Here is a 112,358-nt window from a genome sequence, read left to right as displayed (position 1 = left end):
TCTTTGCGCGCGCAAAGAAAGTGACAAACCCATTCATCGAGGGAAAGTGACGAGGCCAGTCAAACGCCTGGCGCCGCCGAACGCGCTCTCCGCGGGGTCATTGCAGATCACGCAGATTCAGTTTCCGCAGCGTCGGGTTCTTCCACGCGGTGATCCCGGCCACGCTCAGCACCGCAAACCCACCCAGCACCACTGCAGGCACCAGCCCCAGCAGACGCGCCATCGTGCCGGCATAGAACGCGCCCAGCTCGTTGGACGAACTGATGAAGATGCCGTTGATCGACGACACCCGTCCGCGCATTTCTTCCGGCGTGGCCAACTGCAGGATGGTCGAGCGGATCACCACCGAAACGCCATCGAAGGCCCCATAGAACAGCAGGATCAGCGCCGACAGCCAGAAGTGCTGCGACAGGCCGAAGCCGATCACGCACAGGCCGAACCCCGCCACCGCGAACAGCAACACGCGGCCGGCATTGCGGTGCAGCGGGTGGCGGGCCAGCCACAGGCCCACGCACACCGAACCGAGCGCCGGCATCGCGCGCAGGATGCCGAGGCCCTCCGGACCGTGGTGCAGGATTTCGTGCAGGAAGGCCGGCAGCATCGCCACCACGCCGCCCAGCAGCACCGAGAACATGTCCAGCGCCATCGCGCCGACCATGATCCGGTTGCCGACCACGAATCGCGCGCCTTCGGCGATGCTCTTGAAGATCGGCGCGGCCGGATCGGTGTGCACCGGCTCCTCCACTTTCAGCGTGGCCAGGCAGGCCATCGCCACCAGTGCAAAGGCCGTAGCCACCGCGTAGGACAGGCCCTTGCCGCCGAAGCCAACCAGCACGCCGCCCAGCGCCGGGCCGGCCACCATGCCGGCCTGGAACACCACCGCGCCGAGGCCGGCGCCGCGCGCGAACTGATCGCGGGCCAGCACGCGGGCGAACAGTGCGTTGTAGATGGGCGAAAGAAACGCACGGACCATGCCGGTCAGGGCGATGGCCGCATAGATGGGCCACACGCCCTCGAACGGCAGCCAACCCGTCGCAACGCCGGTCAGCACCAGCGCCGTGGCGATCAGCCCGGAACAGGCGACCATGCCCAGCCGACGGCGCGGCAGGTGGTCGACCAGATAGCCGGCGAACGGCGCCACGCAGAAGAACGGCAGCACCTCGGCCAGGCCGACCAGGCCCAGCGAGAACGGATTGCGGGTGACTTCGTAGATGTGCCAGCCGACGGTGACCGCCACCACCTGGTAGGACAGCATCGCGAAGATGCGGTAGGCCAGCAGCTTGGCGAAACCGGGCCGGGACAGCAGGCCCAGCGCGGTGTCTTCGGCTGTGGCAGGCTCGCTCACGACGGGTCGCGCTGCAGCTGGGCCTGCGCGGTCTCGCGGATGAAGGCCAGCATCGCCGCCACGCCGTTGCTGCGGGTGGGGGAGAGGTGACGGGCCAGGCCGATGTCCTGGATGTAGCTGGGCTCGGTGTCCAGGATTTCCTGTGCCGAGCGCCCGGAGTACACGCGCAGGGCCAGGAAGATCAGTCCGGAAACGATGGCCGAATCACTGATGGCATGGAAGCGCAGCGACTGCGCGTTGCCTTCCGGCACGATCCAGACCATCGACTGGCAGCCGAGGAGGCGGTGCTCTTCGGTCTTCCATTCGTCCGGGAAGGCGGGCAGCTTGCGGCCGAGGTCGATCAGGTACTGGTAGCGCTCGGACCAGTCGCCGAAGAAGCCGAATTCCTCGGCGATGGCGGTCTGGGCCTCGGCGGCGGTAGGTTCAAGCGGGAACGGGGAGTCGGTCACAACAGTCTCTACAGTGGGGGCGTGGCCGGCGGGCCGGCCACGGGGCAGGGCAGGTCAGCCGCGCTTGCGCGACCAGCGCACGCCCTGCGGGGTGTCTTCCAGCACGATGCCTTCGGCGGCCAGCTGGTCGCGGATGGCATCGGAACGGGCGAAGTCGCGTGCCTTCTTGGCGGCGGCACGCTCGTCGATCAGGCCCTGGATGCGGGAATCATCATCGCCGTCGCTGGCCGCGGTGCCGAACCACTGTGCCGGGTCGGCCTGCAGCAGGCCCAGCGCCAGGCCGGCGCCGAGCAGCTCGCCCTTCAGGCGTGCCTGTTCGGTCGGGTCGGTGGCGCGGCGTGCATCGGCGGCGATGCGTGCCACTTCGGCCAGTGCCTGTGGGGTGTTCAGGTCGTCATCCAGGGTCGCCTCGACCGTGGCCGGGATCGCCACGACCGCCTCGACCGACGCCAGTTCGCGCAGGGTGCCGTACAGGCGGTCCAGGGTGCGCACCGACTGCTCGATCAGGCCATCGGACCAGTCCAGCGGCTGCCGATAATGGGCCGACAGCAGGGCCAGGCGCAGCGCTTCCGGCGGGTGCTGGCGCACCAGGTCATGCACGCGCTCGATGTTGCCCAGCGACTTGCTCATCTTGGCGCCGCCGAAGTTGAGCATGCCGTTGTGCAGCCAGAAACGGGCGAAGATCTTGCCGCCGTGGGCGCACTCGCTCTGCGCAAGCTCGTTCTCGTGGTGCGGGAACTGAAGATCGACGCCGCCGGCATGGATGTCGATGGTCTCGCCCAGGTGGGCGGCGGCCATGGCCGAGCACTCGATATGCCAGCCGGGACGGCCCCGGCCCCACGGCGATTCCCAGCCGGGCAGGTCGTCGCTGGACGGCTTCCACAGCACGAAATCACCCGGGTCGCGCTTGTACGGGGCGACGTCGACGCGGGCGCCGGCCAGCATTTCGTCCGGGTCGCGGCGCGAGAGCTTGCCGTAGCCGTCGAAGCTGGCCACCGCGAACAGCACGTGGCCTTCGGCGGCGTAGGCATGACCATTGGCGATCAGCTGCTCGATCATGGTGATGATCTGCGGAATGTGCGCGGTCACCTCCGGCTCGATGTCCGGCGGCACCACGCCCAGCGCGGCCATGTCTTCACGGTAGGCAGCGGCAAACCTGTCGGTGATGGTGCTGATCGGCACGCCCTGCTCGCGCGCGGCGGTGTTGATCTTGTCGTCCACGTCGGTGATGTTGCGCGCGTAGCGCAGGCCACCGAAACGGCGCCGCAGCAGGTCGGCCAGCACCCCGAACACCACCGGGCCACGGGCGTTGCCGATGTGCACGTAGTTGTAGACCGTGGGGCCGCACACATACAGGGTCGGACAGGCCGGGTCGAGCGGGGTGAACGGTTCGAGCTGGCGAGTCAGGTTGTTGTGCAGGCGCAGGGTCATGGGGCTGTGGCTGGGGGACAAGCCTGTGATTTTAGAACGTGTCGGCCCCCTTTGGGGGCACCGCCTGCCACCGGTGGACGCCGGGTCCGCCCAAGGTGGGGTGGGCAGGAGCAGCGTGGACGGGTAATGTTCAGCCCCTTGCGCTCGCCACTGCCTACACTATTGCCGTGTCCTTGCTCCCTTCGCCAATGAAATCCACCGCGTTGCTGACCCTGGCCTGCCTGTCGGCGCTGGCCGCCGTGGCCCAGGCGCAGGAGGCCGAGCCCCGTAACCGGGTGGTGATCGTGGAGAACGTGAAGTTCGACTACGCGCAGGTGCTGAACGTCGAACCCGTGTTCCAGACCCTGCGCGCGACCCGCACCGAAGAACACTGCGAGCCGGTCTCGACCCGTACCCTGGCGCCGGTCAATGTCACCGGCGAGGAGCCGGTCGAGGACAAGGGCCGGATCAGCCGCTTCTGGGACTCGGTGCGCTCGATGTTCAAGCGCAGCGATGAAGAGGTCTCCGAGGACACCGCCGCCGAGTCGCCGGCCCCGGCGCCGGCACCCGCCAACAATGGCCCGATGCTGACCCGCGACTGCCGCATCGTGCCGGTGGGGCGTGAATTCCGCAGGCCCATCGCCTACGACGTGGATTACGTCTACAAGGGCACCAAGTACCGCTCACGGCTGCCGGAAGACCCCGGCAACCGGCTCAAGATCCGGGTGTCGATCACCCCCTGGGTCGGCCCCGAGCAGGGCGCCGCCGGCAATCCCTGATTCTGCGACCCCGGCCCCTTGCGCCGGCCCCGGCCGCATGCAAAGATGGTTGACCATGAAGCTCACCGACTTCCAGCACGACAGCAGCGCAGCCCGACAGGCGTCGGGCATGACCTCGCGTGCGCGTCGACCGGAACCCCACATCCTCGCTGGGTAACCGGAGCTTTTTGCTGTTCGTCCGAAAAAAACCCAGCCGCCCGGCTGGGTTTTTTCGTTTCTGCGTTCTGAAAGCTGCAACTGCAACCTTTTCGTTCCACCTTTGCTTCCTGTTTTCCCTTCCACCGCGTCGAACCCGGCGCCGCCACGCAAGGAAAGATGATGTCCCCCAAGCACTTCCTGAACACCCAGGACTGGAGCCGCAGCGATCTTGACGCGCTGCTGACCCAGGCCGCGCTGTTCAAGCGCAACAAGCTCGGCGACCAGCTCAAGGGCAAGTCGATCGCGCTGGTGTTCTTCAATCCGTCCATGCGCACCCGCACCAGCTTTGAACTGGGCGCGTTCCAGCTCGGCGCCCACGCGGTGGTGCTGCAGCCGGGCAAGGATGCGTGGCCGATCGAGTTCAACCTCGGCACGGTGATGGACGGCGATACCGAAGAACACATTGCTGAAGTGGCCAAGGTGCTGGGCCGTTACTGCGACATCATCGCCGTGCGTGCGTTCCCCAAGTTCATCGACTGGGCCTACGACCGCCAGGACATCGTCCTCAACAGCTTCGCCAGGTATTCGCCGGTGCCGGTCATCAACATGGAGACCATCACCCACCCGTGCCAGGAGCTGGCCCACATCATGGCCCTGCAGGAGCACTTCGGTACCCAGGACCTGCGTGGCAAGAAGTACGTGCTGACCTGGACCTACCACCCCAAGCCGCTGAACACCGCAGTGGCCAACTCGGCGCTGACCATCGCCACCCGCATGGGCATGGACGTGACCCTGCTGTGCCCGACCGCCGACTACATCCTCGACGACCGCTACATGGGCTGGGCCGAGCAGAACGTGGCCGAGAGCGGCGGCTCGCTGAAGATCAGCCATGACATCGACAGCGCCTACGCCGGCGCCGACGTGGTCTACGCCAAGAGCTGGGGTGCGCTGCCGTTCTTCGGCAACTGGGAACCGGAAAAGCCGATCCGCGACCAGTTCAAGCACTTCATCGTGGACGAGCGGAAGATGGCGCTGACCAACAACGGTGTGTTCAGCCACTGCCTGCCGCTGCGCCGCAACGTGAAGGCGACCGACGCGGTGATGGATTCGCCGCAGTGCATCGCCATCAATGAAGCCGAGAACCGACTGCACGTGCAGAAGGCGATCATGGCGGCGGTTGCCGGGCGCTAGATCGGACAAGGGGGGGAGCCGACCGTTGGTCGGCTGCTCCCGCAGCGGCGCATCCAACATTCCAGCCGACCAACGGTCGGCTCTACCGAATTCTCATCCCCCAAGTGGACCTGACCCCCATGAGCAACAAAGACGTCGTTCTCGCCTTCTCCGGCGGCCTGGATACCAGCTTCTGCGTGCCGTACCTGCAGGAGCGCGGCTACAACGTGCACACCGTGTTCGCCGACACCGGCGGCGTCGATGATGAAGAGCGCGATTTCATCGAAAAGCGCGCCGCCGAGCTGGGCGTGACCAGCCACGTCACCGTCAACGGTGGCCCGGCCATCTGGGAAGGCTTCGTCAAGCCGTTCGTGTGGGCCGGCGAAGGCTACCAGGGCCAGTACCCGCTGCTGGTCTCGGACCGCTACCTGATCGTCGATGCCGCGCTGAAGCGTGCCGCCGAGCTGGGCACCAACATCATCGCCCACGGCTGCACCGGCATGGGCAACGACCAGGTCCGCTTCGACCTGGCCGTGAAGGCGCTGGGCGATTACCAGATCATCGCGCCGATCCGCGAGATCCAGAAGGAACACACCCAGACCCGTGCCTACGAGCAGAAGTACCTGGAAGAGCGCGGCTTCGGCGTGCGCGCCAAGCAGCAGGCCTACACCATCAACGAGAACCTGCTGGGCCTGACCATGTCCGGCGGCGAGATCGACCGTTGGGAAGCCCCGGGCGAAGGCGCGCGTGGCTGGTGCGCACCGCGCAGCGAGTGGCCGGAACAGGCCCTGACCGTCAGCCTGAAGTTCGTCGAAGGCGAAGCCGTCGAACTGAACGGCAAGGCGCTGCCGGGTGACCAGATCCTGGCCCAGCTCAACAAGCTGTTCGCCCCGTATGGCGTGGGCCGCGGCGTGTACACCGGCGACACCGTGATCGGCCTGAAGGGCCGCATCGTGTTCGAGGCCCCGGGCCTGGTTTCGCTGCTGGCCGCACACCGCGCGCTGGAAGATGCAGTGCTGACCAAGCAGCAGAACCGCTTCAAGCCGGACGTGGCGCGCAAGTGGGTGGAGCTGGTGTACGAAGGCTTCTACCACGACCCGCTGAAGACCGACATCGAAGCCTTCCTGAAGTCCTCGCAGGCCAAGGTGAACGGTGAAGTGGTGCTGGAAACCCGCGGTGGCCGCGTCGATGCAGTGGCGGTTAAGTCGCCGCACCTGCTCAACACCAAGGGCGCCACCTACGCGCAGTCGGCCGACTGGGGCGTGGAGGAGGCCGAGGGCTTCATCAAGCTGTTCGGAATGAGCTCCACTGTCTATGCGCAGGTCAATCGCGGTTGACCTGTGACGGGGTGCCGGCCGCTGGCCGGCGCCTCGCAACGTCGATGGAGGGTAGTGCCGGCCGCTGGCCGGCTCGTGGCACGGCTGGATCATTGCGGAGCCGGCCAGCGGCCGGCACTACCGATTTCGAACCCTACGGATATTCAGACACATGCTTGAACAGACGCTCGATCACCTGCAGGCCCTGGTGTCCTTCGACACCCGCAACCCGCCGCGTGCGATCACCACCGGTGGCATCTTCGATTACCTGCGCGCGAACCTGCCCGGCTTCAACGTCGAGGTGATCGACCATGGCGCCGGTGCGGTCAGCCTGTATGCCGTGCGCGGGACGCCGAAGTACCTGTTCAACGTGCATCTGGACACGGTGCCGGACTCACCGCACTGGAGTGCCGACCCGCACGTGATGCGCCGCCTGGACGACCGCGTGGTCGGCCTGGGCGTGTGTGATATCAAGGGCGCGGCCGCTGCACTGGTGGCTGCGGCCAATGCCAGCGATGGTGATGCCGCGTTCCTGTTCTCCAGCGATGAAGAAGCCAACGATCCGCGCTGCATCGCCGCGTTCCTGGCCCGCGGCATTCCGTACGACGCGGTGCTGGTGGCCGAGCCGACCATGAGCGAAGCGGTGCTGGCGCATCGCGGCATCAGCTCGGTGCTGATGCAGTTCGCCGGTCGTGCAGGGCACGCCTCGGGCAAGCAGGATGCGGCTGCCAGCGCGCTGCACCAGGCGATGCGCTGGGGCAACCGCGCGCTGGACCATGTGGAATCGCTGGCTTCGGCGCGCTTCGGTGGGCTGACGGGCCTGCGCTTCAACATCGGCCGCGTCGAAGGCGGGATCAAGGCCAACATGATCGCGCCCGCTGCTGAAGTGCGCTTCGGCTTCCGGCCGCTGCCGTCGATGAACATCGACGCGTTGCTGGCCACCTTCGCCGGTTTCGCCGAGCCGGAAGCGGCGTTGTTCACCGAAACCTTCCGTGGCCCCAGCCTGCCGGCCGGCGACATCGCCGAAGCCGAGAACCGCCGCCTGCTGGCACGTGACGTGGCCGATGCGCTGGAACTGCCGATCGGCAACGCGGTGGACTTCTGGACCGAGGCCTCGCTGTTCTCGGCCGGTGGTTACACCACGCTGGTGTTCGGCCCGGGTGACATCGCCCAGGCCCACACCGCCGATGAGTTCGTGACGCTGGAGCAGTTGCAGCGCTACACCGACGCCGTGCACCGCATCATCGCCGCCGGCGCCTGATTCTTCCCTTTCCGACGAAACCGAAATGTCTCCTGCCCTCCAGCCCCATCGCCAGACCCGCCAGACCATCGTGCGCCTGCTTTCCAGCATGGCCAGCGCGAAGGAGATCAGCCAGTACCTCAAGCGCTTCTCGCAGCTGGATGCCAAGCGCTTCGCCGTGGTCAAGGTCGGCGGCGCGGTGCTGCGCGACGACCTCGACGCGCTGACCTCTTCGCTGTCGTTCCTGCAGGAAGTCGGGCTGACCCCGATCGTGCTGCACGGCGCCGGCCCGCAGCTGGATGCCGAACTGTCGGCCGCCGGCATCGAGAAGCAGACCGTGAACGGCCTGCGCGTGACCTCGCCGGAAGCGCTGGCGATCGTGCGCCGGGTGTTCCAGCAGTCCAACCTGCGGCTGGTCGAGGCGCTGCAGCAGAACGGCGCGCGCGCCACCTCGATCACCGGCGGCGTGTTCGAAGCCGAGTACCTGGATGTGGATACCTACGGCCTGGTCGGCGAGGTGAAGAAGGTCAACCTGGCACCGATCGAGGCCAGCCTGCGCGCCGGCTCGATCCCGGTCATCACCAGCCTGGGCGAGACCGCCGGCGGCCAGATCCTCAACGTCAACGCCGACTTCGCCGCCAACGAGCTGGTACAGGAACTGCAGCCGTACAAGATCATCTTCCTGACCGGCACGGGCGGCCTGCTGGACGAGGCGGGCAACGTGATCGATTCGATCAACCTGTCCACCGAGTACGACCACCTGATCGCGCAGCCGTGGATCCACGGCGGCATGAAGGTGAAGATCGAACAGATCAAGGATCTGCTCGACCGCCTGCCGCTGGAATCGTCGGTGTCGATCACGCGCCCGGCCGACCTGGCCAAGGAACTGTTCACCCACAAGGGTTCGGGCACGCTGGTGCGCAAGGGTGAAAAGGTGCTGCGCGCCACCGCCTGGAACGAACTGGACCTGCCGCGCCTGAAGGGCCTGATCGAATCCAGCTTCGGCCGCGCGCTGGTGCCGGACTATTTCGAGAAGACCAAGCTGTTGCGCGCCTACGTCAGCGAGAACTACCGCACCGCGGTCATCCTCACCGACGAGGCAGAGGGCGTGTACCTGGACAAGTTCGCCGTGCTCGACGACGCGCAGGGCGAGGGCCTGGGCCGTGCGGTCTGGAACGTGATGCTGGAAGAGACGCCGCAGCTGTTCTGGCGCTCGCGCCATGGCAACCCGATCAATCACTTCTACTACGCCGAATCCGACGGCTGCTACAAGCAGGACCACTGGAAGGTATTCTGGTTCGGTGCCGATGGCATCGACCGGATCAAGACCTATGTCGATCATTGCGCGCAGCGCACCCCGAGCCTGCAGGGCTGAGCAATGAGCAACCTCGATGCCTGGAACACGGTTCCTACCCTGCGCGGCCAGCACGTAACCCTGCAGCCGCTGCAGATGGAACACGTGCCCGGCCTGCGCGATGCGCTTGAAGGCAGCGGCCTGGACCAGCTCTGGTACACCCAGGTGCCGTCGCCGGAACAGGCCGAGACCTATGTGCGGGCCGCGCTGCAGGCGCAGAGCGAAGGCAAGGTGCTGCCGTTCGTGATCCGTGATGCGGCTGGCGGAATCGTCGGCAGTACCCGTTTCTATGACATGGATGCCGGTGTGCCGAAACTCAGCCTCGGCTACACCTGGTATGCGCCGCGCGTGCAGCGTACCGGCGCCAACACCGAAGCCAAGCTGTTGCTGCTGCAGCACGCCTTCGAAACGCTGGGCTGCATCAGCGTGGTGCTGGAAACCAGCTGGTTCAACGCCACCTCGCGCACTGCCATCGCCCGCCTCGGCGCCAAGCAGGACGGCGTGCTGCGCAATCACAAGCGGCATGCCGACGGCACGCCGCGCGACACCGTCATCTTCTCCATCATCGATGCGGAATGGCAGGGCGTGAAGCGCCACCTGCAGTACCGCCTGGACAGCCACGCATGAACGATTCGACCTTTACCCTTGGCATCGTCGGTGCCCGCGGCCATACCGGTGCCGAGCTGATCAAGCTGGTGGCCGCCCATCCGCGGCTGGAACTGGCTTTCGTCTCCTCGCGCGAGCGCGCCGGGCAGCGCCTGTCCGACCATCACCCGGAATTCCAGGGCGATCTGCAGTACGAGAACCTGGACGCCGACGCGGTGGCGGCCAAGGGTGTGGACGCAGTGATCCTGGCCCTGCCCAATGGCCTGGCCGCACCGTTCGTGGCTGCGCTGGAAGCCGCGAAGCCGGACACCGTCATCGTCGATCTCTCGGCCGACTATCGCTTCGACAACAGCTGGTACTACGGCCTGCCGGAGCTGACCCGCGGCCGCTACAACGGCCAGAAGCACATCAGCAACCCGGGCTGCTATGCCACGGCGATGCAGCTGGCGGTGCATCCGCTGCTGGACCTGCTGGCCGGTCCGCCGCAGTGCTTCGGTGTCTCCGGCTACTCCGGCGCCGGTACCACGCCGTCGGACAAGAACAACGTCGAACTGCTGGCCGACAACCTGATGCCCTACGCGCTGACCAACCACGTGCACGAGCGCGAGGTGTCGGTGCAGCTGGGCGTGGCTGTTGAATTCATGCCACATGTCGCGCCGCATTTCCGGGGCATCACGCTTACCGCCAACCTGTGGCTGAACCGCGTGCAGACCCGCGAACAGATCGTCGAGCGCTTCCAGCAGGCCTATGCCGGCGAACCCCTGATCGACGTGGTGGATGACGCGCCGTGGGTCAGTCGCATCGCCGGCCGACACGGTGCCCAGGTCGGTGGCTTCACGCTCGCGCCGGGCGGCAAGCGGGTCGTCGTGGTGGCGACCCTGGACAACCTGCTCAAGGGCGCGGCCACCCAGGCCATGCAGAACCTCAACCTCGCGCTGGGCATCGATGAACTGATGTCCATCCCGCACTGAACACGCCTTCCGGAGCCCCCATGGCAGACCTTCTTTGGCAGAAGCCCGGCGTCGCTGTCGACGCCCAGATCCAGACCTTCCTCGCCGGCGACGACGTGATCCTCGACCGCGAGTTCTTCCTGCATGACATCGCCGCCAGCGCCGCACATGCACAAGGCCTGCAGCACATCGGCATCCTCAGTGCCGACGAGCTGGACGGCCTGCTGCGCGAACTGGAGGTGCTGGCGCAGGACTTCCGCGAAGGCCGCTTCGTGCTCGATACCCAGTATGAGGATGGCCACTCGGCGATCGAAGCGCGCCTGACCGAACGCCTCGGCGATGCCGGCCGCAAGATCCACACCGGCCGCAGCCGCAACGACCAGATCCTGGTCGCCACCCGCCTGTGGCTGAAGGAGAAGCTGCAGCGCGTGGCACAGCTCAGCGCCGAAGTGGCCAAGGTCGCGCTGGACCGCGCACAGGCCGAGAAGGACCTGCCGATTCCCGGCTACACCCACATCCAGCGCGCCGTAGTGTCCTCGGCCGGCATGTGGTGGGCGGGCTGGGCCGAGGCCTTCATCGACAATGCCATCCGCGCGCGTGACACCCATGCGCTGGTCGATGCCAATCCACTGGGCACGGCTGCCGGCTACGGCGTGAACCTGCCGCTGGACCGCGAGCACACCACGGCTGCGCTCGGTTTTGCGCGCATGCAGATCTCGCCGATCTACGCACAGCTGTCGCGCGGCAAATTCGAGCTGGCCGCGCTGGAAGCGCTCGGTGGTGCCACGCTGGACCTGCGCCGCATCGCCTGGGACCTGTCGCTGTTCACCAGCGCCGAGTTCGGCTTCGTCGCGCTGCCGGCGCAGTACACCACCGGCAGTTCGATCATGCCCAACAAGCGCAACCCGGACGTGATCGAGCTGATGCGTGCGACCCACGCCAGCGTCGCCGCAGCGCGCACCGAGATCGAGCAGCTGCTGTCGCTGCCGTCGGGCTACCACCGCGACCTGCAGTCGTCCAAGGGTGCCATCTTCCACGGCTTCGGCCGTGGCCTGGCCGCGCTGGAGCTGCTGCCGGCGCTGCTGGCCAACCTGGAATGGCGTGACGACAAGCTGCGTTCGGCCATCGATTCGGGCATGTATGCCACCGACGTGGCGGTGGAAGCGGCCGTGGCCGGCGTGCCGTTCCGTGAGGCTTACAAGGCCGCTGCGGCCGGTGCCGACAGTGCAGGGCAGGGGCGTACCCCGGAAGGCAGCCTCGCCGCGCGCGTGTCGCCGGGTTCGGCCGCCGACCTGCGCCTGGACGAACTGCGCGCGCGCTGGCAGGCGCTGTCCTGATGGCGGGCACTGTCTACCTGGTGATGGCGATGCGCCGGCCGGACTTCAACGATGCAGCGGTGCAGCCGCACCGCGATTTCCTCGATGCGTTGCAGGCGCAGGGCAAGCTGCAGCTGACTGGTGGTTTCGCCGACGGCAGTGGTGGCGCCTATGTGCTGTGCAACGTGGACAGCCTGGCGCAGGCGCAGGCCATCGTCGCCACCGATCCGCTGGTGACGATGCAGGCCTCCGAGCTGACCGTGCACGAATGGAACACCCGCTGAGACACTGACCGATGATCCAGCACGCTGCCAACGTCGCCTCGCCGTTCCCCGAACAAGCGCTGCCGCCATGGCAGCGTGCGGTGCTGAAGGTCGGCAGCAGCCTGCTGGCAGCCGATGGCGGCGGCCTGTCACCACGCCACGCGCTGGGCCTGGCGCAGTTCGTCTCGGCCAATGTCCTGGCCGGGCGCGAGGTGGTGATCGTGTCTTCCGGCGCGGTCGCTGCCGGGCGCGCGATCCTGCCGCGGGCCGATGAGCCTGGCGCGGCGATGGCGGCGCGGCAGGCGCTGGCTGCGCTCGGCCAGGCCCAGCTGATCGGGCTCTGGCAGCGCTTCTTCGAGCGCCCGGTGGCGCAGGTGCTGCTGACCCATGACGACCTGCGCAACCGCCGCCGCTACCTCAACGCCCGCGCCACGCTCAACGAACTGCTGCGGCTGGGCGCGTTGCCGGTGGTCAACGAGAACGACACCGTGTCGGTGGACGAGCTCAAGCTTGGCGACAACGACAACCTGGCGGCGACGGTGGCGGCGTTGGTCGATGCCGATGCGCTGTTCATCGCCACCGATATCGACGGACTGTACAGCGCCGACCCGCGCACCGTGGCCGACGCGCGGCCGCTGCACGACGTGCCGGAACTGAGTGACGAGGTGCTGGCGATGGCCGGCGGCGCCGGCTCGCGCGCCGGTACCGGCGGCATGCGGACCAAGCTGGAAGCGGCAGCGAAGGCGGGTCGTCTCGGCATCGAAACCTATCTGTTCAATGGCCGCAGCGGTGACGTGGTACGCGCGCTGGCCCAGGACCGCCTGTTCGGTACCCGTATCCACGCCGCGCGCAGCCGTGAGGCGGCCCGCAAGCACTGGCTGCGGCACGCGCCGCTGGTCGAGGGTGCGATCGTGATCGATGCCGGCGCTGCGCAGGCGATGCGCGAGAAGGGCGCCTCGCTGCTGCCCGGCGGCATCACCGGCGCGGAGGGCATGTTCCGCCGTGGCGACATGGTGCAGGTGTGCTGGAACGCGCCACAGGGCCGCGTCTGCGTGGCGCGCGGTGTCAGCCAGTACGCGGCCGATGATGTGCGCCGGATCGCCGGCCGCCATTCGCGCGACATCGAGGCCGTGCTGGGCTACAACTACGGTGGCAGTGTCGTCCATCGCGACGATCTGGTGCTGCCATGACCGGTTTGAAGGACTCCCCGATGAGCGAAATCGAAGCGCAGGCGCGTGCCTGCCGTGACGCGGCCCAGATCGTTGCCGGCCTCGACAGTGCGGCGCGCCGCACGCTGCTGCTGGCGATGGCCCAGGCGCTGGAAGTGAATGCCGGGCTGATCCTGGCCGGTAATGCGCGCGACCTTGCCGCTGCGCGCGAGAAAGGCATTGGCAGTGCCATGCTCGACCGCCTGGCGCTGGACCCGGCACGCCTGTTCGCGATGGCCGAAGCCGTGCGTGAGGTCGCCGCGCTGCCCGATCCCGTCGGCCAGATCACCCGCGACGATGTGCGTCCAAACGGCATCCGCGTGCAGAAGGTGCGCGTGCCGCTGGGCGTGATCGCGATGATCTACGAGGCGCGCCCGAACGTGACCGCCGAAGCGGCTGCGCTGTGCCTGAAGGCCGGCAATGGCGTGATCCTGCGCGGTGGTTCCGAAGCGGTCCACTCCAACACCGCCATCGCCCAGGCGCTGGCCGTCGCCCTGCAGGCCAATGGCGTACCGGCGGCGGCAGTGACCGTGCTGACCGACCTGCGCCGCGAAGCAATGCTGGAGCTGCTGCAGCTGCATGAACTGATCGATCTGGCGATTCCGCGCGGCGGCGAAGGCCTGATCCGCTTCGTTGCCGAGCATGCGCGGGTGCCGGTGATCAAGCACTACAAGGGTGTCTGCCACCTGTTCGTGGATGCCAGCGCCGACCTCGGCAAAGCCATCGACCTTCTGGTGGACGGCAAGTGCAGCCGTCCGTCGGCCTGCAACTCGCTGGAAACCCTGCTGGTGCATCGTGATGTGGCCGAAGCCTTTCTGCCGCGCGTGGCGCAGGCGCTCGGTGAGCGTGGCGTGGAGCTGCGCGCCGACACGAACGCGCAGCCGCTGCTGCCGGGCAGCACCGCCGCCAGCGAAGACGACTACGCTGCCGAGTTCCTCGACCTGGTGCTGGCCGTGCGCGTGGTTGATGACCTCGAGGCGGCCATCGCGCACATCCGTGCCTATACCTCCGACCATACCGAAGTGATCGCCACCGAAGACGCCGGCCATGCCGAGCGCTTCGTCAACGCACTGCGCTCGGCGGTGGTGATGGTCAATGCCTCGTCGCGCTTCTCCGACGGTGGCCAGCTGGGCCTGGGCAGCGAGATCGGCATTTCCACCACGCGCCTGCATGCGTACGGCCCAATGGGCCTGGAAGCACTTACCGTCGAACGATTTGTCGTGCGCGGTGAAGGGCAGACGCGCAAGTAGATCCACGCGATGCGCGGATGCTCTTCGCGGTAGACCCCGGTGCCGACCAAGGTCGGCGCCCACCAGGCCCAAGCGCCGACCAGGGTCGGCAGCTACCAAAGCAAGCGCCGACCCGGGTCGGCGACTACCGGGGCGTCACACCACCTCGCGGCGGATACCGATCGGCCGCGCGTGATCGTCCATGTGCAGCGTGGCGGCCTTGCAGCCCAGCAGGCGCTCGGCAAGGCCGGTGCTGGCACCCAGATCGGCCGCGACTTCATTGAGGCTGGCCAGCGGTCGCGGCAGGCGTCGCTCGTGGCCACGGAAGCGCGCGCGGTTGTACTCGGCCCAGCCGATCAGCAGCACGCTGGCACACAGCAGCATCAGCGGCAGTGCCACCAGCACATAGGGGTCGAACTGGCTTTGCCGTTCGTACAGCTGCTGCCAGGCCAGCTGGCCGCCGATCAGCCACGAGAACAGGGTCACCAACGGTGCCCACAGGTAGAAGTAGAACCCCCAGAACGCGAGAGTGACGAAGCCCCAGGCGGTGCGCTGGAAGCGTGGTTGGCGATGCGGCTTGCGGATCATCCGCGAGTCGAAGCGGTTGGACGGGCGTTGTGCGTTCATCGGATCCCCCGATCGGGACTGGTCCAGGTGGCGCGCTTGCTGCGACGGCGCAGCAGGGTCTTCGGCAACGCCACCAGGGTGGTGGAAAGACTGATCAGCCAGTACGCCATCGGGTACCAGATGACCCAGAAGTAGTTGCGTCCAATCTGTGTTTCGTAACGACGGTCGATGATCAGGCTGCTGGCGAACTGCATCAGGCAGACCAGGGCCAGGATCACGCCATGCCATTGCGGCAGCAGGCTGGCGATGTACAGCTGCGGCGGCAGGTCGATGAGCTTGCCCAGCACCCACAGCACCACGATGAACAACATGGTGTAGGCCCAGATCACGCTCAGCACGTACTCCAGCAGTACGCCCCACATGCGCCGTTCCTTCCAGTGCAGTAGTGAACGCGCATGCCGCAGCATCACCTCCACGCCACCCTGCGCCCAGCGCAGCCGTTGCCGCCACAGGCCCTTCAGCGTTTCCGGCATCAGGATGAAGCACAGCGCGTTGGGTTCGTAGCGGATGTCCCAATGCGCACGCTGCAGGCGCCAGCTGATGTCGATGTCCTCGGTCACCATGTCGTCCGACCACCAGCCGACCTGGTGCAGGGCGGTGCGGCGAAAGCCGGCGATCACTCCGGAGATGGTGAAGATGCGCCCGTACACGCGCTGCGCGCGCTTGATCATGCCGATGATCGAGGAGAATTCGGCCACCTGCAGGCGTCCAAGCAGGGTGGAACGGTTGCGGATGCGCGGGTTGCCGGTGACCGCACCGACGCGGTTGCCGCTGACCAGGTGCCAGACCATCCAGTGCAGGGCGTGTTCCTCCAGCATGGCATCGCCATCGATGCACACCAGGTACTCCGAGCGGGCCGCCAGCGCACCCATGCGCAGCGCGTTGGCCTTGCCGAGGTTGCGGTCCAGGTGCAGCACGCGCAGCCGCGGATGCTTCGCCGCCAGCACGTCGAGCCGGGCGCCGGTGTCATCACTGCTGCCATCGTCGATGGCGATCACCTCGTAGTCGGCCGGATAGCGCTGTGCCAGCGCCGCGCCGAGTGTGTCGTCGAGGTTCGCGGACTCGTTGTGGCAGGGAATCAACAGGCTCGCGAACGGTGGATCGACCATCAGCGGGGGGTCGTTGCGTGGGCGCGAATGGCGTTCGCGCCGGAAGTAGTAATACAGGCCGCCCGACATCCAGAAGAACGCCATCACCATCGGGTAGTAGAAGGCGAACTGGAACAGGACCTGCAGCAGCGGGTGCATGTCCATGTCACTTCTCCGGGTACGGGAAGTTGCCGGCGGACATCGCCGCGCGGGCATCATGGGTGGAAGGCTGGCCGGCGATGAAGTCGTCCGGGTACCAGGCGAAGTGGTGCACGCCCTGCGCCTGCAGCTGGCGGATCTGCGCGCGCAGCCGCTCGGCGGGAATCGGTTGCCCGCTGCGCCAATCGACGGTCTGCAGTTCGAACAGGGTGTGCTGCAACTGGGGATCGTGCGCACGCACCGCGGCCAGCAGCTGGTCGAGCCAGCGTTCCGGATGCCTGCTGCCTTCCATCCACGGCATTGCCATCAGTGCGGTCTGGTCGTAGGCCTTGTTGAACAGGTCCAGGCGCTGCGCGAACCAGGCTTCGCTCTGCGGACGCAGTACCGGCTCCGCGTACAGGTTGCGCACCGTGGCCAGCTTCGGCCGCCAACGCTGCGCACTGTCGCGCAGGGCCAGGGTGAAGTCGATCAGCGCCCGGGTGCGAGCGCTGCCATCGTCGCCGGCCGCCAGCGTGGGCAGTTCTGTGTCGCGCAGGTAGCCATCATCATGGAAGAGCAGGCCTTCGAAATACGAATTGACGGCCAGATCCTCGTAGATGTCGAGCATGATCTGGCGTGCCTTCGGATTGGTGAAGTCCAGCCGGTACATGCCGTCGGCATCGCCGTTGTGGATCGCCAGTGCCTTGCGCTGCACGGGGTCGGGCAGCTCGAAGCCGAGCACCGGCAGCCATGCGTAGACCTTCACCCCCGCGCGCGACTTCAGCTGCCAGGCGACCCGGCTGAACAGGTCCGCGCGCATCGGCATGTGCCGGTTGGGGAAGTACAGTGCATCGGCGGTGTTGTTGCCGTCCGGATCGGCGAACGCCTGCAGGTAGACGTGGGTGGGCGAGATGCGTTTGACTCGCTCGATCAGCGCATCGAGGTTGCGCCCTTGCTGCGCCGGGTCCGGGTCGTACACATCATCCAGGTCGACCTGCAACGCGCGGATGCCGTCGAGCGCAACGTCGCGCCGCAGCTCGTAGGCCAGGCCCTCCACGGTCGGGTTGTCGCTGACCAGGAAGCGCGCCAGCCCATGCAGGTCGCTGGCCACTGGTGTGCTGCGGCCTTCCAGATCGAAGGACACCGGCATGCCCAGCTGTTCGGCGATGTCGTTGCTCAACTGGTTGTAGGCCGCGTACGGCCAGACGATGGCGCGCGGGCGCACGCCCAGATGCTGCTGGATGCGCTGCACGCTGCGGCCGAGATCGGCGCGCAGGCGCTGCTCGTACTGCGCCTCGCTCTCGTAGCTGCGCGTGGCCGGCCGGTAGATGCGGGTGACCACCGCTGGCGTCGAATTGCCCTGCGGATTGGCAAGCACTCCGTGGTGCAGGTCGTCTGTATGGCTGGCCACTTCGATCAGGCCGCTGTCGTGCATCTGCTTCAGCTGCGCCCAGGTAACGAAGTCATCGTGGCCGAACGGCCGGTAGCCATAGTCGATCGTGCGCCCGGGCGCCATGTCCACGTAATCGGTGATCACTGCCACCAGCGCCGGGTAGCGGTACGCCTGCAGCAGCGGGAACGCCTTGTCGTAGACGCTGCGCAGGCCATCATCGAAGGTCAGCAGTACCGGTTTCGGTGGCAGCGTGGCGCGTCCCTGGGAGGCGTCGATCACCTGCGACAGCGACACCGGGTGGTAGCCGTGTGCCCCCAGCCAATCCAGGTGCGCGGCGAAGTTCTGCGTGCTCACCGCGTAGGTATCGGCGTCGCCCTTGGCCGCGACCCGGTCGCGGATGTCGTGGTAGCTGAGGATCAGCAGGCCGTTGTCAGTGGCATCGAGATGCAGGGCCTGCTGCGCGAACGCCGGCGGCGTGGCGGCCAGCAGCAGGAGCACGATCAGTCGCAGGATGCGGGCCATGTCACTCTCCCCAGCGCAGTGCGGCTTCGAAGCCGATATGACGCTCGCGGTGGCCGTCGTAGACCGGCCGCGACCAGCGCACGCCGTACTCGAACACGCGGCCCTGGCCCAGCTGCCATTCGTGCATGTAGGACACCGAAGGGACCAGAGCGCTGCCGAAGCCGTCCTGCCAGTAGTCACCGAGCGAGACCGTCAGGCGGTGCCGGAAGTGGCGCTCGTAGTGCCGCCACAGCTGCTGGTCGATGCGCAGCCCGATCTCGACCATGCGGTCGCGCTTCGGGTTGAAGTAGGGCGCGTCGTCGCGGCTGCCCCGGCTGGTGTAGGCACTGGCCAGGCCGTCGATCAACCAGCGCGGGCGGGTCAGCAGGCGCTGTTCGAGGCTGGTGCTGAACAGCTCGCGGTGGTTGCCGTCGTCGTAGCGGAAGCGGCTGGCGCCGAACATCCAGTGGGTCAGCTCGCTGCGCCGGTAGTCGACCTGCGCGCTCACGCTGTCAGCGCTGATGCCCGCCACGCGCGCCTGCATCGAGGCTTCCGGGTCATTGCGTGCGGCCACCAGCCCGGCATGCCAGTAATCGTTGAACTGCCAACCCACGCCGATGCGCAGGCCGGTATCGCCAATGTGGTCGTTGGCGCGCAGTACCGCCGCTTCCGCATCCAGCTGGCCAAAGCGGTAGCGTACGCCCGCGCCCAGCCACAGCGGGTCGATGCGCTGGTCCTGGAAGTCGACCGAGCGCCTGTCGGCGAAGGCGAACAACCGCCAGCGGTCGTCGAGCACCGGTGTCTGCACTTCCATGCCGTAGTGACGGTCGTTGTTGCCCAGCGGCGAGGTGCCGCCACCGCCGGAGCTGCGACCAATGTCGGTCCATGCCTTCAGCTGCCAACCGCGATGCGCGCGCCAGGCCTGGTCCATGCGTTCGACGGCGGGTTGGGTCGGGTAGCGTGCGACAAGATCGTCGTGCAGTGGCCTTGCCAGGTCATCGCGCTGCAGGGCGACGTAGGCCTCCTCCATGCCCAGCCGCGGCTCGATGTCGCGAGGGTCCAGCGCATGTGCCATCTGCTGGCGCTGCAGTGCCATGCGTGGCCATCCGCGCATCATGTACACGCTGCCCAGCGCGCTCTGCAGGCCGCCGTTGCCCGGTGCGATGTCGACCATCGATTCCAGGTCGTGCTGTGCGGTGCGCAGGTCGCCGCTATAGGCGCGTACCATCGCCAGATTCAGGTCGGCCTCGTAACGTGACCAGTTCGCGTACGGTGACTTGCCGTTGCTCCAGCGCCACGCCGGCTCCTTGTCACGCCAGGCCTGCAGCAGGTCGATCGCCTTTTCCTGCTGCTCGCTCTCCAGGTAGGCATAGGCCAGTTCCGAATGCGAGGCATCGCGTGTCGGGTCGCCGGCCACTGCCGCCTGCAGCACCGGTATGGCTTCTTCCGGATGCAGGGTGCCCATCAGCGAATCGCCGACCGCAGGCAGCACATAGTCGGGCAGGGCATGGCCTTCGGCCTGCAGTGCGCGGGCTTCCTCGCGCACCTGCGCATGGCGGCCCAGCCGGTTGAGCAGGATCAGCCGGTCCATGCGGACGCGAAGCGGCGCCTGCGCGGGCGGGGTGCCTTCGCTGCCCAGGTAGCGCTGCATGCGCGCCAGGGTCGATTCGGCTTCTTCCAGGCGGCTGTCTTCGCTGCTGCTGTAGGCCAGGCTCCAGACCACCAGCTTGGCCAGGTAGTCGCCTTCGATGCGTTGCTTCTGTGCAGCGTCGAACAGCTGCGGGCGCTGCTGGTACAGCTCCCAGGCGCGCCAGGCGTTGCCGATGTCGCCCAGGGTCAGTACGCGCAGCTTGAACAGCAGGTCGTCGTTGGGTTGCTCTTGGCTGGCGCGCTCGATCGCACCGAGGGCATCCAGCCAGCGGGCCTGGTCGCGGTAGCGGCCGATCTCGGCCAGGGCCGCCTCGCGGTCAGGCGGGGCAGCGCTGCTGGCCCAGGCCAGGGCGGTACAGGCAAGGCCGACGCAGAGCGCCAGCCGGCGGTGGACAACCATTGGGGACCCCCTTGGCTTCCGAACCAGACAACCTGAGAAATGTGACGCACATCACATGCCAGCTTTTGGCGTGGCCGTGGCCCGCGTCACTCCCTTCGTGCATTCCCGTCCAGCAAGGACGGATACAAACCCGGACAGCGACCTGCAATGTCTTGTCTGAAACGAGAGTCCCCCGCACACCGAATGGCGGCCTGGGCGGCGCTGCCGCCCCCATGCCCGATGCCGGCACGCGGCAAGGATGGGCATTCGTGGGCACTATCCGCCCGGAATTGTCAGCCCGGTGTCAAAATGCGCAGACGGGCTGACGAGCGGTAGGTAGGGCCGGTTGCGAGGCCCTGCGCGGCTTACCAGAGGTCTTCCAGCTTGCGCGGCTTGCAGGCCACCCAGGAGGCGCACAGCATCAGGGTGGCGCAGCCGAACAGGAAGCTGAACGGGAGCGTCCAGCCGTTGCTGACCGTATGCAGCCAGCCGACCAGGAACGGCCCCAGACAGCTGAAGCTGTAACCCACGCCCTGCATGAAGCCGGACAGTGCCGCCGAGCCGGTGGGGGTGCGCGTGCGCAGGTTGATCAGGGTCAGCGCCAGCGGGAAGGTGGATGGACCGACGCCGAGCAGGCACGCCCACAGCAGGGGGGCCTTCATCGGTGCCAGCAGCAGGCCGGTGAAGGCGATCACGAACGAGAAGAAGCCGATCAGCACCAGCGGGAACGGGTTCTGCATGCGAACTGCCATGGATGGAATGACCAGCGACGGCAGCAGCCCGAGCGCCGAGAACACCGCCACCATCACGCCACCAAAGGCCGGTGTGCCGCCGGCCTCGACCACGATGCGTGGCAGCCAGGTGAACATCGAATAGGTCATCAGCGAAGTCATGCCGAACATCAGCGTCATGCTCCAGCCCAGTGAGGTGCGCCAGACTTTCCCATGCGGCTGTGCGGCCGGGTCGGTGGCATCTGCCTGCGGCTTCGGTGCGCGCCTGGCCAGAACCAGCCACGGCAATGCTGCGGCCAGTGCCAGCAGTGCCCACATGCCCAGCGACACGCGCCAGCCTGCGGCGTTGGCCACCGGCACCGCCAGCAGCGCCGGCAGCATGGTGCCCAGCTGCAGCACGCTGATGTAGAGCGTGCTCATGGTGCCGACCTTGTTGGCGAAATAGCGCTTCACCAGCGGCGGCACCACCACGTTGCCGATGCCCATGCCGGCCAGTGCCACCACCGAACCCAACAGCAGCGTGCCGACGTTGCCGGCGCTGGAACGCAGCAGCAGGCCGGCCATCGCCATCACCATCGCCAGCAGCGTGGTGCGCTCCAGGCCCAGGCGCCGCGCCAGCGCCGGCGTGGCCACGCCGAACAGTGCGAACGACGCGGTCGGCAGCATGCCCAGCACGCCGGTCATGGTGGTACCGAAACCGAACTGCTGGCCGAGCACGTCCAGCAGCGGGGTGATCGAGGTGACCGCGGTGCGCAGGTTGATCGCTGCCAGCAGGATCGCGGCGAATGCGAGGACGCGGCCGTGCAGCAGCGACGGCGAATCGGAAGTGGAGGAACTCATCGGTGGTCCTTGCAGGTGTCGCACGCCGGGGCAATGGCATGCAGCGCCGGCATCGGTCTACGCCGAAGCGGCAGGTGGGGGAGGGGCTGCTGGCGGGCCGGCAGCGCGGCCATTGTACGTGCGGGCTCCGGCAAGGTCCCGTCATGCGGGCGGCCAGGTGCCTGATACAAAAAAACCCGGAGGACAGTGATGTCTTCCAGGCTTCTTGGTGACCACCGAAGTGGTCGGGGAGACAGGATTCGAACCTGCGACCTCTACGTCCCGAACGTAGCGCTCTACCAGACTGAGCTACACCCCGAAGGGAGCCGCCTATTCTAGCGATTCACCCCGATGGCGGCAAGGGGTGAATGCTGTTTTCTTCACACTGCCGAAGCAGTGCCACTTCAGGGAACAAAAAAGCCTGGACGACTTCACCAGGCTTCAATGCGACCACCGAAGTGGTCGGGGAGACAGGATTCGAACCTGCGACCTCTACGTCCCGAACGTAGCGCTCTACCAGACTGAGCTACACCCCGAAGGAGCCGCCTAAGATACCGTGTGAAGGCCAAGGCGGCAAGGCTTTTTTACAGCTCAGCGACGATTTTCCTTCTCGATGCGGTTCTGCTCGCGGGCTTCGAACCACATGCCGTTGAGGATGGCCACCGTCGAGGCGAGGCCGGCACCGAGAATCCAGGCGAAATACCACATGATCAGTCTCCTTCATTCCGGGTAGGTGCCGACCGTTGGTCGGCACACGTGCAAGCAATCAATACGCGTTCGGGTTGTTACCCATCTCTTCGGTGGTGGTCTTGCCCTTCAGCACGCGGTACACCCAGGTGGTGTAGGCGAGGATGATCGGCAGGAACACCGCCGTGGCCAGCAGCATGATCCACAGGGTCAGGTGGCTGGACGAGGCGTCCCACACGGTCAGGCTGGAGGTGGGCTGGCTCGAGGACGGCAGCAGGAACGGGAAGATCGCAAAGCCGACGGTCAGGATGATGCCGGCGATGGCGGCCCCCGAGGCGATGAAGGCCAGGCCGCCGCGACGGGCCCGCAGCAGTACCGCACTGGCCAGCAGTCCGGCCAGGCCCAGCAGCGGCGCCAGGATCGTGGCCGGCATGGCGCTGTAGTTGCGCATCCAGCCACCGGCGGCGCCGAGTTCGGCGGTCTTCAGCAGCGGATTGGTGGCGCCGTCGGTGACCACCTGCGAGGTGATCTGGTAACCCGGCAGGCCGAAGGCCACCCAGGCACCGCCCACCGCGAACAGCACGAAGGCGATGATCGCGGCGATGCTGCCGAAACGGGCCGCACGTTCGGCCACCGGGCCGTCGGTCTTCAGCACCAGCATGGCGGCACCGTGGGCGACCAGCATCGACACGCTGAGCAGGCCGGCCAGCAGCGCGAAGGGCATCAGCAGGCCGAAGAACGAGCCGGTGTAGAAGATGCGCATGCTGTCATCGAAGTGGAACGGCACGCCCAGCACCACGTTGCCCACCGCCACGCCCATGATCAGCGCCGGGATGAAGCCACCGATGAACAGCGCCCAGTCCCAGGTGTTGCGCCAGCGCTCGCTGGGCATCTTGCTGCGGAACTTGAAGCCGACCGGTCGCAGGATCAGCGCGAACAGGATCACGAACATCGCCAGGTAGAACCCGGAGAAGCTGACCGCGTAGAGCGGCGGCCATGCGGCGAAGATCGCGCCGCCGCCCAGGATCAGCCACACCTGGTTGCCTTCCCATACCGGACCGATGGTATTGATCACCAGCCGGCGCTCAGCGTCGTTGCGGGCGACGAAGGGCAGCAGGGTGCCCACGCCCAGGTCGAAACCATCCATCACGGCGAAACCGATCAGCAGGATGCCGAGCAGCAGCCACCAGATCACGCGCAGCGTGGTGTAGTCCAGAAGAATGAAATCCATCTTGGTTCTCCTGCCTCAGGCCTGGCCGGCGGCCGGCGCCGAGGCATTGTGGGAAGCATGCGGCTGGGGCGACTGCAGTGACGGCAGCACCTCGTCCGGACCCTTGCGGATCGCCTTGAGCATCAGCTTGATCTCGACCACGATCAGCGCGGTGTAGATGGCGGTGAAGCCGGCCAGGGTCAGCACGATTTCATGCAGGGCCAGCCCCGATGCTGCATAGAAGGTCGGCAGCACGCCATCGACCGCCCACGGCTGGCGACCATACTCGGCCACGAACCAGCCGCACTCGATCGCGATCCACGGTGCCGGCAGCGTCCACAGGGCCAGCTTGAGGAACCAGCGCTTGTCCTGGAAATTGTTGCGGCAGGAGTAGTAGAAGGCCAGGGCGAAGAAAGCGATGAGGTAGAAGCCGAGGCCGGCCATCACGCGGAAGGTCCAGAACAACGGCATCACGCGCGGCACCGTGTCCATCGCCGCCTGCGAGATTTCCTGCGGGGTGGCGTTGAGGATGTCATCACGATAGCGCTTGAGCAGCAGGCCGTGGCCCAGGTCCTGCCAGTGACGGTCGAACATCTCGCGCGCTTCAACGTCGTTCTTGTTGGCGCGCAGGCGTTCCAATGCACCGTAGGCCAGCTGGCCGCCACGCACGCGGTGTTCGGCGCGCTCGACCAGTTCCAGGATGCCGGGAATCGGCTGGTTCAACGAGCGGGTGGCGATCAGGCCCATCAGGTAGGGGATCTTCACCGCGTAGTCGTTCTGGTGGGTCTCCTGGTTCGGGATGCCGAAGGCGGTGAAGTCGGCCGGCGCACGCTCGGTCTCCCACATCGCTTCGATCGCGGCCAGCTTCATCTTCTGGTGTTCGCTGGCGGCGTAACCGCTCTCGTCACCCAGCACGACCACCGACAGCGATGACAGCAGGCCGAACGCCGCGGCCACCGCAAACGAACGACGGGCCAGGTCCTTGTGCTTGTTGCGCAGCAGGAACAGCGCGCTGATCGCCATCACGAACACCGCACCGGTCACGTAGCCGGCGCTGACGGTGTGCACGAACTTGGCCTGCGCCACCGGGTTGAACACCACCGCCATGAAGTCGACCACTTCCATGCGCATGGTTTCCGGGTTGAACACCGCACCGGTCGGGTTCTGCATCCAGCCATTGGCCACCAGGATCCAGATCGCCGACAGGTTGGTCCCCAGCGCCATCAGCCAGGTCACCATCAGGTGCTTGACCTTGCTCAGGCGGTTCCAGCCGAAGAAGAACAGGCCGACGAAGGTCGCTTCCAGGAAGAACGCCATCAGGCCTTCGATGGCCAGTGGCGCACCGAAGATGTCACCCACGTAGTGGCTGTAGTAGGACCAGTTCATGCCGAACTGGAATTCCATGACGATGCCGGTGGCAACGCCCATGGCGAAGTTGATGCCGAACAGGACGCCCCAGAACAGGGTCATCCTGCGCCAGATCTCCTTGCCGGTCATCACATACACGCTCTCCATGATGGCCACCATGAAGGACAGGCCGAGGGTGAGCGGTACGAATAGGAAGTGGTACATCGCGGTCAGCGCGAATTGCAGCCGCGACAGTTCTACGACTGTCTGATCAATCATGGCCTGGCTACCTCGTTGGATAGTGCCGTTGCAGGTGGCGGGAAGGGTGGTCTACGACGTGAATGATGTGACCGACTACTTCAAACAGCCTTGATCCAGATCAATGTATGAACAGGTGCCCCGGTTGATCGTATGCCAACCTGATGAAGACTGCGACCGCCGGCCGCAGGGGCGGGCTATTGCCTGCGCCTACAATGCCGTGTCTCCCCCGTTGCCCGTGAAGACCTCTTGAGCGCTGCCGAAACGACCCCTGACGGCCTGTCCCCGGAAGCTGAAACCGCCCGCCAGCGGCGTGTGCGCACGGCCTGGCTGGCCGACCTGGCACGCTCCGCCCGGGGCCGCCAGCGCCTGGCCGCGCTGTGCATCAGCCTGTCCGGCGCACTGTTGATCGGCCAGGCTGCCGCCATCGCCTGGCTGGTGCAGCAGGTGCTGGTGGAGCGCGTGCCGCTGGCCTCTGGCCTGCCGGTGCTGGCGGGATTGGCGGTGATCCTGGTGCTGCGCACCCTGCTGGGCAGCGCCACCCAGGCCGCCGCCGGTGACGTGGCCGACGCCGCACGCCTGGCATTGCGCGAACGCGTGTTCGCACGCCTGCTGGGCCACGGCCCACTGTGGCTGCGGCAGCGCCGCACCGGCGAACTGGGCGAACTGATGCTGCATCACGGTGATGCGATCGAGAGCTATTACAGCGGCTTCCTGCCGGTGCGCACTGAAGTGGTGGTGGTGCCGCTGCTGATCCTGGCCGCTGTCGCCTGGGTCGACTGGGTGGTGGCGCTGATCCTGCTGTTCACTGCGCCGCTGGTGCCATTTTTCATGATGCTGGTGGGCTGGGGCGCCGAAGCGGCCGGCCGTGCGCAGCTGGGTGAGCTGGCACGCATGAGCGGCCATTTCGCCGACCGGATCAAGGGCCTGGGCCTGCTACGCCTGTATGGCCGCGGTGACGCCGAGCTGGAGGGTATCGAGGCCGCCGCTGAAGGCGTGCGCGTGCGCACGCTGAAGGTGCTGCGGATTGCCTTCCTGTCGTCCACGGTGCTGGAATTCTTCGCCTCGGTGAGCGTGGCGATGGTGGCGCTGTACCTGGGCCTGAGCTATCTGGGCATGATGTCGCTGCATGCAGCGGTGCCGACGCTGGGTGCGGGGCTGTTCTGCCTGCTGCTGGCACCGGAATTCTATGCGCCGCTGCGACGGCTGGCCGCGCACTACCATGATCGCGCCAATGCACTGGCCGCCGCCGCCGAAGTGGAGCGCCTGCTGCAGTCGCTGCCCGATGAGCAGGGCCTGATCGAGAACGAGGTTGCACCGCTGGCGGTGGAGCCGGCCGAGGCCGCCTTGCCGCCGCTGCAGGCACAAGGGCTGGTGCTGCGTCCGCTGGGCGCGCCGCAGGATGTGCTGCAGGATCTGGACCTGCGGCTGGAGCCGGGCCAGCGCCTGGCCCTGGTTGGTCCCAGCGGCTCCGGTAAAAGCACCCTGCTGGAAGCGCTGGCCGGCTGGCTGCCGCCGCGCGCCGGCAAGCTGCAGCTGCGGCCTGGCGTGCAGGTGGCCTATGCCAGCCAGCGTCCGTACCTGTTCCACGGCAGCATCGCCGACAACCTGCGGCTGGCTGATCCCGGTGCCAGCGATGCGCGTCTTCGTGCGGTGGCCGAGGCCGCGCAGGTGCTGCAGTTCGCACAGCGCCTGCCACAGGGCCTGGACACGGTGATCGGCGAACGTGGCTTCGGCCTGTCCGGCGGCGAAGCCCGTCGTATCGGCCTGGCCCGGTTGTTGCTGCGCGACCCGCAGGTGCTGTTGCTGGACGAACCCACCGCGTTTCTCGACGCCGATACCGAGGCCGCACTGCTGCGCAGCCTGGCTGCCTATGCGCGGGGCCGCAGTGTGGTGGTCGCCACCCACAGCCCGGCGGTGATCGCCTGGGCCGACCGCTGCCTGCTGCTGCCGGAAGGGCGCCTGGTCGAACCGGCACAGGCGGTGCGCGCATGAGCCGTTCGCCTGATTCGCTGCGTGCGGTGTTCCTGCGCCATCGGCCGCGCCTGCTGCTGACCGTGCTGCTGCTGTGGACCACCATGCTGGCCGGCACCGCCTTGCTTGGCCTGTCCGGTGGCTTCCTCACCGCCGCCGCGTTGGCTGGTGCGGCCGGCCTCGGCCAAGGCTTCAACTTCTTCTCACCGTCCGCGGGTATACGCGGGCTGACGATGGCGCGCATCGTGTCGCGCTATTTCGAGAAGCTGGTCGGCCACGACGCCACGCTGCGCATCGCCCGCGACCTGCGCGTGTGGTTCTTCCGCCGCGCGTTGCCGCTGGCACCCGCACGATTGGGGGCTACGCGCACCGGCGACCTTCTGGCGCGCCTGCTCGGCGACATCGGTGAAGTGGACGGCCTGCTGGTGCGTGCGATCGGGCCGCTGGTGGCGTTGGGCGGATTGTCGCTGGTCGCGATCGTTTCGGCGGCACTGATCCTGCCGTCGGCTGCGGTGCTGCTGGCGGTGCTGGCGCTGCTGATCGCCTTCGGGGTGCCGTGGCTGGGCGTGCGTGGCCATGACGACGAAGAGGCCGACCGTGCCGCGCATCGTGCCGCATTGCGTACCGCTGCATTCGAAGGGCTGGAAGGTGCGGGTGACCTGGCCGCGCTGCACGCCGATGCGGCCTGGCAGCTGAAGGTACGCGTAGCTGCCAAGCAGCTGGCCTCGCGGGATCGTCGTCGGCGCTGGCGCCTGATCGCGGCCTCGACCCTGCATGGCCTGGTGGCCGGGCTGGGCCTGGTGGCGATGCTGGCGTTGGCCCTGCACGCGGCCGAGCAGCGGCGCATCGCACCGGAAATGGCCGCAGGTTTGGTGTTCCTCACCGTGGCGTTGATCGAGCTGTGGGCCGGCATGGGCCTGGCCTGGCAGTCGCTGCAGTCCGGGCGCATTTCCGCCGATCGCCTGCAGGCGATCGTCGAGCAACCGCCGACGGTGGACGATCCGCAGGCGCCACAGGTGGTGCCGCCGGCTGCGCGCGTGCATTGGGATGACGTGCATTTCCAGTGGCCAGGCGGCGCGCGGCCGGTGTTGTCCGGCCTGCAGCTGACCCTGGCGCCAGGCGAACGCATCGCCATCCGTGGAGACAGCGGCAGCGGCAAGACCACGCTGTCGAGCCTGCTGCTGCGGTTGTGGGATCCGCAGCAGGGGCGGCTGACCTACGGTGGCCGCGATCTGCGTGATTTCGCCCAGGCCGACTGGCACCGGCAACTGGCGTGGCTGCCGCAGAACGCGCCGGTGTTTGCCGGCAGCGTGGCCGAGAACCTGCGGTTGGGTGATCCCGATGCCAGCGACGCCGCCTTGTGGGCGGTGCTGCGCCGCGTGCGCCTGGGCGAATGGGCCGAGCGCAACGGCGGCCTGCAGGCCTGGGTGGGCGAGAACGGCGCGACGATGTCGGCCGGGCAGGCGCGGCGGTTGGCGTTGGCCCGTGCACTGCTGCGCAATGCGCCGATCCTGCTGCTGGACGAACCGACCGAAGGCCTCGACGTGGATACCGCACGCGCGCTGTTGCAGGACCTTTCCGGTTTGCTGGACGGGCGCAGCCTGTTGATGATCACCCACGACGACCTGCCCGAAGGCGTGGTCGATGCGCAGTACCGGTTGCGCGACGGGGCTCTGGTCCGCGAAGCGTGAACCGGTAGTGCCGGCCGCTGGCCGGCAACCTCATGGCGCCTGATACGGACACGGAATTGCCGGCCAGCGGCCGGCATTACCCATTCGAACGGTTACCGCGAGAACTCGCGCAGCATCACCGCGATCGAGGCCACGTTGGCCAGCACGCACAACCAGAACACCCACTGGAATGCGGCCTTGCGGTGCTTGTGTCGGAACAGCGCCTGGCCCAGCAGCGCGCCCGGCCAGCCACCGGCAAAGGCCAGCAGTTGCAGGGTGCGTTCGGGAATGCGCCATTGCTTTCGCTGCGCCGCGCGCTTGTCCTGGCCGTACAGCGCGAACGACACCGCGCTGGTCAGCATGCACCAGCCGCCCAGCCACAGCGGCAGCACACCGCTGACCATCAGCGCGATCAACGCGCCGAACGCGGCCAACGCGAGGTTACGCCGCCACGCCACTTACAGCGCGTCGAGGAAGCCGCGCACGGCGGGGCCGAAACGCTCGAAATCGACCAGGAAGGCGTCGTGACCCTGCGGTGACTCCAATCCGATGAAATGGGCGTCAGCGCCTCCGGCACGCAGGCCATCGGCGACCTGTTGCTGCTGCTGCACCGGGAACAGGATGTCGGTGTTGGCGCCGATGGCCAGCGCCTTCTCCACCCGGATCTTCGCCAGCCCGGCCAGCACATCGCCATCGGCATACTCGGCCAGGTCGAACCAGTCCATCGAGCGGCTCAGGTACAGATAGCAGTTGGGGTCGAAGAAACGCACGAAGCGCCGTGCGTGGCCTTCCAGGTAGCTTTCCACCTGGAATTCCAGACCGAACGGATCGTCGTCGGTCTGGTCCGAATCCAGCCGCACGCGGCCGAAGCGGCCATCCCATTCCAGTGCCGAGCGGTAGGTGATCACGCCCAGCTTGCGCGCCATGCGCATGCCGGACTCGGGATACGCGTCGTCGTCGTAGTGGCCACCATTCCAGCGTGGATCAAGGCGGATCGCTTCGCGCTGCAGCGAGCGGATCGCGATCGAGAACGGCAGCGCCTGCGCGCTGCCGGAAATGTTGACGTGGCTGCGCGCAATGCCCGGGTGCAGCATCAGCACGGCCAGCGCGGTCATGCCGCCCATCGAATTGCCGACCACGCAGGCCAGCTGTTCGATGCCCAGGGCGCGCACGACTTCGATCGCGGCGCGCGCGCCGTCTTCGATCGACAGCTCGGGGAAGTCGAGACGATACGGTTGGCCGGTGGCCGGGTTGAGCGAGGCCGGACCGGTCGAGCCCTTGCAGCTGCCCAGCGAGTTCACGCAGACCACGAACCAGCGGTCGGTATCGATCGCCTTGCCGGGTCCGACCATGCCTTCCCACCAGCCCGCTGCCGGGTTGGCGTCGTTGGCTGCCGCATGTGCATCCGGCGAGAGGCCGGTCACGATCAGGATCGCGTTGCTGGCGTCGGCCGCCAGTGTTCCCCAGGTCTCATAGGCGACGCGCGCGCCGTGCAGGGCGCCGCCGCGCTTGAACGGGAAGGGCGAGGGCAGGGCGTGGAAGCGGGTGCCGGGCGGGATGAATTCGGTCATGCAGGCATTCTAGCGGGGCCGCATGTGGAGCTGGCGACACGCTGGTTTCCATCGGCGATGCAGGTAGTGCCGGCCGCTGGCCGGCAACCTCGCAGGCGCATCACGATTCATGAGGTTGCCGGCCAGCGGCCGGCACTACCGCGGCGCGTTACGGGAAGCGCAGCTCCACAACACCGTCGTGGGGCAGGCTCACCTTCACCGGCACGCTCTGCAGGTCATCTTCGCTGCGGTTGGCGCTGCCGGTGCGCGAGATGCGTGCCAGCACTTCCACTTCGCGATGGGCCGACAGCGGTGCGGTTGGCATCGGGCTGTCAGCGTCACCCAGCCCGACCGTGGCCGGGAATCCGGCCAAGGGCAGCTTGCGTGCGGCCACCGGCATCGGCGGTCCACCCACGGCGCGGGCCAGCACGAATACCTGGGTGCTGGCCGGCCACTCGGTGCCCTTCAACGCAGGCAACTGCACGCGCACCTGCAACAGCGCCGGTGGCGCCGCAACGGCTGCATCGGACGGCTGACCGGCGGCTTCACGGGCGATGGCGATCTGCGCCTGCAGCGCCTGCGCGACGCCGGGCTCAAGCCGTGGCAGCAGGCCGCTCCACACATCTGCGGCCTCGGCATTCTTTCCGCGCTGACGCAGGGCGATACCCAGCAGCCAGCTGGCACGCTCGGCATCGGGCGCCAGCGCACGCGCCTGCTGCAGCCAGGCCATCGCCGTGTCATCGAACTGCTTGCCGGCATCGGCCTGCGCACGTGCCTGCGCCGCCTCCACCAGCACGCCGGGGTCTTCCGGGGCGAGAGTGGCGGCCCGCGCGAACGCGTCCGCCGCGGCTGCGGCATTGCCCAGTTCGGCTTGCGACCGGCCCAGCAGCGCCCAGCCATCGGCCCGCTGTGGGTCACGCTTCAGTGCATCCTGCAGGGCCTGCACGCCATCGCGCAGGGTGGCTACCGAAGGCGTCGGTTGCACCTGTGCTGCACGCGGATCACCGACCAGCAGATACAGGCAGGCACCGGCCACGCCCAGTGCGAACACGCCGACCACGAAACCGCGGCGGCCAGAGTGGCGCAGCGGCCACAGCACCAGCGCTGCCATCAACGCAGCAACCAGACCGGCCAGCATCGGCAGCCAATGGCTCACCATCCGTCTCCTTCATCGGCCTTGCCGGCCGCTGCGGCGCCAACCGTACGGCCACGGCGGCGGACGATGCCCAGCACCACCAGAGCACCCGCACCGAGCATCAGCAGGGGACCGCCCCACAGCAGCCAGGTGCCCGGCTGCAACGGTGGCTGATAGAGCACGAACTCACCGTAGCGCGCGACCAGGAACTGCTTGATCTGCGCGTCGTCGTGGCCCTGCTGCATCAGCTGCAGCACCTCGCGGCGCAGGTCCTGCGCGATCTGCGCGTTGGAATCGGCCAGCGACTGGTTCTGGCACTGCACGCAGCGGAGCTGCGCGGCCAGGTCGTGGAAGCGGCGTTCTTCGGCGCCATCGCGGAACTGCAGCGGCTGCGGATCATGCAGCGGCTGCTGTGCCAGCGCGGCCAGCGGCAGCATCAGGAGCAGCAGCGCCAGCAGCCAGCGCATGGGCTCAGGGCGCCGTGTGCAACGTGCTGCCGGCATTGCCCTGGGCCTTCTCGATCTTCTCCAGCGCCGGGATCAGCTTCTCGTCGACCACGCGCTGGGTCATCGCACCGCTGTACTTCCAGCGCACGATGCCGCTGCCGTCGACAAGGAAGGTTTCCGGTGCGGCGGTCACGCCCCAGTCGATCGCGGTGCGGCCTTCCACGTCGCTGAGCACGACCATGAACGGGTTGCCCAGCTGTTCCAGCCAATGCAGGGCATCGGTCGGTTCATCCTTCCAGTTGTAGCCGATCACGCGCACGCGCTTGCTCTCGGCGAAACGGGTCAGCACCGGGTGTTCCTCGCGGCAGGCCGCGCACCAGCTGCCCCACACGTTCAACAGGTACGGCGCGCCACGCAGTTCGTCGCTGTGCACGATCATTTCCGGGTCGTGCAGCACCGGCAGCGCGAACGCTGGCGCCGGCTTGTCGATCAGCGCCGATGGCAGCACGTCGCGCTGCGGATCACCCGATTTCATAACCCCGTAGATCATCAGCCCGAGCAGGCCGAAGAAAAACAGCACGCCGATCACGATGGCTACCGGCGGCAGCGGGCGGGAGGGGCGCGGGGCGGGGGACTCGGACATGGAAACTCCTACGGACGACGGAAACGGCGGTCGGCGGCGGCGATGAATCCGCCCAGGGCCATCAACAGCGCGCCCAGCCAGATCCAGCGCACGAACGGCTTGATGTGCACCCGTACCGCCCATGCATTGTTGCCCAGCGGCTCGCCCAATGCCACGTAGACATCGCCGTCGAAGCGTGCATCGATGCCGGCCTCGGTCATCACCTGGCCGCCGCTGGCGTACTGGCGCTTCTCCGGGTGCAGCAGGTCCAGTTCGCGGCCGTCGCGGAACACCCGCAGGTGACCGCGGTCGGCGATGAAATTGGGGCCTTCGCGATGGTCCACGCCCTCGAAGCGCACTTCGTAGCGACCGACCACCAGCTGCTGGCCCGGGGCCAGCGCCACTTCGCGCTGCACGTTCAAGGCTTCCACCAGCAGCGCGCCGGCCAGGAACACGGCGATGCCGGCGTGGGCAACGATCATGCCGAGCATTTCGGCGGTGAAGCGGCCGTTGCCGCGCAGTCGCTGCCAGACGAAGCGTGCGGTACCGAGTGCGACCCAGGCCGCAGCGGCCACGCCGATGCCGGCCTTCCAGCCGTTCTGCGGCGCCTGCCACCAGGCCATCGCGCCCAGCAGCAGCGCCAGGCCCAGCCACGGTGCCAGCAGCGCGAAGGCGCGCGAGGGCTGGTCACGCTGCCATTTCACCAGTGGGCCGAACGGCAGCAGCAGGATCATTGGCGCCATCAGCAGCAGGAACAGGCTGCCGAAGTAGGGCGGGCCGACCGAGATCTTGCCCAGCGACAGCGCATCGGCCAGCAACGGATACAGCGTGCCGAGCAGCACCATCGCGCAGGCCGTGGCCAGCAGCAGGTTGTTGGCCAGCAGCAGGGTCTCGCGCGAGGTGGCGGTGAAACCACGGCGCGGGTCGTCGGCGTCCACGCTCAGCTGGCTGGCGCGCAGCGCGTACAGCAGCAGGCTGCCGCCGACCAGCACCGACAGGAACACCAGGATGAACAGGCCGCGCGAGGGATCGGCAGCGAACGAATGCACGCTGGTCAGCACACCGGAGCGCACCAGGAAGGTGCCCAGCAGCGACAGCGCGAAGGCGGCGATCGCCAGCAGCAGGGTCCAGCTGCCGAAGGTGCCGCGCTTCTCAGTGACCGCCTGCGAATGGATCAGTGCCGCGCCGACCAGCCAGGGCATGAAGCTGGCATTTTCCACCGGGTCCCAGAACCACCAGCCACCCCAGCCCAGCTCGTAGTAGGCCCACCAGCTGCCCAGCGCGATGCCCAGGGTCAGGAAGCCCCACGCGACGTTCGTCCACGGCCGCGTCCAGCGCAGCCAGCGCGCATCCACGCGACCTTCCAGCAGCGCCGCCACCGCGAATGCGAACGGAACGGCGAAACCCACGTAACCGATGTACAGCATCGGTGGATGGATGATCAGCCCCGGGTCCTGCAGCAGTGGGTTGAGATCGCGTCCTTCCAGCGGCGCCGGGTTCAGGCGCAGGAACGGGTTGGAAGTGAAGATCAGGAAGGCGAGGAAGCCGACGCTGACGATGCCCATCACCGCCAGTACACGCGCCTGCACCGGTGCCGGCAGGTGCCGGGAGAACAGCGCCACCGCGCCGGTCCACAATGCCAGCACCAGCGCCCACATCAGCAGTGAGCCTTCATGCGCGCCCCAGACCGCCGAATAGCGGTAGATCATCGGCAGCAGCGAATTGGAGTTCTCGGCCACGTAGCGCACTGAGAAATCCTGCTGCACGAATGCGGCGGTCAGCACCGCGAACGCGCCGGCGAGCAGCAGCAGCTGCGCGAACGCGGCTGGCCGTGCGACCGCCATCCATGCCGTGTTGTTGCGATGTGCGCCGACCAGCGGCAGGCCGGCCTGCAGCAGCGAGGCCAGCAATGCGCACATCAGCAGGATCTGACCCAGTTCGGGCAGCACTCAGCGCACCTCGGGGGCCGTCACCGGCACATCGTGCTTGCGGTGGGCATCGCCCATCTTGTCGGCCACTTCCTTCGGCACGTACTTCTCATCGTGCTTGGCCAGCACTTCGTCGGCGACGAAGGTGCCGCCCTGCAGGCGGCCGCTGGCGACCACCGCCGTGCCTTCGGCGAACATGTCCGGCAGGATCCGCGAGGTGGTCACTGCCAGCTGCGCGTCGCCGTCGGTCACTTCGAAACGTGCTTCCAGCGAGCCGACCGGCCGATTGAAGGAGCCTTTCACCACCATGCCGCCCAAGCGGAAGCGCGACTGCGCATCGACATCACCGCGCAGCACTTCCGAAGGCGTGTACAGGTAGGCGATGTTGCGCTCCAGTGCCATCGCCACCAGCGCAGTGGCCAGCCCGGAGGCGAGCAGGGCCAGCAGCACCCATGCCAAGCGGCGACGCTGTACCGGGGTCATCGTTCCAGCTCCGTCGACAGCGGCACAGCTGCGTCCTGCCTGCCGGCGCGGGTCTGCTGCCGCTGCTGGCGGGCCAGTGCCAGCCGGCGTGCCACGCGCAGGCGCAGCCACGAACCGATGGCGTCGGCGCCGAGCACCAGCACGAACACGGCGTAGGCGCCGATCAAATAGGGAAGGTGGGTCATGGCTGGGCCTCCCGGACCGGGCGTTCGGCACCGACGCGTCCACCGACCCAGGCCTTGCCGGCCTCGCGGTCGAGATTGTCGGCGCGCGCCTTGGCCAGCACCGAACCGGCGAACCAGAACTTGGTGCCGATCACCATCCACCACAGCGGCGCGATCATCGCGCTGCTGATCGCCGATTCACCGAACACGTTGATCGACTGGCGCTGATGCAGGCCGCCCCACCAGTCCACCGAATAGCGGATCACCGGCAGCAGGCTGACGCCGACAATGGCCAGCAGTCCCGCCGCACGTGCGGCGCTGCGGCGGTCCTCGATGGCGTGGTAGAGGCCGATCACGCCCAGGTACAGGAACAGCAGCACCAGCTCGCTGGTCATGCGCGGGTCCCAGTCCCACCAGGTGCCCCAGGTGCCCTTGCCCCAGATGCTGCCGGTCAGCAGGGTGATCAGGGTGAAACCGGCGCCCATCGGCGCGCAGGCCATGGCCAGGATCTCGCAGACCTTGATCCGCCAGATCAGCGCGATGGCGGCATACAGCGCCATCAGCGCGAATACGAACAGGCTCATCCAGGCACTGGGCACGTGGATGTAAAGGATGCGGAAGCTGTCCAGCTGCTTGGCTTCCGGCGGCACCACCAGCAGCGCCTGCCACATGCCGACCAGCAGCACCGGCACCGCCGCGAGGTAGAACACCCGCGACCAGCGGGCAGCGAAACGGTCGAACGTGGGAGGCGAACCGAGTTGGTGGAACCAGCGGACAATCGGATTCATGCGTGGCGGCTATCCAGCAGGGGTGGATTGGCTCTCAGCTCGGTCAACTCAGAGAAATACGTATTGCAGCGGCAGTGGCCAGCGGAGCCAGCACCAGCGCGAGCAGCAGGCCAGCGCCCAGCATCAGCAGCGCACCGACCGGATCCTGCCCGCGTCCGGCTGCCGCCAGGCTGCCGGCGCCGAACACAAGCACCGGCACGTACAGCGGCAGCGACAGCAGCGCCACGAGAATACCAGAGCGTCGGATGCCAACGGTCAGTGCGGCGACCACGCCACCGATCAGGCTCAGCAACGGCGTTCCCAGCAGCAACGATGCCAGCAACATCGGCAGCCGGTCATGCGGCAGATGCAGCATTTCGGCCAACAGCGGGCTGACCACGATCAGCGGCAGCGCAGTGGTCGCCCAGTGCAGGAGCACGCGCACCAGCACCAGCCAGGCCAACGGCACCGGCGCCAGCAGCCACTGTTCCAGCGAGCCATCTTCGGCGTCGGAACGGAACAGTGAATCCAGCGACAGCTGTCCCGCCAGCAGCACGGCCAGCCACAGCACCGCGCCCGCGGTGGTGGCCAGCAGCTGTGGTTCGCGGCCTTGGGCCAGCGCGAACAGCACCACTACCAGCACCGCGAAGAGCAGTGGTTGCAGCGCATCGCCGCGGCGGCGCCAGAGCAGGCGCAGGTCGCGCTTGAGCAGGGCGCCTGCGGTCTGCCACAGGCCTGGTTCGGTACCCGGCGCGATCATGCGGCACCGCCGAGGTCGAGCTGGCGGGTACGCACCGGCGGTGCGGCGTAGGCGCCATGGGTGGTGACCAGCGCAGCGCCGCCGGCGCGCAGGTGCGCCGAGATCATCCGGTTGACCAGGGTGATGCCCTCCAGGTCGAGGTTGGCATAGGGCTCGTCCAGCAGCCACAGCGGCGCCGGCGACAGCCAGATGCGTGCCAGTGCCAGCCGCCGCTTCTGCCCGGCGGACAGATGCCGAACGAGGGTGTCCTCATAACCGGCCAGGCCCACGATGGCCAGCGCGTTGCCGGGCATCTGCCGCGCACGCCGTCCATGCAGGCCGCACAGGAAGTGCAGGTTCTCCAGCGTGTCCAGGTCTGGCTTCAGGGCCGGCAGATGGCTGAGGTAGGCCACGTAGCGTGCACGTTCGGCATTGCTCGCCGGCTTGCCGTCGATCCGCACCTGGCCGGCGCCGGGCCGGGCCAGGCCGGCCAGCACGCGCAGCAGGGTGGTCTTGCCGGCGCCATTGCCGCCCTGCACCAGCAGGGCTTCGCCGGCGTCCACATGGAAGTCCAGCGGGCCGAACACCGGCTCGTCATTGCGGGAGAAGCTCAGGCCGCTGGCGGCCAGCAATGCAGGGGTGTTCAAGGGGCAGGGGTCTTCATGCCGGAGTGCGATGGCAATTGTAGCGGTGAATGCCGATGGTAGTGCCGGCCGCTGGCCGGCAGATGCGACCCGGCGTCGCAGATCGTCCCAGGGGTGCCGGCCAGCGGCCGGCACTACCGACGCGCGGATTGCGTAAACTCGCAGGCCTGTTCCCCCACAGCCCAGGCCGATGCAACCGAACACCAAGCTGCCCAAGGTCGGTACCACGATCTTCACCGTGATGTCCCAGCTCGCCGCCGAACACGGCGCAGTCAACCTGGGCCAGGGTTTCCCGGACTTTTCGGCGCCGCAGCGCCTGATCGACGAGACCGCCAGGGCGATGGCCGCCGGGCTGAACCAGTACCCGCCGATGACCGGCGTGGCGCCGCTGCGCCAGGCCATCGCGCAGAAGGCGCTGGACTGCTACGGCGCGCAGGTCGATGCGGACAGCGAGATCACCGTCACCAGTGGCGGTACCGAGGCCATCTTCAACGCCATCCACGCCGTGGTGCGTGCCGGCGAGGAAGTGATCGTGCTCGACCCGGCGTATGACTGCTATGAACCGGCGATCGACCTGGCCGGTGCCAAGGCCGTGCATGTGTCGCTGGATCCGCAGACCTTCGCGGTCGACTGGGACCGCGTGCGTGCGGCGATCACCCCGCGCACCCGCATGCTGATCGTCAACACCCCGCACAACCCGTCCGGCGCGATGCTGTCGGCGCAGGACATGCAGGCACTGGCCGAGCTGCTGCGTGGCACGCAGATCTACCTGATCTCCGATGAGGTGTACGAACACATCATCTACGACGGCCGCCGCCATGAATCGGCGCTGCGCTACCCGGAACTGCGCGAGCGCGCGTTCGTCATCTCCAGCTTCGGCAAGACCTATCACTGCACCGGCTGGAAGATCGGCTATGCGATCGCACCGCCGGCACTGACCGCCGAGTTCCGCAAGGTGCACCAGTACAACACCTTCACCAGCTTCGGCCCGGCGCAGTACGGCTTCGCCGCGATGATCCGCGACGAACCCGAACACCACCTGGAGCTGGGCGCGTTCTACCAGGCCAAGCGCGACCGTTTCCGCGAGCAGCTGGCCGGCACCCGCCTGAAGGCGCTGCCGGTCCCCGGCGGCTACTTCCAGCTGGTCGACTACTCGGCCATCAGCGACCTGCCGGACCATGAGTTCGTGAAGTGGCTGACCATCGAGAAGGGCGTGACCGCGATCCCGCTGTCGCCGTTCTACGAAAACCCGCCGGCCGGCCAGCGCCTGGTGCGCCTGTGCTTTGCCAAGAATGAAGCAACGATGGACGCGGCGATCGAACGCCTGCGCCTGCTCTGAGCGGAGGCGTGAACATGCAGGACCTGCGCATTTCCCTCGTCCAGGGCGACACCCGCTGGCACGATCCGGCCGGCAACCGCGCCTACTACGGCGCGCTGCTCGCACCGCTGGCCGGCACCACCGACCTGGTGATCCTGCCGGAGACCTTCACCAGTGGTTTCTCCAACGACGCCATTGCCCAGGCCGAAGGCATGGACGGCCCGACCGTGGCCTGGGTGCGCGAACAGGCCAGGACCTTGAACGCGGCGGTGATCGGCAGCGTGCAGCTGCGCGACGGCGAGGGCGTCTACAACCGCCTGCTGTTCGCCACGCCCGATGGCGACCTGCAGTACTACGACAAGCGCCACCTGTTCCGTTACGGCGGCGAGCACGAGCGCTATGCCGCCGGTCGCGACCGCCTGAGCGTGGAATGGAAGGGCTGGCGGATCAATCCGCAGGTCTGCTACGACCTGCGTTTCCCGGTGTTCTGCCGCAACCGCTACAACGTGGAGCGTCCGCAGCAGCTGGATTTCGACCTGCAGATCTTCGTCGCCAACTGGCCGTCGGCACGCGCCTATGCGTGGAAGACGCTGCTGCGTGCACGTGCGATTGAAAACCTGTGCTTCGTGGCAGCGGTAAACCGCGTCGGTGTCGATGGCAACCAGCTGCACTACGCAGGCGACAGCGCGGTGCTGGATTTCCTCGGCCAGCCGCAGGTGGAGATCCGCGAACGCGAACAGGTGGTCACCACCACCATCTCGGCCGAGGCGCTGGCCGCACACCGCGCGCGTTTCCCGGCGATGCTCGATGCCGATGCCTTCCACCTGGACGAACAGGCCTGAGCACCGGCCTGAACACTGCTGCACCAGCGCGTGCGCCTGCATCCAACGTGCACGCGCGCGCTGCTAGATTCGCCGGCAGTCCGACCGAACTGGAAGTCCTGCCATGAACAAGCCCTTCGCCCTGCTGCTTGCCCTGTCTGCCGCATCGCTGGCCCCGGCCGCGCACGCCGCTGGCAACCTCGACTGCGAGCTGCGCTACAACCTCTCTGGCTGGTCGCTGATCTACAAGACTGCATCCGGCAATGGCACGGTCACCTGCAGCAATGGCGCCAGCATGCCGGTGCGCATCCAGATGAAGGGCGGCGGTCTGACCGTGGGCAAGTCGAAGATCACCAACGGACGTGGCAGCTTCACCGGCGCAGTCAGCGTCAACGAGCTGCTGGGTACTTACGCCTCGGTGGGCGCGCATGCCGGTGCGGTGAAGTCCAGCAACGCGCAGGTGATGACCAAGGGCGACATCTCGCTGGCCCTGTCCGGTACCGGCAAGGGCTGGGATCTGGGCGTGGACGGCACCGCGTTCACCCTCAGCCGGCGCTGAGGCGCGACGGCGCGGCAGTTCCCCAGCTGATGCGGATGTAGTGCTGTTCGGAATCGCTCAACAACCGTTCGACACCGAAACCATTCTTCAGCAGCTGTGCGACCACGTCTTCGACGAGCTGCTCGCTGGCCATCACCTGGCTGAAGCCGAACACGATGTAGCGGCGGCCATTTTCCGAGCCGATCTGGATGGCGTTGTCGAGATCGCGGTAGAACAGTTCGATCGGGCGCTTGGCGGCATCGACGTTGGCGCGGGCCTGTTCGGCGGTGATGGTGATCATGGGCATCTGCCTTGTGTGGGAGCGCGCGCACGATAGCCGGGGAATCAAAGCCGTTCCCGGAAGGCCAGCACAGTGCGCTGCTTTTGCAGCAATTCCTAGGCTGCAGCGGGACGCCGCCGTTGCAGCCACAAGGCCAGTAGGCCACACGCGATAACGGTCGGTGCCAGCATCTGCACCGCACCGACCAGCGCCATTGCCGCACCGATCAACAGGTAGTAGAGCAGGCCGAACAGCGCGCCTGCGCTGCCGAGACAGTGTGGATAGCCGCGCAGGGCCTGGCCGAGCACATTGGGAATGGCAAGGCCGAAGCCCGTCACCACCGGCACCATCGCCGCGATCAGGGCAGGGTGATCATGCAGCAGCGCGGCCAGCAGGCCTCCCGTCAGAACCAGTCCTGCGGCGATGCGGATACGCGTGGTTGCGGCAACGCCTGCACGCAGCAGGCGGCCATTGCCCCACGCGCCCAGTGCCGAGCCCAGTGCCAGCACCGCGCCGCTGGCGCCGAACCAGGTGGCTGGCCAGTGCAGGCGCGCAAACACGAAGGGGCCGAGCACATACCAGCTGTACATCGCCACGTTGAAGGCCATCACCAGCAACGCGTGTGACCAGATCCAGCGATCGCGCAGCAGTTCCCGCAGCAACGGCAGCATGGGCGCGTGCGGGATCTGTGCAGGGCGGCTTTCGCGCAGGCCCGCCAGGCATGCGACTGCCAGCAGGGCAGCGATCAGCAGCAGGCCGGACTGTACGCCGACATAGCCATGGGCGGCGACCAGCAGCGTGCCCAGTGCAAGGCCGATGGCCGGGCTCAGGGCCAGGGCCATGCCGATCCAGGAGAACGCCTGCGCCAACGCGGGTCCCTGCAGGTGGTCGCGTAGTACGGTCTGGGTTACCACCGAGGCCGCCGCCGCACCCAGTGCGGCCAGTGCCTGTGCCAGCAGGACGTGGCCGAAGGTGCTGGCCAGGAGGCCGCCGCAGGCGGCCATTGCGAACACGGCCAGCCCGCATAGCAGGGCAGGGCGACGACCGATACGATCGGCCAGGCGCCCCCACAGCAGCACGCCTGCAGCGAAGCCGAACAGGTAAAGGCTCATGGCCTGGCTGGCGGCACTCGGCGGCAGGGCGAAGCGTTCGGCCAGATCGGCCAGGGCCGGGCTGTACAGGGTCTGTGCCAACTGCGGGAACATCAGCAGTGCAATGGTGAGCAACAACAGGCGGCGCGACATGCGGGCGCTCCAGGAAGAAGGGCCGCGCATTGTGGTCTCGCCCGCAATGGCGCACTCTGTCTATCCTGTCATTGAATGTATGAAATCAGACATGGCCTGGTTGCAGCCGCACGCGCACTTCGACGCCGATGCCTGGAGCGCTCCGGTGCTGGGGATTGCAGCCTCACTGGCGGATCACGACTCGGGTTGGCACCAGCATGCACGCGCGCAGCTGCTGTACACCCGGCAGGGCTGCACGCGCCTGACCTACGGTGATCGCATCAGCCTGCTGCCGCCCGCGCGCGCCGCGTGGATTCCGGGTGGGCTGCGCCATCGCGCGCAGATGCGCCAGGCGGTCGACTACCGTTCGTTGTACTTCGACGCCACGCTGTCGGCCCAACTGCCCCGGCAGCCGGCGATCATCGGCGTGGGGCCGCTGCTGCAGGCCTTGCTGGAGCCGATCGCGCAGGCGCCGTTCGACCATGACTGGCAGTCGCCGCGCGCACGCCATCAACTGGCGTTGTGCGTGCTGGAAATCGCTGCTGCACCGGTGGCACCGATGGACCTGCCTTTGCCTCGTGATCCGCGGATCGCACGGTGCCTGCCGGTGGCCGAGCAGCTGCCGCCCGAACTGGAGGAGCTGGCCGCGCGCACGGGCCTGAGCGCGCGTACCGTCGGCCGGTTGATGCAGCGTGATACCGGCATGAGCTACCAGGCCTGGCGCCAGCAATGGCGACTGATGCGGGCCATGGAGTTGCTGCTGCTTGGCCAACGCGTGGCGCACGTGGCGCAGGACACCGGCTTCTCCGCCGAGAGCCCGTTCATCGCCTTCTTCCGCGGCATGACGGGCACCACACCCGCCGCGTTCCAGCGCCACGCAAAAGGGGACGGAGGGGATTAAGTCGCTTTCGCCCCTTCGACACAGGCCGTGGCAAAAACGACTTAATCCCCTCCGTCCCCTTTTCAACGAAAAACCCCGGCCTGCGCCGGGGTTTTTCATTTCAGGCGTGCCGGTGATCAGCCGCCGCGCGGGCCGCTGCGGCGCGGGCCGCCTGGACCGCGGTTGCCGCCGGGGCCGCGGTTGCCACCCGGAGCGCCGGGGCCGCGATTGCCGCCCGGACCACGGTTGCCACCACCCGGACCGCGACCGCCCGGACGGGCGCCCTGCGCCGGCTTGGGGCTGCCATACGGGTTGAAGCCCGGCGTGGCGTGGTCGGACGGGAAGCTCGGGGCATTGCCCGGATGGCCATACGGGTGCTTGTTGCCCTGGCCCTGCGAGCGGTTGCCGGCACCGGCCGGACGACCCTGGCCGCCTGCGCCGCCACGGCCTTCACCGCCGAAACCGCCACGGCCCTGTCCGCCACCGGCGCCCGGACCCTTCGGCTTGCCGTACGGACGGCCCTGGCCGCCAGCGCCCGGACCACGGGCACCCGGGCCGCGCGCGCCCGGACCGGCATTGCGATGGCCGCTCGGGCCCGTGCTCACGCCATCCGGCACGTACCAGGTGCGGAACGCGGCCGGGTTGCCTTCCGGCAGCGAACGGTCGTTCTTCTGGGTGCGCTGCTTGAACGGCCTCTGCGACTGCTTGGCTGCTGCTTCACCGCTGACCGTCAGGCCACCCTTGAAACCGCCGCCCTTGCCGCCGCGGCCACGGCCGCGGTCTTCGCGGACGTTGTCGAAGCGACGCAGCTCGCGGCCTTCGTCTGCGGTGTTATGGCCGTTGACGTAGGCATTGCCACGGCCACCTTCGCGCACGCGCACGGTGGTCTTGGCGGCGCGGCGCTGGCCGATCACCGGCTGCAGGGTCAGAGCCGACGGCGCGCCTTCTTCCAGCTTCAGCTGCGCACGCAGGGCTTCAACCTGGGCGGTGCCCAGTTCCACCGAATGGCCACGGGCCAGTTCGCGCGGCAGGCTCACCTTGCCGTAGCGGGTGCGCTTCAGGCGGCTGACCTGGCAGCCCTGCGACTCCCACAGGCGGCGCACTTCGCGGTTGCGGCCTTCCTTCACCACGACGCGGAACCAGTCGTGCGAGTCGGTGCCGCCGATGCGTTCGATCTCGTCGAACTTGGCCGGGCCGTCTTCCAGTGCCACGCCGCGTGCGAGGCGGTCGACGATGGCGTCGGAGACCTTCTCCTCGCCTTCCGGGGCGCGCACGCGCACCACGTACTCGCGCTCGACCTCGAACGACGGGTGCATCATGGCGTTGGCCAGTTCACCGTCGGTGGTGGCCAGCAGCAGGCCGGTGGTGTTGATGTCCAGGCGGCCGATGGCGATCCAGCGCGCGCCCTTCAGCGGCGGCAGCGATTCGAACACGGTCGGGCGGCCTTCGGGGTCTTCGCGGGTGGTCACTTCGCCTTCCGGCTTGTTGTAGACCAGCACGCGCGACGGTTCGGCCAGGGCGGTGGCGACGAAGCCGCGGCCATCCAGCTCGATCCTGTCGCCGCTCTTGACCGACATGCCGGTCTGCGCGACTTCACCGTTGACCTTGACCAGGCCTTCGGCGATGCGCTGTTCCAGCGCGCGGCGCGAACCCAGGCCGGCCTGGGCCAGCACCTTGTGCAGGCGCTCTTCCAGCTTGAACTGTTCGGAGGTGGCTTCGCGCTTGAGCGAGAGCTTGTTACGGGGGGTGTCACTCATCAGTTTTGCTCCGGCCGACGGTTTCGGGGTCGGCCTCTGGTTCGGAATCGGCTTGGTCAACAGCCACGGTCGTCATCGCGACGGCGTTGTCTTCGCGTTCGTTCAGGGGCACCGCGCGCTCGCCCGGCGCGGAATCGGGGTGCCCATCATCAAGGGGCGAAGGTGCTTGCTCATCGGAAGCCGACGCAGACGCTGCGTCGGCGGAATCGGGGGTGTCGCTGCCGGCCAGGCCGGCGTCATCGTTGGCAGCAGCGCCATCGGCGCCAGCCGAAATGTCCGGACCCTCGGCACTGGCGGCGGCCGGTGCGTCGCGGTCCAGGGCCAGCTGGGGTTCCAGCTCGCCCAGGTCCTTCAGTTCCGACAGCGGCGGCAACTCGTCCAGGCGCTTCAGGCCGAAGTAGTCCAGGAAGCCCTTGGTGGTGCCGAACAGGGCAGGCTTGCCGGGCACGTCGCGGTGGCCGACCACGCGGATCCACTCGCGTTCCTCCAGCGCCTGGATGATGTTGCTGCTGACCGCCACGCCGCGCACCTGCTCGATCTCGCCACGAGTGATCGGCTGCCGGTAGGCGATCAGCGCCAGGGTTTCCAGGGTGGCACGGGTATAGCGGGTCTTGCGTTCGGTCCACAGCCGGCTGATCCAGCCATGCACTTCGCCGGTCACCTGGTAGCGGAAGCCGGAGGCGACCTCGACCAGTTCCACGCCACGGCCTTCGCAGGCTTCGCGCAGGCGCTCAAGCGCACGTTCGATGCTGCCCGGCGGTGCCGGCTCCTCTTCCGGGAACAGGTCTTTCAGCTGGGCCAGGGTGAGCGGCTGGCTGGAGGCCAGCAGGGCACCCTCGACAATGCGGTTGATCAGCGTTTGGTCCATCGGCAGTCAGCGCTCACTCGTTCTCGTTGGCGGCGTCGTTGTCGTCGAACTCGCTGCTGAACTGCAGCGGGGCATTGGTGTTGCCGGCGGCCAGGGACTTCACGTAGATCGGCGCCAGCGGCTCTTCCTGGACGATGTCCAGCAGCTGTTCCTTGGCCAGTTCCAGCACCGCCAGGAACGTGACCAGCACGCCCAGCTTGCCTTCTTCTGCGGTGAACAGCCCTTCAAAACGGTAGAACTTGCCATCTTCAAGCCGGCCCAGCACTTCGCCCATGCGTTGCCGCACGCTCAGCGCCTCGCGCTTGATGGCGTGGCCACTGAACAGCTCGGCGCGCTTGAGCACGTCGTGCAGGGCCAGCAGCATTTCCTTCAGGTCCACCGGCGGCGGCAGCTTCACCGCAGCACGTTCGGGCATGAAGGCGTGTGCCACCGTGGTGTCGCGGTCCTGGCGGGGCAGGGCGTCGATGTCCTCGGCGGCCTGCTTGAAGCGTTCGTACTCCTGCAGGCGGCGCACCAGTTCGGCGCGCGGGTCGGCCTCATCGCCTTCCTCGCTGACCGGGCGCGGCAGCAGCATGCGCGACTTCACCTCGGCCAGGATCGCGGCCATGACCAGGTACTCGGCGGCCAGCTCGAAGCGCAGCTCGCGCATCACGGTGATGTATTCCACGTACTGCCGGGTGATCTCGGCCACGGGAATGTCCAGTACGTCCAGGTTCTGGCGGCGGATCAGGTACAACAGCAGGTCCAGCGGGCCTTCGAAGGCATCCAGGATGACTTCCAGCGCGTCCGGCGGGATGTACAGGTCCTGCGGAATCTGCAGGACCGGTTGCCCATGCACCACGGCCAGCGGCATTTCCTGCTGCTGGGGGGCGGGCGGCCGGGTTGGCGGGTTCGCGTCGAGCGCGAGTTCGGAAGTCATCTAATGGACATCAGGATTGCATCGGACCAGTCGCGGCAGCGGGTTCACCGGGCCAACGCCACGGCGCCCCACGGCACCAGACACGCCGGGATCGGCGCGATTCCACACATATCAAACAGCAGGACGCGCCGCAGGAAACGGCAGCGACGGAACTACGGGGAGGTCGTCTACGTGGCCCGGCCAGGTGGTCCGGTTCGAAGCAGCGGGACGGTCGTCGGGGGCTGCGTTGGCCACAGAAACCGACGGGCTGCTGCATCCAGCCACGTGCAATGGTGTCTAGGGTAAGCCTTTGTCGCGCCAGTGTCCAGCCGGGCTGGGGCGAGGGCGGCATTGGCTAGAATCTGCGCACCCGACAACGCAAGCGAGGAAATGCCGTGTGGTATGTGATTGAAGGCTATGACGGCCAGGACGTGCTGGCACAGCGACTGCAGGCACGTCCGGAACACCTGGCGCGCCTGTACGCGCTGCGCGACGAAGGCCGCCTGCTGCTGGCCGGACCGTGCCCGGCAGTAGACAGCGAGGACCCGGGCCCGGCCGGCTTCAGTGGTTCGGTGGTGATCGCGCAGTTCGAGTCGCTCGTGCAGGCCCAGGCCTGGGCTGATGCCGACCCTTACGTAGCCGCGGGCGTCTACACCCATGTACAGGTGCGTCCGTTCCGCAAGGTCCTGCCGTGAACGCGGAGCGGATCGAGCGGATGCGTGACGCACTGCAGCAGGCGCTGGCCCCGAGCGTGCTGGAAATCGAAGACGACAGTCATCGTCATGCAGGCCACGCCGGTGCGCGCGATGGCCGCGGTCATTTCAACGTGCATGTGGTCAGTGAACGCTTCGCCGGACTGGGTCCACTGGCCCGGCATCGCGCGGTCTATGCCGCGCTGGGCGCGATGATGGAGACCGACATCCACGCGCTGTCCATTCGCGCATTGACCCCGTCAGAACAGGGCTGAGCCCTTGTCCCACACTGTCCTGGCGGGTCCGTCAGCGGGCCCGCCACAGACAGATTTCCATGTCCATTTCAGGACATTCGCCTAACGGACTGTTTACAAGCCCAGATGGAAACGCTTACATTCCGCGCCAATGCTGGTAGGTCCAAGCCGTGGAGGGCGGCTTCGTGAACAAGGCAGCTATCACAATCAAAGACGTCGCTCGCGAAGCCCGGGTCTCCGTGGCCACGGTTTCCCGCGCGCTCAACGGGCATGAAAATGTCGCCGAACCGGTCCGCCAGCTTGTGCTGGAGGTGGCTGCACGGCTGCGTTACACCCCGCACGCCGCCGCCCGCAGCCTCAGCAGCCGTCGCACCAATACGGTGGGCGTGGTACTGCCTGACCTGTACGGCGAATTCTTCTCCGAGCTGATGCGCGGCATCGACAACGTCGCCCGCAACCGCCGCCAGCACCTGCTGGTGTCCAGTTACCACGGTGACCAGGAGCAGCAGGGCGCGGCCCTGCGCGCCATGCGCGGCCGCGTCGACGGCCTGCTGGTGCTCTCGCCCTATGCGGAGAGCCCGGGATTCCTGACCGACAACCTGCCGCAGTCGTTGCCAACGGTGTTGATCAACACCTATCTGCCCGGGCAGGACCACCCGGTGCTGAGCATCGATGACCATGCCGGTGCGATGGCGATGACCCGCCATCTGCTTGACGCGGGTCACCGCCGTATCGCTTTCATTTCTGGCCCGGACCTCAACTTCGACGCGCGCGAGCGCCTGCGTGGCTTCCGTGACGCGTTGGCGGCTTTCGGCAGTGACGCCGAAGGCATCGAGCTGCCCGGTGATTTCGACGAAGCTTCCGGCCATCGCGCCGGTCAGGAGTTGTTGGCAGCCGGAGCGCTGCCTGATGCCGTGTTCGCCGCCAACGACATGATGGCGCTGGGTTGCCTGTATGCGTTCACGCAGGCAGGTGTCCACGTTCCGTCCGACGTCGCCCTGGCCGGTTTCGATGACATTCCACTGGCGCGTTTCGTCCACCCGTCGCTGACCACCATGCAGGTCAGCATCGCCGAACTCGGCGATCGGGCCATGACGCGCCTGATGCAGTTGATGGACGGCACCTCCACGGATGGGACAGGGGACAAGCAGACCCTGGTTCCCCGCTTGATAGTTCGCGATTCCACCACTCCGCCATCCGGCCGTTGAAGCCGGAGGCGTTCCTTCTTTTTTGATTGATCGCAGGGACCGCGCAAGCGGTTACCGCCACCCGGAGATTGAGTTGATGATGCACACCACCTTCCGCACGCCGGCACGCCGGCTGCTGAGCACCGCACTGGTCAGCTGCCTGATGCTGGCTGCTGCTCCGAACGTCATGGCGCAGTCGGCCAATGCCAGCCTGCGCGGCCAGGTTTCCGGCGCGCAGGCCGGCGCCGAGGTGACCGCCACCAACGTGGCCACCGGCACCGTCCGTCGCGGTACCGTCCGTGCCGATGGAAGCTACTCGCTGATGGGCCTGGACCCGGGCACCTATGATGTGGTCGCCAACGGCCAGTCGCAGAAGGTCACCGTCACCGTGGCCTCGACCGCTACCCTGAACTTTGCCGGCGCTGCCAGCAGCACCCCGGGTACGACCGCAGCCACCAACCTGGACACTGTCAACGTCGTCGCGCCGACCCTGCTGCAGGAAGTGCGCACGTCCGAAGTCGGCAAGACCGTCAGCCTGCAGCAGATCCAGACCACCCCGCAGGTCTCGCGCAACTTCCTGGAGTTCGCCGACGCGGTGCCGGGCATGATCTTCACCCGCGACGCCAAGGGCAACACCTCGCTGCGCGGCGGCGCGACCAACGCTGACGGCACCAACGTCTACATCGACGGCGTGGGCCAGAAGAGCTACGTCAAGGGCGGCGGCGTGGCCGGCCAGTCCGGCAGTGCCGGTAACCCGTTCCCGCAGCTGGCCATCGGCGAGTACAAGGTCATCACCGGCAACTACAAGGCCGAGTACGGCCAGGTGTCCAGCGCCGCGATCACCGCCGCGACCAAGTCGGGTACAAACGAGTTCAAGGGCGAGACCTTCTATCGTTACACCAACGACAATATGCGTGCGATGACCCCGGCCGAACGCCAGCCGGGAAAGAGCAAGGAAGAATCGGCGGAGAAGGAATACGGCTTCGCGCTGGGCGGCCCGATCATCAAGGACAAGGCCCACTTCTTCGTGACCTACGAAGCCAAGCGTTTCGATCTGCCAGTGACCATTGCCCCGAATGGCGCGGTCACCAGCGCTGCCTCGCAGCTGCCGGCGGCGGCCGCCGCCGGCCTGGGCCCGGCCAGCCAGCCGTTCAAGCAGGACCTGATCTTCGCCAAGATCGACGTCGAGCCGACCGACAACGACCGCATCGAGTTCACAGTTCAGGATCGTGACGAGAACCAGCAGCAGTTCAGTGACCAGACCTCCAAGGAACATGGCAAGGTCACTGACAACACAGACCGTCGTTTCGCGCTGCGCTGGAATCACAGCGGTGAGCGCTTCTACAACGAGCTGATGGTCACCCACGAGAAGTCGTTCAACAACCCGCTGCCGCTGACTCTGGGCAACGGCTACGTGTACACCGCGCCGGACGGCCGTGACATCGACGGCAACACTCCGCAGGAACGCACCATTGTGGAAATCGGTGGTGCCAGCGCCTTCGCCTCGCAGGTGAAGGGCCAGAAGGGCTGGTCGATCGAAGACAACCTGACCCTGGACGGCTTGGAGTGGGCTGGCGACCACACCATCAAGATGGGCGCCAAGTACAAGAAGATCAATCTGTACGCCTCCGACGCGCAGCAGATCAACCCGCAGTTCTACTACACCGTGGGCAACCCGGAATTCGGCATTGATACGCCGTACAAGGCACAATTCACCAAGCCGATTACTGGGGTCAGTGGCGTGTTGCCGGAAGTACGCTCGAAGACCACGCAGATCGGCTTGTTCATTCAGGACGACTGGCAGGTCAACGACCACCTGCAGTTGAACCTGGGCCTGCGTTGGGACTACGAGAAGAACCCGACCTACCTGGACTTCGTGACTCCGCCGGAAGTGGTCAGCGCGCTCAATGCGCAGGATCCGCATGGCCCGGCCGGGCAGAGCTACGCGCAGACGCTCGCGTTGAGCGGTCTGAACATCAACGACTACATCAGTAACGGCCACAACCGCAAGGCATTCAAGGATGCCTGGCAGCCGCGGCTGGGCTTCTCGTATGACATCAATGCCGACGAGCAGCATGTGATCCATGGTGGCGCCGGTCGTTCCTACGACCGTGATCTTTTCGATTACCTGGCGTTGGAAACCACCAAGCTGGCCCTGCCGCAGCCGACCGTGTACTTCCGCGACCCGCGCAGCGGAGCCTGCCTGTACGGGCAGAACCCGTGCTTCGACTGGAACCCGAACCTGCTTAATGGCATTGGCAATGTGCAGGCCCTGCTGGGCAGTACCAGCAACGAAGGCCTGGAAGTGGACCTGCTCAACAACAACTTGAAGGTGCCCTACGCGGACCAGTTCAGTCTGGGCATGAGCAACCAGATCGGGGAGTGGCTGACCGACGCCACCATCTCGCGCACGCTGACCTATGATGGCTTCGCCTACACTTTGGGCAATCGCTTCCGCAACGGCAACTTCTTCGACAACCAGATGCTGTGTGGTGCCGAAAAGCCAACCTACGGCCAACCGTGGGGTTGCAACATCCCCGGCTTCGGCAGCCTGATCATTGGCCAGCAGGGCATCAAGACCCGCGCTACCCAGATCCTGCTGTCGGCGCAGAAGCCGTACACCAAGGAAAGCGGCTGGGGTACCTCGATTGCCTATACCTGGACCACTGCGCGCCATAACCGCAACATTGACGAGCACTACTCGTTCGATCGCGGCACCATCGGCGAATACCCATACATCAAGTCCAACGGCGCGCCGCGCCACCGTCTGGTGGTCACGGGCTCCTACGATGGCTTCTGGGGCATCACCTTCGGTGGCAAGCTGACCTTGGCCACCCCGGTGGCGGGCAACGACTGGTCCTGCGTGGCACAGGCCGGCAACCCGAACTGCCTGCCGACCCCGGCCGCCGGCTACCCGGGGGGCAATGGCCGCTTCCTGCTCGGCGGCAAGATCTTCGGCTACCGGTCGCTTGACCTGCAGGCGACCAAGACCTTCAAGCTGGCCGGCGATACCGAGTTGTATGCGCGTATCGACATCATCAACGTGCTCAACTTTGACAACTTCTCCAACCTGAACTACGTGAAGAGCGACGGCAAGCTGCTGGTGAGCTACAACGAGACCGGCGACATCGTCGGTACGCCGCGCCAGGTCAAGGCCGAAGTGGGCTTCCGCTTCTAAGCCCGGATGGATGCATGGCCCCGATGCCGCCGCTCCGCCGGCGGCATCGGTCGCGTGAAAACGGCAATGGCCGGCCCTGTGCCGGTCCATTGCCCATGCCGCTGCCGGTCAGGGGGCATCGGCATGGGCAATGATCGCGGTGTCAAACCACGTTTTTCGTGGTTTTTTAAGAACGCACCTTGTAAACGATTTCAGATCATTGGACGGTATGCTTTCCCATCGATCAGACCACCGGAGAAATCGCGCCATGCAGGCACGTCATCTGTTGTCCGCCGCAGCGTTGAGCCTGGCCGTGGCCGCCTGCCAGCCGGCCCAGCAGGAGCCTGCCAAGCCGCGGCCGCCGGTGATCCTGATCGAGGCCGATGCACCGCCGCGGCCGATGAAACCTGAGCTGCCGCCGCTGTTCGATGACATCGAGCGCCGCACCTTCCAGTTCTTCTGGGATACCACCAACGAGATCAATGGCCTGACCCCGGACCGCTATCCGTCGCGGCCGTTCGCCAGCATCGCCTCGGTCGGCTTCGCACTGACCGCGTATCCGATCGGCATCGAGAACGGCTGGGTCAGCCGCAACCAGGCGATCGACCGCACCCTGACTACCCTGAAATTCTTCCGCGATGTGCCGATGGGCCCGCAGCGTACCGGCAAGGCGGGTTACAAGGGCTTCTATTACCACTTCCTGGACATGCAGGAAGGCCGTCGCTACGACAGCTGGGTCGAACTGTCCTCGGTGGATACCGCGCTGCTGATGATGGGGGTGCTGTTCGCGCAGTCGTACTACGACGGTGACGATCCGCGCGAGAAGGAAATCCGCCAGATCGCCGACACGCTGTACAAGAAGGTCGACTGGCCCTGGCTGCAGCAGCGTGCGCCGCTGATCTCGATGGGCTGGTTCCCCGAGAGCGGTTTCATCGACCACGACTGGATGGGCTACAACGAGGCGATGATGGTCTACATCCTTGCCCTCGGTTCGCCGACGCACCCGGTCAGCCCGGATGCGTGGACGGTGTGGACGCGCACCTATGACAACGACTGGGGGGTCTACCAGGGCCAGGAATACCTGTCCTTCGGCCCACTGTTCGGCCACCAGTACAGCCACGTCTGGATCGACTTCCGCGACATCCAGGACGCCTACATGCGCGAGCGCGGCAGCACCTACTTCCTCAACAGCCGCTCGGCCGCACTGGCCCAGCGTGAATACGCCATCGCCAACCCGATGCAGTGGAAGGATTATGGCGAGAACGTCTGGGGCCTGACCGCCAGCGATGGCCCGCAGAACACCACGCAGGAATACCGTGGCGAGCAGCGCCAGTTCCGCCATTACTCTTCGCGCGGCGCTGGCCTGCGCGAGAACTTCGATGACGGCACCATCGCTCCGACCGCCGCGATCGCGTCGGTGGTGTTCGCGCCGGAACAGGTGATCCCGGCCACGCTGGAGATGCACAAGCGCTACGGCGATTACATCTATTCCAGCTACGGCTTCCTGGATTCGTTCAATCCCAGCTTCAACTACGACATCCCGATCAAGACCGGCCGCGTGGTGCCGGATCGTGGCTGGGTCGCCAGCGACTACATCGCCATCGACCAGGGGCCGATCCTGACCATGATCGCCAACTATCGCAATGATTTCGTCTGGGAAGTGATGAAGAAGAACCCGTACATCCGCAAGGGCCTGGAGCGGGCGGGGTTCACTGGTGGCTGGCTGGCGCCGGAAGGTTCGTTCCAGCCGCTGGAACTGCAGAAAGACGAAAAGGCCGCGGCGGCACGCGCGGTGGGGATCGCCGAATCACGCGCGGCTGCCGCGCAGGAACAGAAGAACAATGCCAACCGCAACACAGGCCAGGGCAAGTAACCCGATGCCGAACTGGATCGACCGTCTGCGCCGCTGGACACTGCCAGCCCTGGCCGCACTGGCCGTGGCCGGCTGCGCCCGCACCGAACCGGGCACCACCACTGTGCGCTTCTGGGCAATGGGCCGGGAAGCCGAGGTGGTCAGCGAACTGATCCATGAGTTCGAAGCCGAGAACCCGGGCATCAAGGTGGACGTGCAGAACATCCCGTGGACCGCTGCGCACGAAAAGCTGCTGACCGCGTTCGCCGCCGACGGCCTGCCGGACGTCTGCCAGCTCGGCAACACCTGGGTGCCGGAGTTCGCCGAGCTCGATGCGCTGACCCCGTTGCAGCCGTTCGTCGATCACTCTGCCGTGGTCGATGAGAAGGACTATTTCCAGGGCATCTGGGACACCAACGTGATCCACGGCGAGCTGGTCGGCGTGCCGTGGTATGTCGATACGCGCCTGATCTACTACCGCAAGGACCTGCTGGCCAAGGCCGGCTACGACCACCCGCCGCGCACGTGGCAGGAGTGGGATGAGCAGATGGCAGCGATCAAGCGCATGCAGGGCCCGAACCGCTATGCGGTGCTGATGCCGATCAACGAGTTCGAGCAGCAGCTGTCGCTGGCACTGCAGCAGCCCGATCCGCTGCTGCGCGATGATGACACCCGCGGCAACTTCAGCAGCCCCGGCTTCCGCCGCACGCTGGCGTTCTACGCCAACATGTTCGAGCAGGGCTGGGCGCCGAAGATGTCCGAGACGCAGATCTCAAACGTCTGGGATGAGTTCTTCCGCGGCTTCAACGTCTTCTACATTTCCGGCCCATGGAACATCCGCGAGTTCAAGAAGCTGCAGCCGAAGGAACTGGAAGGGCAGTGGGGCACCGCAGCGCTGCCGGGGCCGGAGGGTCCGGGCGCGGGCATCGCCGGTGGCACCAGCCTGGTGATCTTCCGCAAGTCGCAGCAGAAGGAGGCGTCGTGGAAGCTGATCGAGTTCCTGTCGCGCCCGCAGATCCAGGCACGTTTCCATTCGATCATCGGCGACCTGCCGCCACGCCGCAGCACGTGGAGTGCGCCGTCGCTGGCCAACGATCCGCTGGCCGCAGCGTTCCGTGACCAGCTGGAGCGGGTCAAGCCGACGCCGAAGGTGCTCGAATGGGAGCGCATCGTGCAGGAAATGCGCATCGTCACCGAGAAGGTGGTGCGCGGTGGCCTGCCGCTGGACAAGGCCGTCGAAGAACTCGACCAGCGCGTGGACAAGGTGCTGGCAAAGCGCCGCTGGATGCATGAACAACAACGCCTGCAGCAGCGCGTTCCGTCGCCGCAATCGAGCAGTGCCGTGGCCGCCGGGAGCGCGCAATGAAACGTACTTCACTCGCCGGCTGGATTTTCGCCGGTCCCTCGCTGATCGTGCTGGGCGTGTTCTTCGGCCTGCCGGTGGCTTCGGCGCTGGCGCTGAGCGTGACCGACTTCGACCTGTATGCCCTGGCTGACAGCAGCAACCTGCGCTTTGTCGGCCTCGGCAACTACATCGATCTGCTGCAGACCCCGATGTTCTGGAAGTCGCTGTGGAATACCACTTACTTCGTGTTGATCGGTGTGCCCTTGTCGATCGGCGTGTCGCTGGGCGCGGCAATGCTGCTGAATGCGCCGGCCGCGCGCTTCAAGGCGCTGTTCCGCACCGCGCTGTTCGCGCCGGTGGTGACCACGCTGGTGGCGGTGGCGGTGATCTGGCGCTACCTGTTCCATACCAGCTACGGCCTGGTGAACTACGGCCTGGGCCATCTGGGCATCAGCCCGATCGACTGGCTGGGCGATCCCAACTGGGCGATGCCGACCATCATGCTGTTCGCGGTGTGGAAGAACTTCGGCTACAACATGGTGATCTTCCTGGCCGGCCTGCAGGCGATCCCGCATGACCTGTACGAGGCCGCGCGCATCGACGGTGCCTCGCGCTGGAAGCAGTTCCTGCACATCACCCTGCCGATGCTCGGCCCGGTGCTGCTGGTGGTCGGCGTGATTACCGTGTCCGGCTACTTCCAGCTGTTCGCCGAACCCTACGTGATGACCCGCGGCGACCCACTGCAGAGCACCGTCAGCGTGCTGTATTTCATGTTCGAGGAAGGCTTCAAGTGGTGGAACCTGGGACGCGCCTCCGCCGTGGCGTTCCTGCTGTTCCTGATCATCCTGGCGGTGACCACCGTGATGCTGCGTTTCGGCCGCAAGAGGCAGTTGGTATGAGTCGTGAAATCGGCCAGTCGCGCTGGTACCCGTGGTTGATCAATGGTGCGTTGCTGGTGCTGGCCCTGGTCAGCCTGGCACCGCTGTTGTGGATGCTCTCGGTCTCGTTCATGCCGCAGGGCGAGGCCAGCCATTTCCCGCCGCCGCTGCTGCCTTCCAGCATCACCACGCACAACTACCATGAGCTGTTCGCGCGCACTGGCATGGGCGGCAACTTCGCCAACAGCCTGCTGGTGTCGCTCGGCATCACGGTCGGTTCGCTGCTGCTCAACACCATGGCCGGCTACGCGTTCGCCAAGCTCAACTTCGTCGGCCGCGAGCGCCTGTTCCAGGTGCTGATGGCGGCGCTGGTGATTCCGGCGCAGGTGGCGATGCTGCCGCTGTTCCTGCTGATGAAGCAGCTGGGCCTGGTCAACAGCTTCGGTGGCGTGATCGTGCCAGCGCTGGCCAGTGTGTTCGGCATCTTCCTGGTACGCCAGTACGCGCGTTCCATCCCGGACGAACTGCTGGAAGCGGCGCGCATCGACGGGGCAGGGGAGCTGCGCATCTTCTTCCAGATCGTGCTGCCGATGCTCAAGCCGGTGCTGGTGACCCTGGCGATCTTCACCTTCATGGGCGCATGGAACGATTTCATGTGGCCATTGATCGTGCTGACCGACCAGGAGCACTACACTTTGCCGGTGGCACTGGCCACCCTCTCGCGCGAGCACATCATGGACGTGGAAATGATGATGGCTGGCGCGGTGGTCACCGTGGTCCCGGTGCTGGCGCTGTTCCTGGTGCTGCAGCGGTACTACATCCAAGGTCTGTTGCTGGGGAGCGTCAAGGGATGAAGCGAACGATCGCCGTTGGACTGTGCCTGTTGTGGACTTCCCTGGCGATCGCCGCACCACCGGCGCTGCCAACACCGAAGGTGCTGGACGACTTCGACGACATCGCAGCCTGGACGCTGGTGCTGTCCGACCAGGTCAGCGGTTCGCTGCGCCCGGTCAGTGGTGCCGGTGGTGGCCGCGCGCTGTGCCTGGACTATGACTTCCACGATGTCTCCGGCTACGTCGGCATCCGCCGCGCGCTGAACATCGAATACCCGGTCAATTACCGCTTCGGATTCCAGCTGCGTGGCGAATCGCCGGGCAACGACCTGCAGTTCAAGTTGATCGATGCCAGCGGCGACAACGTCTGGTGGGTCAACCGGCCCGGCTACAGCTTCCCCAAGGCGTGGACGCCGGTCGAGTACCGCCGCCGCCAGATCGACAAGGCGTGGGGTCCCTCGCCCGAGAAGGAGATGGCACGAAGCGCCGCCGTCGAGTTCACGATCTACAGCAAGGTCGGTGGCCGCGGCACGGTGTGCTTCGACAAGCTGACCCTGCAGGGCCTGCCGCCGCAGGATGATTCGGCGTTGGTGCCATCGGTGATTGCCGATACGGCCACCGCGCTGCAGGACCGCATGATCGACGGCAAGAGCGACACGTTCTGGATCAGCGGTGGCGTCAAGCAGCAGACCATCAGCCTGGACCTGCACAAGAGCCGCGAGATCGGCGGTGTAGTGATCGATTGGCTGCCGAACCTGGAAGCCAATCGCTACACCGTGCGGACGTCCGAGGATGGCCGGGACTGGCGCACTGTGCGCGAGGTGACCGGCGGTGCGGGGGGGCGCGATTGGCTGGCGCTGCCGGATACCGACGCGCGCTACGTGCGTTTCGATCTGCGCGATGGCCCGAACTGGCGCTATGGCATCCGTGACATCGCACTCAAGCCGCTGGCGTTCGCCGCAACGCCCAATGCCTTCCTGTCCTCGGTGGCCGCCGATCTGCCGCGTGGCTCGTTGCCGCGTGCCTATGTGGGCGAACAGCCGTACTGGACCCTGCTCGGCCTTGATGGTGGCCAGGAGCAGGCGCTGATCAGCGAAGATGGCGCGCTGGAGCCGGCCAAGGGCAGCTTCAGCATCGAGCCGTTCATCCGCCTGGACGGCAAGCTGCTGGACTGGTCGAAGGTCGCCATCACCCAGTCGCTGCAGGATCACTACCTGCCGATCGCCACCGTCGACTGGGTGCATGAGAAGGCTGGGCTTTCGGTGACCAGTTTCGTGCAGGGCACGCCCGAGCGCGCGCAGCTGATCGGCCGCTACCGGCTGAGCAATCCGGACAAGGTCGCCCACGAGTACACCCTGGCGCTGGCAATCCGTCCGTGGCAGGTCAACCCGCCCACCCAGTTCCTCAACACCGTCGGTGGCTTCAGCCGCATCGATGCACTGGATGTGGGCGAACAGCTGGTTCGGGTCAACGGTGAGCCGCGCATCTATCCGCTGCAGGTGCCGGATGCGCGCTTTGCCAGTACGTTCGATGGCAAGCTCGATGCGATGCATCTGGAAAGCGGCAAGTACCCGGCCACGACCGCAGTGAAGGACAGCACCGGCATGGCGTCGGGTGCGCTGATGTACACGATCAAGCTCGAGCCCGGCCAGAGCCGCGAAGTGGCGGTGGTGCTGCCGCAGACCGGTGGCTGGGCGCCGCAGGCGCTGGACGTGGCCAGGGCGCAGGCGCAGGTGGCCGATCAATGGCGGCAGAAGCTGGGCGTGGTCTCGCTGCAGGTGCCGGCTGCGGGCGAGGCACTGGTCGATACCCTGCGCACGGCCGTCGCGCACATGCTGATCTCGCGGGTTGGCCCACGCCTGCAGCCGGGCACGCGCTCGTACGCGCGCAGCTGGATCCGCGATGGCGCGATGATTTCCGAGGGCCTGCTGCGCATGGGGCGCAGCGATGCCGTGCGTGACTACATCAACTGGTATGCGCCGTACCAGTTCGAGAACGGCAAGGTGCCGTGCTGCGTCGACGCGCGCGGCAGCGACCCGGTACCGGAGAACGACAGCCATGGCGAACTGATCTACAGCATTGCCGAGTATGGACGCTACACCGGCGACAGCACGTTCACCGAGCTGATGTGGCCGCACGTGCAGGGCGCCTACAATTACATGGAGCAGCTGCGCGCCAGCGAGCGCACCGAGGAAAACCGGGCACGCAATCCTGCCTTCTACGGCATGATGCCGGCCTCGATCAGCCACGAAGGCTATTCGGCCAAGCCGATGCATTCGTACTGGGATAATTTCTGGGCGTTGCGCGGCTACAAGGACGCGGCATCGCTGGCGGCCCAGCTGGGCAAGGTCGAGGCGATGCAGATCGCCGGATCGCGTGACCAGTTCCGTGATGACCTGCAGGCCTCGCTGCTGTCGGCGATGCAGCAGCACGACATCGACTACCTGCCGGGCTCGGCCGAGCTGGGCGATTTCGATGCGACCTCGACCACCATCGCGCTGGCGCCGGGCGGCGAGCAGGGCCGACTGCCGCAGCAGGCACTGGAGGCGACCTTCGAGCGCTACTGGAAGGAGTTCGTGGCCCGCCGTGACGGCAAGCGTGAGTGGAAGGACTACACCCCGTACGAGTGGCGCAACGTGGCGGCGTTCGTACGCCTGGGCTGGCGTGACCGTGCCTGGCAGGCCACCGAGTTCTTCTTCAGGGACCGTGCGCCGCAGGCCTGGAACCAGTGGGCCGAGGTGGTCTCGCGCACGCCGCGCAAGCCGTTCTTCGTCGGTGACCTGCCGCACGCCTGGGTAGCCTCGGACTTCGTGCGCTCGGCCTTGGACATGTTCGCGTACAGCCGTGACATGGACGATGCGCTGGTGCTGGCCGCCGGCATTCCGAGCGCCTGGCTGCAGGGCGAGGGCATCGCCGTGCAGGGCCTGCGCACGCCGCAGGGCCAGCTCAACTACCGCCTGCAGCGCAGCGACAAGCAGCTGGTGCTGGAGGTGCAGCCGGGCCTGGTGCCACCGCTCGGTGGCGTGGTGTTGCCATGGCCGTACGCCGGTGATCCGGGTGAGGCGACCATCAACGGCGAAGCGGCCGAATGGGTCAACAAGGAACTGCACGTGCACCAGCTGCCGGCGCGGGTCGAGATCGATGTACCGAGCGCGGTGCGCCGCGCCGAGCGCAAGGGGCAGTAACGATGAAGCAGCAGGGGGCAAGAGTGCGCACGATCGTGCGCGCCCTGGGGCTGGCCATTGCATTGGCACTGCCGGGCGCCGCGATGGCGGCCGATCCAGCCGCCGGGGCAGCGGCTGATGTCGCCACCGCGCCAGGCATGAGCATGGTCACCTTCAATCTGCATCATGACCGCGAGGACTGGCCACGCCGGCGCCGCACCATCCTGGCCGAACTCAAGCGCCTGCAGCCGGATGCGGTTGCCCTGCAGGAGGTGATCCAACGCCGCAACGTGCGAAACCAGGCGCAATGGCTGGCCAGCCAACTTGGTTACAAGTACGTGTTCGTGTCCACCGATGCGGTCGGCGCGCCCAAGCGCTACGGCAATGCGCTTCTGACCCGGCGGCCGATCCTTTCCCAGGGGGATCATCTGCTGCAGCCCTTGGACGACTACCGCACCGTGGCCCACCTGCGCATCGACGTCGATGGCACGCCGGTAAACGTCTACGCCACGCATCTGAACGAGCGCAGTGATGAGAGCGGACAACGCATCCGTCGCAGCCAGGTCGAGGACCTGCTGCGCTTCATCAGCGCGACGTCGGCGGGCGCGCCGGTGGTGATCGCAGGTGACTTCAATGCACTGGTGGATGCCGGCGATCTGAGCGAGCTGCGCAGCCACTACGGCGACAGTTACGGCAGCGTGCACGTCAACACCGATCTGTCCGGGGTCAGTACGCTCAACCGCCACTATTACCAGGCGCCGTCGCGGATCGACCACATCTTCTTCCAGCAGGACGAGATGGTCGCGCGCGAGGCGAAGATCCTGTTCGACCAGCCCGACGACAGCGGTCGCTGGGCCTCGGACCACTACGGCGTGTGGACCCGCCTGCAGTTCGCGCCGAAACCCTGACGGGACACGCTTAGTAGGTGCCAACCTTGGTTGGCACGGGGGTGTCCGCGTGCACTCGATCAATGGCGCCAACCAAGGTTGGCCTCTACCAAAGCGGTGACCGTGCGCGGGTTGTGCCCTGGTGGGTGCCAACCTTGGTTGGCACGGTTCGGCCCGAAGCACAAACAAAAACGGCGGGGATCATTGATCCCCGCCGTTTCGCTTTCACGCTATCAAGGAGCGATCAGTTCGCCGGCGGCGTGCGCTTGGCGGCCTCTTCGTCTTCTTCATCAGCCTTGGCTTCTGCAGCCTGGGCTGCAGCGTCGGCATGGCCATCGGCGACCGGATCGATCGACGGCGTCACCACCGCATCAGCGCTCGGGGCGGCGGCTTCGATCGGTGCGGCTTCGACCGCCACCGGAGCGACCGGCTGTTCCACGATCGGCGCAGTCTCGACGACCGGCGTGGCTTCAACGGCCGGGGCGGCCTCCACCACCGGGGCACTCTCACTGGCCACCGGCTTGGTTTCAACCACCGGGGTTGCTTCAACCACCTGCGGCTTCGATTCCACGACCGGCGCGGCCTCGACTGCGACCGGCTTCGCTTCGATCACCGGAGCGGCTTCAACCACCGCGGCCGTTTCAGCCACAACCGGCTTTGCTTCGATGGCCGGCGCAGCAGCGTCCACCACCGGAGTGGCGTTGGCGACCGGTGCGGCAGCGGCGACCGGCTGGACCGGGGTCGCGGCGTCGATGGCATCGAGCATGCTGGTCTGCACCGGCGAGGACACCGCTTCGGTCTTCGCAGCTTCGACCGGTGCCTGCACTTCAGCCACGACCGGGGCGGCGGCTTCGACCACAGCGCTGCTCACCACGGCAACCGGCGCGGCGACAACAGCGGCGGCAGCACGGGCTGGCTTCTCGGCTTCGACAGCGACCGGCTCGGCTTCGTCATCGAAGTCGAACTCCGGCTGCGAACGCGTGGGCTGCACAGCCGCGACCGGCGCAGTGCCGGCAGTGCTGTCGATGTTCGGCTCGGCGCCGTCGGCGTCATCACCGTCATCACCCTCGTCCTGGTCATCACCCAGGGCGTCGCTGCCGGCGGCGTTTTCGGCGCCACCGCGGCGACGACGACGGCCACCACGACGGCCACGGCGACGGCGGGTTGCGCCTTCGCCAGCCTGCTCGCCATTGGCGTCGGTTGCAGCCTCTTCACCGGCAACTGCAACCACGTCGGTCGCACTGGCCGCATTGGCAGCGGTGTCGACCGGTGCGGCCGCTTCCACCGGGGCGACCGGGGCGACAGGCGCGGTGGCTTCCTGCGCGTTCACCCCATTGGCGGCGACGGCCGTAGCGGCTACGGCTGCAGCTGCGGTCACGGCTTCGGCAGGTGCTTCGGCGGCATTGCGCTGCGGCTTCTCGGCCGGCTTGTCACCGTCCTGCTGCTGCGGGCGCGGCTGCTTGGGCTGCTTCAGCTTCGGTTGCTGGTTCTGGTTCTGGCCCTGCTGCTCGTTGCGCGGCTTGTTCTGCTGCTGCGGCGGCTGCTGGCCATCCTTGTGCTGCGGCTCCTTCTGCTTGCCCTGCTGCGGCTGCTGCTGCGCATTGCCATTGTTGCCGTTGCGGCCGTCCTTGCGCTGCTCGCCGCGGTCCTTGCGGTTGCCGCCGTCCTTCTGCTGCTGCGCGTTGCCATTGCCACGATTGTCGTCGCGACGGTCCTTGCGGTCCTTGTTGCGATCCTTGTTGCGGTCCTTGCGACCGCCGTCCTGCTGCTGGCGTGCAGCCGGGGCGGCCGGTGCCGGCGCGGGCGCCGGTTCGCCACCGAACACGCGCTTGAGCCAACCGATCACGCCGCCCGCCGGGGCCGGCGCAACAGGCGCTGCAGCGACCGGGGCCGGAGCGGCCGCGACCGGCTCCACTTCCTCGCGCACCGGGGCCGGGGAAGTGTGCTTGACCTGGGTCACCGCCGGCGGCGGGATGTTCAGCTGGCCCTTGGTCAGCGCGTGCACCGGCAGCTTGCGCGGGGTGCCGCGCTGGTAGCTGGGCTTGCTGCTTTCTTCACCCAGCTCGTTCTCGCGCAGGCGGGTCACGGTGTAGTGCGGGGTGTGCAGCTGCTCGTCGGCGACGATCACGATCGGCGCCTCGTGGCGCTGTTCGATCTCGCGCAGGGCGCTGCGCTTCTCGTTCAGCAGGTAATTGGCGATCTCCACCGGGGCCTGCACCAGCACCTGCCCGGTGTTCTCCTTCATCGCATGCTCTTCAGCCACGCGGATGATCGACAGCGACAGCGACTCGACGCTGCGCATGCGGCCGTGGCCGTCACAACGCGGGCAGACGATCTGGCTGGACTCGCCCAGGCTCGGGCGCAGGCGCTGGCGGCTCATTTCCAGCAGGCCGAAGCGCGAGATGCGGCCCACCTGCACGCGCGCGCGGTCGTACTTCAGCGCGTTGGCGAGGCGGTTCTCGACTTCGCGCTGGTGCTTGTTGGAGGCCATGTCGATGAAGTCGATCACCACCAGGCCGCCCAGGTCACGCAGGCGCAGCTGGCGGGCCACTTCCTCGGCCGCTTCCAGGTTGGTCTGGAACGCGGTGTCCTCGATGTCGCTGCCCTTGGTGGCGCGCGAGGAGTTCACGTCGACGGCGGTCAGCGCTTCAGTCTGGTCGACCACGATCGAGCCGCCCGACGGCAGGCGCACGTTGCGCTCGTAGGCGCCTTCGATCTGCGATTCGATCTGGAAGCGGTTGAACAGCGGAATGTCGTCCTTGTAGTGCTTGAGCTTGCGCAGGGTCTGCGGCATCACCTGCTGCATGAATTCGCGGGCGTGCTCGTACATCTCCTCGGTGTCCACCAGGATCTCGCCGATGTCGGCGCGCAGGTAGTCACGCAGGGCGCGCACGATCAGGCGCGATTCCTGGTAGATCAGGAACGGGGCGGGCTTGCTCAGTGCCGCTTCGGCAATGGCGCGCCAGACATTGAGCAGGTAGTCCAGGTCCCACTGCAGCTCTTCCGCATCGCGGCCGACGCCGGCGGTACGGATGATCACGCCCATGTCGTCGGGGATGTTCAGCTTGTCCAGGGCGTCCTTCAGCGCGGCCCGGTCTTCGCCCTCGATGCGGCGCGACACACCGCCGGCGCTGGGCGAGTTCGGCATCAGCACCATGTAGCGGCCGGCCAGCGAAATGAACGTGGTCAGGGCGGCGCCCTTGTTGCCACGCTCTTCCTTGTCGACCTGGACGACGATCTCCTGGCCTTCCTTCAGCAGCTCGCGGATGCCGGCCTTGTTGTGGTCGACACCGGCCTGGAAGTAGTCGCGGGAGATTTCCTTCAGCGGCAGGAAGCCATGGCGGCCACCGCCGTACTCGACGAAGGCCGCTTCCAGCGAGGGCTCGATGCGGAAGATCCGGCCCTTGTAGATGTTGGACTTCTTCTGTTCCTTCGACGGCTGTTCGATGTCGATGTCATACAACGACTGGCCATCCACGATGGCAACACGCAGCTCTTCAGCCTGCGTGGCGTTGATCAGCATTCGCTTCATTGTTGCGTTCCTCGCAAGCGGCTACCGCGCGGAACGCCATGGGGTTTCGCCTCTGGACACGGCTCGCCGCCCATTCGCGCAAGCGCGGGGAGGGCGGCTTGGGTTTCCAGCGCTACGACACCACGGCAGGCCGCGGGAGCGCTTCACTCTTATGGTTTTTGGGTGTTGCAGGGCCGCAGGCAGCTGTCAGCCAGGCTGGAGCGCCACGCGGGACATGTTCAGCACGGTTGCGTGTCAGGCATCCGGCGATGGCCGGGAAGGCCGGTGAGCCGCTAACATGGCCGCCCCGCGGGCGGTGGTCGCGCACTGTGCCGGATTCGTCGGAAGCTGGGCTTCTGGCCCTGAGTAACTTCCAACGAAATCAATCCCTTATCTCGCCCCCCGAGTGTAACAGAATAAACAGCCTGATGACCGCCCAAGACCCCACCAAGCCCGCTGGCGACAAGCCTTCCGTGCGCATGATCACCGTTCCCGCCGACCGCGCCGGCCAGCGCCTGGACAACTTCCTGCTCGGCCAGCTGAAGGGCGCCCCGCGCAGCCTGGTCTACAAGCTGGTGCGCAGTGGCCAGGTACGGGTGAACGGCGGCCGCGCCAAGGCCGAGCGCAAGCTGGAGGCGGGCGACGAAGTGCGCGTGCCGCCGGTTCGTCTCACCGAAGAGGGAGACAAGGTGGGTCCCCCGGAGGCATTCATGCGCCGGCTGGAGCAGGCCATCGTCTTCGAGGACGCGCGCCTGCTGGCCCTGAACAAGCCCACTGGCGTGGCCAGCCACGGCGGCAGCGGCATCAGCTTCGGCGCCATCGAGACCCTGCGCGCGCTGCGCCCGGGGCAGACCCTGGAGCTGGTCCACCGGCTGGATCGCGACACCTCGGGCCTGCTGATCGTGGCCAAGAAGCGCTCGGCGCTGAGCGAACTGCAGGCGCTGCTGCGTGAAGACCACGGTGCCGGCATCCGCAAGCGCTACCTGACCCTGCTGGCCGGACGCATGCCCGACGGGGTGATGACGGTCGATGCGCCGCTGCATGTCGGCCTGCGCCAGGGCGGCGAGCGCCATGTGCAGGTCAACGCGATCGGCAAGGAATCGATCAGCCACTTCCGGGTGCTGGAGCGCCGCGGCGGCCATTCCTATTGCGAGGTGCGCATCGAGACCGGCCGTACCCACCAGATCCGCGTGCATGCCCAGCACCTGGGTCATCCGGTGGCCGGCGACGACAAGTACGGCGATCCGGCGGTCAACAAGCGGCTTCGTGAGCAGATCGGGCTGAAGCGTCTGTTCCTGCACGCGGCCTCGCTGGAGTTCGCGCTGGACGACGGCAAGAGCCCGTATGTGCTGAACGCGCCGCTGGCCGATGAGCTGGTCGAGGCGCTGGATCGGCTGCGCTGACGGCAGTTCGGCGGCGCCGGGCGCTTGGTCGGTGCCATTCGCAGCGCTCAGACACCCGCGCCTCTTCGCCCTCGCCGGACCTGCGGTGCTCGGCTCGCTACAAGGCGGACCCGGACATCCGCAGCGTAGGCCCATACCCGCACGCAGCCTTTGTAGACTCGAGTCGTACTCGACTCACGCGCGCAGCGCGCGCTTCGCTCTTCAATCTTTTCATCGCGCGGCTGGCGTGCACGGAAGAATGACGGGGCACGGGCGGGGCCGGCTTGCAGGGGTGTCTGCGGCATGGATGCCGCGGACACCCCTGCAAGCCGGCCCCCCCCGTGACCTCTCGATACTGCGGAACGTGCCAGCCGCGAGGGGGCTCAGCCCGTTGGCCGGGAACCCCTCACCACTTGAACAGCACCAGACTGATCGCCAGGGTGCCCATGCCGGCCACCAGGCCATATACCGTCTCGTGGCCCTTGGCATAGCGCTTGGCTGCCGGCAGCAGCTCGTCCAGCGCCAGGAACACCATCACGCCGGCGATCAGTCCGAACACCCAGCCAAACGTGGCGTGCGACAGCGATCCTGACAACAACCAGTAGCCCAGCACCGCACCCACCGGCTCAGCCAGGCCGGACAGCAGGCTGGCACTGAACGCATAGAACTTGTTCTGGGTGGCGAAGTACACCGGCACCGCGATCGCGATGCCCTCGGGAATGTTGTGGATGGCGATGGCGAAGGCCAGCGGCATGCCCACCGACGGGCTTTCCAGCGTAGCGAAGAAGGTCGCCAGGCCTTCCGGGAAATTGTGCGCGGTGATCGCCACCGAGGTCAGCAGCGCGACCCGCTTCAGGTACTCGCGGCTGTTCTCGCGGAACGCAGGGTCCTGTTTGTCCAGGCTGTCATGCGGATTGGGAATGAAGTGATCGATCAGCACGATCACGATCACGCCGGCCAGGAAGGCCAGCGTGCCGTAGGTGAAGCCGGTGCGCTCGCCATAGGCCAGGGCGAACGATGCGATGGATTTGTTGAGGATTTCCGATAGCGACACGTAGACCATCGCGCCGCCGGCGAAGGCCAGGCCGAACGCCAGCAGGCGCGGATTGGGGCGGCGCGAGAACAGCACCAGCAGGCTGCCGATGGCAGTGGCCAGGCCGGCCGCGAGGGTGACCGCCAGTGCGATCCAGACATTTTCGGGGGGAATCTGCAGCATGTACCGACGCGGTCCTGGTCAACAGACAGCCGCCCCGGATGAGCCCGGGGCGGGGAGGGCGAGGCGGGCGTCGGCTGGCCTCGTCGGGGCGCGCGCGATCAGCCGCCGCGGCGCAGGCGTTCTTCGATGGCGAAGCACTGATCGGGCTTCGGCTGCGGCGGGTTGAAGCTGACCGGCACCTGGATGGTGGCCGGCACGGCAGCGCCGTTGCGGGTGGCAGCCTTGAACTGCCAGCCCTGAACGGTCGTTTTGGCCAGTTCGTCCAGCTGCGGGTTGCCGGCGCCGGTCAGCAGGGCGACCTCGCTTGGCTTGCCGTCGGTGCCGATGGTCACCTTGAAGGTGCTGGTGCCGCCTACGCCCATGCAGGCCAGTTCAAGCGGGTACTGCGGTGGCGGCGTCTTCACCGCGGCCACTTCGGTCGGCGGCGGCGGCGGTGGTGCCGGCGGTTCCGACGGGCCACAACCGGCCAGGCCGGTCGCAGCAATCAGGGACAGGCTCAGCAAGCGTACGTTCATGGCAGTTGCTCCGTCAGGGCCGAAGTCTTCGCAGCGCAGATGAAGTCGTTCTCGCTCAGGCCGCCCACGTCGTGGGTGGAAAAGCGCACCACAGCGCGGTCGTAGTGCACGCCCAGGTCCGGATGGTGGTCCTCGCGGTGGGCAATCCAGGCCAGCGCGTTCACGAAGGCCATGGTGGCGTAGTAATCCTTGAAGCGGAAGGTGCGCGTCAGGGCCTGTCCGCCCTCGCTCAGCTCCCAGCCGGGAATCTGCGGCAGCAGTTCGGCCAGGCGGGCTTCGCCGAGCTTGTGGTCGCTGCCTTTGCGCGGCACGCAACGGGCCTGGGCCAGTGGAATCAGGTCGGCCATGGGAATCTCCACCTCGTGTTGACTGAACAATGCGCCGGACGGTGTATAAATCGAATGAGCGGCTGACGCTTACTTGGCTAGAATAGCCTGATGATCCAGATCTCCGACACTGCCCAGACCCATTTCCGCAAGCTGATCGAACGCGAGGGCGTGCCCGGCATGGGTGTGCGCTTGAGCGCGGTCGATCCCGGCACCCCGCGCGCCGACGCCCGGCTGGAGTTCGCCGAACCGACCGACCTGCTCGGCGACGAGTGGGCGGTGGACTGCGATGGTTTCACGCTCTACGTTGATGCCGGCAGCGTCGGTTGGCTCGATGGCGCCGAGATCGACATCGTCGCCGGCAGTGCCGGTACCCAGCAGCTGACCATCAAGGCGCCGCGCATCAAGGGCGAAGCGCCCGGCGATGCCGCCTCGCTGGTCGAGCGCGTGCACTGGGTGGTGGAAAACGAAATCAATCCGCAGCTGGCCTCGCATGGCGGCAAGGTGGCCGTGCAGGAAGTTTCGGCCGAAGGCGTGGTGCTGCTGCGCTTCGGTGGCGGTTGCCAAGGCTGCGGCATGGCCGACGTGACCCTCAAGCAGGGCATTGAAAAGACCCTGATGGGCCGCGTGCCGGGCGTGACCGCCGTGCGCGACGCGACCGACCACGACAGTGGCCACGCGCCGTATATCCCTCGCGGCAACGCCGCCTGATCGCTGACGCGTGCCTCTGACCCGGGCCGAGCAGTTCATCGACCTGCTGCTGGCCCGCCAGCAGCCCAGGGCCGTCCTTGAGAAAACCACGCGCCTGCCGTATGGCTGGGCGCTGTGGCTGCGCTCGCTCGGTCCGTTGCCGCGGCCGCTGCACGCCAGCGAGTTGATCGCGGTGCTGCTGCCGCGTCCGCTGCCGGGGCCACCCGGGCAGTTGCCCCGGTTGTCACCCTTGCAAGCGTTGCGCCGTCTGTTCTGGCAGGACTGGGATGCTGCGCCGCGCGACCAGCGCTGGATGCGTTGGGTCTCGGCCTTGGCCAGTGCGCTGCTGCATCTGCTGTTCTTCATGCTGCTGCTATGGGTGGCAGTGATCCGCACCTCGGCACCGGAAGAACAAGGCGCCGAGGGCGAGCGCGTGCAGGTGGAGTTCGTCGGTCGCGCTACCCGGGAGGGCGGTGGCGATCAGCCAGGTGCGGAAGCGGCGGCCGCTGCACCGCCGGGCCAGGTTGCAGCTGGCCAGAACGCAGGGGCCGCAACGGCGCCTGAGCCGCGTCCGGCGTCCGCGTCGGCAGCTGCGTCCGCACCCGCTCCGGCTGCAGTGGCCAGCGTGCCACCGCCGCCCGCCGAATCCGAGCCGGCGCCGGTCGCGGCACCGCCGCCGTCTCCGGTGCAGGCCACCGAAGTAGCCGAGGCCAGTGCGGATTTCGTGGTGCCACCTGTCAGCGTGCCGCGCACGGAGATCAGCATCGTGCCGCGCGACACGGTACCGACGGTGCGCGAGCGCAGCGTGCAGCCGGTGCAGGCGCCGCCGGCCCCGGCCGCACTGCGTGCGCCGGAGATCGCGGTGCGGACGCCGCAGCTGCGTGACATCCCGGTGCAGGAGCGTGAAATCAGTACGGTCGATGCACCGGCGATATCGCAGCCGCTGCGCACGGCCGATGTACAGGTCCGTGTGCCGCAGCGCGATGTGCAGGTGCGCGAGCGCGAAGTGCAGGCCGTGGTCGATCCGCAGGTACGGATGGCTGCTGTGGCCGGGCGCGAGCCGACCGTGCGTGCGCCGGCAGGCCGTGACCTGCAGGTGCGCGAGCGCGAAGTTGCGTCGGCACCCGCGGCGGCGCCTTCAACGTCCAGTGGCAGCGCGCCAGCGGCAACGCCCGCGCCTGCGGCCAGTAGCACTGCAACCCAGGCCAACAGCAGCACGCCACGGCCATCCGCCTCCAGCACGACACCGGCCCAGGCCGGCGCGCGTCCGGCTCCCAACCCGGGCAACTGGGCTACGCCTGCCAAGGGCGACGACTGGGGCGCGTCGAGCCGCAACCACGACGGCGCCAGCAGGGGCGCAAGCCAGGCCAGTGCCGCCGGCAAGGGCAATGGCCTGTTCAATGCCGACGGCAGCGTGCGCGTGCCGGGGCAGGAAGGTGGCGTTCACGCCGAACGTGGTGCCCCCGGTGGCGCCAACGATGGCTGGAGCAAGGAGCGCATCGCGCAGTCTGGCACCTGGTTGAAGCGACCGCCGTACGATTACACGCCGACCTCGTTCGACAAGTATTGGGTGCCGCAGGAATCACTGCTGGCCGAATGGGTGCGCAAGGGCATCAAGTCGATGGAGATTCCGTTGCCGGGCACCGGTACGAAGATCTCCTGCGTGATCTCGATCCTGCAGGCGGGTGGCGGCTGCGGCCTCACCAATCCGAACATGCAGGACCAGCCGGCGGTGGCACGGCCGCCGCCGGACATTCCGTTCAAGAAAGAGCTGCAGGAAGATAACGGGAGCCGCTAGGCAAGGCGCGCGCGCCACACGCTGGCCGGCTCGCGTTTGGGTAGGTGCCAACCTTGGTTGGCACAGGAACGCCGACCAAGGTCGGCCTCTACCAGGGCATTGCCCTACGCGCTCTGCGACAGGAACACCCAGAACGGCACGTCGCGGCCGACCCAGTCGCGGCTGGCTTCGTCCATCACGTCCAGCAACGTGTCGAAATCCTTCTGTGTGGAGGCGCGCAACGTATCCACGTCGGCCAGGAACAGCGCGTAACCGTTGGCCGGCAGCCATTGCAGATCACGCAGGTTGTCCGACAGTGCATCCCAGTTGCCACCGAAGCCAGCCGGGAAATCCAGCTGCGCCGCCAGCCGGGCGAGCAGGGTGCGCTTGTCGGCCACGCCTTCCAGGTCGATGCGGATCACCTTCAGGCCGGCATCGCGCATCGCTGCGGCCAGTGCGCCGATGTCGTCGCTGTCGATGGCGTAGACGCCGGCATTGTTGATGTCATGCAGGCCGAGGCCGAAATCATCGTGGCTCATCACTGCGCTCCCTGGGCCGGTACGGTGAAGCTGCGGAACGATTCGTAGTGGTCGTCGGTGTAGTACCACGCCTCCGGCGGATCGCCGCCGGTGACGATGCGGCGCGTGCCACGGGTGCGCGCGCCGGGGGTGTCCACGGTGTATTCGCGGTAGTAACCGCGCGGACGCTGCGGCAGCTGCTGTTCGCGGTTACCGAAGGTGCTGCCATCCTGGCGGTGCGGGAACGGCCCGCCGCGCTGGATCAGCGCGATCGTCTGCAGGGCTTCGGCGGGCAGGAAGGCGGGCAGACCGTTGCCCTTGCCGGGCGTGGCCGTGGCCGGTGCGCGCGCGGCAGGCGCACCCTGCAGGTCCGGCGCGAACTGCGGCGCCGGCGGGCGCTGCATGAAATGGTTGACGACCAGGCCGAGCAGCAGCAGGGCGATGGCGGTGATCAGCAGCCGGGGGTTGCGCATGGGCAAGGAAGCGGGCGAGGGTGGTGCTCGCACTGTAGCGCCTGCGCGCTGCACGGTGCATGAGGACGGCGCCGCGTCACCGCTGCGTAACAATTGCCGTCGTGCTCACCGGCAGGACGCAATTTCCTTTACATCCCCCTTGGTAATCTGGCGGTCTGTCCCCATCATTCACCGCGCAACGCCCGACACCGTCGGGTGCCCTCGCAATCAGGAGATGCATCATGGCCTATACCCTGCCCAAGCTGTCCTACGCCTACGACGCGCTGGAACCGCATATCGATGCGGCGACGATGGAAATCCATCACACCAAGCATCACCAGACCTACATCAACAACGTCAACGCGGCGCTGGAAGGCACCGAGTACGCTGACCTGCCGGTCGAAGAACTGGTGAAGAAGCTCAAGTCGCTGCCGGAGAACCTGCAGGGTCCGGTGCGCAACAACGGTGGCGGCCATGCCAACCACTCGCTGTTCTGGACCGTGATGGCACCGAACGCGGGCGGCAACCCGGTGGGCGACGTGGCCAAGGCCATCGACAAGGACCTGGGCGGCTTCGACAAGTTCAAGGACGCCTTCACCAAGGCAGCGCTGACCCGTTTCGGCAGCGGCTGGGCCTGGCTGAGCGTGACTCCGGACAAGAAGGTGGTGGTCGAGAGCACCGGCAACCAGGACAGCCCGCTGATGGAAGGCAACACTCCCGTCCTCGGCCTGGACGTGTGGGAACACGCGTACTACCTGAAGTACCAGAACCGCCGCCCGGAATACATCGGCGCGTTCTTCAACGTCATCGACTGGAACGAAGTCGAGCGCCGTTACCAGGAAGCGATTGCCTGATCTGCGTCGCTGGATGAAATGAAGAGGCCGGGGGAGACCCCGGCCTTTTTGTTTTCCGCATTGGTAGTGCCGGCCGCTGGCCGGCAGCCCTGGAATGCCGGCCAGCGGCCGGCACTACCTATTCGGCCGTGGCCGTATCGCCCTGCAGGCGCAGGGTGGCCATTACGCCCAGACGCAGGCCCGGCAGGTCACCGTCGGCCGGCAGCAGGATCGGCTGCTGGCGGATGCCGCCGAAGTGCTTGACCTGGAACAGCACGTCCAGGCCATGACCACTGGCGCCACCGCCGCTGGCCGCCGGCGGCTCGGGGCGGCCGCCCGGATTGCGCCGGGCCGGCTGGAACCCCGGGGTACTGCGCACGAGCTCGACGGTAGTTGCCGAGAAATCACCGGCGATCAGGCTGGGCATGCCCTCGGCGGTGGCGCCGATCCAGGTCATCAGGTCGCTGGTCTGGTGCTGGCGGGCAGTGGCCTCGTCCGGGTCCGGGCGCAGCCGTGCCACATAGATGTTGACCAGCGCCTGGCCCAGCTTCAGCCGCATCATGCCGGCGGCGCTGAAGGTGCCGGGTGGGTGCAGCAGGGTTACGCCATCCTCGCTGACCGGCAGCCGGGTCAGCATCGCGTTGCCATGCCGCAACGGCTGGCTGGGCGGATCGGCGGTAACGAAGTCGCAGCTGTAGCGCAGCCGGCTGGCCAGCCAGCAGGCCGGATTGCGGCCCTGCTGCTGCAGCACCTGCTGTACGGAGATCACGTCCGGCTGCAGCTCGGTGAGCAGGTGCGCCACCTGTTCGCGGCGCTGCTTCCACTGCGCATCATCGCGGCTGGGCAGTTCCAGCGCGGCCACGGTCAGCTGCCGGGGCTCGGCCTCACCGCTGGCGGCGGCCGGTGCCTGCGGCCGCGCCTGTGCCTGCAACGCCAGCAGCAGCACGAGACAGCTGAGCAGGAGACGGGCGTGGGCGAGGGGGCGCATAACGATAAGTTTACGCTTTTGTCGTGCAGGTGCCGTGACTTCCGGCATGTAGTGGCGTTGCCTGCCACGGATTGGCACCGTTGTCATGCAGCCCTGCAGCGTGCTTCGCAAGCCCTGCTTCCGGTAACCTTGGCGCCTTTCGCTTTGCAGGATTGCCTTACAGGATGAGCCACGACGCAGTTGCCCCCATCGCCGGCCAGGGAAAGATGCCGCGCCAGATCCCGTACATCATCGGCAATGAGGCCTGCGAGCGGTTCAGTTTCTACGGGATGCGCAACATCCTGGTGCAGTTCCTGATCACCTCGCTGCTGCTGCAGGAAATCACTGCGGAAGGCCGTGCCGGTGAAGCCAAGGACATCATGCACAGCTTCATGATCGGCGTGTATTTCTTCCCGCTGCTCGGAGGCTGGCTGGCCGACAGGTTCTTCGGCAAGTACCACACCATTCTCTGGTTCAGCCTGGTCTACTGTGCCGGCCATCTGTGCCTGGCGCTGTTCGAGAACAGCCGCGAGGGCTTCTTCCTCGGCCTGGGCCTGATCGCGCTGGGTGCCGGTGGCATCAAGCCGCTGGTGGCCTCGTTCATGGGCGACCAGTTCGACCAGAGCAACAAGCACCTGGCCAAGATCGTTTTCGACGCCTTCTACTGGATCATCAACTTCGGCTCGCTGTTCGCCTCGCTGCTGATCCCGCTGGTGCTGAAGAACTGGGGCCCGCAGTGGGCGTTCGGCATCCCGGGCATCCTGATGTTCATCGCCACTTTCGTGTTCTGGCTGGGTCGCAAGCGCTACGTGCTGGTACCGCTGCCGCCGAAGGACCCGCATTCGTTCGCCAACGTGGTGCGTACCGCACTGACCACGCGCGTGGCCGGCCAGGGCCGTCCGGGCCTGGTGATCGCCGTGCTCGGCCTGGTGCTGGCAGCGGCCTCTTTCGGCCTGGTCGGCTCGCTGGGCATCGTCATCTGCCTGTGCCTGGCGCTGGTGTCGATCCTGGCGGGCATCGGCGGTGGCACCTGGCTGCAGCTCGATCGCGCCCGTGGCCAGCATCCGGCCGAAGCGGTTGAAGGCGTGCGCTCGGTGCTGCGCGTGCTGGTGATCTTCGCGCTGACCACGCCGTTCTTCTCGCTGTTCGACCAGAAGGCCTCGACCTGGGTCCTGCAGGGCCAGCAGATGCAGATGCCGAGCTGGTTCACCGCCTCGCAGATGCAGGCGCTGAACCCGCTGCTGGTGATGATCCTGATTCCGTTCAACAACCTGGTGCTGTACCCGGCCCTGCGCCGCTTCGGCTTCGAGCCGACCGCGCTGCGCCGCATGACCGCCGGCATCGCCTTCAGCGGCCTGGCCTGGATCGTGGTCGGCGGCATCCAGGTGGTGATGGACGGTGGCAATGCCATGTCGATCTTCTGGCAGATGCTGCCGTATGCGCTGCTGACCTTCGGTGAGGTGCTGGTCTCGGCCACCGGCCTGGAGTTCGCCTACAGCCAGGCGCCGCAGGCGATGAAGGGCGTGGTGATGAGCTTCTGGAACCTGACCACCACCATCGGCAACCTGTGGGTGCTGCTGTCCAACGCTGCTGTGCGCAACGATGCGGTGACCCACAAGATCGCCAGTACGGGCCTGAGCGAGGCGGCATTCCTGATGTTCTTCTTCGCCGGTTTCGCCTTCGTCGCGGCGTTGGCCTTCGGTTGGTACGCGAAACGCTATCGTATGGTCGACAACTACCGTAGCGCCTGAGCCTGACATGACCCCCGTCAATCTGCTGTTGATCGCCATCACCGCCCTCCTGTCGTGGATGGCGTTCAACAACCGCAAGCTGGCCGACCGCCTGATCCTGTGGCCGCCGGCCATCGACCGTCACCGCCAGTACGACCGGCTGGTGACCTATGGCTTCATCCACGCCGACTGGTCGCACCTGATCTTCAACATGATCACCCTGTTCTTCTTCGGGGGATTCATCGAGAGCGTGATGGTGCAGCTGACCGGCAGCTACCTGACCTACCCGGCGTTCTACATCGGTGCGCTGCTGGTCTCGATCCTGCCCAGCTACCTGAAGAACCAGAAGAACCCGAACTACCTCAGCCTGGGCGCGTCCGGAGCGGTGTCGGCGGTGTTGTTCGCCTTCATCCTGATCAAGCCGTGGTCGATCATCCTGGTGTTCTTCATCCCGGCACCGGCCATTGTCTATGCCGCGTTCTACGTGGGCTACAGCATCTGGATGGACAAGCGCGGTGGTGATCGCATCAACCACAGCGCCCACCTGGCGGGCGCGGCGTTCGGTGTGATCTTCATGCTGGCCATGCAGCCGAGCATCTTCACCCACTTCCTGCGCGAGCTTTCCAACCCGACCTTCCGTCTCGGCGGCGGTTGAGGGGCTGGGGTCGGATCCACTGGATCCGACCCCGGGGGCAGGGACCCGCTCCTGGTCAGGCGCGGGTCTGCTGGCCGTAGGTGTCCAGCAGGCGGGCGAATACCTCTTCGCCGATGCGCTGGAAATCCTGATCTTCGGTCTGCCCTTCCACCGCCAGCTGCAGCAGGCCCTCCAGCAGGGCGCGGTCGGTGTCGGAATGGGAATCGCTGGGGTGCATCGGAGCCTCCGCGGTGGTGCGCATGATCAACGGTCGCAAGGGCCGTGCCAGCATGGCCGTACCCCTCCACAGGCGATAGCGGCCGTCCTCGCTCCAGCTTGAGGGTCGAAAACTGACGTGAATGGATTGGACTTGCCCCTGTTCAGGCTTCACGCGATCATGGCGCCCGGCTGCGCACCATCCACGCAGTCGCCGCAGGAGACAGTTCCATGGCTTCGGTCACGCCCCCCGGTCTGGCCTATGAGGTCGAACACGACCTGGCCAACCATCGCTTCACCGCCCGTGTGCGCGGACAGCTGGCGGTGCTCGATTACCAGATCAAACGCAGGCGCATGGTCATCACCCACACCGAGGTACCCGAGCCGATTGCCGGCCGTGGCATCGCAGGTGAGCTGACCCGCGTGGCACTGCGCTTTGCCCGCGAGCAGAAGTACAAGGTGGTGCCGGCATGTTCCTACGCCGAGGCCTTCCTGCAGCGGCACGAGGAGTACCACGACCTGCTCGCTGGCTGAATGCCAGCGGGCCACGCTTCAGCCATGGCAGGCGATGATGTACAAACATGAACAGGGGATCCCGATGAAGATTGGAAACAACCGGCCATTGCACGGCAGCGTGCTGGCCGGCGTGGTGGGCGTGCTGTTGCTGGCCGGTTGCCAGCGTGAAAGCGAGCCGGCACCGGCGACCGACGCGGCCCCCGCCGCCGAGGCCACTGCCGCAGGTGAAACGCCGGCCACGGAAGCGCCGCTGGACCTGCGCGACGTGATCGAGAACAACGAGCGCGAAGTGGTGGGCATCAGCTACCCGGCCGGCATCGATCGCTACCCGGGCCTGGCGCGCGCGCTGCAGAACTACGCAACCAGCGCACGCAGCGACCTGCAGCAGGCATTGGACGGGCTCGGCAATGACAAGCCGACCATGCCCTACGAACTGTCGCTGAGCTTCGAGAAGCTGCTGGAAACGCCGCAGCTGGTGGTGGTCAGTGCCGATGGCAGCCGCTATACCGGTGGCGCCCACGGCGAGCCGCTGGTGGCGCGTTTCGTGTGGCTGCCGGCGCAGCAGCAGATGCTCAGTGCCGACAAGCTGGTGGCCGATGCCAAGGGCTGGAAGGCGATCAGTGATTTCGTCGCCGACCAGCTGCGCGAACGCGTGGCCACCCGCCTCAGTGGCGAGGACATGGACCCGGCCCAGCTGCAGGAATCGCTGCGTAACGCATCGCGCATGATCGCCGACGGTACCGGCCCCCAGGCCGACAATTTCAGCCAGTTCCAGCCGCTGACCAACGACAAGGGGCAGATCACCGCGCTGCGCTTTGTTTTCCCGCCGTACCAGGTGGGTCCATACTCGGACGGCACCCAGACCGCCGACGTACCGGCGGCGGTGCTGTTGCCGCACGTGGCCAAGGACTACGTGGAGCTGTTCGCACGCGGTTGACCGCAGTCGAGGAGGTGGCGTGGATACAGGGTTGCAGGAGCGGGTCGCCGGCCTGCTGCAGGAAGCCGGGGTCCGCATCGGCGGCACCCAGCCACAGGACATCCAGGTGCATGACCCGCGCTTTTTCGCGCGGGTCATGGCGCACGGCTCGCTTGGCCTCGGCGAGAGCTACATGGACGGTTGGTGGGATGCCAACGTCCTCGATGAATTCCTCGTCCACCTGATGCAGGCACACCTGGATGAACGGGTGCACGGTTGGCGCGAAGTGGCCGATGCGCTGAAGGCGCGCCTGTTCAACCTGCAGGTCGGGCAGGGCAGCTACGAAGTGGGCCGCCGCCACTACGATCTTGGCAACGACCTCTACCAGGCCATGCTCGGCCAACGCCTGGTGTACAGCTGCGGCTACTGGCGCAATGCCGGTGATCTCGATGCCGCGCAGGAGGCCAAGCTGGACCTGGTCTGCCGCAAGCTGGGGCTGCGCCCCGGGCAGCGTGTGCTGGACATCGGCTGTGGCTGGGGTGAAGCCCTGAAGTTCGCAGCAGAGCGCTACGGCGTCACCGGCGTCGGCGTGACCATTTCGCAGGAACAGGCCGGGTTCGCACGCGAACTGTGCGCCGGCCTGCCGATCGAGATCCGCCTGCAGGACTATCGCGAACTGGATGAGCCGTTCGATGCGATCTTCTCGATCGGCATGTTCGAGCATGTCGGCGACAAGAACTACGCCAGTTTCTTCGAGGTGGCCAGGCGCTGCCTGTCTTCGCGCGGGTTGCTGCTGCTGCACACCATCGGCACCAACATCTCGCGGCATCGCACCGATCCGTGGATCGCGCGCTACATCTTCCCCAATTCAATGCTGCCGTCGGCGGTGCAGATCAGCAAGGCGTTCGAAGGGCGCTTCGTGCTGGAGGACTGGCACAACTTCGGCACCGACTACGACCTCACCCTGCAGGCTTGGCGACGCAACGTGGAAGCGGCGTGGCCGCAGCTGGACGCGCGCTACGACGAGCATTTCCGCCGCATGTGGCGGTTCTACCTGGCCGGATCGATGGCCACCTTCCGCTGCCGGCACGCGCAGCTGTGGCAGCTGGTGCTGTCGCCGGAAGGCGTACCGGGTGGGTACGTGGCGCCACGCTGAGGGTGCGCAGGGGTAGATCAGGCCGGATGCGATACTTACTGACGCCAAATCCGTGTGTTGCACGGTCAGCTCCGCGCGTGGGCGTCGTCGACGCTACGCTGTTGGGTCGGCGGGGTTACCGCATTCCTGAAGGCGTTGCAGCATGGGTTGGGACATCACCTACCATCCAGTCGCGGATTCGGAGATCCGTGACATCTATTTCCGTGCTCTGGAGGACGTGACGCTGGTCGAGGCGCTGCAACAGCGGTTCCGGATCGAGCCGTTCTACATGGAGCAGTTGCAGGAACGCATCGACGAGGCTCGCTCGATCAGCGCCGACGTGCCTTTCGAGAAGGGGCACGCTTTGTACCTGGCGATCGTGGCCGGCCACCTTCGGCGGTATCACTATCTCCGCGGGAGCGCCCTTTCGTTTTTCATCGACGATCCGGTGGTCGCCCGGTATTTCGCGGACTGGCGGCAACTGGTGCCGTTGCAGTGGGCGGATGCTGCCGCCGGCAACCATCTACGTGAAAACTATGGTGGTGGCGTGTTCATCACGCATGCCCGGCTGAAGCAATTACGCGCTGATTATGCAGTGGACAGCGCACTTGCTGCGCGCCTGGAGGAGCTGTTCTCCGATGGACGCCTGGTCGTTTTCTGGCGTGTTGTCGATGAAGCGATCGCCAGCGGATGCGGATTGCTGGAGGCCAGCGAGGTGGTCGAGCCGAACCCGATGGATCTCAATGCATCGACCAGCTTGAGCAATCTGCTGAACTGCGCGCCGGATGGCGCGATCCTTTATGCGGAAGCCGCGGCGGCCCAGCTGGCGGAGTTCGTGGCAGCGCACCCGGATATCGCATCGACTGCCGCTGCCGCGCCCGGTGCGCCGAAACGACGGTGGTGGGAGCGACTGTTTCGGCGCTGATCTGGAAGCGCATCCACGCATGGCGCGGATCTACTGGAGTGCGTCATGTGTGGATCGATGATGCCGGGGTTCGTGGCGCGAATGGATCGTGCCGACCAACGGTCGGCACCCACCAGTAGATCCACGCCATGCGTGGATGTCCCAACAAAAAAACCGCCCGGTTTCCCGGGCGGTTTTTCGTTTCAGGCTACTGCGCGGGCGATCAGTTGCCGGCGCCGGTCAGGCCACGCTTTTCCAGCAGCGGTTCGATCTGCGGCTCGTGGCCGGCGAAATCGCGGAACAGCTGCATCGCGTCGACGCTGCCGCCCTTGGACAGCAGGGTGGCGCGGAAGTGGTCGCCGTTCTTGCGGCTCAGGCCGCCGTTGTCCTTGAACCACTTCTGGGTGTTGGCGTCGAGCACTTCCGACCAGATGTAGGCGTAGTAACCGGCCGAATAGCCGCCCATGATGTGGCTGAAGTACGGGGTCTTGTAGCGCGGCGGCACCGGCGCGTAGTAGATGCCGTCCTTCTCCAGCGCGGCGCGCTCGAAGGCCATCACGTCCTTGGCGGCCGGCACCTGGTCGGCGCCGATCTGGTGCCAGCGCTGGTCCAGCATGGCCGCACCCAGGTACTCGGTGGTAGCGAAGCCCTGGTTGAACTTGGCTGCCGCCAGCACCTTGTCCAGCAGTGCCTGCGGCATCGCCGAACCATTCTGGTAGTGCTTGGCGTAGTTCTTCAGGATGACCGGGTTGTCGGCCCACATCTCGTTGACCTGCGAGGGGAACTCGACGAAGTCACGCGGCACCGAGGTGCCCGAGAAGTACGGGTACTTCACGTTGGAGAACATGCCGTGCAGGGCGTGGCCGAACTCGTGGAACGTGGTGTTCACCTCGTCCCAGGTCAGCAGGGTCGGCTGGCCGGCCGGCGGCTTCGGAATGTTCAGGTGATTGGCGACCACCGGCTTGAAGCCGGTCAGCTTGGACTGCGAGACGTAGGAGTTCATCCACGCGCCACCGCGCTTGGAGGCGCGTGCATACGGGTCGAAGATGAAGATCGCCAGCTGGCTGCCGTCGGCGTCGAACACGTCGTAGACGGTGACGTCATCGTGGTAGACCGGCAGGTCGGTGCGCTGCTTGAAGGTCAGGCCGAATTCCTGGCCCGCGGCGTAGAACACGCCGTTCTCCAGCACGTTCTTCATTTCGAAGTACGGCTTCAGCTGCGACTCGTCGAAGTTGTACTTGGCCTGGCGCACCTTCTCGCTGTAGAAGGCCCAGTCCCACGGTTCCAGCTTGAACGTCGGCTTGCCAGCGGCCTTCTGTTCCTGGTCGATCATCGCCTGCAGGTCGGCGGCTTCACGCTTGGCGTTGGCCACCGCGGCCGGGGCCAGCTTGCCCAGCATCGCGTTGACCGCTTCGGGGGTCTTGGCGGTCTGGTTGGTCAGGTTGTAGGCGGCGAAGTTCGGGAAGCCCATCAGCTTGGCCTTGTCGGCGCGCAGCTGCATGATGCGCGAGACCAGCGCGGTGTTGTCGAACTCACCGCCGCGGCTGCCGCGGCTCACCGATGCTTCGTAGATCTTCTGGCGCAGGGCGCGGTTGGCCAGGTTGGTCAGCGGCGGCTGGCCGGTGGTGTTGAGCAGGGTGATCACGTACTTGCCGTCCTGGCCGCGGGCCTTGGCGGCTTCGGCGGCGGCGGCGATCTGCTCCTTGGACAGGCCGTCCAGTTGCTTGACGTCGTCGACGGTGATCGCCGAAGCGTTCACCTCCGACTGCACGTTCTGGCTGAACTTGGTACCCAGGTTGGCCAGCTCGGCGTTCATCTCCTTCAGCTTGGCCTTGTCGGCGTCGGACAGCTTGGCGCCTGCGCGCACGTAGTTGTCGTAGTACTTCTCGACCAGGCGCACGCCTTCGGCGTCCAGGCCCAGCTGGCTGCGGGTGTCGTACAGCGCCTGGATGCGGGCGAACAGCTTGCCGTTCAGCGCGATCGCATCGCTGTGCGCGGCGAACTTCGCCGAGTAGTCGGCCTGCAGCTTCTTGCGGGTGTCGTTGGTGTCGGCACCGACCAGGCTGAAGAACACGGTGGTCGCGCGGTCGAGGATGTCACCGCTCTTTTCCAGGGCGATGATGGTGTTGTCGAAGGTCGGCTTGGCCTTGTTGTTGGCGATGGCCTCCACTTCCTTCAGCTGCTGCGCCATGCCGGCGTCGAAGGCCGGGGCGAAGTCGCTGTCCTTGATCTTGTCGAACTGCGGGAAGTGCAGCGGCAGCGGGCTTTCGGCGAAGAACGGATTGGCCTGCTGGGCGGTGCTGCTGGCGGCCGGGGTGGCGGCGCCGGCCGAGAAGGCGGGCAGGGCAAGGCCGAGGGACATGGCCACGGCAAGGGCAAGGCGGGTGGTCAAGGCAGGAACTCCGGTAAGGCAAACAAGGGCCCGAGGGTAACCCGGCCGGCGGCGCCCGCACTTGTGTCAAAAGGCATGTTGCCGCGGCCGGGCGCGGGTACCATGCATTCACCGCCCACGGTTCACCGCCATGACGACTGCCTACGATTTCAGCTTCCGCGACCTCGACGGCCAGCCACAGGCCCTCGCCGGGTACCGGGGTCACCCGCTGTTGCTGGTCAATGTCGCCAGCCGCTGTGGCTTCACCCCGCAGTACACCGGGCTGGAACAGCTGTGGCAGGAGTATCGCGAGCGTGGCCTGGTGGTGATCGGCTTCCCATGCAACCAGTTCGGCGCGCAGGAGCCGGGGGACGCCGCGCAGATCCGCCAGTTCTGTTCGCTGGATTATCCGGTCAGCTTCCCGCTTTCGGAGAAGATCGAGGTCAACGGCGAGGGGGCTGATCCGTTGTGGGCATGGCTGTCACGCGAGAAGCGCGGCCTGCTGGGTAGCGCCCGCATCAAGTGGAATTTCAGCAAGTTCCTGGTCGATCGCCAAGGGCGGGTGGCTGCGCGCTTTGCGCCAACCACCAGGCCGGAACAGCTGCGCAGCGCGATCGAAGCGCTGCTGTGAAGGGGGTAGTGCCGGCCGCTGGCCGGCAATCCCGGAGCGCACGGAGAGCCGGCCGGCGGCCGGCTGCCGTTGCAGATCATTTCTCGACGAACGCGCGCTCGAACACGTAGTGACCCGGCTGGCCGATGCGCGGCGAGACCTGGAAGCCGCGGGCATCGAGCACGCTGCGCAGATCAGCCAGCATCTGCGGGCTGCCGCAGATCATCGCGCGGTCGTTTTCCGGGCTCAGCTCCGGCAGGCCGAGGGTGCGCTGCATCTGGCCGCTTTCCATCAGCTGGGTCAGGCGGCCCTGGTTGGCGAACGGCTCGCGGGTGACGGCCGGGTAGTACAGCAGCTTGTCGCCGATCATCTCGCCCAGGAACTCGTGCTCACGCAGTTCCTTCTCGAAGTAATCGCGGTAGGCCAGATCCTTCTCGTAGCGCACGCCGTGGCAGAGGATCACCTTCTCGAAGCGCTCGTAGGTCTCCGGGTCCTTGATGACCGACAGCCACGGCGCCATGCCGGTGCCCGTGCCCAGCAGGTACAGGTTCCTGCCCGGGTGCAGGTCGCTGATCAGCAGGGTGCCGGTGGGCTTCTTGCCGACCAGCACCTTGTCGCCCGGCTTGATGTGCTGCAGGCGCGAGGTCAGCGGGCCGTCCTGCACCTTGATGCTGAAGAACTCCAGGTGCTCTTCCCAGTTGGCGCTGGCGATGGAATAGGCGCGCAGCAGCGGCCGTGCCTCGGTTTCCAGGCCGATCATCACGAACTGGCCGTTCTCGAAGCGGAAGCCGCTGTCGCGGGTAGTGGTGAAACTGAAGTAGGCATCGGTCCAGTGACGGACCTCAAGCACCGTTTCGGCGCCGAAAGCGGAGGACATGGGCGTATCTATCGAAAGTCGTCGGGGTTGATTCTATCTCAAATGAGATGGGTTCTCATTGGGCGGAACGAGAGGCGTTCTCAGCGGTAACCCGCCGCCTGCAGCTCGAACAGCTCGGCGTACCGTCCTCCCTGGGCCATCAGCTGCGCATGGGTGCCGCTGGCCTCGATGCGGCCATCGGCCAGCACCAGGATGCGATCGGCCATGCGTACCGAAGAGAAACGGTGGGAAATCAGCACTGCCGTACGATTATCCGCCAGCTCCCTGAACCGCTGGAACACTTCGAACTCACTGCGCGCGTCCAGCGCTGCCGTTGGCTCATCCAGGATCATCACCTGCGCATTGCGCATCCACGCGCGGGCAATGGCGATCTTCTGCCACTGGCCACCGGACAGGTCCACGCCCTGCTTGAAGCGGCGCCCGATCAGCTGGTCGTAGCCGCCGGGCAGGTCGTCGATCACTTCCTCGGCCATGCCTCGTCGCGCGGCATCGGCGATTCTTGCCTGGTCGTCCATCGCCTCGACCTGGCCGACGCCGATGTTCTCGCCGGCGCTGAGGTTGTAGCGCACGAAGTCCTGGAAGATCACCCCGAGGTTGGCGCGCAGGTCGTCCAGGTCGTAGTCGCGCAGGTCGCGGCCGTCGAGCAGGATGCGGCCTTCGTCCGGCTCGTACAGCCGTGCCAGCAGTTTCACCAGCGTGGTCTTGCCCGCGCCGTTCTCGCCGACCAGGGCCAGCACTTCGCCGGCCTGCAGCTGGAAATCGAGGTGGCGCACCGCCCACTGTTCGGCATCGGGATAGCGGAAGCCGACGTTCTCGAACACGAAGCCCTGGCGGATCGGCTGCGGCACGCGTATGGCGCCTTCACGCGAGTGGATTTCCGGCTCGATCTGGAAGAACGAGAACAGGTCGTCCAGGTACAGCGCCTGGCTGGCCACCTGCGAGAAGCCGATCAGCAGGCCTTCCAGCAGCTGGCGCAGGCGCAGGAAGCTGCCGGCAAGGAAGGTCAGGTCGCCGATCGAAAAGTCGCCGCGCACCGTGCGCCAGGCAATGTAGGCGTAGGCGGTGTAATACCCCAGCGTGCCCAGCGCAGCCAGCAGCGTGCCCCAGAACGCGCGGCGCCGGGCCAGTGCACGGTTGGCCTGGAACAGCGCCACCGACAGCCGCCGGTAGCGTTCCACCAGGAAGCGGTGCAGGTTGTAGATCTTCACTTCCTTGGCCGTTTCCACGCTGGCACCGAGCTGGCGCAGGTAGTCGAGCTGGCGGCGCTCGGGCGTCCACTGGAAGTTGAGGCTGTAACCGGCCGCATTGAAGTGCGATTCACCGATGAAGGCCGGCACCAGTGCCAGCACCAGCAGCAGGATCAGCCACGGTGCGTAGACCAGCAGGCCAACGGCGAGGCTGGCCACGGTGATCGCGTCCTGGACCTGGCCGAACAGCTGGCTCATCAGGTTCATCCGGCCCATGGTCTGGCGCCGCGCACGGTCCAGCTTGTCCTGCAGGTCCGGGTCCTCGAAGTCCTCCAGATCCAGCGTCGCCGCGTGTTCCATCAGCCGGATGCTGGTGACGTTGGCGAACAGCTCGGAGAGCAGGGCATCGGCGTAGCTGACCAGCCGGCCGAGCAGGTCCGAGGCGATGGCCAGGCCGAATTCCAGCGCCAGCAGGCCCAGCAGCGGATTCAGCACGCCGCTGGACAGCGCTTCGCCCAGCGGCGGGAAGCCCGCGTCGTGCTGGCTCAGGTGCAGGGCGCTGTCGATGATCAGCTTGCCGACGTACAGCATCGCCACCGGCAGCAGCGCGCGGATCAGGCGCAGCCCCAGGCTGGCCAGGGTGAGCGCGGGACTGGTCTTCCAGACCATGCGCAGGAACGGCGGCAGGTTGCGCATCGCCCTGAAGCGCTGGCGCAGGCTGGGTTTCTTCGCGGCGTCAGCGCCAGCGGTGGGGGTAGCAGGCATGCGCGTATTGTGCGCGCCTGATACGTGCAGAGGGGGTCAGTGCAGGCGTGTGGCCGGCACCGGGGTCAGATCCCTTTGCGCGGCAAAGGGATCCGGCCCTCCTGAATCGACGCATGGCGTGGATCCACCGTGTCGACCAAGGTCGACACCTACCAGCAGCACCGATGAACTGTCGAAGGCCGGGTGGGTCAGGCCGGCAGCGGCGGCAGCAACCCCGCACCGAGGCGGTTCCAGGCATTGATCACCGCGATGCCCATGCTCAGGTCACTGATGCCCTTCTCATCGAAGTGCGGCGCCAATGCATCGAACGCCGCCTGCGACGGCGCGCCGTCGGTCAGCCGGGTCAGTGCCTCGGCCCAGCCCAGCGCCGCGCGCTCGCGTTCGTCGAAGAAGCGGCTCTCGTGCCATGCCGGCAGTGTGTCCAGCTTGCGCGGCTCGATGCCGCCCTTGCGCAGCGCCGTGCCGTGCATGTCCATGCAGTAGCCGCAGCCGTTGAGCTGCGACACGCGCAGGAACACCAGTTCCATCAGGGTCGGATCGATCGAGCTGTCATGCACCGCCTGGCTGGTGGCCAGCAGGCCCTTGAAGGCCTCGGCGGCCAGGCGGGTGTAGGGGACGCGGGGAGAAGTGTGATTGGACATCGGAGGCTCCACGGCGGCCACGATGGCCGCCTTTCACTACCAGGACGCCGCAGCGTCGCCGCGCGTGACAACCCCCGGCAACTTTTCCGGATTCAACACGCTGTACACGTTGGCGATGCGGCCATCGACCACCTCGATGGTGGTGACCGAGTGCAAGCGATCACCGACAAAGCGCAGGATCGCCGGCTCGCCGTTGACGTAACCCAGCTGGGCCGGATGCACCGCGCCGCGGCGGGCAATCGCCCAGAACAGGCGACCGATGCGCTCGGCGCCCAGCAGCGGGCGCACCGCTGCGGTGACCACACCGCCGCCGTCGGACACCAGCAACGCGTTGGCGTGCAACAGGGCCTGGATCGCCTCGCTGTCGCCGCGCTGCGAGGCATCCATGAAGCGCGCCAGCAGCTGCCGGTGCTGGCTGGCATCGGCGTTGAAGCGCGGCCGTCCGGCCTGCAGGCGCTGCCGGGCACGGTGCACCAGCTGCCGGCAGTTGGCCTCGCTGTGGCCGATCAGCTCGGCGATCTCGCGGTAGTCGTGGTCGAAGGCCTCCTTCAGCAGGAAAGCGGCGCGTTCCTCGGGGCCGAGCTGTTCAAGCAGGGTCAGGAAGGCGACCGAAACGTCGTCGGCCAGGGCATGCAGCTGGGCCGGGCCGGGCGCCGGGTCGGGCTCCAGGGTGACCGCCAGCGGCTCGGCCAGCCATGGGCCGACGTAGTGCACGCGCTCGCGCTTGGCCGCGCGCAGCCGGTCCAGGCCGAGCCGGGTGGTGGTGGTGACCAGCCAGGCTTCGGGGTCGCGGACGGCCGCCGGGTCGGCGCCGGACCAGCGCAGCCAGGCATCCTGGACCACGTCTTCGGCGTCGGCGCGGCTGCCAAGCAGGCGGTAGGCCAGGGCCATCAGGCGCGGGCGGTGGGTCTGGAAAGCGGTTTCGGCGTTCATGTGGGCAAGGACGCCGCAGTGGCGCGTGGCGTGACAGAGCGTCGGGGGAATCTTGCCGGCCAGCGGCCGGCACTACCACCCCGGGGCCGGGGGAGGGGGTAAAATGAGCGGATTACCCCCGCCAGCCTCGAGCAAGCGAGCAAGACGTGACATCGATCAAGCAGGAAGACCTCATCCAGTCCATCGCCGACGCGCTGCAGTACATCTCGTACTACCACCCGGTCGACTACATCAAGAACCTCGCCGCCGCTTACGAGCGCGAGGAGTCGCCGGCCGCGAAGGAAGCGATGGCCCAGATCCTGATCAATTCGCGGATGTGCGCCGAAGGCCACCGTCCGATCTGCCAGGACACCGGCATCGTCACCGTGTTCCTGGAAATCGGCATGGACGTGCGCTGGGACGACGCCACCATGGGCGTGGAAGACATGGCCAATGAAGGCGTGCGCCGTGCCTACATGCACCCGGACAACAAGCTGCGCGCTTCGGTGCTGGCTGATCCGGCCGGCAAGCGCATCAACACCAAGGACAACACCCCGGGCGTGGTCAACGTCAAGGTGGTGCCGGGCAACAAGGTCGACGTGATCGTCGCCGCCAAGGGCGGTGGTTCGGAAGCGAAGACCAAGTTCGCCATGCTCAACCCGTCCGACTCGATCGTCGACTGGGTGCTGAAGACCGTGCCGACCATGGGCGCCGGCTGGTGCCCGCCGGGCATGCTCGGCATCGGCATCGGTGGCACCGCCGAGAAGGCGATGCTGCTGGCCAAGGAAGCGCTGATGGAGCCGATCGACATCACCGAGCTGCAGGCCCGTGGTGCGTCCAACCGCATCGAAGAGCTGCGCCTGGAGCTGTACGAGAAGGTCAACGCGCTGGGCATCGGTGCGCAGGGCCTGGGAGGCCTGACCACCGTGCTCGACATCAAGATCAACGACTACCCGACCCACGCGGCCAACCTGCCGGTGGCGATGATCCCGAACTGCGCGGCCACCCGCCATGCGCACTTCACCCTCGATGGCAGCGGCCCGGTGATGCTGGACCCGCCGTCGCTGGAAGACTGGCCGAAGCTGACCTACGACGCGTCCAAGGGCACCCGCGTGGACCTGGACACGATCACGCCGGAAGACGTGGCCAGCTGGAAGCCGGGCCAGACCCTGCTGCTCAACGGCAAGTTGCTGACCGGCCGCGATGCCGCGCACAAGCGCATGGTCGACATGCTCAACAAGGGCGAGCAACTGCCGGTCGATCTGAAGGGCCGCTTCATCTACTACGTCGGCCCGGTCGATCCGGTGCGCGACGAAGTGGTGGGCCCGGCCGGCCCGACCACCGCCACCCGCATGGACAAGTTCACCGAGCAGGTGCTGGCACAGACCGGCCTGCTGGGCATGGTCGGCAAGGCCGAGCGCGGCCCGGCCGCGATCGAGGCGATCAAGAAGCACAAGTCGGCCTACCTGATGGCCGTCGGTGGCTCGGCCTACCTGGTGTCCAAGGCGATCAAGGCCGCCAAGGTGGTTGGTTTCGCTGACCTGGGCATGGAGGCGATCTACGAGTTCACCGTGCAGGACATGCCGGTGACCGTGGCAGTCGACTCCACCGGTGAATCGGTGCACAAGACCGGCCCGCGCGAATGGCAGGCCCGCATCGGCAAGATTCCGGTGGTGGTGGAGTAACTCCCCGCACGCTTCGGTCCAGACAACGGCGCCCGTGTGGCGCCGTTGTTGTATCCGGGGGGAGGATTAACGCGCCTGTAGCCCTTGCTCTGCTACGGTCGGCACACCCTCGCACAGGACGTGTCCATGGCCCTGCATCGATTCATCGTGGTAGGCATGCTGCTGGCGCTGGCCGGCTGCAACACCCCAGCGTCGTACGAAGGCGCGGATTTCCCTGCATCGGCGCAGTGCCGCGTGCAGTGCCAGGCCGGCTATCGCAGCTGCATGGCGCAGAATGACTCTCTCGGCAGCCGCCAGAGCAATTGCGAGCAGCGGATGGTGCCGGCGCCGGACAAGCGCTGCAAGGACGTGGACAACCCGGACCTGCGCCATGCCTGCGAACTGAAGACGCATGACTGTACGATGCGCGCGCCGATGATGTCCTGTGGCGAACGCCGGGATTCCTGCATGAGCAGCTGCGGCTGAGCAACGATCGTGCGCGCGGGCGCATAATCGGCTGATCCACCTGTACAGGATCTTCTGCATGAGCACCACGCTGTATGGTTCGACCAGTACCGCCGCGCTGGTGGTGCACTGGCTGCTGATCGAGCTGGGCATCGAGCATGAACTGGTGCTGCTGGATTTCGACGCGCGCGAGCACAAGTCGGCGCAGTACCTGGCGCTGAATCCGGCCGGTGTGGTGCCGACCCTGCTGATCGATGGCCTGGTACTGACTGAAGCGGCGGCCATTGCGTTGTACCTGGCGGATCGCCATCCGGACGCCAACCTGCTGCCCGCACTGGGCACGCCGCAGCGCGCCGATGCCTACCGCTGGATGTTCTGGTGTGCCAATACGCTGCAGCCGGCCTATCGAGCCTGGTTCTATCCACACGAAATGGCGGGCGAGGCGAATATCGAGGCCAGCCGCGGGATGGCACGGCAGCGCCTGGAAGCGGCCTGGCAGCATGTGGCCGCGCACCTGCATGCACATGGCCCCTACCTGCTGGGCGCCACGCCCTGCGTGGTCGACTACATGCTGGTGATGCTGATGCGTTGGTCGCGCAACATGCCCAGGCCTACCGATACCTGGCCGGTACTGAAGGCGCACGCCACGTTGATGAAGGCGCGCCCGGCGTTCGCCGAGGTGTACCGCCGCGAAGGCATCACCGACTGGCTGTAAGCCAGCCGGGGAGGAGGGCGTCCGGGTAGAAGAGGGCGCTGGGGCAGAGTCGACTGTCAGTCGACTATCGCACGCAGTGCGGGCTTTTCCGCGGATGCATATGAAGGGTGGGGAGGGAGTCGACCAACAGTCGACTCTACCAACACGCTCCGCTACGCGGCGGCGAGGCGGGTTACAGGATCTCCAGCACTGTTTCCGGTGGACGGCACAGGCGTGTGCCCTTGTCCGTGCGCACCACGGGGCGGTTGATCAGTCGCGGGTGTTCGGCCATCGCGGCCAGCAGCGTGGCCTCGTCCGCACCTTCCAGGCCCAGTTCGGCGAACTGCGCTTCCTTGCTGCGCACCAGATCACGTGCGCTCAATCCTGATTCGGCCAGCACCTGGCGCAGTGTGGCCACATCGGGTGGATTGCCGAGATACTCGATCACCACTGGCTCGAAGCCGGCATCACGTATCAGCTTCAATGCGCCGCGCGAGTTGCTGCAGGCCGGGTTGTGCCAGATCGTCACGGGCATCAGAACCACTCCAGCAGCGACACGCCCACGCCCACGTAGGTGGCCTTGTGGTTGTAGTCGATCAGGCTTTCGCCGTAACCGTCGAACACCTGCACATGCCCGCGCAGCAGATTGCTGATCGGGAAGCCGTAATCCAGCTGCAGGGCACCGTGCGAGCGGCTGCCGGTGCGCAGCGAATGGCGCGCCATCAGCGAGACTTCGTGGCCGTTGCGGTTCCAGGTCAGGGTCGCATCACCGCGGCCCATGTAATCCTCGATGTCCGGATTGTTGTCGTCGCTGCGGGTCTCGGGAATGCGGTACCAGGGGCGCAGCACCAGCGCCCAGTTCTCGCGGTCAAGGCCGATGTTGAGCATCACCCGGTTCCAGCTGCGCGAAAGCGGGTCGGCGCGGCCGTTGGATTGGTGGTTCAGCGCGATGCCGGTCATGCGCCCGCGCCAGCCACCGATCGAGTAGCCGTTGCGGAACACCATCATCACTTCCGGCTCGTAATTGGTTTCGCGGAACGGGCGTGAATCCTCGCCGTTGTAGGCCTGCCAGCGCGAGCTCTGGGTGTAGCCGGCCCAGATGTCGCCGTTGTCGCCGAACAGGTTCTCGGCGATCTTGGTCTTGAAACTGATCTGGAACTTCAGCTCGGCGCTGTCCAGCACCTGCGGCGTGGTGACTGTGTTGGCCGGGTTCGGCGAATGCGGCGTGGTGTTGCGATCGCTGGTCCAGAACGCCGGCAGCAGGTACACCGGCTTGTAGGCGCGCAGCTGGAACGGGCCCAGCTTGGAGTCCTCGGCCAGTTCCCAGCGGCTGTCCAGCAGCGAACCGCGGCCAGCATTGGCCAGTGCGCTGTCAGGGGCTGCTGGACGGAACAGATCGCTGACCCGCTCGCGCAGCTTCTCTTCGCCCTGGCTCACGCGTGCAGTCTGGCGTTCTTCGCGACGGGCCTGCGCGGCCGCCTCGGCCGCAGCGTCGGCCTCGGCAGTGGCCTGCGGGGTACGGCCGAACTGGCGGTCATAACAGGCCAGGCGGGCAGCATCGGTGGTAATCGCCGCGCACGCGGCCGGCGAGGCTTCGGCGCTGGGCGCGAACTCCTGCGCGGCCAGCGGCGCACTGGCCAGGGCCAGCGCCAGCGGCGCGAGACGGGGAAGCAGCGGAGACAGGGTCATTGCAGCAGGCCCTTAGGTGAATACGGGAATCGCACAGTGTGGCGGCTGCACCGGTTCACGGCCAGCCCCCACGGTTTATGCACGGGCACCGCGTGCGCGCGGCGTGAAGGCAGTGCGGGTTACAGGAACCAGGCGAAGGCGAACAGGCTGAGCATCGCGATCACCACGGCCAGTTTCAGCGCCAGGCCGAGCAGGATACCGAGCCAGGTGGCCAGGCCTACCTTGGTCGAGCGCCCCAGTTCGCGGGTGTGCCAGTACTCGCCGGCCAGGGCGCCGATCAGGGGGCCTGCAAAGAGGCCGATCGGCATGAAGAACAGGCCGACGATGCTGCCGACGAACGTACCCCACAGTGCCTTGCGGCTGGCACCGACCCGCTGCGCACCCACCACCGTGGCCAGCACGTCCACCAGCAGCGAGAGGACGGTCAGTACGCCCAGCGCGACCAGGGTCGGCCAGCCGACGTGGGTGAAGCCGTCCGCCCAGGCCGCCAGCAGCAGTCCGATGAACACCAGCGGGATGCCGGGCAGGGCCGGCAGGATGATTCCGGCGATGCCGACAAGGACAAAAATGACCGCTAGCAGATATAAGATGAATGAGAGTCCCATGCTGTCCCGTATGGTCGCCGTTTTGGGGTTGACAGTGAAAGATTTTGCCAGTTGCTTTTTCGTTTTGGGCGGGTTAAGTTGCAGTCGCTGAGCTTGGCAAGGTCACCGTGGATCGTGGCCTGATGAAGCAAGATCTTCCCGATCCGCTGCATCGATGCACCTCGCTTCCCCCTTGCTTGTCAGCCGCCCACCAGGCGTTTCCAACAACAAGAGAGAGTCACCAGGGAGTTAGTGAGATGTCTGATCGCGAGACCGGTACCGTCAAGTGGTTCAACGATGCAAAGGGCTTCGGCTTCATCAGCCGTGAAAACGGCGAAGACGTGTTCGTGCACTTCCGTGCCATCCAGACCCAGGGCTTCAAGAGCCTGAAGGAAGGCCAGAAGGTCACCTTCACCGTCGTGCAGGGCCAGAAGGGCCTGCAGGCCGACGCCGTGCAGCCGACCTGATCGCGCTGCAAGCCGTCACATGAAAAAGGCCCGCGCAAGCGGGCCTTTTTCTTTGCCGCCGGCCCGGCGCAGGTCAGCGCAGGATGACCTTGCCGTTGACCACGCGCACGTAGGTGTTTTCGCGGATGCCGCCGAGGTCGCGCTGGTTGACCACGATGGTGCGGCCATCGTCCATGCGCACGCTGATGTCGTAGGTATCACTGGTCACGTTCTTCTGGATCTGGTTGCCGGCCAGCGCGCCACCGACCGCGCCTGCGGCCGCAGCGATGTTCTTGTTGCCACGGCTGCCACCGGTGTGATCGGAGATCTCATGGCCGGCCACGGCACCGACGATGCCGCCGAGGATGGCGCCGGTCGCGCTGGGCGCGGTGCGGCCCGACGGCACGGTGTTGATGCGGGTGACGATGCCACAGTCAGCGCAACGGCCCTGGTTGTAACCGCCGTTGTTGCCGTAGCCACCATTGTTGTAGCCGTTGTTGTAACCACCGCCACCGTAGCCGGGCGAGGTGGCACAGCCAGCCAGGGCGAGGGTAGCGATGGCGCTGGCGGCAATGAGCTGGATCTTCATGGAGCGTCTCCTGGCCGTGAAGGCGGGTGTGTTGGGTGGTACTGCGTCATGCAGCAGGGTGGACGAATCCTCTCCTTTCGAACGTGAACAAGGTGCCAACCAGGCGTGCCTTGCCCGGCTACAGGATGAATGCGCGTCAGCGGAAGTCCTGGTGGCAGGCGCGGCAGTCGGCCTGCACGGTTTCCACGACCTTGGCCAGGGCGGTGCAGTCACTGGGCGGAGCCGCCAATGCGGCGTTGAGGTTGCCGCGCAGCTGGCTGGCGTGCTGCTGGAACCGGCCGTTGTCCTTCAGCCCGGGAAAGGCCAGGTCGAGGTCGTTGGACAGAAGGCGCAGGGCCTGCAGCCGCGGCACGCTGTCGGCCAGGCTGCAGCGGTTCTGCTGCTGGGCCTGCTGCAGCAGCTGCGCTTGCCGCTGCATCACCTGCATCAGGCTGTCCGGGAACGGGTCGCGGCGGGCCTGCAGGGCGCGGCCGACCATGACCGTGGCGACCAGGCCGATCAGCAGGCCCAGGCACAGCACGAACAGGTACCGCTGGGCAGTGGACGGGCGGCGGGGCGGGCTGGCGTTCATGGCGGGCTCTCCTGGCGTGCAACGGTGGGTTCGATGCCGGCGCGCTGTAGGCGCTGGCGCCTGCACGTTAAAATAGCCGCATGAACGAACAGGTCAAACAACGCTTCGCCGGCATCGAACGGCTGTATGGCGTAGGTGCGCTCGAGCGCCTGCAGGGCAGCCGCGTGGCGGTGGTGGGCATGGGCGGGGTCGGCTCGTGGGTGGTGGAAGCGCTGGCGCGTTCGGCGGTCGGCCACCTGACCCTGATCGACGCCGATGACATCTGCGTGTCCAACACCAACCGGCAGCTGCCGGCGATGGAAGGCAACTACGGCCGCAACAAGGCAGAGGCAATGGCAGAGCGCTGCCGCGCGATCAATCCGGACATCGAGGTCGATGCCGTGCAGGCATTCCTGACCGTGTCGAACATGGCCGAGTTGCTGGACCGTGGCTTCGACCTGGTGATCGATGCCTGCGACAGCTTCCGGGTGAAGGTCGAGACGATCGCCTGGTGCCGCCGCCGCAAGCTGCCGCTGCTGACCGTGGGGGCTGCCGGTGGTCGCACCGATCCGACCCTGGTGCGCATCCGCGATGTTTCGCGCACCGAGCATGACGCCATGCTGGCGCTGATCCGCAAGAAGCTGCGCAGCGAGTTCAATTTCCCGAAGAATGCCAAGCGCTATTTTGGCGTACCGGCGGTGTACTCGCTGGAAAACGTGAAGTATCCGCAGGCCGATGGCAGTGTCTGCGGCATCCGCCCGAACCTCGGTGCGGATGCTGCATTGAAACTGGACTGTGGCGCAGGCCTCGGTGCGGCAACCCACATCACCGGTGCCTTCGCCTTTGCGGCGGTCGGCAAGGCGCTTGAAATGCTGCTGGAGCCGAAGAAGGTGAAGGCCGAAGTGGTCGAGTCCAGCGCGGTGTGATGGATCGTGCCGGCCAGCGGCCGGCACCTGCCCGTTACATTGCCGGCAGCGCGAACAGGCGCCGCGCATTCTCCGTCGTGGCCTGGGCCACCGCGTCCAGCTCCATCCCGCGCAGTGCGGCCACGTGGCGGGCGATGACTGCCAGTCGCGCTGGTTCGTTGCGCTGGCCGCGGATGCCGGCGTCAGGCTGGTCGGGCGCGTCGGTCTCCAGCAGCAGCTGTTCCAGCGGCATCCCGCGCACCAGGCGCTGCAGCCGTTGCGCGCGATCGTAGGTCAGCGGACCACCGAGACCGAGCAGGAAGCCTTGCCGATGTAGTTGCGCGGCCTGTTCCGGGCTGCCGGAAAAGCTGTGCACCACGCCGCGCAGGCCGCCGACGCGACGGATCGCGGCAATGACCGCATCCACCGCGCGTCGCGCATGCACGATCACCGGCAGCTCGAACTCGCGGGCCAGTTGCAGCTGGCCGATGAAGTACGCCTGTTGCGCCTCTGCATCCAGTCCCTCGACGAAGAAGTCCAGCCCGCATTCGCCGATCGCGCACGGGCGTTCGCGAACGATCCATTCGCGCAGCAGCGGCAGATGGTCGGGCCGGTGCTCGGCCAGGAACATCGGATGCAGGCCGTAGGCCGGGTACAGCCCCGGTGCCTGCCGGCAGACCTCGCGCAGCTTCGGCCAGCTGGCGGCCGTGACGGCCGGTACCACCTGCTCGCGCACGCCCGCGGCGCCCGCGCGCTCGATCACCGCCGTGCGGTCAGCATCGAATTCACTGGCATCCAGATGGCAGTGGCTGTCGACCAGCGGGATCAACGCTGTTCCAGCGGCGGCGGGGCCGGGACTGTATTGCGGCTCTTCCAGTTGGCCAGCAGCAGGGTGCCGAAGCCCAGTACCAGCTCGTCGACGAACGGAATCGGGTCGGGAATGAACAGGGTCAGCACGAACAGGCCGGCGGTCAGCTTGAACAGGGTGGGGTAGCGCAGCCGGCGGGCCCATTGCAGTACCGGCAGCAGCATCGGGTTGGCCATGGCGTGGATCCTCGTGGGGACTATGCAAACGCTACCACGGGCCCAGCATTTCCCGATGCTGAATGGGTTACAGGAATGAGCAGGAAATGTGGAGATTCCGTTCAGGCAGTGCATGCTGCAATCTGGGCCGAGAACGTTGCGGATGGTCCGCAAGGAGCAGGTCATGAAAAGCACAACTACAACTGTCCTGGTCGCAGCGGGCGCGCTGCTGGTCGGTGGCATCGCCACCGCCGCCTTCATGAAGAGTGGCGACAAGTCGCCTGATTCCATCAGCGCCGGAACCCCCAACGGTGAATCGCGGCTGGTTGACGGCAATGCCGTTGACGATGGCGCGCGTGGTGACAAGCTCGACCCGTCTGCACCGCGCGGGCTGGAATACGCCGACGTGCTGAAGGTCGACCCGATCACCGAGAAGCAGAAGGCCTACGCCACCGTGATCGGCACCGATCCCGTGCGCGAGACCTCCACCACCCAGACCCCGCACGAGGTCTGCCAGGACGTGACCGTGCAGGAGCGCCTGCCGGAGCGTGACGGCAACGTCGGCGGCACCGTGGTCGGCGCGGTGGTCGGCGGCCTGCTCGGCAACCAGGTCGGCGGTGGCAACGGCAAGAAGGCCGCGACCGCAGCCGGTGCCGTGGCCGGTGGCTTCATCGGCAACCAGATCGACAAGCGCCATGTGGGTGGCCGCGTGGTCAACCGCACCGAGCGCCAGTGCCACACCGAGACCGCCACTTCCGAGTCGAGCCGTGTTACCGGTTACAACGTGACCTACCGCAACGAAGACGGCACCACCGGTACCATGCGCATGGCCAGCAAGCCGGGCAACCGCATCGCCATGGGCACCAATGACGTGGTGAAGGGCTACAACGTGACCTACCGCTACGACGGTGCCGAGAAGACCGTGCGCATGGACAACAAGCCGGCCAGCGATCGCCTGCCGGTGGTCGATGGCCAGCTGGTCACGCAGACCGCTGCTGCCGGCGCCACTGCGGCCACGCGCCAGTAATCCAGAATACGTGCTGTACCCGACGGGCCGGCGCATGCCGGCCCGTTTCGTTGTGAGCGCGGGCATTCATCCGTGTGGAGGCGGAATCCACCATCATGGTGGCCCCTTCGACATGGAGTCGGCATGAGCATCTTCGACCTGCGCCTGGAAACCGAGCGCCTGATCCTGCGTCCGCTGCTGCGCGAGGACTACGAACCCTATCTGGCGTTCTGCGCCGACGAGGAAACGATGCGCACGCTCGGTGGCGTGCAGCCGCCTTCGGTAGCCTGGCGCGGCTTCTGCAGCCTGGCTGGCGCCTGGCAGCTGTTCGGCTTTTCGATGTTCAGCGTGATCGAAAAATCCAGCGGGGACTGGATCGGGCGGATGGGCCCCTGGCAACCGCAGGACTGGCCGGGTACCGAGGTCGGCTGGGGCATCCGCCGCGCGAGCTGGGGCCGGGGCTATGCGCCGGAAGCGGCGGTCGCGGCGATCGACTGGGCCTTCGACACGCTGGGTTGGCACGAGGTGATCCATACCATCGCCGAGAACAACGACAACTCGCGGGCGGTCGCGCGCAAGCTGGGCAGCACGTTGCTGCGGATGGGCGAACTGCCGCCGCCGTACAACGACAAACCGATGCAGATCTGGGGCCAGTCGCGCGAACAGTGGCGGCAGCGTGCACGCTGAACGTGGCCCGGTAGTGCCGGCCGCTGGCCGGCAATCGCTTGGATCCAGCTGCATGGAGGATGCCGGCCAGCGGCCGGCACTACCGGGGTGCCATGCTGCATCCGCGCTTGGCATTCCCTGGCGCACTTGCCAGACTGCACGCAGCCGGCCGCCGGCCGGATCCGATGGAGCAGGCAATGGTGGAAGAGCGCGTCCCGCTGACGGTGCATGGCATGTCGGTCTCGGGCAATTGCCACAAGGTCCGGCTGCTGCTTGAGCAGCTCGGCAGCCGTTACCGCTGGGTGGAAGTGGACAGTGCCCATGGCCAGACCCACACGCCCGAATTCCTGGCGCTCAACCCGAATGCCAAGGTGCCGCTGATCGTCCGCGACGACGGCCGCGTGCTGACCGAGTCCAACGCGATCCTGTTCTGGCTGGCCGAAGGCACGCCCTACCTGCCCAGCGATGGATGGGAGCGTGCGCAGGCGTTGAGCTGGATGTTCTTCGAGCAGTACACGCACGAGCCGTGCGTGGCGGTAGCGCGCTTCATCCGGGGCTGGACGGCGCCCGACTCGCCACGCCGTGCCGAACTGCCACGCCTGCACGAGCGTGCCGCCACCGCGTTGGCGGTGATGGAGCAGCACCTGCGCGAAGCGCAGTGGTTCACCGGCAGCGGATACGGCATTGCCGATATCGCCCTGTTTGCCTATACCGATGTGGCGGGCGAGGGCGGCATCAGCCTGGAGCCGTTCCCGGAAGTTCGCGCCTGGCTGCAGCGCGTGCGTGCGCAGCCGCGCTTCCTGCCGATGCCGGCGGTGACCGCCGAGGTGCGCTCGCGTTTCGAGGCGGCCTGATGCCCACAGGGTAGCGCCCGGTATTGCCGGGCGGAACGCAACAACGACACGGAGGGTGTTCGATGTTCGCTGTGGTTCCGGATCCGATTCCCGCGCGCATGCGGGGGCTCAACCGCGCCGAGGTGTGCGACGTCAATTTCCTTGAGGCGGTGCGCGGGTGGCGCGGGACGCCGCGCCCGCGACCCGCGGCAGATGCTCCGATCCTGCCGGGCAGTACGCTCACCGCTGCCGCCTTCGATGAACTGTTCGACTCGCAGCTGGCCAGTCGCCAGCTGGACCTGATGGCGCGCGTGCTGCGCGTGCAGAACAAGGTCTTCTACACCATCGGTTCGTCCGGCCATGAAGGCAACGCGCTGCTGGCGCGGGCCTGCCGGCACACCGATCCTGCCTTCCTGCACTATCGTTCCGGCGCCTTCATGGCCGAGCGTTCGCGGCAGGTGCCGGGCATCGACCCGCTGCGCGATGCGGCACTGTCCTTCGCCGCCAGCGCGGATGATCCGGCCAGCGGTGGCCGCCACAAGGTGTGGGGCAGCAAGCCATTGTGGGTGCTGCCGCAGACCTCGACGATTGCGTCGCACCTGCCCAAGGCGCTGGGTACCGCGCTGGCCATCGAGAGTGGCAAGCGGCTGGGGCAGGCGCTGCCCATTCCCACCGACAGCATCGTGCTGTGCTCGTTCGGCGATGCGTCGGCCAACCACGCCACCGCGCAGACCGCCTTCAATACCGCGATGTGGTCGGCCTACCAGAAACTACCGGCGCCGATCCTGTTCGTCTGCGAGGACAACGGCCTGGGCATCTCGGTGAAGACCCCCGATGGCTGGATCGCCGAGCGCTTCAGCCACCAGCCGGGGCTGGACTATTTCTTTGCCGATGGCCTCGACCTGGCCACCGGGCACGCCCAGGTGCAGGCGGCGGTGGAACACTGCCGGCGCACGCGGCGGCCGACCTTCCTGCATCTGCGCACCACGCGCCTGATGGGCCATGCCGGCACCGACTTTGAAGTGGAATGGCGCGCGCTGCCGGAACTGTGCGCGGCCGAGGCGCAGGATCCGCTGCTGCGCTCGGCGCAGATCGCGCTGGAATCAGGCTGGATGGATGCGGCCGCCATCGAAGTGGCCTACGAAACGATGCGCGCGCGCTGCATGGCCGCTGCCGCCGATGCCGAAGGCAGTGCGAAGCTGCAGTCGCTGCGGGAGGTGATGGCGCCGCTGGCACCGTACACCCCTGCAGCGGTGCAGGCCGAAGCGCAGCGCGAGGTCGCTGCCGAAGCACGCGAGGCACTCTATGGCGGTGCCGAGGCATTGCCGGAACGACAGGCGCCGCGGCATCTCGCAATCCAGATCAATCATGGTCTGCAGGAGCTGCTGGCCAAGTATCCGCAGAGCCTGCTGTTCGGCGAGGACGTGGCGCAGAAGGGCGGTGTCTACACCGTCACCAAGGATCTGCTGCGCCGCTTCGGGCCGCGCCGGGTCTTCAACACCCTGCTGGACGAGACCATGATCCTGGGCATGGCGCAGGGCCTGGCCAACATGGGCATGCTGCCGATCCCGGAGATCCAGTACCTGGCCTATCTGCACAACGCCATCGACCAGCTGCGTGGCGAAGCCTGTTCGCTGCAGTTCTTCTCCAACGACCAGTACCGCAACCCGATGCTGGTGCGGGTGGCCGGGCTGGGCTACCAGAAGGGTTTCGGCGGCCATTTCCACAACGACAACTCGGTCACCGCCCTGCGCGACATCCCCGGGCTGGTGGTCGGCTGCCCATCGCGCGGCGACGACGCGGTGATGATGCTGCGCACGCTGGCGGCGCTGGCCCGGGTGGATGGGCGCGTGGCGGTGTTCCTGGAGCCGATCGCGCTGTACATGAGCAAGGACCTGCATGAGCCGGGCGATGGCCAGTGGCTGTTCGACTACCCGGCCCAGGGCCGGGCACTGGTGCCGGGCGAAGGCCGTGTTTACGGGCCGGAGGCTGGCGACCTGGTGGTCTACACCTACGGCAATGGCGTGCCGATGGCGCTGCGCGCAGCGCGGGCCATCGAACAGCAGCTGGGCTGGCAGGTACGGGTGGTCGACCTGCGCTGGCTGGTGCCGCTGGATGCCGGCTTCATCGCCAGCCAGGCCGCCAGCGCACGGCGCGTGCTGGTGCTGGACGAGGGCCGCCACAGTGGAGGGGTGGGCGAGGGCGTGGTCACCGCACTGGTCGAGGCCGGTTTCGGCCACCTGCCGCTGCGCCGGGTCTGCGGCGCCGATACCTATACCCCGCTGGCAGGGGCAGCAATGTTCGGGCTTCCAAGCGACAATGCGGTGATTGGCGCCGCCCTTGAACTGGCGCAGGAACCTTGATGCATGTGTGGATTGGCGGGAATGTTGTTGCCGGCGCCGGTGGCGTCGGCCGAGGTGCTGCAGGCGCAGGTCCTGGCCATGGGCGAGGCGCTGCACCACCGCGGGCCGGATGATGGCGGCAGCTGGGTCGATGCCGGGGCAGGCATCGCGCTGGCGCACCGTCGGCTGAGCATTCTCGATCTGTCGCCGCTGGGCCACCAGCCGATGGCCTCGTCCGATGGCCGCTACGTGATGGCCTACAACGGCGAGGTCTACAACTTCGCCACCCTGCGTGCCGAACTGGAGCCGCTGGGGCATGCCTTCCGTGGCCATTCCGACACCGAAGTACTGCTCGCGGCGATCCTGCAGTGGGGCATGGAAGAAACCCTGCAGCGTTGCAACGGCATGTTCGCCATCGCGCTGTGGGATCGCCAGGCGCAGTGCCTGTGGCTGGCACGCGACCGCGTTGGCAAGAAGCCGCTGTACTACGGCTGGGCCGGTGACACCCTGGTGTTCGGTTCCGAACTGAAAGCGCTGTGGCAGTACCCGGCGTTCGACAACGACATAGACCGCGACGCGCTGACCCTGTTGCTGCGGTTGGATTACATTCCGGCCCCGCACAGCATCCACCAGCGCTGCTACAAGCTGATGCCCGGCCGCGTGCTGCGCCTGGACGCCGAAGCCGTGGCGGCGGGTGCATCGGCGCATCGCCCGGAGCAGGCGCAGCGCCCGTACTGGGATGCGCGTGCACGCATGCAGGCGGCACTGGCTGCGCCGTTCCAGGGCCGCATCGAGGAAGCAGAGGAGCAGCTGGACGGGCTGCTGCGCGACGCGGTGGCGCTGCGCATGGTGGCCGACGTGCCGGTGGGCGTGTTCCTGTCCGGCGGTACCGATTCGTCGCTGGTGGCGGCGCTGATGCAGGCGCAGAGCGGGCAGCCGGTGCACAGCTTCAGCATCGGCTTCACCGATTCGGGCCACGACGAGGCACCGCTGGCCAGGGAACTGGCCACGCATCTGGGCTGCGACCACACCGAGCTCTACGTCAGCGGCGCGGATGCACTGGCAGTCGTGCCGCAGCTGCCGGCAATGTTCGACGAACCCTTTGCCGATGCCTCGCAGGTGCCGACCGCGCTGGTCGCCCGGCTGGCGCGGCAGGGCGTGACCGTGGCGTTGTCTGGCGACGGCGGTGATGAGCTGTTCTTCGGCTATACCCGCTACGTGCGCGCGCTGCGCAACTGGCAGATGCTGGGCCGCGTGCCGGGCCCGCTGCGACGCTGGATGGGCGCGCGCGCGCAGCAGCAGGGCGAGGCCTCGCGGACCGGCGGACTGGCCGCGCTGTTGGCCGAGTCCGGCGCGCGTGGCATTGGCGACGTGTACCGCAACCGCATCTCGCGCTGGCGCGACCCCGCCGCGGCAGTGCCCGGCGCACAGGCCGCCGGCAGCTTCTACGACCTGGCCGATCCGCTGCACGGTGCCGGCACGCCGGCCGACGCGATGATGCTGGCCGATTACGTGACCTACCTGCCGGATGACCTGCTCTGCAAGGTCGACCGCACCTCGATGGCGGTCAGCCTGGAGGCACGCGCGCCGCTGCTGGACTGGCGCGTGGCCGAGTTCGCCTGGTCGCTGCCGCTGGGCTTCAAGCGCAGCGAAACCACCAGCAAGGTGCTGCTCAAGCGCGTGCTTGGCCGCTACGTGCCGCAGTCGATGGTGCACCGGCCCAAGCGCGGGTTCGGCGCGCCGGTCAGCGACTGGCTGAAGGGCGACCTGCGGCCGTGGGCCGAGGATCTGTTGCAGCCGGCGCGCCTGGAGCGCGAAGGCGTGCTGTCGGCGGCGGCGGTGCAGCCGCTGTGGCAGCAGTTCCTGGGCGGCCAGCGCAAGTGGCATACCCACCTGTGGAACGTGCTGATGTTCCAGGCCTGGCAGGCGCATTGGCGGCAGGTGCGGGCCCGCGTGACCGGGGGCTGATCTTCACCGGACGGCACGGGCCCGGCGTCTAGGCTGGGCCTCCCGCACCGTGAGGAGTATGTCCCTATGTCCGTCCCCACCATCGCTGTGTTCGTCGGCAGCCTGCGCAAGGATTCCTGCAACCGCAAGCTGGCCCATGCGCTGGAGAAGATCGCTGGCGACCGCGCGCGCTTCCAGTACGTGCAGATTGGTGATCTACCGCTGTACGACCAGGATTTCGATGGCCAGTACCCGCCTCAGGGCACCCGGCTGAAGGATCAGGTGCGCGCCGCCGACGCGGTGCTGTTCGTGACCCCCGAATACAACCGGTCGGTGCCGGGCGTGCTGAAGAACGCCATCGACGTCGGCTCGCGCCCCTACGGTGACAGTGCGTTTGCCGGCAAGCCGGCGGCGGTGATCGGCGCCTCCATCGGCCAGATCGGCACCGCCGTGGCCCAGCAGCACCTGCGCAACAGCCTGGCCTTCCTGGACATGCACGTGCTCGGCCAGCCCGAGGCGTTCATCCATTTCAAGGACGGCCTGATCGACGCCGACGGCACGATCCACAACGAGGGCACGCAGAAATTCCTGCAGGGCTACGTGGACCGGTTCCTGGCACTGATCGCGGTGCATGTGAAGGGCGACTGAGACCGATGGGGTAGCAGCAGCCAGGCCGCGGATCGGATCCCGGCGCGCAGCGGCGGGCCCTGGCCCCACGTTCCGCTGAGCATCGGAGCCCTTGCGCTGCACGGAATCCGACCCTGGCCGCCTGATCTGCGATAATGACCCACCCGGGCGCCGCAACGGCGCCCGTCGCAGGCACTGCGACGCCCCCGCGCCAGAGTGGCCAGGCACTGGCGGATATCCCCCGTTTCTCCACGGCTTATCCACAGGCTTGTCCATGGCTGCCGGGGTCGGCGCATGCCTACACTCGTCCGGCCCACTTTTGCAGGAAACACCGCAGCATGTCCGCTCGTTCCGGCTTCCGTTCCAACCGCAGAGAGCGCGGTGATGGCTTTGATCGTGATCGCGATGAATCGCGTATCGACCAGTTGCGCGTTCCGCCGCATTCGGTGGAAGCCGAGCAGGCGGTGCTGGGTGGCCTGATGCTGGCGCCGGAGGCCTACGACCGGGTCAACGACCAGCTGACCGAGGGCGATTTCTACCGCCGCGATCACCAGATGATCTACCGCGCGATCCGTGAGCTGTCCGAGCGCGAGCGGCCGTTCGACGCGGTGACCCTGGGCGAGTGGTTCGAATCACAGGGCAAGCTGGAGCTGGTGGGCGATGGTGCCTACCTGATCGAGCTGGCGAGCACCACGCCGTCGGCGGCCAACATCGTGGCCTATGCCGAGATCGTGCGTGACAAGGCCGTGCTGCGGCAGCTGATCCAGGTCGGCACCGACATCGTCAACGATGGCTTCCAGCCTGAGGGCCGTGACAGCAGTGAGCTGCTGGCCTCTGCGGAGAAGAGCGTGTTCGCCATCGCTGAACAGGGTGCACGCGGCCGTACCGACTTCGTGGCGATGCCTGGCGCGCTGAAGGATGCCTTCGAGGAACTGCGCAACCGCTTCGAGAACGGCGGCAACATCACCGGTCTGCCGACCGGCTACAACGACTTCGATGCGATGACTGCCGGCCTGCAGCCGACCGACCTGATCATCCTCGCCGCGCGCCCGGCCATGGGCAAGACGACTTTTGCACTGAACATCGCCGAGTACGCGGCGATCAAGTCGAAGAAGGGCGTGGCGGTGTTCTCGATGGAAATGTCGGCCTCGCAGCTGGCGATGCGCCTGATCTCCTCCAACGGCCGCATCAACGCGCAGCGCCTGCGTACCGGCCAGCTGGAAGATGAAGACTGGAGCCGTGTCACCAGCGCGATCAAGATGCTGAAGGAAACCAAGATCTTCATCGACGATACGCCGGGCGTGTCGCCGGAAGTGCTGCGTTCCAAGTGCCGCCGGCTCAAGCGCGAGCACGACCTGGGCCTGGTGGTGATCGACTACCTGCAGCTGATGAGCGTGCCGGGCAACAGTGAAAACCGCGCCACCGAAATCTCGGAGATCTCGCGTTCGCTGAAGGGCCTGGCCAAGGAACTGCACGTGCCGGTGATCGCGCTGTCGCAGCTCAACCGCTCGCTGGAAACACGTACCGACAAGCGCCCGGTGATGGCCGACCTTCGCGAATCGGGCGCAATCGAGCAGGACGCGGACATGATCGTGTTCATCTACCGCGACGATTACTACAACAAGGAAAATTCGCCGGACAAGGGCCTGGCCGAAATCATCATCGGCAAGCACCGTGGTGGCCCGACCGGATCGTGCAAGCTGAAGTTCTTCGGTGAGTACACCCGCTTCGACAACCTGGCCCACGACTCGGTCGGCTCATTCGAATAACCGTAGTGCCGGCCGCTGGCCGGCAACCACCCCACGGCTTGCAAACCATTCAGAACGCCAATCTTCCGTACGTGGCGTGTAAATGACATGTAACGCGAGGCTTCTACGATTCCGCCGCTGCTGCTCTTCGACGCCGCCCTTCGGCGTCCAGCGTGCCCAAGGAATCCGCCTCCATGCCGTCCCACGCTCCGCTTCGCCGCAATCTGCTGGCCCTGCTGGTCTGTGCTTCGCTGCCGTCGCTGGCTGTCGCTGAAACCGCCCCCGCGACCGACGCGCAGTCGGCCACGACCCTCGATTCGATCTCGGTGATCGGCCGCGGCGAAGCCCGCCAGGTGCAGCGCGTGACCGCCGAGGACATGAAGGTCCTGCCGCCCGGTGCCAACCCGCTGAAGCTGCTGGCGGCCAAGCCGGGCGTGCATTTCGAATCGGCCGATGCCACCGGCGCCTACGAATGGTCCACCAGCATCAGCCTGCGTGGCTTCAACCAGAATCGCCTGGGCTACACCCTCGATGGCATCCCGCTGGGCAACATGGCCTACGGCAACAGCAACGGCCTGCACATCAGCCGCGCGGTGATCAGCGAGAACCTGGGCGGTGCGGAGGTCTCCACCGGCATTGGTGCGCTGGGTACGCCGTCCACCAGCAACCTCGGCGGCGTGTTCCAGTTCTACTCGATCGATCCGTCCACCGAATATGGGGTCGTGCTGGCACAGAGCTTCGGCAGCGACAATGCGCGCCGCAGCTATGCACGCCTCGATACCGGCGACCACCAGGGCTTTGCCGCTTACCTGTCCGGCGTGTATTCCGAAGGCGACAAGTGGAAGGGCAAGGGCTCGCAGGAACTGAAGCAGTTCAACGGCAAGGCCACCTACAACTTCGGCACGGACAGCAGGATCACCGCGCTGTCCAACGCTTCGCGCCGCGTCGAGGCCGACTACCAGGACCTGTCGCTGGAGATGATCGATCGCCTCGGCTGGGACTGGGACAACTACGCGCCGGACTGGGATCGCGCGGTGGCTGCTGCACGCGGAAAGTACAGTGGTGGCGTCAACAGCCCGTGGGACGCCTATTACTCCGGTCACGGCCTGCGCAATGACGATGTGTCCAGCATTGCCGGTGATTTCGGCCTGAACGAGTCGATGCGCCTGAAGGTCAACGTCTACAACCACAGCAACCGTGGCCAGGGCCATTGGTTCAGCCCGTCCAATCCGTCCAACCCGGGCACCAGCCGCGAGATCCCGATCTCGATCCGCACCACCGAGTATGCGATCGACCGCACCGGCGTGACCTCGGCGTTCACCTGGAACGTGGCGGGCCACGAACTGGAGGCGGGCCTGTGGTACGAAGACAACGGCCACAGCGTGCAGCGCAACTTCTACTACATCGACGGCCCGATCACCGACGACTTCTTCCTGCGCAATCCGGACCAGCGCGTGTGGCACCAGCGCTACACCACCATCACCCGCCAGTTCTACGGGCAGGACCGCTTCCGCCTGTTCGATGACCGCCTGACCATCGACATCGGCGCGAAGTCGCCGCACACCCGCACCCGCGTGCGCACGCCGCTGGGCAGCTATGCCAACAACAGCAGCCTGACCTCGAAGAAGGGCCTGCTCCCGCAGGCGGGCTTCAACTTCAAGCTCAACGAGGGCAACGAGATCTTCGGCTCGTTCGCCAAGAACGTGGCCGCCTACGCGCTGGGCGTGGGCAGCCCGTTCAACGTGCCGCAGGCCGCCTTCGATGCCAGCGCGAAGAACCTGAAACCGGAACAGTCGCGCACCATCGAGCTGGGCTGGCGCGGCTACGGCCAGGGCTATGAAGCCTCGGTAGCGGTGTACGACGTCAAGTTCGACAACCGTCTGCTGGCCATCGCGCAGTGCGTGGGCATCCTCGGTTGCCCGGCGCTGTTCTCCAACGTCGGTTCGGTAACCAGCCGCGGCGCCGAGGCGACCCTGCAGCTGAAGCCGATGCAGGACCTGACCTGGTCCAACGCGCTGTCGTGGAATGACAGCACCTACGACAACGACTACGTCAACAACGGCGTGGTGCCGACCCGCGGCAAGAAGACCGTCGACACCCCGGAATGGATGTTCGCCAGCACCCTGGCCTGGACCCCGGGCCCGTGGGACCTGCGCCTGGCCGCCAACCATGTCGGCAAGCGTTACGTGACCTATACCAACGACGTGTCGGTGCCCAGCTACTGGCTGGTCAACGCTTCGGTGGCCTATGACTTCGGCACGCTCGGCCCGGCGCAGAACCTGACCGTGGCGCTGAACCTGACCAACCTGACCGACAAGCGCTACCTGTCCTCGATCAACACCAACGGCACCTACGCCGCCGACCCGACCCGCAGCCTGGCGACCATGCAGGTTGGCGCGCCGCGGCAGGTGATGGCCACCGCCACCGTGCACTTCTGATGCGCGGCCCCGTCGATCCGGAAAGCCGTCGTCGCCTGTTGCGCATGGCGTGGCAGGGCACGGGGGCGGCGATCGCACTGGCGGCGATGCCGGGGCTGGCCACGGCCGGCCCGCGCCCGCGGTTGGGGCGTGATCCGTTCACCCTGGGCGTCGCCGCCGGCGATCCGGATCCGCAGGGAGCCGTACTGTGGACGCGTCTGGCGCCGGACCCGCTCAACGGCGGCGGCATGCCATCGCGGGCGGTGCCGGTGCGCTGGTTCGTGGCCGAAGACCCGGGCATGCGCCGGCTGGTGCAGCGTGGCGTCGCCGCGGCGGTGCCCGAGCTGGCGCATTCGGTGCACGTGGAGGTCAATGGCCTGCGCCCAGGCCGCGACTACTACTACCGTTTTGCCTGCGACGGTGACGAGGAAAGCGCGGTCGGCCACTTCCGCACCGCGCCGCTGCCCGACACGCAGCTGCAGCAGCTGCGGCTGGCCCTGTGCACCTGCCAGGCCTGGAACAGTGGCTACTACCCGGTGCTGCGCGATATCGCGAAGAATGATGTCGACCTGGTGCTGCATGCCGGTGACTACCTGTACGAGTACAGCCCACTGCAGAACGCGCGTGGTCTCACGCTGGATGCGGAACGCTTCAGTGGCGAGACCGTCGGCCTGGAGCGCTACCGTGACCAGTACGCGCTGTACAAGCTCGATCCGGATCTGCAGGCCGCGCACGCCGCCCACGCGTTCGCGGTGATCTGGGACGACCACGAAGTGCAGAACGATTACTCCGGCATCCATCCGGAGAAGCCCGGCGTCTCGACGGAGGACTTTATCGTTCGCCGCGCGGCGGCCTACCGCGCGTTCTACGAACACCTGCCGATGCGTAGTACGCCTGCGGGCAACGGTGGCCTGCGCGTGCATCGGCGCCTGCGTTACGGCGATCTGGCACAGCTTGCGCTGCTCGACTGCCGCCAGTTCCGTCCGGCCAATCCCTGCGGGGTGGGCGAGTCGCCGCGCTGCGACGCTGCGTTGGATCCACGCATGAGCATGCTGGGCGTGGGCCAGGAAGCCTGGTTCGCGCAGTCGATGGCGGCCGCACGCGGCACGCGCTGGAACGTGGTGGTGCAGCAGCTGCTGATGGCGCAGCTGCGGCTGGACGGCGGCACGGCGCGAGAGCGCTTCTGGAACGATGCCTGGGACGGCTATCCCGCCGCACGCAAGCGGTTGCTGCAGGCGATGCAGGCAGGCGGGCAGGGCAATGCCATCGTGCTCGGTGGTGACTGGCATTCCACCTTCGTCAACGACCTGAAGCTGGATTTCGACGCGGCCAGCGCGCCGGTCGTCGCCACCGAATTCATCGCGCCGGCGATCAGCAGCGGCGGCGACGACACACCGTACGGGCCGTACTATGGGCCGTCGATAGCGCAGAACCCGCACATCCGCTATTTCGACGGTGACCGCCGCGGCTGGTGGAAGCTGCAGCTGAACCGGCAGACCGTGGATGCGGAGCTGCGCTTCGCCGACAGCGTGCTGCGCGCGGATGCGCCGGTGCGCACTGCGGCGCGCTTCCAGGTCACCCACGGCCGCCCGGGCGCAGTGCCGGTGTGAATCCGTTCGGTCGTGCCGACCGCTGGCCGGCAACCTGATCAATCTTCGGTTTCCCCACCACCGGATTCATCGCCCCGAGCCGGGTTTCGTCGCAAACCGTTTGCGGGCGGCCAGAGCGGGGCGCCAAGGTGTCCGCAGGCGGCAAGGTGCCGCCACAAGGAGACCGTGATGAAGACCCTGTTCGCGCTCGGTGTGTGGTGCCTGCTGTTCGTGCTGTGCTGGCCGCTGGCGATCCTCGCCCTGATCGCCTGGCCGTTCGTGTGGCTGCTGAGCCTGCCGTTCCGCCTGGTCGGCATCACCTTCTCGGCGCTGTTTGCGTTCCTGCGCGCGCTGTTCATGCTGCCCGCGCGCCTGCTCGGCGGCGGCCCGGTGGCGGCATGAGGGCTGTGTTGCTGGTCGGACTGGTCCTGTTGGCGGGCCCGATACTGGCTGCACCTCCAGCACCGCCTTCGGTGTGGCTGGAACGCCAGCAGACCGCTGCGGCTGACGAGGCCAATGCTGCGGCGGTCTCTGCGCCGAAAGCCAAGGAGCGCTGCAGGGTCGCGAAGGAATGGAAGGTCGGCGATACGGTTGTGCAGCACAGGGTCTGCGAGGATCCACCGAAGAAGCCGGCTGGAAAGGTGTAGCGCCGAGCCCATGCTCTGCGCTACAGGGAAACGGGCAACAAAAAAACCCCGCCGAAGCGAGGTTTTTCGTATCCGGGTGATGCCGGCCAGCGGCCGGCACTACCAGCGAACGATCAGTTCGCCTTGTGGATGGCGCGCTTGCTGACCGCCATCGCCGCGTCGTGGATCACTTCCGACAGCGACGGGTGGGCGTGGCAGATGCGGGCCAGGTCATCGGCCGAACCGCTGAACTCCATGGTCAGCACGCCTTCGTGCACCAGTTCGGAGACGTTGGCGCCGACCAGGTGCATGCCGAGGATGCGATCGGTTTCGGCATGGGCCAGGATCTTCACGAAGCCCGCCGGCTCGATCATCGCCACGGCACGGCCGTTGGCGGCGAACGGGAAGCTGCCGGCCTTGTAAGGGATGCCTTCGGCCTTCAGCTGGGCTTCGGTCTTGCCGACCCACGCCAGTTCCGGCTCGGTGTAGATGACCCACGGGATGGTGTCGAAGTTGACGTGGCCCGGCAGGCCGGCGATCAGCTCAGCCACCGCGATGCCTTCCTCGAAGCCCTTGTGCGCCAGCATCGGGCCGCGCACGCAGTCGCCGACCGCCCACACGCCGTTGACGCCGGTGTGGCAGTGCGCGTCGACTTCGATCTGGCCGCGCTCGTTGATCTTGACGCCGGTGCCTTCGGCCAGCAGGCCCTTGGTGGCGGCGCGACGGCCAACGGCCACCAGCAGCTTGTCCACGGTCAGGGTCTTTTCGCCTTCAGCGTCGGTGTAGGTGACGATGACTTCCTTCTTCTTGCCCTTGCCGGTGATCTCGGTCTTGGAAACCTTGGCATTGAGCTTGATGTCCAGGCCCTGCTTCTTGAATTCCTTGGCAGCGGTCTTGGCCACTTCGGCGTCGGCAGCCGCCAGGAACTCCGGCATGGCTTCGAGGATGGTGACTTCCGCGCCCAGGCGCTTCCACACGCTGCCCAGTTCCAGGCCGATGACGCCGGCGCCGATCACCGCCAGGCGGTTCGGCACTTCGGTGAAGTCCAGGCCGCCGACGTTGTCGACGATGGTCTCGCCGTCGAACTTGGCGAACGGCAGTTCGATCGAATCCGAACCGGCCGCGATGATGACGTTGGTGCCCTTCAGCTCGACGATGGAACCGTCATGCTGGGTGACCTTGACCACGTTGCCCGGCTGCAGTTCGCCAAAACCATAATAGGCAGCGACCTTGTTGGCCTTGAACAGCATGCCGATGCCGCCGGTGAACTGCTTGACGATCTTGTCCTTGCGGCCAACCATCGCCTCGACGTCGATCTTGGCATCCTTGAAGCTGATGCCGTGGTCGCCAAAGATGTGGCCCATGTTCCAGAACTGGCGCGAGGAATCCAGCAGCGCCTTGGACGGGATGCAGCCCACGCGCAGGCAGGTGCCGCCGAGGGCCGGCTTGCCGTCCTTGCCCAGCGCCGCGTCGATGCAGGCGGTCTTCAGGCCCAGCTGGGCCGCGCGGATGGCAGCGTGGTAACCGGCCGGGCCGGCACCGATGACGACGACGTCGAATTGTTCAGCCATTGAATTATTCCTTGATGCATTACCAGAACCCCTCCGCGCAGGCGCGGAGGGGCGGGAGGTGTCTTACAGGCCGAACAGCATGCGGCCCGGGTTTTCCAGCTGGTTCTTGATGTCCACCAGGAACTGCACCGAATCCTTGCCGTCGATGATGCGGTGGTCGTACGACAGCGCCAGGTACATCATCGGCGCGATCACGACCTGGCCGTTCTGGGCGATCGGACGCTCCTTGATGGCGTGCATGCCCAGGATGGCGCTCTGCGGCGGGTTGATGATCGGGGTCGACAGCAGCGAACCGAAGGTGCCGCCGTTGGTCACGGTGAAGGTACCGCCCTGCAGTTCATCCAGGCCCAGCTTGCCGTCACGCGCCTTCTTGGCGTAGTCGGCGATGGTCTTCTCGATGTCGGCGAACGACATGCGCTCGACATTGCGCAGGACCGGGGTGACCAGGCCCTTTTCGGTCGAGACGGCGATCGAGATGTCCGAGTAGCCGTGGTAGATGATGTCGTCGCCGTCGATCGAGGCGTTGACCAGCGGGAAGCGCTGCAGCGCGTTGGCGGCGGCCTTCACGAAGAAGCTCATGAAGCCCAGCTTGATGCCGTGTGCCTTGACGAACTCGTCCTGCAGTTCCTTGCGCGCCGCCGAGACCTTGGACAGGTCGACTTCGTTGAAGGTGGTCAGCATCGCGGTGGAGTTCTTCGACTCCATCAGGCGCTCGGCGATGCGCTTGCGGATGCGGGTCATCGGCACGCGTTCTTCCGGACGTGCGCCACCGGCCTTGCCGGCGCCGCCGTTGCGGGCGAAGTTGACGATGTCTTCCTTGGTCACCGCGCCGCGACGGCCGGTGCCGTCGACGTCGGCCGGGTTCACGCCTTCGGTGATGGCGGTGAAGCGGGCGCCCGGCGGCAGCGCATCGGCGGCCGACTTGGCGGCCGGGGCCGGAGCGGCGGCAGCGGCCGGAGCAGCAGCGGCCGGGGCAGCGGCTGCAGCCGGAGCGGCTTCGGCAGCCGGAGCCGGGGCAGCAGCCACGGCGCCTTCTTCGATGATCGCCACGACCTGGCTGGAGGTCACGGTCGAGCCTTCGGCGAACTTGATTTCCTTCAGCACGCCGTCGACCGGCGACGGCACTTCCAGGACGACCTTGTCGGTTTCCAGGTCAAGCAGGTTTTCGTCGCGCTTGACGGCGTCGCCCACCTTCTTGTGCCAGGTGGCGATGGTGCCGTCGGCGACGGATTCGGGCAGTACCGGGGCTTTGACTTCGGTGGCCATTGCGGGAGCTTCCTGGTTTGTCTTCTAAATAGGGGGAGGATTATTCAGCGAACGTGTCGTTGAACGGGTTGACCAGCGCGTCGGCGATCAGCTGCTGCTGTTCGCGGACGTGGTCAGCCATGTGACCGGCAGCCGGCGACGCCGAACGTGCGCGACCGGCGTAGTGCAGGTTCTGGCCGTCGGCCAGGCAGAACTGCAGGTGGTGGCGGATCTGGTACCACGCACCCTGGTTCTGCGGTTCTTCCTGCGTCCACACCACGTCGGTGGCCTTGCCGTACTTCTTCAGCTCGGCAGCCAGCAGCGCACGCGGGAACGGATACAGCTGCTCCACGCGGATGATCGCCACGTCGTCCTGGCCACGCTTGGTCTGGTCTTCCAGCAGGTCGTAGTAGACCTTGCCCGAGCACAGCACCACGCGCTTGACCTTCTTGGCGTCCGCACTGGCGTCGCCGATCAGGTGCTGGAACTCGCCGTTGGCCAGTTCGTCCAGGGTCGACACGGCCAGCTTGTGGCGCAGCAGCGACTTCGGCGACATCACCACCAGCGGCTTGCGGGTGGTCAGGTGCAGCTGGCGGCGCAGCATGTGGAAGGCCTGTGCCGGGGTGGACGGAACCACCACCAGCATGTTCTCCAGTGCACACAGCTGCAGGAAGCGCTCCAGGCGCGCCGAGCTGTGCTCCGGGCCTTGCCCTTCATAGCCATGCGGCAGCAGCAGGGTCAGGCCGGAAATGCGGCCCCACTTGGCTTCACCGGCGGCGATGAACTGGTCGATCACCACCTGGGCGCCGTTGGCGAAGTCGCCGAACTGGCCCTCCCAGATGCACAGCGTGTTCGGATCGGTGGTGGAGAAGCCGTACTCGTAGGCCATCACCGCTTCTTCGCTCAGCAGCGAATCGATGACGGTGGCCTTCTCCGGCGAATCCACCAGCTGCCGCAGCGGCATGTAGTAGTTGTC

104 protein-coding genes and 2 tRNA genes (1 of these 106 only partly in view) are annotated in these 112,358 nt (G+C 66.8%); 54 read left to right on the top strand and 52 right to left on the bottom strand.

The window, feature by feature from the left end:
• Window positions 1-97: 97 nt before the first annotated feature.
• Genes AC5P9L_RS10775 through cysS form a run of 3 tightly spaced genes read right to left on the bottom strand, consistent with a single transcriptional unit; the run spans window position 98 to window position 3,225 of the window.
• Complete coding sequence (locus AC5P9L_RS10775; protein ID WP_012480833.1) at window positions 98-1,345, bottom strand: MFS transporter; 1,248 nt, start codon at window positions 1,343-1,345, stop codon at window positions 98-100.
• Window positions 1,342-1,794 (bottom strand): SufE family protein, encoded by a 453-nt coding sequence (locus tag AC5P9L_RS10770; protein ID WP_005410372.1) that lies wholly within the window; start codon window positions 1,792-1,794, stop codon window positions 1,342-1,344. Before AC5P9L_RS10770 ends, AC5P9L_RS10775 begins: the two co-directional genes overlap by 4 nt.
• A gap of 54 nt (window positions 1,795-1,848) precedes the next feature.
• Entirely contained in the window at window positions 1,849-3,225 is a 1,377-nt protein-coding gene (cysS, locus tag AC5P9L_RS10765; protein WP_227415670.1) for a cysteine--tRNA ligase, read from the bottom strand.
• A 188-nt stretch (window positions 3,226-3,413) separates the two neighbouring features.
• On the opposite strand from cysS, the gene AC5P9L_RS10760 reads away from it, so the two are divergent.
• From AC5P9L_RS10760 to AC5P9L_RS10710, 11 genes are all read left to right on the top strand, one after another.
• Complete coding sequence (locus AC5P9L_RS10760; protein ID WP_032129397.1) at window positions 3,414-3,983, top strand: glycine zipper 2TM domain-containing protein; 570 nt, start codon at window positions 3,414-3,416, stop codon at window positions 3,981-3,983.
• Between the two features lie 318 nt (window positions 3,984-4,301).
• Window positions 4,302-5,312: an N-acetylornithine carbamoyltransferase gene (locus AC5P9L_RS10755; RefSeq protein WP_049412647.1), complete on the top strand. Its 1,011-nt coding sequence runs from the start codon at window positions 4,302-4,304 to the stop codon at window positions 5,310-5,312.
• A 119-nt stretch (window positions 5,313-5,431) separates the two neighbouring features.
• Entirely contained in the window at window positions 5,432-6,628 is a 1,197-nt protein-coding gene (locus tag AC5P9L_RS10750) for an argininosuccinate synthase (RefSeq protein WP_227415671.1), read from the top strand.
• Window positions 6,629-6,779: 151 nt separating this feature from the next.
• Window positions 6,780-7,868, top strand: coding sequence for an acetylornithine deacetylase (locus AC5P9L_RS10745; RefSeq protein ID WP_171968715.1), 1,089 nt, complete (start codon window positions 6,780-6,782; stop codon window positions 7,866-7,868).
• 25 nt (window positions 7,869-7,893) lie between these two features.
• The gene (locus AC5P9L_RS10740) at window positions 7,894-9,222 is read left to right on the top strand and encodes an acetylglutamate kinase (protein WP_005410366.1); all 1,329 of its coding nucleotides are present in this window, start codon (window positions 7,894-7,896) and stop codon (window positions 9,220-9,222) included.
• Window positions 9,223-9,225: 3 nt separating this feature from the next.
• Window positions 9,226-9,828 (top strand): GNAT family N-acetyltransferase, encoded by a 603-nt coding sequence (locus AC5P9L_RS10735; protein WP_049418141.1) that lies wholly within the window; start codon window positions 9,226-9,228, stop codon window positions 9,826-9,828.
• Window positions 9,825-10,778: an N-acetyl-gamma-glutamyl-phosphate reductase gene (gene argC, locus AC5P9L_RS10730; RefSeq protein ID WP_049395390.1), complete on the top strand. Its 954-nt coding sequence runs from the start codon at window positions 9,825-9,827 to the stop codon at window positions 10,776-10,778. Before AC5P9L_RS10735 ends, argC begins: the two co-directional genes overlap by 4 nt.
• A gap of 20 nt (window positions 10,779-10,798) precedes the next feature.
• On the top strand, window positions 10,799-12,094 hold the full coding sequence (gene argH, locus AC5P9L_RS10725; protein WP_049460530.1) for an argininosuccinate lyase: 1,296 nt from the start codon (window positions 10,799-10,801) through the stop codon (window positions 12,092-12,094).
• Window positions 12,094-12,357 carry a YciI family protein gene (locus tag AC5P9L_RS10720; protein ID WP_005414003.1) on the top strand — a complete coding sequence of 88 codons (264 nt, stop codon included), beginning with the start codon at window positions 12,094-12,096 and terminating at the stop codon, window positions 12,355-12,357. The genes argH and AC5P9L_RS10720 overlap by 1 nt, the downstream gene beginning before the upstream one ends.
• 11 nt (window positions 12,358-12,368) lie before the next feature.
• The gene (gene proB / locus AC5P9L_RS10715) at window positions 12,369-13,526 is read left to right on the top strand and encodes a glutamate 5-kinase (RefSeq protein ID WP_227415672.1); all 1,158 of its coding nucleotides are present in this window, start codon (window positions 12,369-12,371) and stop codon (window positions 13,524-13,526) included.
• On the top strand, window positions 13,523-14,794 hold the full coding sequence (locus AC5P9L_RS10710) for a glutamate-5-semialdehyde dehydrogenase (protein WP_241880178.1): 1,272 nt from the start codon (window positions 13,523-13,525) through the stop codon (window positions 14,792-14,794). The genes proB and AC5P9L_RS10710 overlap by 4 nt, the downstream gene beginning before the upstream one ends.
• A gap of 135 nt (window positions 14,795-14,929) precedes the next feature.
• Here the strand turns inward: AC5P9L_RS10710 and pgaD are convergent, their stop codons facing one another.
• From pgaD to AC5P9L_RS10660, 10 genes are all read right to left on the bottom strand, one after another.
• Window positions 14,930-15,400 carry a poly-beta-1,6-N-acetyl-D-glucosamine biosynthesis protein PgaD gene (pgaD, locus tag AC5P9L_RS10705; protein WP_005410359.1) on the bottom strand — a complete coding sequence of 157 codons (471 nt, stop codon included), beginning with the start codon at window positions 15,398-15,400 and terminating at the stop codon, window positions 14,930-14,932.
• Window positions 15,397-16,653 (bottom strand): poly-beta-1,6-N-acetyl-D-glucosamine synthase, encoded by a 1,257-nt coding sequence (pgaC, locus tag AC5P9L_RS10700; protein ID WP_049460532.1) that lies wholly within the window; start codon window positions 16,651-16,653, stop codon window positions 15,397-15,399. The genes pgaD and pgaC overlap by 4 nt, the downstream gene beginning before the upstream one ends.
• 1 nt (window position 16,654) lies before the next feature.
• Window positions 16,655-18,541: a poly-beta-1,6-N-acetyl-D-glucosamine N-deacetylase PgaB gene (gene pgaB / locus AC5P9L_RS10695; protein WP_005413999.1), complete on the bottom strand. Its 1,887-nt coding sequence runs from the start codon at window positions 18,539-18,541 to the stop codon at window positions 16,655-16,657.
• Window position 18,542: 1 nt separating this feature from the next.
• Window positions 18,543-20,570 (bottom strand): poly-beta-1,6 N-acetyl-D-glucosamine export porin PgaA, encoded by a 2,028-nt coding sequence (gene pgaA / locus AC5P9L_RS10690; protein WP_065183462.1) that lies wholly within the window; start codon window positions 20,568-20,570, stop codon window positions 18,543-18,545.
• A gap of 344 nt (window positions 20,571-20,914) precedes the next feature.
• On the bottom strand, window positions 20,915-22,120 hold the full coding sequence (locus AC5P9L_RS10685) for a CynX/NimT family MFS transporter (protein ID WP_033832954.1): 1,206 nt from the start codon (window positions 22,118-22,120) through the stop codon (window positions 20,915-20,917).
• 221 nt (window positions 22,121-22,341) lie between these two features.
• Window positions 22,342-22,418, bottom strand: a tRNA-Pro gene (locus AC5P9L_RS10680).
• 140 nt (window positions 22,419-22,558) lie between these two features.
• A tRNA-Pro gene (locus AC5P9L_RS10675) sits at window positions 22,559-22,635 on the bottom strand.
• A 55-nt stretch (window positions 22,636-22,690) separates the two neighbouring features.
• Window positions 22,691-22,807, bottom strand: a complete 117-nt coding sequence (gene cydX, locus AC5P9L_RS10670; protein WP_005410354.1) for a cytochrome bd-I oxidase subunit CydX — start codon at window positions 22,805-22,807, stop codon at window positions 22,691-22,693.
• A gap of 58 nt (window positions 22,808-22,865) precedes the next feature.
• On the bottom strand, window positions 22,866-24,017 hold the full coding sequence (gene cydB, locus AC5P9L_RS10665; protein WP_005410353.1) for a cytochrome d ubiquinol oxidase subunit II: 1,152 nt from the start codon (window positions 24,015-24,017) through the stop codon (window positions 22,866-22,868).
• Window positions 24,018-24,032: 15 nt separating this feature from the next.
• Window positions 24,033-25,622: a cytochrome ubiquinol oxidase subunit I gene (locus AC5P9L_RS10660; protein ID WP_005410352.1), complete on the bottom strand. Its 1,590-nt coding sequence runs from the start codon at window positions 25,620-25,622 to the stop codon at window positions 24,033-24,035.
• Between the two features lie 228 nt (window positions 25,623-25,850).
• Between AC5P9L_RS10660 and cydD the strand changes: the two genes are divergently transcribed.
• On the top strand, window positions 25,851-27,596 hold the full coding sequence (gene cydD / locus AC5P9L_RS10655) for a thiol reductant ABC exporter subunit CydD (protein WP_262101554.1): 1,746 nt from the start codon (window positions 25,851-25,853) through the stop codon (window positions 27,594-27,596).
• Window positions 27,593-29,266: a thiol reductant ABC exporter subunit CydC gene (cydC, locus tag AC5P9L_RS10650; protein WP_012480819.1), complete on the top strand. Its 1,674-nt coding sequence runs from the start codon at window positions 27,593-27,595 to the stop codon at window positions 29,264-29,266. The genes cydD and cydC overlap by 4 nt, the downstream gene beginning before the upstream one ends.
• Window positions 29,267-29,358: 92 nt before the next feature.
• Here the strand turns inward: cydC and AC5P9L_RS10645 are convergent, their stop codons facing one another.
• The 11 genes from AC5P9L_RS10645 to ccmA all read right to left on the bottom strand — a co-directional run bounded on the left by AC5P9L_RS10645 (window position 29,359) and on the right by ccmA (window position 37,666).
• Window positions 29,359-29,703, bottom strand: a complete 345-nt coding sequence (locus tag AC5P9L_RS10645) for a DUF1294 domain-containing protein (protein WP_043035340.1) — start codon at window positions 29,701-29,703, stop codon at window positions 29,359-29,361.
• Window positions 29,704-30,816 carry a homoserine O-acetyltransferase MetX gene (metX, locus tag AC5P9L_RS10640; protein WP_043035339.1) on the bottom strand — a complete coding sequence of 371 codons (1,113 nt, stop codon included), beginning with the start codon at window positions 30,814-30,816 and terminating at the stop codon, window positions 29,704-29,706.
• A gap of 148 nt (window positions 30,817-30,964) precedes the next feature.
• Window positions 30,965-31,954 carry a tetratricopeptide repeat protein gene (locus tag AC5P9L_RS10635; protein ID WP_262101786.1) on the bottom strand — a complete coding sequence of 330 codons (990 nt, stop codon included), beginning with the start codon at window positions 31,952-31,954 and terminating at the stop codon, window positions 30,965-30,967.
• Complete coding sequence (locus AC5P9L_RS10630; protein ID WP_005413991.1) at window positions 31,948-32,397, bottom strand: cytochrome c-type biogenesis protein; 450 nt, start codon at window positions 32,395-32,397, stop codon at window positions 31,948-31,950. The genes AC5P9L_RS10635 and AC5P9L_RS10630 overlap by 7 nt, the downstream gene beginning before the upstream one ends.
• Window positions 32,398-32,401: 4 nt before the next feature.
• Window positions 32,402-33,019, bottom strand: a complete 618-nt coding sequence (locus AC5P9L_RS10625; RefSeq protein WP_005410345.1) for a DsbE family thiol:disulfide interchange protein — start codon at window positions 33,017-33,019, stop codon at window positions 32,402-32,404.
• Window positions 33,020-33,027: 8 nt separating this feature from the next.
• Window positions 33,028-34,947 carry a heme lyase CcmF/NrfE family subunit gene (locus AC5P9L_RS10620; protein WP_262101785.1) on the bottom strand — a complete coding sequence of 640 codons (1,920 nt, stop codon included), beginning with the start codon at window positions 34,945-34,947 and terminating at the stop codon, window positions 33,028-33,030.
• Window positions 34,948-35,409 carry a cytochrome c maturation protein CcmE gene (gene ccmE / locus AC5P9L_RS10615; protein WP_005413989.1) on the bottom strand — a complete coding sequence of 154 codons (462 nt, stop codon included), beginning with the start codon at window positions 35,407-35,409 and terminating at the stop codon, window positions 34,948-34,950.
• The gene (locus AC5P9L_RS10610) at window positions 35,406-35,594 is read right to left on the bottom strand and encodes a heme exporter protein CcmD (protein WP_111118349.1); all 189 of its coding nucleotides are present in this window, start codon (window positions 35,592-35,594) and stop codon (window positions 35,406-35,408) included. Before AC5P9L_RS10610 ends, ccmE begins: the two co-directional genes overlap by 4 nt.
• Window positions 35,591-36,361 carry a heme ABC transporter permease CcmC gene (gene ccmC / locus AC5P9L_RS10605; RefSeq protein WP_005410341.1) on the bottom strand — a complete coding sequence of 257 codons (771 nt, stop codon included), beginning with the start codon at window positions 36,359-36,361 and terminating at the stop codon, window positions 35,591-35,593. Before ccmC ends, AC5P9L_RS10610 begins: the two co-directional genes overlap by 4 nt.
• Window positions 36,362-36,404: 43 nt before the next feature.
• On the bottom strand, window positions 36,405-37,100 hold the full coding sequence (gene ccmB / locus AC5P9L_RS10600) for a heme exporter protein CcmB (RefSeq protein ID WP_262101784.1): 696 nt from the start codon (window positions 37,098-37,100) through the stop codon (window positions 36,405-36,407).
• Window positions 37,097-37,666: a heme ABC exporter ATP-binding protein CcmA gene (gene ccmA, locus AC5P9L_RS10595; RefSeq protein WP_407070841.1), complete on the bottom strand. Its 570-nt coding sequence runs from the start codon at window positions 37,664-37,666 to the stop codon at window positions 37,097-37,099. Before ccmA ends, ccmB begins: the two co-directional genes overlap by 4 nt.
• Window positions 37,667-37,913: 247 nt before the next feature.
• On the opposite strand from ccmA, the gene AC5P9L_RS10590 reads away from it, so the two are divergent.
• The 3 genes from AC5P9L_RS10590 to AC5P9L_RS10580 all read left to right on the top strand — a co-directional run bounded on the left by AC5P9L_RS10590 (window position 37,914) and on the right by AC5P9L_RS10580 (window position 40,421).
• On the top strand, window positions 37,914-39,062 hold the full coding sequence (locus AC5P9L_RS10590) for a pyridoxal phosphate-dependent aminotransferase (protein ID WP_005410338.1): 1,149 nt from the start codon (window positions 37,914-37,916) through the stop codon (window positions 39,060-39,062).
• 14 nt (window positions 39,063-39,076) lie between these two features.
• Window positions 39,077-39,883: an amidohydrolase gene (locus AC5P9L_RS10585; RefSeq protein WP_032966922.1), complete on the top strand. Its 807-nt coding sequence runs from the start codon at window positions 39,077-39,079 to the stop codon at window positions 39,881-39,883.
• 103 nt (window positions 39,884-39,986) lie between these two features.
• The gene (locus AC5P9L_RS10580) at window positions 39,987-40,421 is read left to right on the top strand and encodes a hypothetical protein (RefSeq protein ID WP_005410336.1); all 435 of its coding nucleotides are present in this window, start codon (window positions 39,987-39,989) and stop codon (window positions 40,419-40,421) included.
• Here AC5P9L_RS10580 and AC5P9L_RS10575 read toward each other — a convergent pair.
• Together AC5P9L_RS10575 and AC5P9L_RS10570 are read right to left on the bottom strand one after the other, a co-directional pair.
• On the bottom strand, window positions 40,408-40,701 hold the full coding sequence (locus tag AC5P9L_RS10575) for a hypothetical protein (protein ID WP_005413984.1): 294 nt from the start codon (window positions 40,699-40,701) through the stop codon (window positions 40,408-40,410). The genes AC5P9L_RS10580 and AC5P9L_RS10575 overlap by 14 nt on opposite strands.
• Before the next feature lie 95 nt (window positions 40,702-40,796).
• Complete coding sequence (locus AC5P9L_RS10570) at window positions 40,797-41,924, bottom strand: MFS transporter (protein WP_227415676.1); 1,128 nt, start codon at window positions 41,922-41,924, stop codon at window positions 40,797-40,799.
• Window positions 41,925-42,015: 91 nt separating this feature from the next.
• On the opposite strand from AC5P9L_RS10570, the gene AC5P9L_RS10565 reads away from it, so the two are divergent.
• Window positions 42,016-42,804, top strand: coding sequence for an AraC family transcriptional regulator (locus AC5P9L_RS10565; protein ID WP_227415677.1), 789 nt, complete (start codon window positions 42,016-42,018; stop codon window positions 42,802-42,804).
• Between the two features lie 116 nt (window positions 42,805-42,920).
• Here the strand turns inward: AC5P9L_RS10565 and AC5P9L_RS10560 are convergent, their stop codons facing one another.
• Genes AC5P9L_RS10560 through AC5P9L_RS10550 form a run of 3 tightly spaced genes read right to left on the bottom strand, consistent with a single transcriptional unit; the run spans window position 42,921 to window position 46,327 of the window.
• Window positions 42,921-44,540, bottom strand: a complete 1,620-nt coding sequence (locus AC5P9L_RS10560; RefSeq protein WP_262101783.1) for a pseudouridine synthase — start codon at window positions 44,538-44,540, stop codon at window positions 42,921-42,923.
• On the bottom strand, window positions 44,533-45,408 hold the full coding sequence (scpB, locus tag AC5P9L_RS10555; RefSeq protein ID WP_005410331.1) for an SMC-Scp complex subunit ScpB: 876 nt from the start codon (window positions 45,406-45,408) through the stop codon (window positions 44,533-44,535). Before scpB ends, AC5P9L_RS10560 begins: the two co-directional genes overlap by 8 nt.
• Before the next feature lie 13 nt (window positions 45,409-45,421).
• The gene (locus AC5P9L_RS10550) at window positions 45,422-46,327 is read right to left on the bottom strand and encodes a segregation and condensation protein A (protein WP_005410330.1); all 906 of its coding nucleotides are present in this window, start codon (window positions 46,325-46,327) and stop codon (window positions 45,422-45,424) included.
• A gap of 374 nt (window positions 46,328-46,701) precedes the next feature.
• On the opposite strand from AC5P9L_RS10550, the gene AC5P9L_RS10545 reads away from it, so the two are divergent.
• The 10 genes from AC5P9L_RS10545 (at window position 46,702) to AC5P9L_RS10500 (ending at window position 60,576) form a co-directional block, all read left to right on the top strand.
• The gene (locus tag AC5P9L_RS10545) at window positions 46,702-47,001 is read left to right on the top strand and encodes a YciI family protein (protein ID WP_049451704.1); all 300 of its coding nucleotides are present in this window, start codon (window positions 46,702-46,704) and stop codon (window positions 46,999-47,001) included.
• A gap of 20 nt (window positions 47,002-47,021) precedes the next feature.
• Window positions 47,022-47,273, top strand: a complete 252-nt coding sequence (locus AC5P9L_RS10540; protein ID WP_032963317.1) for a BolA family protein — start codon at window positions 47,022-47,024, stop codon at window positions 47,271-47,273.
• 149 nt (window positions 47,274-47,422) lie between these two features.
• On the top strand, window positions 47,423-48,460 hold the full coding sequence (locus AC5P9L_RS10535; protein WP_012480808.1) for a LacI family DNA-binding transcriptional regulator: 1,038 nt from the start codon (window positions 47,423-47,425) through the stop codon (window positions 48,458-48,460).
• Between the two features lie 76 nt (window positions 48,461-48,536).
• Entirely contained in the window at window positions 48,537-51,617 is a 3,081-nt protein-coding gene (locus tag AC5P9L_RS10530) for a TonB-dependent receptor (protein ID WP_024956628.1), read from the top strand.
• 247 nt (window positions 51,618-51,864) lie between these two features.
• Window positions 51,865-53,469 (top strand): glucoamylase family protein, encoded by a 1,605-nt coding sequence (locus AC5P9L_RS10525; protein WP_227415678.1) that lies wholly within the window; start codon window positions 51,865-51,867, stop codon window positions 53,467-53,469.
• A gap of 4 nt (window positions 53,470-53,473) precedes the next feature.
• Window positions 53,474-54,814, top strand: a complete 1,341-nt coding sequence (locus AC5P9L_RS10520; RefSeq protein WP_227415680.1) for a sugar ABC transporter substrate-binding protein — start codon at window positions 53,474-53,476, stop codon at window positions 54,812-54,814.
• A complete protein-coding gene (locus AC5P9L_RS10515; RefSeq protein WP_005410323.1) occupies window positions 54,811-55,692 on the top strand; it encodes a carbohydrate ABC transporter permease in 882 nt (293 codons plus the stop codon). Before AC5P9L_RS10520 ends, AC5P9L_RS10515 begins: the two co-directional genes overlap by 4 nt.
• On the top strand, window positions 55,689-56,525 hold the full coding sequence (locus AC5P9L_RS10510) for a carbohydrate ABC transporter permease (protein ID WP_005410322.1): 837 nt from the start codon (window positions 55,689-55,691) through the stop codon (window positions 56,523-56,525). Before AC5P9L_RS10515 ends, AC5P9L_RS10510 begins: the two co-directional genes overlap by 4 nt.
• A complete protein-coding gene (locus tag AC5P9L_RS10505; RefSeq protein WP_227415679.1) occupies window positions 56,522-59,689 on the top strand; it encodes a discoidin domain-containing protein in 3,168 nt (1,055 codons plus the stop codon). Before AC5P9L_RS10510 ends, AC5P9L_RS10505 begins: the two co-directional genes overlap by 4 nt.
• 2 nt (window positions 59,690-59,691) lie before the next feature.
• Window positions 59,692-60,576, top strand: a complete 885-nt coding sequence (locus AC5P9L_RS10500; protein ID WP_024956632.1) for an endonuclease/exonuclease/phosphatase family protein — start codon at window positions 59,692-59,694, stop codon at window positions 60,574-60,576.
• Window positions 60,577-60,799: 223 nt separating this feature from the next.
• On the opposite strand, the gene AC5P9L_RS10495 is transcribed toward AC5P9L_RS10500, so the two are convergent.
• The gene (locus AC5P9L_RS10495; RefSeq protein ID WP_043034727.1) at window positions 60,800-64,087 is read right to left on the bottom strand and encodes an Rne/Rng family ribonuclease; all 3,288 of its coding nucleotides are present in this window, start codon (window positions 64,085-64,087) and stop codon (window positions 60,800-60,802) included.
• A 407-nt stretch (window positions 64,088-64,494) separates the two neighbouring features.
• Here AC5P9L_RS10495 and AC5P9L_RS10490 point away from each other — a divergent pair, with 407 nt between their 5' ends.
• Complete coding sequence (locus AC5P9L_RS10490) at window positions 64,495-65,469, top strand: RluA family pseudouridine synthase (protein WP_012480803.1); 975 nt, start codon at window positions 64,495-64,497, stop codon at window positions 65,467-65,469.
• A gap of 385 nt (window positions 65,470-65,854) precedes the next feature.
• Here AC5P9L_RS10490 and zupT read toward each other — a convergent pair whose 3' ends face one another.
• The 3 genes from zupT to AC5P9L_RS10475 form a co-directional block, all read right to left on the bottom strand.
• Window positions 65,855-66,664, bottom strand: coding sequence for a zinc transporter ZupT (gene zupT / locus AC5P9L_RS10485; RefSeq protein ID WP_005410317.1), 810 nt, complete (start codon window positions 66,662-66,664; stop codon window positions 65,855-65,857).
• Between the two features lie 98 nt (window positions 66,665-66,762).
• Window positions 66,763-67,179 (bottom strand): energy transducer TonB, encoded by a 417-nt coding sequence (locus tag AC5P9L_RS10480; RefSeq protein ID WP_111150986.1) that lies wholly within the window; start codon window positions 67,177-67,179, stop codon window positions 66,763-66,765.
• Window positions 67,176-67,526 carry a 4a-hydroxytetrahydrobiopterin dehydratase gene (locus AC5P9L_RS10475; protein ID WP_005410315.1) on the bottom strand — a complete coding sequence of 117 codons (351 nt, stop codon included), beginning with the start codon at window positions 67,524-67,526 and terminating at the stop codon, window positions 67,176-67,178. Before AC5P9L_RS10475 ends, AC5P9L_RS10480 begins: the two co-directional genes overlap by 4 nt.
• 90 nt (window positions 67,527-67,616) lie before the next feature.
• Here AC5P9L_RS10475 and AC5P9L_RS10470 point away from each other — a divergent pair, with 90 nt between their 5' ends.
• Entirely contained in the window at window positions 67,617-68,216 is a 600-nt protein-coding gene (locus AC5P9L_RS10470) for an NfuA family Fe-S biogenesis protein (RefSeq protein ID WP_005410314.1), read from the top strand.
• A gap of 10 nt (window positions 68,217-68,226) precedes the next feature.
• Window positions 68,227-69,993, top strand: a complete 1,767-nt coding sequence (locus tag AC5P9L_RS10465; RefSeq protein WP_227416063.1) for a hypothetical protein — start codon at window positions 68,227-68,229, stop codon at window positions 69,991-69,993.
• Window positions 69,994-70,097: 104 nt separating this feature from the next.
• Here the strand turns inward: AC5P9L_RS10465 and AC5P9L_RS10460 are convergent, their stop codons facing one another.
• On the bottom strand, window positions 70,098-70,511 hold the full coding sequence (locus AC5P9L_RS10460) for a barstar family protein (protein WP_032129660.1): 414 nt from the start codon (window positions 70,509-70,511) through the stop codon (window positions 70,098-70,100).
• The gene (locus tag AC5P9L_RS10455) at window positions 70,511-70,963 is read right to left on the bottom strand and encodes a guanyl-specific ribonuclease (RefSeq protein WP_111101752.1); all 453 of its coding nucleotides are present in this window, start codon (window positions 70,961-70,963) and stop codon (window positions 70,511-70,513) included. The genes AC5P9L_RS10460 and AC5P9L_RS10455 overlap by 1 nt, the downstream gene beginning before the upstream one ends.
• Before the next feature lie 221 nt (window positions 70,964-71,184).
• Between AC5P9L_RS10455 and AC5P9L_RS10450 the strand changes: the two genes are divergently transcribed.
• Complete coding sequence (locus AC5P9L_RS10450; RefSeq protein ID WP_060381159.1) at window positions 71,185-71,796, top strand: superoxide dismutase; 612 nt, start codon at window positions 71,185-71,187, stop codon at window positions 71,794-71,796.
• A gap of 118 nt (window positions 71,797-71,914) precedes the next feature.
• Here the strand turns inward: AC5P9L_RS10450 and AC5P9L_RS10445 are convergent, their stop codons facing one another.
• Entirely contained in the window at window positions 71,915-72,763 is an 849-nt protein-coding gene (locus AC5P9L_RS10445; protein WP_032965923.1) for an endonuclease/exonuclease/phosphatase family protein, read from the bottom strand.
• 164 nt (window positions 72,764-72,927) lie between these two features.
• On the opposite strand from AC5P9L_RS10445, the gene AC5P9L_RS10440 reads away from it, so the two are divergent.
• Window positions 72,928-74,493, top strand: a complete 1,566-nt coding sequence (locus AC5P9L_RS10440) for a POT-type proton-dependent oligopeptide transporter (RefSeq protein ID WP_005413967.1) — start codon at window positions 72,928-72,930, stop codon at window positions 74,491-74,493.
• Between the two features lie 7 nt (window positions 74,494-74,500).
• Window positions 74,501-75,127 (top strand): rhomboid family intramembrane serine protease, encoded by a 627-nt coding sequence (locus AC5P9L_RS10435; protein WP_005410307.1) that lies wholly within the window; start codon window positions 74,501-74,503, stop codon window positions 75,125-75,127.
• A gap of 55 nt (window positions 75,128-75,182) precedes the next feature.
• Here AC5P9L_RS10435 and AC5P9L_RS10430 read toward each other — a convergent pair whose 3' ends face one another.
• Window positions 75,183-75,344, bottom strand: a complete 162-nt coding sequence (locus tag AC5P9L_RS10430) for a hypothetical protein (RefSeq protein WP_005413966.1) — start codon at window positions 75,342-75,344, stop codon at window positions 75,183-75,185.
• A gap of 209 nt (window positions 75,345-75,553) precedes the next feature.
• Here AC5P9L_RS10430 and AC5P9L_RS10425 point away from each other — a divergent pair, with 209 nt between their 5' ends.
• The 4 genes from AC5P9L_RS10425 (at window position 75,554) to AC5P9L_RS10410 (ending at window position 78,814) form a co-directional block, all read left to right on the top strand.
• Window positions 75,554-75,856, top strand: a complete 303-nt coding sequence (locus AC5P9L_RS10425; protein WP_005410305.1) for a GNAT family N-acetyltransferase — start codon at window positions 75,554-75,556, stop codon at window positions 75,854-75,856.
• Window positions 75,857-75,893: 37 nt separating this feature from the next.
• Window positions 75,894-76,775, top strand: coding sequence for a DUF3298 and DUF4163 domain-containing protein (locus AC5P9L_RS10420; RefSeq protein ID WP_005410304.1), 882 nt, complete (start codon window positions 75,894-75,896; stop codon window positions 76,773-76,775).
• A gap of 19 nt (window positions 76,776-76,794) precedes the next feature.
• Window positions 76,795-77,910 carry a cyclopropane fatty acyl phospholipid synthase gene (cfa, locus tag AC5P9L_RS10415; protein ID WP_012480799.1) on the top strand — a complete coding sequence of 372 codons (1,116 nt, stop codon included), beginning with the start codon at window positions 76,795-76,797 and terminating at the stop codon, window positions 77,908-77,910.
• Window positions 77,911-78,052: 142 nt separating this feature from the next.
• Entirely contained in the window at window positions 78,053-78,814 is a 762-nt protein-coding gene (locus AC5P9L_RS10410; protein WP_012480798.1) for a hypothetical protein, read from the top strand.
• 202 nt (window positions 78,815-79,016) lie between these two features.
• Here the strand turns inward: AC5P9L_RS10410 and AC5P9L_RS10405 are convergent, their stop codons facing one another.
• Entirely contained in the window at window positions 79,017-81,185 is a 2,169-nt protein-coding gene (locus AC5P9L_RS10405) for a M3 family metallopeptidase (protein ID WP_005410302.1), read from the bottom strand.
• A gap of 130 nt (window positions 81,186-81,315) precedes the next feature.
• On the opposite strand from AC5P9L_RS10405, the gene AC5P9L_RS10400 reads away from it, so the two are divergent.
• The gene (locus AC5P9L_RS10400) at window positions 81,316-81,795 is read left to right on the top strand and encodes a glutathione peroxidase (RefSeq protein WP_005413962.1); all 480 of its coding nucleotides are present in this window, start codon (window positions 81,316-81,318) and stop codon (window positions 81,793-81,795) included.
• A 76-nt stretch (window positions 81,796-81,871) separates the two neighbouring features.
• On the opposite strand, the gene AC5P9L_RS10395 is transcribed toward AC5P9L_RS10400, so the two are convergent.
• From AC5P9L_RS10395 to AC5P9L_RS10380, 4 genes are all read right to left on the bottom strand, one after another.
• Entirely contained in the window at window positions 81,872-82,651 is a 780-nt protein-coding gene (locus AC5P9L_RS10395; RefSeq protein ID WP_005410300.1) for a ferredoxin--NADP reductase, read from the bottom strand.
• Between the two features lie 80 nt (window positions 82,652-82,731).
• Window positions 82,732-84,603: an ABC transporter ATP-binding protein gene (locus tag AC5P9L_RS10390; RefSeq protein WP_227416064.1), complete on the bottom strand. Its 1,872-nt coding sequence runs from the start codon at window positions 84,601-84,603 to the stop codon at window positions 82,732-82,734.
• A 188-nt stretch (window positions 84,604-84,791) separates the two neighbouring features.
• Window positions 84,792-85,244: a carboxymuconolactone decarboxylase family protein gene (locus AC5P9L_RS10385; protein ID WP_005413960.1), complete on the bottom strand. Its 453-nt coding sequence runs from the start codon at window positions 85,242-85,244 to the stop codon at window positions 84,792-84,794.
• 36 nt (window positions 85,245-85,280) lie between these two features.
• The gene (locus tag AC5P9L_RS10380; protein ID WP_049460544.1) at window positions 85,281-86,177 is read right to left on the bottom strand and encodes an RNA polymerase sigma-70 factor; all 897 of its coding nucleotides are present in this window, start codon (window positions 86,175-86,177) and stop codon (window positions 85,281-85,283) included.
• A 146-nt stretch (window positions 86,178-86,323) separates the two neighbouring features.
• Here AC5P9L_RS10380 and AC5P9L_RS10375 point away from each other — a divergent pair, with 146 nt between their 5' ends.
• The 3 genes from AC5P9L_RS10375 (at window position 86,324) to AC5P9L_RS10365 (ending at window position 89,000) form a co-directional block, all read left to right on the top strand.
• Complete coding sequence (locus AC5P9L_RS10375) at window positions 86,324-87,841, top strand: fumarate hydratase (RefSeq protein WP_005410296.1); 1,518 nt, start codon at window positions 86,324-86,326, stop codon at window positions 87,839-87,841.
• Window positions 87,842-87,967: 126 nt separating this feature from the next.
• Entirely contained in the window at window positions 87,968-88,306 is a 339-nt protein-coding gene (locus tag AC5P9L_RS10370) for a hypothetical protein (RefSeq protein WP_005410295.1), read from the top strand.
• Between the two features lie 58 nt (window positions 88,307-88,364).
• Window positions 88,365-89,000: a glutathione S-transferase family protein gene (locus tag AC5P9L_RS10365; protein ID WP_049451482.1), complete on the top strand. Its 636-nt coding sequence runs from the start codon at window positions 88,365-88,367 to the stop codon at window positions 88,998-89,000.
• A gap of 172 nt (window positions 89,001-89,172) precedes the next feature.
• Here AC5P9L_RS10365 and arsC read toward each other — a convergent pair whose 3' ends face one another.
• The 3 genes from arsC to AC5P9L_RS10350 form a co-directional block, all read right to left on the bottom strand.
• Complete coding sequence (gene arsC / locus AC5P9L_RS10360) at window positions 89,173-89,514, bottom strand: arsenate reductase (glutaredoxin) (RefSeq protein WP_024956646.1); 342 nt, start codon at window positions 89,512-89,514, stop codon at window positions 89,173-89,175.
• Complete coding sequence (locus AC5P9L_RS10355; RefSeq protein WP_005413953.1) at window positions 89,514-90,668, bottom strand: phospholipase A; 1,155 nt, start codon at window positions 90,666-90,668, stop codon at window positions 89,514-89,516. Before AC5P9L_RS10355 ends, arsC begins: the two co-directional genes overlap by 1 nt.
• 119 nt (window positions 90,669-90,787) lie before the next feature.
• A complete protein-coding gene (locus AC5P9L_RS10350; RefSeq protein ID WP_262101746.1) occupies window positions 90,788-91,273 on the bottom strand; it encodes a DUF456 domain-containing protein in 486 nt (161 codons plus the stop codon).
• A 236-nt stretch (window positions 91,274-91,509) separates the two neighbouring features.
• On the opposite strand from AC5P9L_RS10350, the gene AC5P9L_RS10345 reads away from it, so the two are divergent.
• A complete protein-coding gene (locus tag AC5P9L_RS10345; RefSeq protein ID WP_005410290.1) occupies window positions 91,510-91,719 on the top strand; it encodes a cold-shock protein in 210 nt (69 codons plus the stop codon).
• Window positions 91,720-91,792: 73 nt separating this feature from the next.
• On the opposite strand, the gene AC5P9L_RS10340 is transcribed toward AC5P9L_RS10345, so the two are convergent.
• Both AC5P9L_RS10340 and AC5P9L_RS10335 read right to left on the bottom strand, forming a co-directional pair.
• Complete coding sequence (locus AC5P9L_RS10340; protein ID WP_005410289.1) at window positions 91,793-92,287, bottom strand: glycine zipper 2TM domain-containing protein; 495 nt, start codon at window positions 92,285-92,287, stop codon at window positions 91,793-91,795.
• 136 nt (window positions 92,288-92,423) lie between these two features.
• Window positions 92,424-92,858 (bottom strand): hypothetical protein, encoded by a 435-nt coding sequence (locus tag AC5P9L_RS10335; RefSeq protein WP_012480790.1) that lies wholly within the window; start codon window positions 92,856-92,858, stop codon window positions 92,424-92,426.
• A gap of 80 nt (window positions 92,859-92,938) precedes the next feature.
• Here AC5P9L_RS10335 and AC5P9L_RS10330 point away from each other — a divergent pair, with 80 nt between their 5' ends.
• Entirely contained in the window at window positions 92,939-93,763 is an 825-nt protein-coding gene (locus AC5P9L_RS10330; RefSeq protein ID WP_495230612.1) for a tRNA threonylcarbamoyladenosine dehydratase, read from the top strand.
• A 34-nt stretch (window positions 93,764-93,797) separates the two neighbouring features.
• On the opposite strand, the gene AC5P9L_RS10325 is transcribed toward AC5P9L_RS10330, so the two are convergent.
• Together AC5P9L_RS10325 and AC5P9L_RS10320 are read right to left on the bottom strand one after the other, a co-directional pair.
• Window positions 93,798-94,571 carry a TatD family hydrolase gene (locus tag AC5P9L_RS10325; RefSeq protein WP_080353398.1) on the bottom strand — a complete coding sequence of 258 codons (774 nt, stop codon included), beginning with the start codon at window positions 94,569-94,571 and terminating at the stop codon, window positions 93,798-93,800.
• Window positions 94,568-94,786: a DUF6116 family protein gene (locus AC5P9L_RS10320; protein ID WP_005410285.1), complete on the bottom strand. Its 219-nt coding sequence runs from the start codon at window positions 94,784-94,786 to the stop codon at window positions 94,568-94,570. The genes AC5P9L_RS10325 and AC5P9L_RS10320 overlap by 4 nt, the downstream gene beginning before the upstream one ends.
• A 163-nt stretch (window positions 94,787-94,949) precedes the next feature.
• Here AC5P9L_RS10320 and AC5P9L_RS10315 point away from each other — a divergent pair, with 163 nt between their 5' ends.
• From AC5P9L_RS10315 to AC5P9L_RS10265, 11 genes are all read left to right on the top strand, one after another.
• The gene (locus tag AC5P9L_RS10315) at window positions 94,950-95,792 is read left to right on the top strand and encodes a glycine zipper 2TM domain-containing protein (protein WP_005410284.1); all 843 of its coding nucleotides are present in this window, start codon (window positions 94,950-94,952) and stop codon (window positions 95,790-95,792) included.
• 123 nt (window positions 95,793-95,915) lie between these two features.
• Entirely contained in the window at window positions 95,916-96,458 is a 543-nt protein-coding gene (locus tag AC5P9L_RS10310; protein ID WP_005410283.1) for a GNAT family N-acetyltransferase, read from the top strand.
• A 176-nt stretch (window positions 96,459-96,634) separates the two neighbouring features.
• Entirely contained in the window at window positions 96,635-97,291 is a 657-nt protein-coding gene (locus tag AC5P9L_RS10305; protein ID WP_005410282.1) for a glutathione S-transferase family protein, read from the top strand.
• 62 nt (window positions 97,292-97,353) lie between these two features.
• Window positions 97,354-99,633 carry a transketolase C-terminal domain-containing protein gene (locus AC5P9L_RS10300; protein WP_012480788.1) on the top strand — a complete coding sequence of 760 codons (2,280 nt, stop codon included), beginning with the start codon at window positions 97,354-97,356 and terminating at the stop codon, window positions 99,631-99,633.
• A gap of 3 nt (window positions 99,634-99,636) precedes the next feature.
• A complete protein-coding gene (gene asnB, locus AC5P9L_RS10295) occupies window positions 99,637-101,580 on the top strand; it encodes an asparagine synthase (glutamine-hydrolyzing) (RefSeq protein WP_111118359.1) in 1,944 nt (647 codons plus the stop codon).
• Window positions 101,581-101,646: 66 nt separating this feature from the next.
• Window positions 101,647-102,207, top strand: coding sequence for an NADPH-dependent FMN reductase (locus AC5P9L_RS10290; RefSeq protein ID WP_024956652.1), 561 nt, complete (start codon window positions 101,647-101,649; stop codon window positions 102,205-102,207).
• Window positions 102,208-102,524: 317 nt separating this feature from the next.
• On the top strand, window positions 102,525-103,955 hold the full coding sequence (locus AC5P9L_RS10285) for a replicative DNA helicase (RefSeq protein ID WP_005410278.1): 1,431 nt from the start codon (window positions 102,525-102,527) through the stop codon (window positions 103,953-103,955).
• A 173-nt stretch (window positions 103,956-104,128) separates the two neighbouring features.
• Window positions 104,129-106,372 (top strand): TonB-dependent receptor family protein, encoded by a 2,244-nt coding sequence (locus tag AC5P9L_RS10280; protein WP_088431277.1) that lies wholly within the window; start codon window positions 104,129-104,131, stop codon window positions 106,370-106,372.
• Window positions 106,372-107,961: an alkaline phosphatase D family protein gene (locus AC5P9L_RS10275; RefSeq protein WP_111189663.1), complete on the top strand. Its 1,590-nt coding sequence runs from the start codon at window positions 106,372-106,374 to the stop codon at window positions 107,959-107,961. Before AC5P9L_RS10280 ends, AC5P9L_RS10275 begins: the two co-directional genes overlap by 1 nt.
• Window positions 107,962-108,129: 168 nt before the next feature.
• Window positions 108,130-108,342: a hypothetical protein gene (locus tag AC5P9L_RS10270; protein ID WP_005410275.1), complete on the top strand. Its 213-nt coding sequence runs from the start codon at window positions 108,130-108,132 to the stop codon at window positions 108,340-108,342.
• Complete coding sequence (locus AC5P9L_RS10265; RefSeq protein ID WP_227416056.1) at window positions 108,339-108,587, top strand: hypothetical protein; 249 nt, start codon at window positions 108,339-108,341, stop codon at window positions 108,585-108,587. Before AC5P9L_RS10270 ends, AC5P9L_RS10265 begins: the two co-directional genes overlap by 4 nt.
• Window positions 108,588-108,700: 113 nt before the next feature.
• On the opposite strand, the gene lpdA is transcribed toward AC5P9L_RS10265, so the two are convergent.
• From lpdA to AC5P9L_RS10250, 3 genes are all read right to left on the bottom strand, one after another.
• Window positions 108,701-110,137, bottom strand: coding sequence for a dihydrolipoyl dehydrogenase (gene lpdA, locus AC5P9L_RS10260; protein WP_005410273.1), 1,437 nt, complete (start codon window positions 110,135-110,137; stop codon window positions 108,701-108,703).
• A 63-nt stretch (window positions 110,138-110,200) separates the two neighbouring features.
• Window positions 110,201-111,403 (bottom strand): dihydrolipoyllysine-residue succinyltransferase, encoded by a 1,203-nt coding sequence (sucB, locus tag AC5P9L_RS10255; protein WP_005410272.1) that lies wholly within the window; start codon window positions 111,401-111,403, stop codon window positions 110,201-110,203.
• 40 nt (window positions 111,404-111,443) lie between these two features.
• Window positions 111,444-112,358, bottom strand: partial view of a 2-oxoglutarate dehydrogenase E1 component gene (locus tag AC5P9L_RS10250; RefSeq protein WP_076739332.1) — the end only. 1,917 nt of this gene lie beyond the right edge of the window; the window shows 915 of its 2,832 coding nt (coding positions 1,918-2,832); its start codon lies beyond the right edge, outside the window; it ends in the stop codon at window positions 111,444-111,446.

This window comes from Stenotrophomonas sp. YJH_SMC_64 (assembly GCF_059371375.1).
The sequence above is the reverse complement of the archived record's forward strand: the minus strand, read 5'-3'. Positions and strand labels throughout refer to the sequence as shown.

Excerpts from the sequence above, each read along its gene's own strand:
- cysS (WP_227415670.1), bottom strand. The coding sequence starts at position 3,225 with ATGACCCTGCGCCTGCACAACAACCTGACTCGCCAGCTCGAACCGTTC.
- AC5P9L_RS10760 (WP_032129397.1), top strand. The coding sequence starts at position 3,414 with ATGAAATCCACCGCGTTGCTGACCCTGGCCTGCCTGTCGGCGCTGGCC.
- AC5P9L_RS10755 (WP_049412647.1), top strand. The coding sequence starts at position 4,302 with ATGTCCCCCAAGCACTTCCTGAACACCCAGGACTGGAGCCGCAGCGAT.
- AC5P9L_RS10750 (WP_227415671.1), top strand. The coding sequence starts at position 5,432 with ATGAGCAACAAAGACGTCGTTCTCGCCTTCTCCGGCGGCCTGGATACC.
- AC5P9L_RS10745 (WP_171968715.1), top strand. The coding sequence starts at position 6,780 with ATGCTTGAACAGACGCTCGATCACCTGCAGGCCCTGGTGTCCTTCGAC.
- AC5P9L_RS10740 (WP_005410366.1), top strand. The coding sequence starts at position 7,894 with ATGTCTCCTGCCCTCCAGCCCCATCGCCAGACCCGCCAGACCATCGTG.
- AC5P9L_RS10735 (WP_049418141.1), top strand. The coding sequence starts at position 9,226 with ATGAGCAACCTCGATGCCTGGAACACGGTTCCTACCCTGCGCGGCCAG.
- argC (WP_049395390.1), top strand. The coding sequence starts at position 9,825 with ATGAACGATTCGACCTTTACCCTTGGCATCGTCGGTGCCCGCGGCCAT.
- argH (WP_049460530.1), top strand. The coding sequence starts at position 10,799 with ATGGCAGACCTTCTTTGGCAGAAGCCCGGCGTCGCTGTCGACGCCCAG.
- AC5P9L_RS10720 (WP_005414003.1), top strand. The coding sequence starts at position 12,094 with ATGGCGGGCACTGTCTACCTGGTGATGGCGATGCGCCGGCCGGACTTC.
- proB (WP_227415672.1), top strand. The coding sequence starts at position 12,369 with ATGATCCAGCACGCTGCCAACGTCGCCTCGCCGTTCCCCGAACAAGCG.
- AC5P9L_RS10710 (WP_241880178.1), top strand. The coding sequence starts at position 13,523 with ATGACCGGTTTGAAGGACTCCCCGATGAGCGAAATCGAAGCGCAGGCG.
- pgaD (WP_005410359.1), bottom strand. The coding sequence starts at position 15,400 with ATGAACGCACAACGCCCGTCCAACCGCTTCGACTCGCGGATGATCCGC.
- pgaC (WP_049460532.1), bottom strand. The coding sequence starts at position 16,653 with ATGGACATGCACCCGCTGCTGCAGGTCCTGTTCCAGTTCGCCTTCTAC.
- pgaB (WP_005413999.1), bottom strand. The coding sequence starts at position 18,541 with ATGGCCCGCATCCTGCGACTGATCGTGCTCCTGCTGCTGGCCGCCACG.
- pgaA (WP_065183462.1), bottom strand. The coding sequence starts at position 20,570 with ATGGTTGTCCACCGCCGGCTGGCGCTCTGCGTCGGCCTTGCCTGTACC.
- AC5P9L_RS10685 (WP_033832954.1), bottom strand. The coding sequence starts at position 22,120 with ATGAGTTCCTCCACTTCCGATTCGCCGTCGCTGCTGCACGGCCGCGTC.
- cydX (WP_005410354.1), bottom strand. The coding sequence starts at position 22,807 with ATGTGGTATTTCGCCTGGATTCTCGGTGCCGGCCTCGCCTCGACGGTG.
- cydB (WP_005410353.1), bottom strand. The coding sequence starts at position 24,017 with ATGGATTTCATTCTTCTGGACTACACCACGCTGCGCGTGATCTGGTGG.
- AC5P9L_RS10660 (WP_005410352.1), bottom strand. The coding sequence starts at position 25,622 with ATGATTGATCAGACAGTCGTAGAACTGTCGCGGCTGCAATTCGCGCTG.
- cydC (WP_012480819.1), top strand. The coding sequence starts at position 27,593 with ATGAGCCGTTCGCCTGATTCGCTGCGTGCGGTGTTCCTGCGCCATCGG.
- metX (WP_043035339.1), bottom strand. The coding sequence starts at position 30,816 with ATGACCGAATTCATCCCGCCCGGCACCCGCTTCCACGCCCTGCCCTCG.
- AC5P9L_RS10635 (WP_262101786.1), bottom strand. The coding sequence starts at position 31,954 with ATGGTGAGCCATTGGCTGCCGATGCTGGCCGGTCTGGTTGCTGCGTTG.
- AC5P9L_RS10630 (WP_005413991.1), bottom strand. The coding sequence starts at position 32,397 with ATGCGCTGGCTGCTGGCGCTGCTGCTCCTGATGCTGCCGCTGGCCGCG.
- AC5P9L_RS10625 (WP_005410345.1), bottom strand. The coding sequence starts at position 33,019 with ATGTCCGAGTCCCCCGCCCCGCGCCCCTCCCGCCCGCTGCCGCCGGTA.
- ccmE (WP_005413989.1), bottom strand. The coding sequence starts at position 35,409 with ATGACCCCGGTACAGCGTCGCCGCTTGGCATGGGTGCTGCTGGCCCTG.
- AC5P9L_RS10610 (WP_111118349.1), bottom strand. The coding sequence starts at position 35,594 with ATGACCCACCTTCCCTATTTGATCGGCGCCTACGCCGTGTTCGTGCTG.
- ccmC (WP_005410341.1), bottom strand. The coding sequence starts at position 36,361 with ATGAATCCGATTGTCCGCTGGTTCCACCAACTCGGTTCGCCTCCCACG.
- ccmB (WP_262101784.1), bottom strand. The coding sequence starts at position 37,100 with ATGATCGCGCCGGGTACCGAACCAGGCCTGTGGCAGACCGCAGGCGCC.
- AC5P9L_RS10590 (WP_005410338.1), top strand. The coding sequence starts at position 37,914 with ATGCAACCGAACACCAAGCTGCCCAAGGTCGGTACCACGATCTTCACC.
- AC5P9L_RS10585 (WP_032966922.1), top strand. The coding sequence starts at position 39,077 with ATGCAGGACCTGCGCATTTCCCTCGTCCAGGGCGACACCCGCTGGCAC.
- AC5P9L_RS10580 (WP_005410336.1), top strand. The coding sequence starts at position 39,987 with ATGAACAAGCCCTTCGCCCTGCTGCTTGCCCTGTCTGCCGCATCGCTG.
- AC5P9L_RS10575 (WP_005413984.1), bottom strand. The coding sequence starts at position 40,701 with ATGATCACCATCACCGCCGAACAGGCCCGCGCCAACGTCGATGCCGCC.
- AC5P9L_RS10570 (WP_227415676.1), bottom strand. The coding sequence starts at position 41,924 with ATGTCGCGCCGCCTGTTGTTGCTCACCATTGCACTGCTGATGTTCCCG.
- AC5P9L_RS10565 (WP_227415677.1), top strand. The coding sequence starts at position 42,016 with ATGGCCTGGTTGCAGCCGCACGCGCACTTCGACGCCGATGCCTGGAGC.
- AC5P9L_RS10560 (WP_262101783.1), bottom strand. The coding sequence starts at position 44,540 with ATGAGTGACACCCCCCGTAACAAGCTCTCGCTCAAGCGCGAAGCCACC.
- scpB (WP_005410331.1), bottom strand. The coding sequence starts at position 45,408 with ATGGACCAAACGCTGATCAACCGCATTGTCGAGGGTGCCCTGCTGGCC.
- AC5P9L_RS10550 (WP_005410330.1), bottom strand. The coding sequence starts at position 46,327 with ATGACTTCCGAACTCGCGCTCGACGCGAACCCGCCAACCCGGCCGCCC.
- AC5P9L_RS10540 (WP_032963317.1), top strand. The coding sequence starts at position 47,022 with ATGCGTGACGCACTGCAGCAGGCGCTGGCCCCGAGCGTGCTGGAAATC.
- AC5P9L_RS10530 (WP_024956628.1), top strand. The coding sequence starts at position 48,537 with ATGATGCACACCACCTTCCGCACGCCGGCACGCCGGCTGCTGAGCACC.
- AC5P9L_RS10525 (WP_227415678.1), top strand. The coding sequence starts at position 51,865 with ATGCAGGCACGTCATCTGTTGTCCGCCGCAGCGTTGAGCCTGGCCGTG.
- AC5P9L_RS10520 (WP_227415680.1), top strand. The coding sequence starts at position 53,474 with ATGCCGAACTGGATCGACCGTCTGCGCCGCTGGACACTGCCAGCCCTG.
- AC5P9L_RS10515 (WP_005410323.1), top strand. The coding sequence starts at position 54,811 with ATGAAACGTACTTCACTCGCCGGCTGGATTTTCGCCGGTCCCTCGCTG.
- AC5P9L_RS10510 (WP_005410322.1), top strand. The coding sequence starts at position 55,689 with ATGAGTCGTGAAATCGGCCAGTCGCGCTGGTACCCGTGGTTGATCAAT.
- AC5P9L_RS10505 (WP_227415679.1), top strand. The coding sequence starts at position 56,522 with ATGAAGCGAACGATCGCCGTTGGACTGTGCCTGTTGTGGACTTCCCTG.
- AC5P9L_RS10500 (WP_024956632.1), top strand. The coding sequence starts at position 59,692 with ATGAAGCAGCAGGGGGCAAGAGTGCGCACGATCGTGCGCGCCCTGGGG.
- AC5P9L_RS10495 (WP_043034727.1), bottom strand. The coding sequence starts at position 64,087 with ATGAAGCGAATGCTGATCAACGCCACGCAGGCTGAAGAGCTGCGTGTT.
- AC5P9L_RS10490 (WP_012480803.1), top strand. The coding sequence starts at position 64,495 with ATGACCGCCCAAGACCCCACCAAGCCCGCTGGCGACAAGCCTTCCGTG.
- zupT (WP_005410317.1), bottom strand. The coding sequence starts at position 66,664 with ATGCTGCAGATTCCCCCCGAAAATGTCTGGATCGCACTGGCGGTCACC.
- AC5P9L_RS10480 (WP_111150986.1), bottom strand. The coding sequence starts at position 67,179 with ATGAACGTACGCTTGCTGAGCCTGTCCCTGATTGCTGCGACCGGCCTG.
- AC5P9L_RS10475 (WP_005410315.1), bottom strand. The coding sequence starts at position 67,526 with ATGGCCGACCTGATTCCACTGGCCCAGGCCCGTTGCGTGCCGCGCAAA.
- AC5P9L_RS10470 (WP_005410314.1), top strand. The coding sequence starts at position 67,617 with ATGATCCAGATCTCCGACACTGCCCAGACCCATTTCCGCAAGCTGATC.
- AC5P9L_RS10460 (WP_032129660.1), bottom strand. The coding sequence starts at position 70,511 with ATGAGCCACGATGATTTCGGCCTCGGCCTGCATGACATCAACAATGCC.
- AC5P9L_RS10455 (WP_111101752.1), bottom strand. The coding sequence starts at position 70,963 with ATGCGCAACCCCCGGCTGCTGATCACCGCCATCGCCCTGCTGCTGCTC.
- AC5P9L_RS10450 (WP_060381159.1), top strand. The coding sequence starts at position 71,185 with ATGGCCTATACCCTGCCCAAGCTGTCCTACGCCTACGACGCGCTGGAA.
- AC5P9L_RS10445 (WP_032965923.1), bottom strand. The coding sequence starts at position 72,763 with ATGCGCCCCCTCGCCCACGCCCGTCTCCTGCTCAGCTGTCTCGTGCTG.
- AC5P9L_RS10440 (WP_005413967.1), top strand. The coding sequence starts at position 72,928 with ATGAGCCACGACGCAGTTGCCCCCATCGCCGGCCAGGGAAAGATGCCG.
- AC5P9L_RS10435 (WP_005410307.1), top strand. The coding sequence starts at position 74,501 with ATGACCCCCGTCAATCTGCTGTTGATCGCCATCACCGCCCTCCTGTCG.
- AC5P9L_RS10430 (WP_005413966.1), bottom strand. The coding sequence starts at position 75,344 with ATGCACCCCAGCGATTCCCATTCCGACACCGACCGCGCCCTGCTGGAG.
- AC5P9L_RS10425 (WP_005410305.1), top strand. The coding sequence starts at position 75,554 with ATGGCTTCGGTCACGCCCCCCGGTCTGGCCTATGAGGTCGAACACGAC.
- AC5P9L_RS10420 (WP_005410304.1), top strand. The coding sequence starts at position 75,894 with ATGTACAAACATGAACAGGGGATCCCGATGAAGATTGGAAACAACCGG.
- AC5P9L_RS10410 (WP_012480798.1), top strand. The coding sequence starts at position 78,053 with ATGGGTTGGGACATCACCTACCATCCAGTCGCGGATTCGGAGATCCGT.
- AC5P9L_RS10400 (WP_005413962.1), top strand. The coding sequence starts at position 81,316 with ATGACGACTGCCTACGATTTCAGCTTCCGCGACCTCGACGGCCAGCCA.
- AC5P9L_RS10395 (WP_005410300.1), bottom strand. The coding sequence starts at position 82,651 with ATGTCCTCCGCTTTCGGCGCCGAAACGGTGCTTGAGGTCCGTCACTGG.
- AC5P9L_RS10390 (WP_227416064.1), bottom strand. The coding sequence starts at position 84,603 with ATGCCTGCTACCCCCACCGCTGGCGCTGACGCCGCGAAGAAACCCAGC.
- AC5P9L_RS10385 (WP_005413960.1), bottom strand. The coding sequence starts at position 85,244 with ATGTCCAATCACACTTCTCCCCGCGTCCCCTACACCCGCCTGGCCGCC.
- AC5P9L_RS10380 (WP_049460544.1), bottom strand. The coding sequence starts at position 86,177 with ATGAACGCCGAAACCGCTTTCCAGACCCACCGCCCGCGCCTGATGGCC.
- AC5P9L_RS10370 (WP_005410295.1), top strand. The coding sequence starts at position 87,968 with ATGGCCCTGCATCGATTCATCGTGGTAGGCATGCTGCTGGCGCTGGCC.
- AC5P9L_RS10365 (WP_049451482.1), top strand. The coding sequence starts at position 88,365 with ATGAGCACCACGCTGTATGGTTCGACCAGTACCGCCGCGCTGGTGGTG.
- arsC (WP_024956646.1), bottom strand. The coding sequence starts at position 89,514 with ATGCCCGTGACGATCTGGCACAACCCGGCCTGCAGCAACTCGCGCGGC.
- AC5P9L_RS10355 (WP_005413953.1), bottom strand. The coding sequence starts at position 90,668 with ATGACCCTGTCTCCGCTGCTTCCCCGTCTCGCGCCGCTGGCGCTGGCC.
- AC5P9L_RS10350 (WP_262101746.1), bottom strand. The coding sequence starts at position 91,273 with ATGGGACTCTCATTCATCTTATATCTGCTAGCGGTCATTTTTGTCCTT.
- AC5P9L_RS10345 (WP_005410290.1), top strand. The coding sequence starts at position 91,510 with ATGTCTGATCGCGAGACCGGTACCGTCAAGTGGTTCAACGATGCAAAG.
- AC5P9L_RS10340 (WP_005410289.1), bottom strand. The coding sequence starts at position 92,287 with ATGAAGATCCAGCTCATTGCCGCCAGCGCCATCGCTACCCTCGCCCTG.
- AC5P9L_RS10335 (WP_012480790.1), bottom strand. The coding sequence starts at position 92,858 with ATGAACGCCAGCCCGCCCCGCCGCCCGTCCACTGCCCAGCGGTACCTG.
- AC5P9L_RS10330 (WP_495230612.1), top strand. The coding sequence starts at position 92,939 with ATGAACGAACAGGTCAAACAACGCTTCGCCGGCATCGAACGGCTGTAT.
- AC5P9L_RS10320 (WP_005410285.1), bottom strand. The coding sequence starts at position 94,786 with ATGGCCAACCCGATGCTGCTGCCGGTACTGCAATGGGCCCGCCGGCTG.
- AC5P9L_RS10315 (WP_005410284.1), top strand. The coding sequence starts at position 94,950 with ATGAAAAGCACAACTACAACTGTCCTGGTCGCAGCGGGCGCGCTGCTG.
- AC5P9L_RS10310 (WP_005410283.1), top strand. The coding sequence starts at position 95,916 with ATGAGCATCTTCGACCTGCGCCTGGAAACCGAGCGCCTGATCCTGCGT.
- AC5P9L_RS10305 (WP_005410282.1), top strand. The coding sequence starts at position 96,635 with ATGGTGGAAGAGCGCGTCCCGCTGACGGTGCATGGCATGTCGGTCTCG.
- AC5P9L_RS10300 (WP_012480788.1), top strand. The coding sequence starts at position 97,354 with ATGTTCGCTGTGGTTCCGGATCCGATTCCCGCGCGCATGCGGGGGCTC.
- asnB (WP_111118359.1), top strand. The coding sequence starts at position 99,637 with ATGTGTGGATTGGCGGGAATGTTGTTGCCGGCGCCGGTGGCGTCGGCC.
- AC5P9L_RS10290 (WP_024956652.1), top strand. The coding sequence starts at position 101,647 with ATGTCCGTCCCCACCATCGCTGTGTTCGTCGGCAGCCTGCGCAAGGAT.
- AC5P9L_RS10285 (WP_005410278.1), top strand. The coding sequence starts at position 102,525 with ATGTCCGCTCGTTCCGGCTTCCGTTCCAACCGCAGAGAGCGCGGTGAT.
- AC5P9L_RS10280 (WP_088431277.1), top strand. The coding sequence starts at position 104,129 with ATGCCGTCCCACGCTCCGCTTCGCCGCAATCTGCTGGCCCTGCTGGTC.
- AC5P9L_RS10275 (WP_111189663.1), top strand. The coding sequence starts at position 106,372 with ATGCGCGGCCCCGTCGATCCGGAAAGCCGTCGTCGCCTGTTGCGCATG.
- AC5P9L_RS10270 (WP_005410275.1), top strand. The coding sequence starts at position 108,130 with ATGAAGACCCTGTTCGCGCTCGGTGTGTGGTGCCTGCTGTTCGTGCTG.
- AC5P9L_RS10265 (WP_227416056.1), top strand. The coding sequence starts at position 108,339 with ATGAGGGCTGTGTTGCTGGTCGGACTGGTCCTGTTGGCGGGCCCGATA.
- lpdA (WP_005410273.1), bottom strand. The coding sequence starts at position 110,137 with ATGGCTGAACAATTCGACGTCGTCGTCATCGGTGCCGGCCCGGCCGGT.
- sucB (WP_005410272.1), bottom strand. The coding sequence starts at position 111,403 with ATGGCCACCGAAGTCAAAGCCCCGGTACTGCCCGAATCCGTCGCCGAC.